Origin of the sequence: Yersinia sp. Marseille-Q3913, from assembly GCF_963892745.1 — a bacterium.
Taxonomy (GTDB): domain Bacteria; phylum Pseudomonadota; class Gammaproteobacteria; order Enterobacterales; family Enterobacteriaceae; genus Yersinia; species Yersinia bercovieri.
The window spans coordinates 56,541-142,564 of sequence record NZ_CAWQAF010000095.1 but is presented as its reverse complement, the minus strand read 5'-3'; the positions used below and the strand labels follow the sequence as shown (position 1 = coordinate 142,564).

Genomic DNA, 86,024 nt, shown 5'->3' with positions numbered 1-86,024 from the left:
CTTCCGACCGCTCGGTTCGTAGCCGAGTACTCTATCCAGCTGAGCTATGGGTGCATAGTAAATGGCGGTGAGGGAGGGATTCGAACCCTCGATACAGCTTTTGACCGTATACTCCCTTAGCAGGGGAGCGCCTTCAGCCTCTCGGCCACCTCACCATACGCTTCTTTCGAATTGTGCCTAACTTGCTTTTGAAGAAGCTCATCGGCACTGCGTGGCGCACATATTACTTTCCCGCACTTATAAGTCAAACAATTTTTCCCAACTCGCGTTCATTTGCACAATTCACACGCAACATGACTAGTTTGACGTCGAAAAGAGTGTTTTATCAACAGGCAAGATAGTGCTTGTTGATACGTAACCGGCATGGGGACAAAAAAGAAATTATTCCGATAGCTCGTTAAATAGGCCGAAAACAGGAGTGAGAACTGAGGAGAAAACGCAAAAAGGGAATAAAGTGGCATAATAGGGGTAATGAACAGCAGTAGCAGTAGCGCCTCGTGTGACACGAGACGCTGCTTCAAAATCAGTAAGTCGTCGGTTGAGACTTTTCTGCTTGGATGCGCTGGTAGATTTCTTCACGGTGAACAGAAACCTCTTTCGGAGCATTTACACCAATTCGAACCTGGTTGCCTTTAACTCCTAATACCGTAACCGTAACCTCATCGCCAATCATGAGTGTTTCACCAACTCGACGAGTCAGAATAAGCATTCTTTGCTCCTTGAAAAATTAAAAGAGTCGGGTCTCTCTGTTTCCCCGCCATTATCCATCATACACCGTGAAAACGTAAGCCATCACATTCACATAAAATGTAAGTAGCTTGGTCGAGTCTTTAACTAATACCTAAAACAAGTTTAGCTGAAGCAAACAACTTTGCGTTTAACTTTGTTATCGAACTATGACAGGAAAATTGAAAAACGCCATATCCAACACAGAGATATGACGTATTGATTTAATAGATCATTACTTGTTTATAGCCGAGATGCTACCCATGTCTCTACGCTTGCTAATGCCGATGGCAATGCCTGCACATCAGTACCGCCTGCTTGAGCCATATCAGGGCGTCCACCACCTTTACCGCCAACCTGTTGGGCAATATCAGCGATTAGCTCACCCGCTTTTACTTTACCCGTAAGATCTTTAGTTACGCCAACAATCAGGCTGACCTTATCATCTGCTGTCGTTGCCAGCACAATAATGGCCGAACCCAGTTGATTCTTAAGATCATCAACCATGGTACGCAACATTTTTGGCTCAACATTATCCAACTGGCTAACTAAAAGTTTCACGCCATTGACCAGTTTTGCACTGGATGACAAGGAGGCACTCTCCTGAGCTGCCTGCTGATCTTTTAGCTGCTGGAGTTCACGTTCAAGCATTTTGCTGCGATCGAGCACCACACGGACTTTATCTGCCAGATTATGGGTATCAGCCTTCACCAGGTGAGCAACATCCTGAAGCAAGTCACTTTGCTGATGCAACAGTGCAATCGCGCCCTCGCCTGTCACTGCTTCAATACGGCGAATACCCGCTGCAGTGCCTGACTCTGACAATATGCGGAACAAACCAATATCACCAGTACGGCTAGCGTGGATACCACCACACAGTTCGGTTGAGAAATCACCCATGCTCAAAACGCGCACTTGGTCGTCATATTTCTCGCCAAACAGAGCCATGGCACCTTTTTCTTTCGCTGCATCCAGTTCCATCACTTCAGTCTGAATTGGCAAGTTACGACGAATCTGCTCGTTAACTAAATCTTCTACTAAGCGAATTTGCTCTGGCTTCATTGCTTCAAAATGCGAAAAATCGAAACGCAGATATTTGTCATTCACCAGGGAGCCTTTCTGCGCCACATGCTCGCCCAACGTTTTACGCAATGCAGCATGCAGTAAATGAGTTGCAGAGTGGTTCAGACGAATACGGTCACGTCGTATGGCATCAACCTGAGCATCAATACTGTGGTTAACCCGTAACGTGCCATGAGTTAATTTCCCCAGATGCCCGATAGCCTGACCATATTTCTGAGTATCAGCGACAACAAAAGTTGCTGTCGCATTTTTCAGCTCACCTGTATCGCCAACCTGCCCGCCAGATTCACCGTAGAATGGCGTTTGATTCAGTACGACAACTGCTTCTTCACCTTCATGTATTTCATCAACGGCCTCGCCATTATGGAATAGCGCGGTAACTGTTGCTTGCTGATGAATATGGTCATAACCGGAGAACTGGCTCGCGCTATCAACACGGATTAAGCTGTTATAGTCTGCGCCAAAACCACTGGATTCACGGGCGCGGCGGCGCTGAGCTTCCATTGCTTGCTCAAAGCCAGCTTCATCTACTTTAAGATTGCGCTCACGGCAAACATCCGCAGTTAAATCAACCGGGAAGCCGTAGGTATCATACAAGCGGAAGGCGGTTTCCCCGTCGAGAGTGTCACCAGTCAGTTTGTTGAGCTCCTCATCCAGCAGTGCTAAACCGCGCTCTAATGTCCGTGCAAACTGCTCTTCTTCGGTTTTCAGAACTTGCTCAACCATGGCCTGTTGCTGTTTCAATTCATCAGCGGCGGAGCCCATTACGGCGATCAGCGGAGCAACCAATTTATAGAAGAAGGTATCTTTAGCTCCCAACATATTGCCATGACGAATTGCACGACGAATGATACGGCGTAAAACATAGCCACGGTTTTCATTTGATGGGATCACACCATCAGAGATCAGGAAGGCACAAGAACGGATATGGTCCGCGATAACACGCAGTGACTTACTTGAAAGATCCGTAGCACCCGTGACATCAGCCACCGCAGTAATCAAATCACGGAACAGGTCAATCTCGTAGTTAGAGTTAACGTGCTGCAGTACCGCTGCAATACGCTCAAGCCCCATACCAGTATCAACTGACGGCTTAGGCAGTGGCAACATTGTGCCATCAGACTGTCGGTTAAACTGCATGAAGACGATATTCCAGATCTCAATATAGCGGTCGCCGTCTTCTTCTGCCGAGCCTGGAGGGCCACCCCAGATATGATCACCATGATCAAAGAAAATCTCTGTACACGGGCCACAAGGGCCGGTATCACCCATTTGCCAAAAGTTATCTGAGGCAAAGGCACCGCCTTTGTTATCACCAATACGGATGATACGTTCATGAGGGATACCAACGTCGTTAGCCCAGATCTCATAGGCTTCGTCGTCAGTCTCATAAACAGTTACCCAAAGCTTTTCTTTAGGTAAATTGAACCACTGTTCGCTGGTTAATAATTCCCATGCGAAGCTGATAGCGTCATGTTTGAAGTAATCACCAAAGCTGAAGTTACCCAACATTTCAAAGAAGGTATGATGACGTGCAGTGTAGCCTACGTTTTCAAGGTCATTATGCTTACCACCCGCTCGCACACAGCGCTGAGAGGTCGTCGCACGGGAATAAGCCCGCTTATCCAAACCTAAGAATACGTCCTTAAACTGGTTCATCCCGGCATTGGTAAACAGCAGCGTAGGATCGTTATTAGGGACCAAAGAGCTGCTTGATACAACCTGATGTCCCTTGCTATGGAAGAAATCGAGAAACGCTTGGCGAATCTCAGCGGTGCTCTTACTCATAATTGTCCCGAAAACAAGCTAAAAGAATAGCCCGTGAGCATATCGCATACCTATAACTGGTAACACACTGGGTAAGCTCACGAGCAAAAAGTGGGAATAAGATAAATTTTCTTCGAGGGGAAGTAAAATCCCGCGTGCATTCATTCGGAAAAATCATTGTAAATCGACTGAATTTCTTCTTGGAAGAAGCCACGATAGAGGAGATAACGCTGAATTTTGGCCTTTTCCTTCCATTCAACAGGAAAAACTTCACTAAATTTACGCTGTGCAACCTCTTTTGCGAGGATACACCAGTCGATTTCACTGATTTCGAATGCCGCTTGAATTCTCTCTTTATCGACACCTTTTTGCATCAATTCTGAGCGGATACGTTGTGCGCCATATCCTTTGCGACTGCGGCTATTTATATAGCTGGTAGCAAACCGGGAATCGTCCAGCCAATCATGTTGGTAACAATACGCAATCACCTGATCGATAACTTTTGGATCGATATCGTCAGTGGTTTTGTCACCCTCACTATTAGTGCGCTTTCCCCAATTTCCTTTGGCCGAAAATGGCTGCGCCGCAAGTTTCCGGCGCAGTTCAGATTCGCTATGATCACGCTGGGAGAGCAGTCTCATGGCGCGACTTAGCAGGTCATTCATATACCCTTCTTACTTGAAGTGGCAGCTGTGTTAGCGGCTCTTTCTCCCCCGAATCACTGACTGATGTCAGCTCATCGGGGATTCATTCGTTTGCTGCCTTGCTGTCACTCCAATTACTTTGGGTAATACCCTTATTACTTGAAGTGGTAGCTGTGTTAGCGGCTCTTTCTCCCCCGAATCACTGACTGATGTCAGCTCATCGGGATTCATTCGTTTGCTGCCTTGCTGTCACTCCAATTACTTTGGGTAATACCCTTCTTACTTGAAGTGGCAGCTGTGTTAGCGGCTCTCACGGCCTCGCATTACTGACTGATGTCAGCTCAGCTCAACGGGATTCATTCTCGCGTGTGCCGCATCTCCAATAACGTTGGATATGGGTATAAATAATGGAAGGCTGCATACGAACCGCTATCTATTAAAATGGCCCACTCTCAGGGCCATTTGCTAACTAATTAACGTGCTAACACTATTGACGGTTAAATCTACGAATTAAAATTCTTCGCTGGTTTCATCAGTTTCGTCGGCAACGGTTGCGGTTGCTACTGGTTGCTCACCATTACCGCCATTGAGCAGCATTTCACGCAGTTTTTTATCCAACTCAGCAGCAACGGCTGGGTTTTCTTTTAAGTAGTTGCTGGCATTCGCTTTACCCTGACCAATCTTGTCACCGTTATAGCTATACCATGCGCCAGCTTTCTCGATCAGTTTGTGTTTAACACCCAAATCAACCAGTTCGCCGTTAATGTTAATGCCCTCGCCGTACAGAATCTGGAACTCAGCTTGCTTAAATGGCGCGGCAATTTTGTTTTTAACGACTTTAACGCGAGTCTCGCTACCAACAACCACGTCACCATCTTTTACTGCACCAATACGACGGATATCCAAACGTACAGACGCGTAAAATTTAAGCGCATTACCACCGGTGGTGGTTTCAGGGTTACCGAACATCACGCCGATTTTCATACGGATCTGGTTAATGAAGATCAGTAAGGTATTAGCGTTTTTCAGGTTACCAGCCAGTTTACGCATAGCCTGGCTCATCATTCGCGCCGCGAGGCCCATATGAGAGTCACCAATTTCGCCTTCAATTTCAGCTTTTGGTGTCAATGCTGCCACGGAGTCAACAATGATTACGTCAACAGCACCGGAGCGGGTTAACGCATCACAGATTTCCAGAGCCTGCTCGCCCGTATCTGGCTGAGAACACAGCAAGTTATCAATATCTACACCTAATTTCTTGGCATAAATTGGGTCAAGCGCATGCTCTGCATCAATAAATGCACAGGTCTTGCCTTCACGCTGTGCGGCAGCAATAACCTGTAACGTTAGTGTTGTTTTACCTGATGATTCAGGACCATAAATCTCAACAATACGCCCCATTGGCAGGCCACCAGCCCCCAATGCGATATCAAGAGAAAGTGAACCGGTAGAGATGGTTTCAACATCCATTGAGCGGTCTTCGCCAAGACGCATGATAGAGCCTTTGCCGAACTGTTTTTCAATTTGGCCCAGTGCTGCTGCTAACGCCTTTTGTTTATTCTCATCAATAGCCATTTTTACTCCCTCTCTGGTATGCCGGGGTTACCCCTACCATCACCACTGAATGTTGTTTTGTACAGGAAATTACCGCTAATTATACTGTACAATCATACAGTATCAAGCCTATTTTTACAGAAAATCATCGAATAGTGTTTGTAGTGCGAAAACAGCCGCTTGCAGCCTCACGGTGTCACGATCGCCGGAGAAAAGCTGCTTGTGCGCCACGACTCGCCCTTCGCGCGCCGCAAAAGCGAACCACACAGTTCCAACCGGCTTATCCGCGCTACCACCATCAGGCCCTGCAATACCGCTGATAGCGATCGCAAAGTCGGCGTTGGCCGCCCCCAGAGCCCCAAGCGCCATATCTCGCACCACGGCCTCACTTACCGCACCATAATTTGCCAATGTGGTTTCATCGACGCCCAGTAAATCATGTTTTGCCGCATTGCTGTATGTCACGAAACCACGGTCAAAGTACGCGGAACTGCCTGCGATATCTGTCAGTGCTTTGGCAACCCAGCCACCAGTACAGGATTCAGCACAAGTCACCCAGGCACCATGCGCTTTCAATTTACTACCGACCGCAATACTGAGCTGACGTAATTGTTTCTCGCTCATTGTTGCCCCCACAGTCATTCAATTTTCTCCGCCGATAGTAGCACTTCTTTGGCTCGAATCGACAACAGCTGTCAGTTATGCGAAACAGTTCGCAAGGTGAAATGAAAAAAAGCACTTTCCCGTACAAAGCTTTACCTCAGAGACTCAGCTGTTAGTATCGAAACAAAGAGATCCAGTTGGCGACATCTGTGGTGCCGGCCATTTTTCCGGGATGATGAACAAAGGACGTGACAGTGAAAAAAATTCTTAACGCCTTCTTCCCGCTTTATAGCGCAACCGTTTTGATGTTACTTGGCTCTGGTTTACTGACCACCTATATCTCGCTGCGTTTGACCGCCATCCATGTATCAGGGGCATTAATCGGGGCAATCATTGCTGCCAACTATATTGGTTTGGTTATCGGCGGTAAGGTCGGCCACTTCCTGATTGCCCGCGTAGGGCATATTCGTGCTTATGTGGCTTGTGCCGGTATTATCACTGCCGCCGTGTTAAGTCATGGGCTAACTGAATATATCCCCGCATGGGTAGTTTTACGTTTGATTATCGGCCTCTGCATGATGTGCCAGTTCATGGTTCTGGAAAGCTGGCTGAATGATCAGGCTGAGTCTAATCAGCGCGGCACGGTATTTGGCTTTTATATGGCTGCGACCTATGCCGGTATGGCGTTAGGCCAAGTAGTGCTAATGTTCCAACCTGAGCTAGGTTTGAGCACTCTCATGATTATCGCGCTATTTTTTGCCCTCTGCCTGGTCCCTGTTGCACTAACCACACGCAGTAACGCCCAGCAGATGTCTCCGGCCCCTATGGAGCTAAAATTCTTTATCCACTCGATCCCCAAGATACTGGCATCAACCTTGGTCATTGGTATGATTGTCGGTTCGTTTTATGGGCTAGCGCCGGTCTATGCCAGTCTGCAATCGCTATCAACGCAAGAGACCGGGCTGTTTATGGCATTATCTATTTTTGCCGGTTTAGTGGCACAGTTGCCACTCAGTTGGTTGTCAGATCGCTATAACCGCACGCTATTGATCAGAATTAACGCCTTATTACTGGCATTAACGGCCCTGCCACTGGCACTGGTGCCCCATATTTCATTCCATTTCTTACTGGTTTTAGGCTTTATCGTCAGTATGTTGCAGTTCACCCTTTATCCACTCGTGGTTGCGTTGGCGAATGACCTGATTGCCCCCGAGCGACGAGTGTCACTGGCTGCCTGTTTACTGATGTCATTTGGTGTTGGTGCCAGTATCGGGCCACTTGCCGTGGGTGCGCTGATTGCGCCACTGGGTGGTAATATTCTGTATGCGTTTTTCTCGCTCTGTGGTTTGGGTTTGATAGCACTCAGCAGAACCGTTAAGCAGGATCAAGACGAATTTGTTAATGATGCACCGCTGCCACATATGGCGATACCCGATAGCCTGGTGAGTTCGCCGCTATCTCCTGCGTTAAACCCCAGCTTTGATGAACAGATGATTCACGACATCATGCCACCGCCTGATCAACCCGAAGTCGCCACTGCGCATAAAGAGCAGGAACCCGAGCCATAATGCGGATAACGGCCATCGCCATTATCCGGTATTGGTCGATGTAGAGCCTTAATGGTCATAGATACAAAAATAATAGTTATAAATGTAAAAACGTGAGAATTCGGTACTGCTTGTTATTTATTCGGCTTTGAATAAAAATACCAACTCAGGTATTTAGCGGGATGGAACCATGTCGAGACAAGATGAGCAACGGTTGTTGGTGAAAATAGCCACGCTGTATTACACCGAGGGTATGAAGCAATCTGAGATTGCTGACAGCCTGCATTTGTCTCAGTCATTTGTGTCCCGTGCGATAACCCGTTGCGTCAAGGAGGGGGTGGTTAAAATCAGCGTTATCCAGCCCGCCAATATGTTTATTGGCATCGAATCACGGATTCAAAAACACTATGGTATCGACCAGGCCATCGTGGTTGACGTTGCAGATGACGCCAGCCCAGCCCAGTTAAAGCAGGCTATCGGCTCTGCTGCTGCTCACTATATGCAAACCAGTATTCGCCCAAATGATATGGTCGGTATCTCCTCATGGAGTAGCACTATCCGTGCGATGGTGGATAATCTCCATCCGCTGAACATCAAAACCAGCGGTGTTATTCAGCTGTTGGGTGGTGTCGGCCCCAACGGTAACGTGCAAGCCACATTGTTAACTCAAGCTTTGGCGAATATTTTGAATTGCCCGGCCTACTTGTTGCCAGCACAAAGTATTGAGCGATCCACTGAAGATCGCGCCCGTTTGATATCCAGCGGTGAAGTCGCTGATGTGGTGAATAAATTTGCTGAAGTTGATTTGGCATTAGTGGGAGTTGGTGATTTGGAGCCATCGCAATTATTGAAAAACTCCGGCAACTATTACCATGAAGAGATGCTGAAGTTGCTGGCAGAACGTGGTGCTGTAGGCGATCTGTGTCTGCACTATTTTGATGCCGCTGGAAACGCCGTACTCAGTGATGAAGAAGATCCGGTAATTGGCATGTCACTGCCACAATTACGTGCTTGCCCACGGGTAGTGGCACTGGCGGGTGGCGTCGGAAAAAGTGCCGCTATTCGCGGTGCACTGACCGGTAACTATATTGATGTCTTGATTACCGACCGTTTAACCGCCGAGAGACTGCTGTAATTACCTCAATAGCCGCACCCTCTCGGGTGCGGAATGACTCAAACTTCGAATGTTGGTGGGTTGAGATACCTCTACTTCGCATGCCAGTAGCAATCAACACCCAGATATTTACTGAATGCTTCTTGCAGCACTTGAGCTGTGGCTGAATGGTTCATCGCCACATGGTGTTCAAAACCGTTGTTACAGATATGCGTGAGTAAACTTTCCAGTTGCGGAACCTCCACCACCGCGCGGCAGCCAACGGTATCCAACTCATCACTGACGGAGCGGCCTTCTCCCACGTACGCCCGCACTTGCCCGGTAAAATCATCGGAAGAGAGACGAAAATAGGTTAATGGCCCAGACTTCATGCGGCCATGGACGGCACCACATGTATTCTCACAGCCAACGGTTGTCCCGATAATATCCGCAGTACCCATTGTTGAGCTTTCCAGACTTTCGCTAGCAAAGTTACCGCAATGGAACAGTACGCATTTATCGCGTTCAGCGCCAAAGTTGTTATTCCAGTCGGCGATAGATGCGGGTGCCAGCGAACAACTGGCCAGCGCGTACATCGATAGCGCCCCCATCACATCCACTTCACAGGCGCTTGGCATCAGTTGCCCCGACATCACACTCATAATGGAGCAGACGTTGATCCCCAGATTCTGTTGCAGCGAGGTCCAGCACTGCATGGCGGTGGTATCAATATCATTGGCGATGATCCATTCACTGATAACCACAAATAGCTTCGCCATTTTATGCAGCTTATCTTGCGGGATAGCGCTGGTGTCGCCATTGGCTTTTAATAACGCCAGTTTTTCGCCCACGCGGATATCGTTATCACTGAGGTTAGCGACGCGGAAGAACACCTCAGATAAATCGAGGGTTTCAACCGTAACCCCCAAATTCTCTAATAATTTTTCACTGTAGCGCACAGTATTAAAGTTAGTCGGGCGAGCACCAATAGCCCCCACACGCACCCGTTTCATGGCGTGAACCACGCGGCACAATTGCACAAATTGCTCTACGTCATGGCTAAATATTTCGCTGTTGAGGCTACACACATGCTGTTTGGTCAAAGTGAACGGAATGCCATATTGACGCAGATTATTACACAGCGAGATTTTACCGCAGAAGCTGTCACGGCGGGTCGCCAGCCCCATTTTGTCCAGCGCATCTTCCTCGGCCTGCACCAGTACCGGCACTTTCAGGCCCGACAGGCGGATAGCATCGGAAACACTTTTTTCATCGCCAAAATTGGGCAGAATAACGACTACACCGTGGATCTCTTCGCTGTGTTTACGGAACAACTCGGCACACACTTTGGCATCACGCCAGTTCTCTACCCCACCCAGGGGCGTTTGCTCTTCATTGAGCATAATGATGTTGATGCCCAATCTATCGAACAGCGCCTGTGCATCACGGCGCGCGTCGGCGACCAGATAGCTTGGGAAGAAACCCCGGTTGCCGATAATCACCGCGAAAGTTAACTTACGAGGTATTGCTGACATATGCTTACTCCTAGTGTGGGTTATTTCGGCTGAAAACGCGCACGCGCGATGGCCGTTTGCCAGAGGCGATAGTTATCTTGCATCTCCGCACTTTGAGCGCGCGGTTCGATGTATTCCACTTCACGGGGTAGCGCCGCGAGTTGCTGGCTATCCTGCCACCAGCCAAGGGTTTTCCCGCCTAAATAAGCCGCCCCCAACGCCGACACTTCTGCGGTGTGATTGCGGATCAAAGTGCGCTGCAACAAGTCCGCTTGAAATTGCATCAGCCAGTGATTGCTGGTCGCGCCACCATCCACCCGTAGTCGTTCAAGGCGATGATCACCCGCCCGCTCCATGGCAAAAAAGACATCCGCGATTTGGTAAGCGATCGATTCCAATCCTGCGCGAGCCAGTACTGCCGGTGTCGTCGCATCGGTCAGACCGCAAAACAGCCCCCGCGCCTGACTGTCCCAGTAAGGTGCGCCTAATCCGGAGAGTGCGGGAACGAAATAGACCCCCTGGTTACCCGGTTGGCTCTGCGCCATTTCGGTCAGGCGAGTGAAATCGGTGATGCCCAACATGCGCGAAACCCACGCCACACCTGAGCCGGTATGGGTGATATTGCCTTCGAGGGCGTAACGTAATTCGCCGTCATGCCAGGCAATAGTGGTGCTCAAGCCATTGCTCTGTGTCACGGCCTGTTTCACAGTAGTCATTAGAGAGGAGCCGGTGCCGTAGGTGGCTTTGATTTCACCGGCGCGGTCACCGCCCTGCCCATAGAGCGCGGCATGTGAATCACCAATTTGCGCCACAATCGGCACCCCCGGCGGCAGGCCGATAATGCCGGTATGGCTGGTATGCCCGTGGATAGCCGCTGAGGGTAAGACCGCCGGTAGACAGAGACTAGGGATACCAAATAGCGCCAGCAGGTCAGGATCCCACTGCCCCGAATGGATATTAAACAGCTGAGTGCGCGCCGCATTGGAGAAATCGGTAGAGAAGCTTTGGCCGCCAGTGAGTTGCCAGCTTAACCAACAATCAATAGTGCCGACACACAACTCGCCGTGAGCCGCCCGTTCAACGCCTTGTGGAATGTCCGCTAACAGGCCGTGGACTTTGGCGGCGGGGAACAGGGGATCAATCTGCAATCCGGTACGTTCTGCAATCATGGCCGCTTCCGGCAACTGGCTCAGGGTCTGGCAGAAAGCCTCAGACCGCCGACACTGCCAACTAACCACTTGCGTCAGTGGGTTGCCGGTTGCTCGTTCCCAAATCAGCACCGATTCGCGCTGGTTGCTGATAGCAACACCCGCAACGCGCGCGCCAGCCAATTGCCTCAGGCAGCCTTCAATCGCCAGAGAAACCGCCTGCCAGATTGCTAGCGGATCTTGTTCCGCCCAGCCGGGCTTTGGGTGATCCAGCTGTAATGGCTGCGAGGACTTAGCCACAATCTGTCCTGCCATATCCACCGCAATAGCTTTAGCATTGGTGGTGCCTTCATCAATAGCCAAAATAATCGGCGTCGACACCGCCGGCCTGCTTGGCGTTAGCATAGTTACTCTCCTCGGCAAAACCGCAGAGCACGAGCCACAATGCCTGCCGTATCAAAGCCATGATAGGCACGCATCTCTGCTCTATCGGCAGCAATCGCATAACCGCCATCGGGAATACCGAGTCTGACCAGCGGAATAGCACAACCCGCTTCAGCCAGCACTTCAGCCACCAGACTGCCCACACCGCCATTAATATTGTGTTCTTCGATGGTAATTACCCGCTGGCTGTTTTTGAGGATGGCTAACAGTTGCTGAGTATCACACGGACGAATCGAAGAAACATTGACCACCGCAGCAGAAACCTTGTTATCTGCCAGCACTGCTGCCGCGCTCATAGCCTCATGCACTGTAGAACCCATCGCTACCAGAGCAATATCCTGCCCTTGCTGTAAAACATCAATCTGGCCGGGGACAAATTGGTAGTGTTCATCATGCAGCTGCGGCAAAGATTTACCATCGAGACGGATATAGACCGGCCCAATATGCGCCAGGGCATAATCGATTATCTGGCGGCACTCTTGTGGGTCTGAGGGCGCATAGATCTCGATATTGCCAAAGCCGCGCAAAATGGAGATATCGTCGATACAGTGGTGGGTACTGGCCAGCGGCCCATAGCTGGCACCTGAATTGAGGCCAAACAGTTTTACGTTGCTGTTGTTGTAGCAAACATCGATTTTGAGCTGCTCGTTGGAGCGCGAAATCAGGAATGGCGCGGCATTACAAGTCACCGCCACTTTGCCGCCCATGGATAGACCCACCGCCGTGCCGACCATCGCCTGCTCGGCAATACCGACATTCACCACCCGATCAGGAAATCGGTTCATAAACGGCCCGATTTTGGCCGTCGAGGTGGAGTCAGCCACTACCGGCACCAAATCCACGCCGTTATCCACCGCTTTAATAAACTGCTCAACCATCACTGAAGCCAAATGTTCTGCGTTACTCATCATTTAATTCCTCCAGTGCCAGATCAATTTCAGCACCTTTTGGCACCCGGTGGTGCCACTCCACACGCCCTTGAATAAAGGATATTCCGGCCCCTTTTTCGGTGTTAGCAATCACCACATTGGGTTTGCCGTTTTGTTGCAGTCCTTCCAGTGTTTCCACCACCGATTGCATATCATTACCACGACACTCAGTGACTTGCAGACCAAATGCCTGCCACTTATCCGCCAGAGGATCAGTGTTCATGATTGATTTAGTGGTTCCTGCCAGCTGGAGTTTATTTTTATCGTTAATGATTATCAGGTTATCTAATTGATAGTGAGCAGCCACTAGCGCGGCCTCCCAGTTGCTCCCCTCCGCCAGTTCACCATCACCAGTCAGGACAAAGACCCGACGTTTGCTGTTAGCGCGTTTTGCCGCCAGCGCAATCCCCACCGCGACCGGTAGGCCATGGCCCAAGGCACCGGTATTTAGCTCAATACCCGGCGTTTTGTGTTTTACCGGATGGCCCGGTAGATGGGAGTTTGCATGTTGATAGGTCGCCAACCAGGCTTCGGGAAAATAGCCGGCCTCGGCCAGGCAGCAGTAATAACCGCCCACCGCGTGACCTTTAGATTGCACATAGATATCGCGCTCAGGATCAGTGGTGCGATCTGGTGCACAATTAAGGAGGCGAAAATAGAGTGCGGTCAGAATCTCTACCTGCGAAAGATCAGCACCGGTATGCCCCCCTGCGGGGCTGTTCGCATTAAGCAGGACTATCCGGCGGCGGATAGCGCGCGCCTTTTTCACCAGCTCATCGACTGACAATGAATACGGATTCATGACGTTACCTCTCTTTAATTTTTATCCGTCAATGAATTTTTACTCATTGCCGAATATTTATTCCTGATGATGCTAAAAAATAGCTTTCATCAAGCCTGTCCGGAAAACGCCCTCCGGCATGACATCTTCAGTGTTCTGTGGCCCAACAGGTCGTGATATCGCCCATCGACCGGTGATAGGTGCTTCTATCTATTCACGCTATATCTATTCATCTTCTAGCTATTCGATTTCTGACTATTCGCTTTTTAGCTGCTCGCCTTTCCCCACTTGCGGCACCACGCTAGATTTTTGCGAGACTATCGCCGCTTTGTGCTGCATCCGGTTTTGCATTTGGTCGATAATAACCGCCACAATAATCACGATGCCTTTGATGACCATTTGCCAGAATTCACTGACCCCCATCATCACCAGCCCGTCAGCCAAAATACCGATAACAAATGCGCCAATTAATGTCCCAAGAATGGTGCCCCGGCCCCCGGCCAGAGAGGTTCCGCCCAATACCACAGCGGCGATGGCATTCATCTCAAAGCCACTGCCATTCGCTGGATGGCTCGCCACCAGTTGAGCAGAGACGATGATCCCGGCAATGGCGGCACAGAAACCAGAGATGGTGTAGACCCAGACTTTGACCTGCCGAACTTTGACACCGGAGAGCTCTGCGGCCCGTTCGTTATCACCAATGGCATAAACATGGCGGCCAAAAGGCAGGCGACGTGCCACATAAGCAATCACTAACGCCAGAATAAACATAATCCAGATGGCAATCGGCAACCCCAGTAGCGTGCCGGAACCCAGTAGGTCAAAGCCGGTATTCCCCAGTTGCGGGTTCCCTTGTAAACCAGGGAAGGTTTCGCCGCCGGAAATCAACATCGCCGCACCGCGTACCACATACATGGTGCCGAGGGTGCAGATAAATGGCGCGACGTTATAGCGGGTGATGATCCAGCCATTGACCGCACCTATCAGTGCACCAATAACCAATACCACCGGAACAACGACCCAAACACTGGGGAAGATGGCAATACCAAACATCGGTAAAACAATACCTTGGGTGATCATCCAGCCAGCAATCATGCCGCACAGGCCCAAAGTTGCACCGATGGAGAGGTCGATACCGGCGGTGATAATGACAAAGGTGATGCCCAAGGCGAGGAAGGCATTGATTGCAATGTGCTTCACCATAATGATCAAGCTACCGGTCGCCAAAAATCCCGGAACCATCACGGAGAAGAAACCCAGAATCAGGAACAGGGCAATAAAGGTGCGCATCTTGAGCAGAAGCAGCAGCATATTTTCCCGTGACCAGGACGCTCCACCGGGCTGGTGACTCGCCAACGCAGTGCCAGTTGTTGCTTTCATCATTCAAACCCTTGTGCGCTTGCCGTAACCAATGCCGATTCATTGGCCGACTGACGAGAGACGTTCGCGGTCAGTTTGCCGTTCGACATCACCAGAATGCGGTCAGATACCGCCATGATCTCTTTCAGATCTGAGGTGGAAAACAGAATGCCGATCCCCTGCTCAGAGAGTTTCACCATCATTTCAAACACATCTGCTTTTGCGCCGACATCAATACCCCGTGTCGGCTCATCCAGCAGCAAAATGTTCGGGCTGGTAAGTAACGAGCGACCAATCACCACTTTTTGCTGATTGCCACCACTGAGTGCCTGGATCTCCACCTGCGGCGAAGAGACTTTGATCGACAGGTCGCCAATCACCGTCGCCACCACCTGCGATTCACTCTCCTGCCAGATAGCAAAACGATGTTTTAGCCGACGCCATAAGCTGGAGATAGTCAGGTTATTCGCCACCGATGACACCGGGAAAATACCGGTTTTTTTACGATCTTCCGGCACTAAACTCATGCCCAGGCGGATGCGTTCTGCGGTAGAGGTTTTGCCACTGATCGCCGTGCCATTGAGCCGGATGGTGCCGAGGTAGTTCTGTTGCGTGCCCAGCAGACACTCAAACAGTTCGGTGCGCCCCGCCCCCATCAAACCGTAAATGCCGACAATTTCCCCCGCCCGCACTTGCAGTGAGACTTGGTTCACCACGGTGTTGCCGGATTCATTGATTAAAGTGACGTTATCCACTTCCATCATTGGCGCGCCGAAAGTCCGGTCCGGATGGAGGAAGCTGGATACCGGGTCACTGCCCAGCATTTCGCGCACAATCCACGGCACATCAATATCTTTGACCGCCGCTTCGGCCTGAAAACGACCGTCACGTAAGATGGTGATGTAGTCGCCAATCGCCATCAACTCCTCCAACCGATGGGAGATGTAGACGATAGAGACTCCCTGCCGCGTCAGCTCGCGGATCACCCGGAACAGAATATCGACTTCGGTTTTACTCAGCGCCGAGGTCGGCTCATCCAGAATCAAGATATCCGCCTGCTCAGCCAGCGCCTTGGCAATCTCAATCAATTGCTGCTGGCCCACTTTCAGGTTGGATACCATCTCTTTCGGCGAGATAGCCTGATCCAGACGCACCATCAATTGTTCGGCGATCAACTCCTGTGCAGCCTGATTAATCGGTTTCAAACCTTGCTGGATCTCACGCCCCAGAAAGATGTTCTCCGCGACGTTGAGGTTCTCCGATAAATTCAACTCCTGATGCACCATGCCAATACCCAGCGCTGCTGCCTCGCGAGTATTGGCAATCGTCACCGACTGCCCGTTCAGATAGATCTGCCCAGACGTCTGTTGCTGTACGCCGGCCAGGATCTTCATCAGCGTCGATTTACCCGCACCATTCTCACCGATGATCACATTCACTTTGCCGCGATAAACGTTATAACTGACGGCATCTAGCGCCAATGTGCCGGGAAAACGCATCGAAATGTCCTCAGCACGCATGACGGTGTCAGGTCTGTGGTCCATTAGTGGCTCTCCTTATTTAAGCTGAGCGGCACCGCATTACTGAAACCGGTAGCGGTGAGTGTCACCGCCATCAAGACTTCGACTGGCTGGCCGACCCAACTGGTATCGGGTTTTGTCACATCCTGTAAAGCACGTTTACTGAGCGCCTTAGAGAGCTGGGCGTATTGCACTTGATTTTTAAAATCTTCGAAGCGGATAAAGGTTGATGCATCACGAATGGCATTGCCTTTGACGATTGGCCCCAATTGCAGCACTTGCTCATCGCCATCGACCGCCAATTTAATCGCCCCTTCCCGCCCTTCTGTTTCTACCGCCACCACTTTGCCGCTGAAGCGGACAAAATAACTGCGGCTATTTTTCCCTGTTGCTGGCTGACTTTGCTGCTGTTTCACTTGCTGCCAACTGAGCGCATTGCTGTTGGCGAACGGCATCACTTTGCTCACCCAAATGGTGGAGGCGACTTTGTCCGATGGTTGGTTATAGTCACTGACTACCGCATTGGGATCGACGGGCAGAATAGGTTTGCCGTTTTCATCCAAATCCACCACGGTGCAAGCCACCAGCAGCGCGCTGATCACCAACAAACCGCCTGCTTTCGATAGAGCACTGAACCACATACTGCCTCCTGTCAGGAGGGGCTGTTACGCCCCTCATTGCCTTTTAATCGCGCGTTTTAGCAAATCTGCTCAAAGGGCTACTCTTTCAGCGCAAAGACATTCAGGTTTTTGGCATTGTTTTCATCAATCAATACGCAGTCCATCAGCTGCTTTTCTTCCTGCCCGGTAGAACCGGTTTTCAGGTATTTATCCGCCTGCACCACCGCCATCTGGGCTTGTGCCCAACCTGGTTGAAGTACAGTGGCTTTGATATTGCCTTTGTTGATGATGGAGTCGCGAACATAGTCGCTGCCGTCAAATCCAACCACCACGACATCATTGCGGCCTGCGGCTTTTAATGCGGCTTCAGCGCCTAATGCCATGGTGTCGTTACCGGAAATAACCCCAGTGATATCTGGGTTAGCCTGCAAAATGGACTCCATACGGTTGAAAGCTTCAGTCTGGCTCCAGTTTGCAGTCTGTTGGGCGACCATCTTCATGTCGCTATGTTCGTCGATCACGTCGTGATAGCCCTGTGAACGAACATGGGCGTTGGTATCAGATTCACGGCCTAGCAACTCAACATATTTACCTTTGCCGCCCATCAAGGTGACAAATTTCTCTGCGCCCAGCTGTGCGCCTTGGTAGTTATTGGAGACGATTTGCGAGACGGCAATGCCGGTTTCATTGATTTCACGATCAATCAGGAAGGTCGGGATCCCAGCGGCTTTGGCTTTTTTCAATGGCCCGATAGTGGCATCAGAGCCGGCGTTATCCAGAATGATCGCCTTGGCTTTACGGGCGATGGCGGTCTCCAGCAGTTGGTTCTGTTTGTTCACATCGTCATCATGAGAGGCCACCAGTACGGTGTATCCCAACTCCGTCGCTTTGGCTTTAGCACCTTCTGCCTCGGCTTTAAAAAAGGGGTTGTCGTGGGAGGGGGTGATGATGGCGATCAAGCCGTTACTGGCGGCACCAGCAACACCCGCCATGGAGATCAATGCTGCGGTAAGACAGGATTTCAGTAGGGTATTTTTCATTATTTTTCTCCGCATTGAATATATATTCACTATTAAATTTATATTCAATCTAATAATACAAACCCCTATCGGCTTGTCCAATATGAGAGCAAGGAAAGTAGAAGCCGGTCACAAATTGGTCGATATGCATGAGAAATGGAACGCCGGAGTAGCGCGACAAAAGAGGATATAGGGGGGCGAGCGGTAGATAGAGCTAAGCTTGGGGAAAACACGCTGTTATGACCACAGTGACAGACCATAAGATCTTCAGTGCGTGAGCGGCCGGAGTGCCCCTGATCGGGGTCACCCCTTGGCTCACGCAACCTTATTACTGTTTTTTTGTCGTGCTAGCGATATAACTCAACCACAGCCGATGTTACCTGTAATTCATCTTGCCAATGGATCAGTGTGAGGGCATGGATACTGATGGCATTTTGTGGGACTCGAACCCCTTTAACGCCGAATTCAAAACCATGCTGCTTAAGCGCGCCACACAATCCATTTTGTTGATTGATAAGAGTAAAATGTGCCGGACTGGGGAAGTGAAAATCGGCTCGCTGGAAGATGTGGAACAAGTTATCTCGAATGTGGATGCCGAGTAACTCACCGCAACTTGTGCTGCATTGAGGGCTTATTGCAGCGATATATCATGGCGGTCGGCCAGTTTCCCACTGTGATGCTGTCAGTGCCATCGATAAGTGCGGAAAATGAGATCCACCCTTTATAAAGAGGGTGGAGCCATCGCATCACCATCACCATCTATAGTAGGATCATGACCAAAGTCATAGTTAAAAATATATCGGCTTGGTTCTGCTAACGATTGTTTCTGTTATCGAACGCTTTCGCTAACTGATGTTGAATGTGAGAAAAATATGTCAAACAAACCGTTCCACTATCAGGATCCCTTCCCGCTAACGGAAGATGATACTGAGTATTACCTTGTCAGTAATAATCACGTCTCGGTTACACAGTTTGAAGGTCACGACATGCTGAAAGTCGAGCCAGAAGCCCTGACCCTCCTCGCCCAACATGCTTTCCACGACGCCTCCTTCTTACTTCGCCCCGCTCACCAAAAACAGGTCGCCGCAATTTTGGATGACCCAGAAGCCAGCGAAAACGATAAATACGTAGCCCTACAATTCCTGCGCAACTCCGAAATCTCCGCCAAAGGGATTTTACCGACCTGTCAGGATACCGGCACCGCGATTATCGTGGGGAAAAAAGGCCAGCGCGTCTGGACTGGCGGCAATGATGCCGAAGCGCTATCTCGTGGCGTGTACAACACCTTTATCGAAGATAACCTGCGCTACTCGCAAAACGCAGCGCTGGATATGTATAAGGAAGTGAACACTGGCACCAACCTGCCAGCGCAGATCGACCTCTACAGCACCGAAGGGGAGGATTATAAGTTCCTGTTCGTCACCAAAGGCGGCGGTTCGGCGAACAAAACCTATCTGTATCAGGAGACCAAGGCACTGCTCTCACCGGGCAAGTTGAAAGAGTTTCTGGTTGAGAAAATGCGCACCTTGGGTACAGCAGCTTGCCCACCATACCATATCGCCTTTGTTATCGGCGGCACCTCCGCTGAAAGCACCCTCAAAACCGTCAAGCTGGCCTCAACCAAATATTATGATGGCCTGCCGACACAAGGGAATGAGCACGGGCAAGCTTTCCGTGATATCGCGCTGGAGCAAGAGCTGCTGGAAGCCGCCCAAGACTTGGGTCTGGGTGCGCAATTTGGCGGCAAATACTTTGCCCACGACGTGCGCGTAGTGCGCCTTCCTCGCCACGGTGCATCCTGCCCAGTCGGGATGGGGGTCTCTTGCTCTGCCGACCGTAATATCAAAGGCAAGATTAACCGCAAGGGCATCTGGCTGGAAAAACTGGAGCAAAATCCGGGGAAATATATCCCAGAACATCTGCGCCAGAGCAACGAAGGTAAAGTAGTTAAAATCGACCTTAACCGCCCGATGCCAGAAATATTAAAAGAGCTGTCGCAGTATCCGGTCTCAACCCGCCTGTCACTGAGCGGCACTATTATTGTTGGTCGTGACATTGCCCATGCCAAATTAAAAGAGCGGCTGGATAATGGCGAAGACTTGCCGCAATACATTAAAGATCATCCGATCTACTACGCCGGCCCGGCGAAAACACCGGAAGGTTATGCTTCGGGATCACTTGGGCCAACCACAGCGGGCCGTATGGACTCCTATGTGGACCTGCTGCAATCCCACGGTGGTAGCATGATCATGCTAGCAAAAGGTAACCGCAGCCAACAGGTTACCGACGCCTGCCATAAACATGGCGGCTTCTATCTGGGCAGTATCGGCGGCCCGGCAGCGGTATTGGCGCAAAACAGTATTAAGAGTCTGGAATGTGTGGAATATCCTGAACTGGGTATGGAAGCCATCTGGAAGATTGAAGTAGAAGAGTTCCCCGCCTTTATTTTGGTTGATGATAAAGGTAATGACTTCTTCCAGCAGATTCAGGCATCAAAATGTAATCGCTGCGGTTAAGATAACCATTCAGCCCCAGTGGTTTCACTGGGGTTAATTATTTCCCCCAGGGCAGTTCCTTATCCAACCAATATGATGCGTCGTAAAGATCTGGTCGCCATGCGCCAGCCTCAGATAAATATCGCTAGTGGTTGACTCTGCAATGCCATTATTTGCACAGATGTGCAAACCCCATCATGTCACGCAAAATAAAAATGTGATCACAATCGAAAATTTGTCCGGAATAATATCAGCCAACACAAAAAACACTTTTCTATTTATTTAATATAAATCAATCCATTAAGTGATTAGGCACATCTGTGCAATATCTACGATTTATTAAAGTCTTTGTCTTGGATTAATATGGCGAGATCTCTGCATGATTCGCTATTTCATGCTTTTGACTTAAAAAAAGGAAAGTGATTATATCAACTCATAGATAACCTAATGACATTTGCACAAATGTGCAAGAGGCTGAAATGGAAAAGAGCGATGATCTACGCCTGATGGTGAAAATTGCACAAATGTATTATGAGCAAGATTTCACGCAAGCTGAGATAGCGCGGGCGCTGGGGATTTACCGCACCAGTATCAGCCGGATGCTAAAGAGAGTGCGCGAACAAGGCATCGTGACTATTTCAATCAACTACAACTATAACGAGAATTTGTTGCTGGAACAGCAGTTGAAATCGCGCTTTAAATTACGTGAGGCGATTGTGGTCTCCTCAGAAGAGGATCAATCGCCAGAACATCAACTTATATTAATGGCAAAACATTGCGGTGCACTGCTGAACCGAATTATTGAAAATGGCGATATTCTGGGGTTCTCTTGGGGCAGTGCCATTGCCACACTGGTTGAGCAGATGGATACCTCGCCAGTCTCACGCCAATTAACCTGCATCCCGATGGTCGGTGGCCCTTCGGGTAAATTAGAGAGCCGTTTTCATGTGAATACGCTGGTTTACAGTGCGGCCATGAAGTTAAAAGGCGAATCTCTGCTGATCGATTTCCCGGCAATTCTGGAGAAAAGTGTTATCCGCGACGGCATTGTGCAGTCGCAGCATTATCAGGCTATTGCTGATTATTGGCAGCGGCTGGATATCGCAATATTCGGCATTGGTTCACCGAATATTTCCGGTAACTCGACCTGGCGGGCTTTTTACGGCAGTGATGTTATTGACCATTTTAATGATCGACAGGTCGCGGGGGATATCTGTTCGCGCTTTTATGACTTACAGGGTAATCCGGTTGAAACTTATATTTCGGATAAAACCATTACCATTGAATTAGACAAAATTAAGAAAGCGCGCTACTCCATTGGCATTGCTCACTCTCATGAAAAGATCAGTGGGATTATTGGAGCAATTAAAGGGAAGTATATTAACAGCCTGGTGACGACGAAAGAGACCGCCGAGGAGATACTCAAGCTAACGGCATAAATAACAGTTCGGTAAATATCTATTGGGGAGGTTTATTTCCATGAATTAAGCAACCTCAAAAATTATATAAAAACTCTGCAACTCGCGGCTTAGAGCGTGTGGCTGAGTATTAATAAAATTTCCGAATATGAATAAAATTCCGGATGCAAATAAAATCCTGAATGTAAATAAAATAAAAGTAGGTAAGGGATTCTGATGAACCATTTTCTTAATTCTAAATATGTGATGCGGGGAGAGTAGGATGGTGAATGTCATTTTTTGCGCTCATGGTGATTTGGCCGTTTCAATGCTGAACTCCGTCAATATGGTCTATGGCGAAACACAGCATATTACCCCGTTGTTATTTAATCGTGGTGAGAATGCCGAAGACTTAGTCAAGAAAATGCAGGCTGTCATGGCAAATAATGAAAATGCCCCTTGGCTGATTGCCGTCGATTTACAAGGTGGCAGCCCTTATAACGCCGCCGCGCGTTTGGCATTTGGTGAAAGCCATATTCAAGTTATCAGTGGGTTATCACTGCCACTGGCGCTGGAGATTGCCGATAACCAGCACACAATGGCGGCAGAAGAGCTGACAGATTATTTACTGGAGATCGGTGCGCAATGCGTACAGTCATTCCGCCACCAGCAGAATATTGCAGAAGAAGAGGCTGACTTTATATGAAAATCAATTTGGCAAGAATTGACGACCGGCTGATTCATGGTCAGGTCACCACAGTATGGGCAAAAGAGGCCAAAGCCGGGCGCATTATTATCTGTAGTGATGAAGTCTATAACGATGAAATTAGGAAAACATTATTAAAACAGGCAGCACCGCCGGGCATCAAAGTAAATGTGGTTAATATCGAAAAGGCCATTGCAGTTTATCACAACCCCAATTATCTCAATGATACCGTTTTTTATCTATTCACTAATCCTACCGATGTTTTGCGGTTAGTGGATCAAGGTGTAAAAATTGATGTCATTAATATTGGTGGTATGGCCTTTAAGCAGGGGAAAAGGCAATTAACCAAAGCCGTCTCAGTTGATCAGGATGATATTAATGCCTTTTATGCATTAGGTGAACGTGGCGTTCACTTAGATTTGCGGGTAGTCGCCTCCGATCCACAGGTGGATGTGATTAAAAAATTACGCGAACTGGAGTCCAAATAACACGAATAAACATAAGAGAAAAATAATCATTTATGCCTTATTAAACATTTAAATCCTATTACTTAACCTGGGCAATGAAACTATTTAATGATACCCCACGGCTATCTCAACCATGGGGAAATAGAAGCATATTGCCGAAAGGGGTCCACCATGGAAATAAGCTTAGTACAGATAATCTTAATCTTTATTTTCGCCTGTGTTGCTGGCATCGGCAGTGTGCTGGATGAATTCCAAACTCATCGGCCATTAATCGCCTGTACCATTACCGGCCTGATCCTCGGTGATATGACCACCGGCGTGATCCTCGGCGGTACCTTGGAATTAATCGCCCTTGGCTGGATGAACGTGGGCGCCGCACAATCCCCCGACTCCGCGCTAGCCAGCATTATTTCAACCATTCTGGTGATCGTCGGCCATCAAAACATTGCCACCGGGATAGCCATCGCCCTGCCAGTGGCGGCGGCGGGTCAGGTGCTCACCGTATTTGCCCGCACCATCACCGTGGTTTTCCAACATGCGGCGGACCGGGCGGCAGAGAAAGCCAATTTTGCGATGATTGACTTGATGCATGTCTCGGCCCTGCTCGTCCAGGCGCTGCGGGTCGCGATACCAGTGCTGATCGTCTCGATTTTTGTCAGCGCCGAGACCGTCAGCCATATGTTAAGTGCCATTCCCACCGTGGTGACCCATGGGTTACAAATCGCCGGTGGATTTATCGTGGTGGTCGGTTACGCCATGGTGCTCAATATGATGGGTGTAAAATACCTGATGCCCTTCTTTTTCCTCGGTTTTATTGTCGGCGGCTACCTCGGTTTCAGCCTGCTCGCGTTCGGTGGTATCGGCCTGATTATTGCTTTGCTGTACATCCAGTTAAATCCGCTTTATCAGAAACCGGCGGCTCCCGTAGCCCAAGCCAATCACGCCAAACTTGATGAATTAGAAGACTAGGAGACGCCGAAATGAGCACACCAAGCAAAAAACTAACCCGCTCTGATCTGTTTAAAATGTTCTTGCGCAGCAACTTGCAGCAGGCCTCTTTTAACTATGAGCGCATCCATGGTCTGGGCTTCTGCTACGACATGGTGCCCGCCATTAAGCGCTTGTATCCGCTGAAAGAAGATCAGATTGCCGCCTTAAAACGTCATTTAGTGTTTTTCAACACCACACCTGCCGTCTGCGGCCCGGTGATCGGCGTAACTGCCGCGATGGAAGAGGCACGCGCCAATGGTGCCGACATTGATGAGGGCGCGATCAATAGTCTGAAAGTGGGGCTGATGGGGCCACTGGCCGGTGTCGGCGACCCGCTGATTTGGGGAACTTTACGCCCAATCACTGCAGCTTTGGGGGCTTCGCTGGCACTGAATGGCAATGTCTTGGGGCCGATTCTGTTCTTCCTGTCGTTCAACTCGGTCCGTCTAGCCCTGAAGTGGTTTGGATTGCAATATGGCTTCGTCAAAGGGGTCAATATCGTAAAAGATCTTGGCGGCAACCTGCTGCAAAAACTGACCGAAGGCGCATCCATTCTGGGCCTGTTTATCATGGGGGTATTGGTCACCAAATGGACCAGTATCAATGTGCCACTGGTGATTTCGAAAACACCGGGACATGACGGCACCACCGTCACCATGACCGTGCAGAACATTCTGGATCAGCTCTGCCCCGGCCTGCTGGCGCTGGCGTTAACCCTGTTAATGATGCGTTTACTCAAGCGCAAAATTAACCCTATCTGGCTTATTTTCTCCCTGTTTGGCCTCGGAATTGTAGGCTCATGGCTTGGCATTCTTTCCTAATTAATGCCGGGGAGTTTTTTTATTCGCACTGCTGTTTTTATAATTAATTATCATTGAGGTGGTTCCACATGAAAACGAAAGCGTTACGTTTATATGGCAAAAATGACCTGCGTCTGGAGAGCTTCACCTTACCGGAAATAGGTGAAGATGAAATTCTGGCCACTGTCGTGACCGACAGTATTTGTCTCTCTTCGTGGAAAGAGGCCAATTTAGGCGCTGACCATAAAAAGGTGCCGGATAATGTGGCGGAAAACCCGATTATTATCGGCCATGAGTTTTGCGGCAATATTTTACAAGTGGGCAAGAAGTGGCAGCATAAATTCAAACCCGGCAGCCGCTATGTTATTCAGGCTAATTTGCAACTACCCGACCGCCCTGACTGCCCCGGTTACTCTTTCCCTTATATCGGCGGTGAAGCTACCCATGTGGTGATCCCCAATGAGGTGATGGAGCAAGATTGCTTGCTGCCCTATGAAGGTGAGAGCTATTTCGAAGGTTCGTTAGTCGAGCCACTCTCCTGTGTTATCGGCGCATTTAATGCCAATTACCATCTGGTTCCCGGCACTTATCAACATAAAATGGGTATCAAGCCCGGCGGCAATGTGCTGATCCTTGGCGGCACCGGCCCAATGGGATTATTGGCCATTGATTATGCTCTGCATGGCCCGGTGAATCCGAAATTATTGGTTATTACTGACCGCCACCAGCAAAAATTGGATTATGCCGCCCGCCTCTATCCGAGCGAGCCACAGACTCAGGTGCACTATCTCAATACCCAACAAACCGACGATCAATTCGAACGTCTAATGGCCCTGACCCAGGGCGAAGGTTATGACGATATTTTTGTTTTCGTGCCTTCAGCCGAATTAGTCACACTGGCATCTAGCTTGCTCGCTCCCGATGGCTGCTTTAATTTCTTTGCTGGCCCGCAGGATAAGAATTTTATGGCATCGGTTAATTTCTACGATATTCATTATTCGTTTACCCATTATGTCGGCACCTCTGGCGGTAATACCGACGATATGCGTGAAGCGGTGAAATTAATTGAAGCGAAGAGAGTCAATGCAGGGAAAGTGGTTTCCCATATTTTGGGGCTAAATGATGCAGCGGAAACCACACTGAATTTACCGAAAATTATCGGTGGCAAAAAATTGGTTTATACCGCTAAAAATATACCGCTAACCTCATTGAGTGAATTAATGAGCCAACCGCAAACATTGCCGCTATTGCAGGAGTTACAGGCTATTTTGCGCAAAACAGATGGGTTGTGGTCGAAAGAAGCGGAAGATTTTGTGTTGGCTTACGCCGAAGAGATTTAATGATTTTCGTCACGCCCTAAAATGAAACGAAGGGGAAACCTGCTGTCACGGCACTTCCCCTTTGTTAATTAAGCCCTGTTTTTATCAAATCCTGCTTTCATCTTCCGACAGATGTTTCGCCGTTGACTCATCCGTGGTCGCATCATTCTCGACTGCACTCAGCAAAACATCCAACAGACCAGGGAAACGGGCATCAATATCCTCACGTCGCAGCGATAATAAGCTCTCCCGCCCGCAAGGCCGCTGCCAGATAACGCCACTTTCACGCAACACACGCCAATGGTGCGTCAGGGTTGATTTAGATAGCCCCTGCACCAAGGTGCCACAAGCATATTCGCCCCCTGCTGCCAGCCGACGAACCACCGCTAACCGCAGCGGATTACCTAAAGCCGTCAGCACATTTTCCAAACGGATCTGCTCACGCTTAGGGTGATTTGCAATCATAGTGTTCCTATTGATAAACGACAGCCTTGGGTAAATACCCCCCATATGGCCTAATTCGGCCACATCGACTGGCCCTTGGCGGGCGGCAATATAGCCTATACTTCATCTCGACCCTACTCATAATTCTAGTGTCATGCTGAAAACCTCTCCAACCCTGACTCACCGCCATTATTGCACATTTTCAGAACAAACAATTAAATTGTACGTGTATATTAGTACAATGCGACTATACTGATCGCGATCATGTGATCATCAAGGGTCATGTGGCACATAACCAAACAACTTCCCGGCAGAGCATCAAACCGCTCGCCCCGAAATTGCCATTATCTACTAAGGACTTCATATGGCACGTAAAACTCCTATCGAGCGCTATCGCAACATCGGTATCTCAGCCCACATCGACGCCGGTAAAACCACCACCACTGAGCGTATTTTGTTCTACACCGGCGTTAGTCATAAGCTGGGTGAAGTGCATGATGGCGGCGCGACTACCGACTGGATGGCTCAGGAGCAGGAACGTGGCATTACCATTACATCGGCTGCCGTGACCTGCTTCTGGAAAGGGATGGACCATACCTTGCCGGAGCACCGCATTAATATTATCGACACCCCTGGGCATGTGGATTTCACCATTGAGGTGGAACGTTCCATGCGGGTACTCGACGGTGCAGTCATGGTGTATGACGCGGTCGGTGGCGTACAACCGCAATCAGAAACCGTCTGGCGTCAGGCCAATAAATACCGTGTGCCGCGTCTGGCGTTCGTCAACAAGATGGATCGTCCCGGTGCTGATTTCTTCCGCGTGCGGCAGATGATGATTGATCGCCTGAAAGCTAATCCGGTGCCGATCGTTATCCCGATCGGCAGTGAAGATCACTTCACTGGCGTGGTGGATCTGCGACTGATGCGCGCCATTATCTGGGATGAAGCTTCGCAGGGCATGACCTTCAGCTATGAGCCAATTCCAGAAAACTTGCTGGCGACTGCCAATGAGTGGCGCGAGAAGATGGTTGCTGAAGCGGCTGAAGCCTCTGAGGTGCTGATGACAGAGTATCTGGAGACCGGTGACCTGACCGTGGATGAGATAACCCTGGGTCTGCGTATCCGTACCATTGCCGGTGAAATCCAGCCGATGATGTGTGGCAGCGCCTTTAAAAACAAAGGGGTGCAGCGCATGTTGGATGCCGTGGTTGAACTGATGCCATCACCAGTGGATATTCCGCCGGTCAGTGGCACCGATGAAGATGGCAACGAAGTGAGCCGTCAGGCCGATGATAATGAAAAATTCTCGGCGCTGGCGTTCAAACTGATGACCGACCCCTATGTCGGCCAGCTGACTTTCGTGCGCGTCTACTCTGGTGTGCTGCGCAAAGGCGACAGCGTTTACAACCCAATTCGCGGCAAGAAAGAGCGTATTGGTCGTATCGTCCAGATGCATGCCAATACCCGGATCGAGGTGGACGAAATACGGGCTGGTGATATCGCCGCCTGCGTCGGTTTGAAAGATGTCACCACGGGTGAAACCCTGTGTGACCCGGATGCGGTGATTACACTGGTGCGCATGGAGTTTCCTGAGCCGGTGATTTCGCAGGCGATTGAGCCGAAGACCAAAGCGGATCAGGAGAAAATGGGCATCGCACTGCAACGACTGGCCTCGGAAGATCCGTCGTTCCGCATTCGTACTGACGAAGAGTCCGGCCAGACCATTATCTCCGGTATGGGTGAGTTGCATCTGGAGATCATTGTCGACCGCATGAAACGTGAGTTTGGTGTGGAAGCCAATATCGGTAAGCCGCAGGTGACCTACCGCGAGACAGTGCGCAAAACCGTGACCGATGTGGAGGGTAAATTTGTTCGCCAGTCCGGTGGTAAAGGGCAATATGGTCATGTGGTCTTTACCCTTGAGCCACAGCCGGCGGGCAGCGGCTTTGCCTTTGTCGATGCCACCAAAGGCGGCGTGGTTCCCCGTGAGTTTATCGGCGCAGTAGAAAAAGGGGTACTCGAAGCCACCAATACCGGGGTTTTAGCCGGTTATCCGGTGGTAGATGTGAAAGTGACCCTGACATTTGGCTCCTATCACGAGGTCGATTCATCTGAGCTGGCGTTCAAAATGGCGGCGATCTTTGGTTTCAAAGAGGCGGTCAAACGGGCATCACCGGTAATTCTGGAGCCGATTATGAGCGTCGAGGTGGAAACACCGGAAGAGTACGCCGGTAACGTGATGGGCGATCTCTCTTCACGCCGTGGGATGGTACAGGGCATGGAAGAGATGATTGGCGGCGGGAAGATTATCCGCGCAGAGGTGCCGCTATCCGAAATGTTCGGTTACTCCACCGTATTGCGCTCGATGTCACAAGGCCGTGCAACCTACACCATGGAGTTCAAGCACTACGCCGAAGCACCACGCAATGTTGCCGATGCCATTATTGCAGCACGAGGTAATAGAGGCTAATTGACGGTAAAGGTTAAATTGAGTTGAATTAAAGTAAAAACATGCCGCCGGCTAATTTTCACCGGCGGTATGTTGACGTCATGATCCACTATCCTGTCATAGTCTATTGACTCGAATAGTGCATTGCGAACGTCTATGTATGCAGAAAATCAAATATTCGCCATTGAGAGGTACTTCGCCATCTCTTGCGCAGGTACCATGCCTCCGCCGGTGGCCCACACCAGATGGGTCGCATTGTGCATTTTTTCTGGACTTAAGTGATTTTTTCTCAAATAGTCGGCACTGATACTCACCCGTGCCGGTCCTGGCATACCAGCCAATGCAGAAGGCTCCAGTTGCAGGCTCTCTTCGCGATTTAACAAGCCCAACAAGTCATACATTTCGCCATCACTTAAGGTATAAAAACCATCCAGTAAGCGTTCCATCGCGCGACCAACAAACCCGGATGCCCGCCCTACTGCCAAACCATCTGCGGCAGTAATATTATCTATGCCGATATCCTGCACAGAAATATCATCATGCAATCCGGTATAGACTCCCAGTAACATACATGGTGAATGAGTAGGTTCGGCAAAAATACAATGAACATGGTCACCAAATGCCAATTTCAAACCGAAAGCCACGCCACCGGGGCCACCACCTACACCACAGGGAAGATAAACAAACAGCGGGTGGTTTTCATCCACCAAGATCTGTTGCTCGGCAAACTGTTTTTTTAGCCGGTTGCCCGCGACCGAGTAACCCAGAAAGAGTGTTGGGGAATTCTCATCATCAATAAAAAAGCAATTAACATCAGATTCTGCCTGTTTACGCCCTTGCGCCACCGCCACGCCGTAGTCCTGCGCGTACTCCACCACATTGACTCCGTGCTCACGCAATTTACGTTTTTTCCATTCACGGGCATCCGCTGACATATGTACGCTGACACTGAATCCCAATTTGGCACTCATGATGCCAATCGACATTCCCAGATTACCGGTAGAACCCACTGCAATGCGGTATTGGCTGAAGAACTGCCGAAAGTCATCTGAAAACAGCTTGCTGTAATCATCGGTTTCAGCCAATAAACCAGCCTGTAGCGCCAGTTTTTCGGCGTGGGTTAACACTTCATAAATACCGCCACGGGCTTTAATTGAACCGGAAATCGGCAAGTGGCTATCTTGCTTTAAGAGCAGACGCCCAGATATCTCGCCCCCATAACGCTGTTGCAAGGCCTGCTGCATCGCCGGGATCGCCACAATGTCTGACTCAATAATCCCATGGGTCTTTTGTGTTTCAGGAAATGCCAAACACAGATATGGCGCAAAGCGTTGCAAGCGAGCCTCAGCATCAGCAACATCTTGTTTCGATAGCCCAACATAAGGCATCCCCTCTTCAACGGTAGTCGCCTGCGGGTTAAACCACGTCACTGCCTCTAAATTGATAAGCTTTTTAACCAAGGGGAAATCTGTGATTAATTTATCAATTTCAGTGTTTTTCATAAAATGTCTCTTTTCGATCATATGATGTAGGAAAGTAGGAAAGTAGTGCCTAGTGCAATCAGCGATGCGATAAAAGTCGCGGTGGTATAATATTTAAATGTCTCACTCAGAGTCGCACCGCAATACTGTTTTACTAACCAGAATAGCGAATCAGTCACAATGGTGAAACCAATTGCACCGGAGCCAATAGCAAGTGTGATAATTTCTGGGCTGACATTGGGGTACATTGGTAATATCGGAGAGACAATGGCGGTTGCCCCCATCATCGCAACTGTCGCCGAGCCGACTGCCGCATGCAGAATCAGCGCCACTAGCCATGCCAGTAATATTGGGTGCATATCCAGATTTGATAAAATTACCGCCAGCGTATCTGCCAGCCCACTGGCCTTTAATATTCCGTTAAACGCCCCACCCGCGCCGATGATCAACAGGATATTGGCAATAGAGGAAAAACTGTCTTCCGTTTTAGTCAGTAAGGTACTCATCCCCATGTTCTGCCTGATGCCTAATGTGTAATAGGCGACAAGCGCGGCAATAAACATGGCCGTTATTGGGTTACCCATAAACGTTAATATTAAATAGAGTGTGGTGCCCTTTTCCATATTTAGCTCTGCGGCGGTTTTCGCCAGCATCAGAATAATGGGCAGTAATACAGTAAATAAGGTCGAACTCAATGAAGGCAGTTCATCCTCATGGCGAACTTTAATTTCGGCAAACTCTTTCGGTACGGTTTTAAATGGCAGGCGATTACCGACCATGCGCAGGAAGAGTGGCCCGCCGATTAATGATGCTGCTAACCCGACGACTAACCCGTAGATAATCACAGTACCAATATCAGCCCCTAAGGTATTGGTGACATACATGGCTGCCGGATGTGGCGGCACCACACAATGAACTGCCATCAAGGCAGTACAAAGCGGAATAGCCAGCTTGAAGAGTGAAGTGTTGGTTTTTTTTGCAATAGAAAAAGCCAGTGGAATCAATAACACCACGCCCACTTCAACAAACAGTGTAATGCCGCATATTAACCCGACCAGCACCATGGTGACATCTGGTGATAACCAGCGGCAGCGCTGTAAAGTGATACCGATGCGCTCTGCTGCACCGGAGATTTCCATCATTTTACCTAAAATGGTGCCCAGCCCGATCACTGCGGCTAAAAAGCCCAGCGTTCCGCCAATCCCACCCTCAATGGAATTTACCATCTCCACTGGGTTCATGCCCATTAATAACCCGACATAAAAACTGGCTAATAATAGCGCCAGAAAAGGATGTATTTTCAGTTTTACGATGGTGAAAATAATAATGATGATACTCGTTAATAAAGTCCCCACTACCCATATCTGTGAGTCCATAGCCAACCTCATCTCATAATAAATTCTGCTCACATTGAATAAGAATTGGTTGGCACTGACAAATGATAAAAAACGCCTTTAAGATGAACCAGATTGAATCAAAAGCACCACATTGGTCAAACTTTAGTTATTAACTGTAATTAGCATCACACTAAGTAATCCTAAATCGCTTATTTACGGGTAAGCGCGTATGCTATTTAGCCAAAAAAGATTATCTGAGAAAACGTTATGTACCCGGAAAAAAGCTATATCACCCGCAACAAATTACTGAATGGCTATCAGCTATCTAAACTCTACACTTTCGAAATCGCGGCTCGACATAGCTCTTTTGCACTGGCAGCCGATGAGTTATCTATCAGCCCCAGCGCCGTTAGCCACAGGATTAATAGTCTGGAAGAGGAGTTGGGGTTCAAGCTATTCCAACGCTTTCACCGCAAAGTGGAGTTAACCAGTGAGGGGGAGCGGGTTTTTTGGGTACTTAAATCGTCACTGGAGTACCTGAATCAGGAAATCCTGGAAATAAAAAATCAGGAGCTGTCAGGCACACTGACTGTCTATTCTCGCCCCTCCATCGCCCAATGCTGGCTGGTACCTAAACTGGCTGATTTTGCCCATCGCTATCCTGCCATCAGCCTCAATATTTTGACTGGCAATGAGAATGTTAACTTTCAAGGGGGCGGTATTGATTTGGCTATTTATTTTGACGATAAAACGCCGGATAAACTGTCATATCAACACTTGATGGATGAATCGATGGTGCCGGTATGTAGCCCAGAATATGCCGAAAAACACCAACTTTATGGCAATCTGATCAACCTGCGCCAATGTACTTTGCTCCATGATCGGCAAGCCTGGAGCTATGACTCTGATATCAGTGAATGGAATGCCTGGAGTCAACAATCAGGCTTTGATATTGATCCCATGCAACGCAGCATGGGCTTTGACCGCTCCGACTTAGCGATTATTGCTGCCATGAACCATGTCGGTGTCGCCATGGGGCGCAAGAAGCTGGTGACCAAACGGTTGGAAAACCAAGAACTGATTATGCCGTTTCCCGGCATGGAAGTGAGCTGCGCACAGCGCTATTACGTCGCTACGCTATCAAACCGGCAATGGCCAAAAATTAATGTTTTTATTCAGTGGCTAAAGAAGATGACTGATGAGTCCTGATCCGCTGGTGCTTCCAATCAGAAGCGCCAGGGGTATTTGGTTGAGGGTTAACTGCACCGTCCAGTGGTAAATAGCCCCACCAGACATTTTAGCACCGTGGTTTTACCAAAACCGGGTTCGTCCACCAAACCAAAAATCTCGCCATTTTTTACTGCCAGATTGATATCAAATAGCACCTGATTCGGCTGGCTACCCTCGCCAAAGATCGGGTTAAGATTTAGGTTATTCCGCACTCAGGGTATGGGCCTTGATATAGTCAAAATTGATATCCTCACCCAGGCCAGGGCGTGTTGGCAGTGAGACATAACCTTCACTGTCCATTGGGTCGATGATGCTGTTGAGGTAAGCGGCTGGCTCGTCATAATCGAGGAACGGATGCAGTAACCCGCGCTCATACCAGCGGCAGTTACGGATAGCCCCGACCACCGCCAAATTAGGCGCGCCGTTACCGTGGATTTCGCAATCCATGCCGAAAGATTCCGCCAAATGCGCCACTTTCAAGCAAGGGGTAATGCCGCCCACGCCCTGAACACCGGCACGTAAAATATCGCAGGCGCCAGCCTTCACCCAATCAGCACGGCTAAAGTATTTACCCGCCAGACTTTCAGGCCCAATAATGTCAATCTGTAGGTTCTCCCTTAACCAGCAATAAGAGGCCATGCTCTGCTCCTCCATCGGCTCTTCAAACCAACTGAAATTCAGCTTTTGTAACTCACGGCCAATATAGAGCGCGTCGCTGCGGCTGTACCAGTGGTAGCCATCGAGCATCAGTGCGATATCCGGCCCCACGGCTTCGCGCACTGCGGCACAGGCACGGACGTCCATTTGTGGACTCGGCGCAAAGGAGACCGGCGGCATCCAAGTATGCAGCTTAATCCCCTTGTACCCTCTGGCGACCAGTTGCTCGGCAAAGCGCGCATACTCATCAGGCGTGGACAAGCCATCTGCCAACTCGTCACCACACATGGTGCTGCCGTAGGCCAACACTTTATCGCGATACCCGCCGAGTAACTTATAAACGGGCTGGCCCAGCTTGCGCCCCAGCAGATCCCAGATAGCTTGCTCAGCAATCGCCAGCGCCCGATCGGTTAATTGATTGGCGCTGCCCCGCTGCCAGTGCACTAAATCATTCCACAGCCGCTCGCGGTCAAAGGGGTTCTGCCCAATCAACACTTTTTTAAAGAAGCTATTGATGATGTGCGGGCGAATGACTTCTGGCGGAGCAAAGGCGTAGCCACAATCGCCTTCATCAGTGGTCAAGGTCAGCATCGCCATTTTGGCCTGCGACTCCTCACCGGGATGCGAATGCCCTGCGGTATCAGAAACTCGCCGGGTGGGATAAGAAAAAACAGTTACATCTACTGAGATTATTTTCACCTGATTACCTGCCTTTAAAGTTCATCTCGTTTTCAATCGAAACGGTGGCCGCTTCGCGAGTGTTTCCTGACTAAATGGCCGTCATCCCTCGGCGCGGGAAACACTAATCCCTTATTTTTAATAATGATTTGATTATTGCAAATAGTAGAACGTTAGATCTTTTTAAATGGAATCACATTTCACTTAATCAGTATTGAAGATAACTATCAAATAGTCATTAGGAAATTCGCTGCAAAAGCAGCAATAAAGGCGAGGTTTTTTAGGCAAATGCCCAGTTTATTGTGAGCAGTATCACGATGAAATCGAGGGAGGGTGTCATACATCACAAAACAGGGCATAACCCTAAGGTTCAGCCTTGTTTTTTAAATTAGTGGCGGGCCAATCCATGGCTAACCATTTCCACTGAATAGTTAGCCAAGATATATTAACGCCAAACTTAAGCCGTTAACCCGCCATCCAGCACCAGTGTCTGGCCAGTCATGTAGCGGCTATCATCGCCAATCATAAAGGCGCTGGCGCGGGCGACTTCCTGCACCTCACCCAAGCGCCGTAACGGTATCTGTTTGCGCAGCCCTTTTAAGGCATCGGCAGGCATCGCGCGCGTCATGTCGCTGTCGATGATCCCCGGCAGCAGGCAGTTAACCCGAATACCAAAGCGCCCCATCTCCAGCGCCAGCGAGCGGCCAAGGCCAATCATCGCCGCTTTACTGGCACCATAGGCGCTCTGCCCGATATTGCCTTTGATGGCGGTGACTGAAGAGATCAGCAACACCGCACCCTCGCCCTGCATCATCATCTGCGGCAATAGATGCTTATTCCAGTAGAAGACCGAGTTCAAATTGGTGTCCAGCACATTGCGCCAGTTATCACCATTTTGCTGAATGTGTAAGCTATCACCGGTAATGCCAGCGTTATGGATTACCGCACCGGGCGGGCCATATTTCGCCAACAACTCCGGAGCCAACTGGTCAACATCCGCCTCATGACTACCATCACAGCAATAACTGGTCACCGAGCCGGCTAGTCCTGCGCAGCTTGCTATCACCTCGCGGCTCTGTTGCTCACCGCTACGCCAGGTAAAAACCACATCCCACTCTTTAGCCAGCTCTTCGACCAATGCGCGGCCAATGCCACGGCTGCCGCCGGTAATCAATACCCACTTCCTGCTCATCATATTATCTCTTCTGCTCAGCTAATTTCTGGCAAAGCTCGCCTAAAGTCATATCTGGGTTTTCCATAAACATCTCGGCATTCAGCGTGGCACCGAATTCGCGCTTTGCCAAAACCATCAGTTCGACGTAATCCAGGCTGTCGAGTTTCAGCTGATGCAGCGACATCTCAGGTGATAGCGCTGACATTTCCAGATCTTTGGCGTCACACAACATTTCGCAAACGGTGTCATAAACGTGTTGATACTTTTCCATGGTCAAATCCTTATTGAGTTCGCGGCTAACGGCCACGTTTTTAATGTTACGGCGGTGGTGATTAAAGGTCCGGCGTCTGACCGGGCCTGAATAGCGGCGCGCAATACCCAGCCATCTTCGGCGTTACCGACAATTAACGTGGGTTCGATGATGTATTGCAGCGCGCTACGGACAAATAGATGCGGGTTGCTGCGCAGTAAATCCGCACTGAAATGCACGTCATGATGTGTCTGGATGACCGGCACATGCTTGAAAATATCAATCAAGGTCTCCGCCTGAATCCCCGGCAACACCGCTTTAGCGGTCGCCAGAGTTTCAGGGGCGGCCACTAACAGCTTAAACAGCAGCGCGTCGAAAAATCCCCAACACTCAGCCGGTTCTGCTGCATTGCCAGGAAATTGCTGGCTGAACTGATGCACTTTTTCCGCCGATAGCGAACTCCATTGATCACTTTTCATCTGTTCCAGCGCGGGTCCGCTGCGCAATTTGCTATTGAAGCAGCTTTCGCCAGTGTCAATATCCAGCAAATTGCCACTAACCTGTCCCACCGCCTCACTGAGTTGCAGTTGATAGGCGGTGTGGCACTGCACTGGCTGGCGCAAGCGCACGTTAAAGCGCAGGAAATCCGCCTGAGGCATGGCAAGTAATAGCGCCGCGCTGAGCTGATATTTAATATCCAGCATCGCGCGCATACCGTGAACAGTCAGTTGCTGTAAGCCAAGGTGCTGCGCATGTTGCAGATCAAAATGGATCGGGTTGTAATCACCGGAAAACTTAGCCCAGCGCTCGGCATCACTGAGGGTGTAGTTAAAGATCATGCTCAATCCAGCCCGATAACCAATGCCGCGTTCGCCCCACCAAAGCCGAAGCTAAGGTTTAGCGTATTGCGCAAGGCTTTTGGCCGATGCCCTTCACTGATGTAGTCCAGATCGCACTGCGGATCGGCGTTTTTCAGGTTACAGGTCGCGGGCATAATCTGATACTTCAGCGCTTGCAGGCAGATGATCGATTCAAAGCTGCCCGCTGCAGCAATCAAATGGCCGGAGTAGGATTTTGTGCTGGAAAGTGGCGTGGTATAAGCCGCATCACCAAATGCCTGCTTGATAGATTGAGTTTCATTCAGATCGTTAAGCTGAGTCGAGGTGCCGTGCAGGTTAACGTAATCAATCTCTTCAGCGCTCAAACCCGCCTGCTGCAAGGCGTGACGAATGGTTTTCACCCGTGCCACCCGATCTTCTGCTGGTGCCGTAAAGTCAAAGGCATCGGAGTAGTTACCGTAGCCTTTGATCTCGCCGAGGATAGTCGCGCCGCGGGCAATCGCCCCTTCGCGCTCTTCAAGGCACAAGACTGCCGCCCCCTCAGAGAGTACAAAACCGTTGCGATCCAGGCTAAACGGGCAGCTAGCTTTGGTCACATCCTCTTGCTCGCGCGCCAGTGCACCCAAGATATCTATATTCCACACCGCCGCATCACTGCGCAGTGATTCACCCGCCCCTGCCAGCATCATTGATGCGCGGCCACTGCGGATAATTTCAAATGCATCACCAATGGCAATAGTTCCGGTGGCGCAAGCGGCGATCGGTGAGTTCTGATAACCCCGTAACCCCCAGTACAAGCTACAGGCGGCAGTACCGGCATTCGGCATCGACAGGAAGCAGCCGAAAGGTGTGCCCAGCCCGGTTTCCAGGTAGCCTTCGTAGTTATCATGGGTCTCATCTTGCCCGGCCCAGCCGCTGCCGATGATGGTGCCGCAATCCAGCAAATCATAATAAGCTTCCGGCGACTGTTCGCCGAACGCCATGCCCATGGCTTCACGTGCGGCCGCCAGTGCTAGTCGGGCATAGCGCGGTAGGCGGCGGCGAATGGCCGCAGGAACCGATTTCAGATTGGGTTCAGCGTCAAGCAAGCCAAAAAAGCGCGACTTGATGCCTTGCTCAGATTTATCGTAATAGCGGTAGCCCAATTGGTAATCCATAATGGCGTCCCAACTCTGCTGTGCGGTCATGCCCATCGGGGTCACGCTGCCGTAACCGGTCACGACAACGCGGCGCTGTTTATCTCTCTTCGTCATGATTTGATTCCTTTACTGTCCTTACTGTTATCAACTCCGCTGCTAACCACGCCGCCGCCGAGGGCTAACCACAATTTCATGGTGGCATTCAGGTAGTTATATTGCAGTTCGAGCAAACTGGTTTCACTGGTCAGCAGGGCGTCCTGCGCGTCCAGTAAGGTCTGAAATGAGATGGCACCCGCCTGATATTGGCTGTTGGTCAGGCTCAACCGACGTTGGCTGAGTTGCAGGTTCTGCCACTGATTCTGTTTCTGTTTCTGATAGCTCAGCCGCTGTGTCATCGCGTCATCCACATCTTTAAGCGCGCTATAAACTTTGCGGCGGAAATCGACAGCAGCCAATTGCACCTCCAGTTTTGACTGATCGATGGTGAGCTGCACGGTATTCCACTGTAAGAATGGCAACGCGCCGCTGGCACTAAGGGTGCGGCTCGGGTTGCTAAACCATTGTGAAAACACCGCACTACCGGCATCCAACGTGGCACCTAGCGAGAGTGTCGGGTAGAAGTTCAGTTTGGCCACATCCGATCCGGCCAATGCGGCACGCAAGCGCCACTCGGCGGCCTGTACATCTGGCCGCAGGGCAATCACCTGTAGTGGCAAACTTTCCGCTATTGGCACCTGCTGCTGTAGATCCAATGAGTGACGTTCTGCCTGACGATAATCAGGCGCACGGTTAAACAGCAGCGCCATGGCATTACGTGCGGCTTCCCGCTGCTGTTCGAGATTTTGGTACTGGTTTTGGCGATCCAACAACGTCTGTTGCGCCTGCAACAGCTCTATCTCACTGGCATCACCTGCCGCCAGCCGCGATTGCACCATGTTTAGGGTATCCTGCGAGATAGCCAGTGCCGCCTGTTGATAGCTCAACTGCTGATTGAATTTGGCAATCTGCCAGTAGAGATCCGCAGTGGTGCCAATCAGCAACAGCGCCGTTTCCTGGCGATCCTGTTCGGTGGCATTCACCAGCCACGCCGATTGCTCGCGGGCGCGGGCCAGTTTGCCCCACAGATCCAGCTCGTAGCTCAACCCCAGCGAGGTGCTATAGCTCTCTCGTGGCTGAGTATTTTCATTCAGCGAACGGGTATTACTGCCCGCACCGCTCAGCGTGACATTGGGGGTCATATTGGTATTGGTCAGCCCCGCAGTTAGCCGCGCTTGCTGCAATTTCAGCCCTGCTGCGGCCAGATCGTTGTTGCTGAGCAACATGCGGTTGATGCTTTCCGATAGTTGTGGATCGTCGAAATTCTCCCACCAGTGCACACTGTGCTTCAGGTAGCCGCCGCCACTCTCCTTAACCCGCCACTCGTCGGGCACCGACAACATCGGCCGCTGATAATCACTTTTCAGCAGGGAGCCGCAACCGGTGAGCAGCAGTGCAATAAGCCCGGCATTAATCAATCTATTCATTCTCTAGCCAACGCCTCGGTCGGGTGCAAACGAGCGGCATTACGTGCAGGGAAAAAGCCGAATCCCAGCCCGATAAGCGCAGAAAAACTGCACGCCAGCGCCAACGGCTGCCAAGTGAAAACCATGGTGAATGTCTGCGTCACCCACGAGAAAACCACCCCAGCCAGCGCCGAGCCGGCGATGCCAATCAAACCGCCAAGGGTGCAGATCACCACCGCTTCAATCAGGAACTGGAGCATGATGTCGCTTTGGCGCGCGCCGACTGACAGGCGGATCCCTATTTCGTGGGTGCGCTCGGTTACCGACACCAGCATGATGTTCATCACACCAACCCCCCCGACCAGCAGTGAAATGGCAGCAATTGCCGTGATCAGCAGTGTCATTGAATCAGAGGTTTTCTGGATGGCTTTGCTCATTTCATCATTGCTCAGAATAAAAAAGTCACGCTGACGGTGGGCCTGATCCAGCAGCACCTCAACTTCGCGCTGGGCCGCATTCAACTCGAAACCATCACGCACCCGCAGGGTGATCGACTCCAATGGCATCTCACCAGAGATGCGCTCCGTCAGCGAGGTATAGGGCATCCACGCGCTCAGCAATCCACCAAACTGCATACCTGAACGTTTGGCGACCCCCATCACCCGTAACGGAATACCGTCGAGTTGCACAATCTCGCCAATCGGGTTTTCCCCACCAGCAAACAGCGTGTCACTCAGTTCAGGTTGCAGGACCACGACTGGCTCACGGGCGCTGACATGGCTTGGGTCAAATCCCTCGCCGTTAATAAAGTTCAGCCCTTCCACCTGAAAATAGCCGCTGCTGACCCCAGAAAGATTGACCATCACTTTTTTATCGCCACGCACCGCAGTCACCATTTTGCTGACCACCGGCGACAAGCTATCGACATATGGTTGCTGGCTGAGCAATGCCACATCCGCTGGCGTGAGGGAGCGTTCCAGGTCAGGACGCGGTTTATCCCAGCCCAATCCGGGGCGAATATCCAGCGTACTGGTGCCAAGTTGACTGATTTCGCTAAGGATTTCTTGTCGTGCCCCCTCCCCTACAGCCATGGAGGAGACCACCGACGAAATGCCGATAATGATGCCCAGCATCGATAAAAAGGCACGAATGCGGTGGCCAAGCAGTGAGCGCCAGGCCATTTTGATGGCCTCTCTGACACTCAACCACCAGTGTGGGCGGCCAGTGGCTACGGTCGCGGGTAACGCCGCATGAGCCACCGCGCTCTCCGCTACATCGTTATGGCCGTCGGCGATGATCTCACCGTCGCTTATCTCGATAATGCGCTGAGCCTGATTGGCGATATTGCGGTCGTGGGTCACGATAATAATGGTGTGACCGGACTGATGCAGGCCGTGGAGTATTCCCATCAGCTCCTGCCCGCTGGCACTGTCCAGCGCACCGGTCGGTTCATCCGCTAGAATAATTCCCGCGCCATTCATCAGGGCGCGAGCAATACTGACCCGCTGCTGTTGCCCCCCTGAGAGCTGTGCCGGTTTGTGCAACAGGTGCTGACCCAAACCCAGGCGGCGCAGCAAGTAGGCGGCACGTTCCTGGCGCTCGGCGGCAGTCATGGCGGTATAGAGTGCCGGAATGACCACATTTTCGCTGGCCGTTAAGTAGGGCATCAGGTGGTAGCGCTGAAAAATAAAACCGATGTACTGGCTTCTTAATTGCGCCAGTTGTTCGCTGCTGGCTTCGCGCGTCGGGATGTTATGAATCGACATCTCGCCCTGCGTCGGCTTATCCAGACAGCCGATGATATTCATCAGCGTCGATTTACCTGAACCAGAAACACCAATGATCGCCACCATTTCGCCGCTGTGAATCGACAGAGAAATGTTCTTCAGCACCGCGACAGAGTGCGCGCCAGAAGTAAAATGGCGATAAATGCCCTTGAGCTGGATCAGCGGACCCGCGCCAGCATGAGCACTGTTATGGCTCATGGGTCGCTCCCGATGGCGCACCCATCAGCACCACCTGATCACCCTGATCTAACCCCTCTTTCACTTCAGCATATTGACCATTGCGCAGGCCAAGGGCTACCCAGCGAGTCTCAATCTGTTTGCCATTGACCACCTGCACCCGATAGCGCTGATTCGGCTGCTGTTCACCCAGCGCGGAGAGTGGCACGCGCAGCACACTCTTCGCCTGCGCGGTGATAATAAACACTTGTGCCGTCATCGAGGTGCGCAACAGCCGCTCGCGGTTGGCGATGTTGAATATGCCAGTGTAATAGATGGCGGAAGGCTGCTGGTTGGGCTGCTGTCCGGCGCTATCTTCGCGTAAACTCTCCGCTGATGCTTCCTGAATGGCATCCATTTGGCTTTCGTAACGGCGCTCAGGATCAGCTACCACATAGAACCATAACGGCTGCCCGACACTGACTTTAAGAATATCGGTTTCGGAAATGCGGGTATGTACCGTCATGGTATCGACATTCGCCAGTACCAGAATGGTGGGTGCGCTTTGTGAGGAGACAATGGTTTGCCCCTCTTTGGTGACGATGCCCAGCACTTCACCATCAATGGGCGCCATGATGCGCGTAAAGGCCAGATTGGCTTTGGCTGTCTCCATTGCCATTTGGCTCTGCACAATCAAAGCTTCATTCACGCGTAACTGCGCCACTTGGCTATCGTATTGCGCCTGCGCTTTTTCCAGGGTGCTTTGCATACCTGAGCCCTCTTTTATCAAGGTCTGCTGGCGGCGAAGCTCCAGTAAATATTGGCGTAACAGTGCCTGCGCGGCCTGTTTCTGCGCCTGCGCACTCTCTAATTCAGCCCCGGTTTTACGTAATTCGTTCTGCTGTAACGTGGGGTCGATTTCAGCCAGCAGTTGGCCTCGGGTTACACGGTCGCCCTGCTTGACATAAAGCTTGGTCAACTGCCCGTTGACTTGCGCACCGACATTGACTTGCAATGAGGGTTTTAAGCTGCCGGTTGCCATGACATTTCTTTCAATATCACCGCGACCAATGGTTTCAGTTAAGGGTGGTGCGGCCTGCTGGCTATCCGATAACCACAGCGCAACCCCGCAGCCCATCACCAACAGCAGGGATATCAGTAGGATCAGTGCTAAGCGCCCTGTTTTACTGGTCATATTGATGCGCATCAGTTAACCGCCGCTGGCGTGAGGTGGTTTGAGGTCACCGATTGAGAAAAACGCACCAGTTGGCCGTCGTGCAAGCGGAAAACCCGATCAAACATCGGCAGCACACTGTCACTGTGGGTTACGGTTATCAGTGTTTTCTGGTATTCGCGGCAATGAGCCAATAGGGTCTGCATCACCTGATGGGCCGTTTCTTCATCCAGATTGGCGGTGGGTTCATCTAGCACCAAAACCGGACAATCGCTGTACATCGCGCGGGCCAGTAATAACCGCTGGCGTTGCCCTAAAGAGAGCGCGGCGTGACTTTCACGCACCAGTGCGCTGAGGCCGCCCGGTAATCTATCGATGACCGAAGTTAATTGCAGCCCTTGCAGTGAGCACTCAATGCGCTGGCGTTTATCCGCATCCAACTGGCCATCAAACAGGGTGATATTTTGTAATACCGAGGCGTTGAACAGGATATCCTCCTGACTTTGCAGGAAGAACAGCGCGTGGGCCTGCTGAAAATCAACCGGTTCGCCATCGACCAACACCTGCCCTTGCTGTGGCGGCATCAATCCTGCCATCACTTTCAGCAAGGTACTCTTCCCGGCACCGGACTCACCGATGATCGCCACACTCTCTCCACGGGTCAGTGACAGTGACAAATCGCGCAATACTGGCTGGCTGGCGTCGTAGGCAAAACGGATATGCTGGTAATCCAACTGGCGGGTAAACGACGGGATCGCCGGAGGGATCGACGAGCTGTTTTCAGGCGGCGTTGATTGCCCCGCAGGGAACAGATCACGGGCACGGATATCAATCACATGTAATTGGTTTTTCTGCAAAATCGCATAGAAAATCTTGGTGATGTATGAGGTGAAAATTTCGCGTACAAAACTGTAGGCAAAAAACTCGCCCAAGCTGAGTGTGCCCTGCTTCAACATCGGCAGAGCCAGCAACATAAAGAACACCATTTCAAGGCTGCCGATCAGCTGATAGAGGCTATTTTTGACCTGATCGTAGATTTTTTTCTTCTGTAATGCGCTGAACAGTGACAGCGCCAGACCGGCAAACACCCCTTGCCGTTGGCTGGCTAAACCGGCAGATTTAATGGTGGAGAAGCCCTGAATGGTTTCTAAAATGAAATCACTTTGCTCAGCGCCTTTAACCTGCAACTGCTGGGTGTAATAGCGGTCACGGTAGATGGCCCAAATACTGATAAGCCCCATCAACATTACGCCAACCGCAGAGACCATCGCCAGCAATGGGCTCATATAGCACATCACGGCTAAAGCAATGGTGCCGATAATCCAGTCGGTGCGCAGGCCATTATCCAACTCAATTTTTTGGGTGGCGGCCATTTGCCAGTTCGAGAAGCGGCTGAAAATATCGCCCGGCGCCCGCTTATCAAAAAAGTTGAGTGAATGGCTGAGCAGACGGGCGAAGCCCGCGACGCTATTGAGCACCACGAATTGCTTGATGTAGCGCTCGGTGATGTACCGCACACAGAAAGCGAGTGAGGTGGAGACCACAAAGGCCAGCAGAAAATAGAAGTAGGGAAAATCTTTATCGCCGACAGAAGAGAACACATCATTGATAGCGCTGCTGACCATGGTCGGCATGATAAATAGCGTCAGGGAGATCAAAAACGCCAGCGTCATCAGCCAGTAGATACCACGAACACTCGCGGTCTCTTTCAGGCTCATGCAGTCGAGCGCACTAAGCCGCTTGCTGTGTTCCATCTTCTTCACCGCTTCAGGCGAGGCTGGAGTTTCGGGATCCAGCACCAGCGCATAGCCGCTGATCTCTGCTTTTAGGGCATCCATCGGCAGTAGCTGCTGCCCGATCGCCGGATTCATAACGCAGACATAGTTACCTTTACGGTAAGCGAGCAGCACATAGTGGCTCGCACCGTAGTGCAAGATGGCCGGCAGCGGAATAGCTGACAGCTCTTGATGCTCAAACACCACCGGATAAGCCGGGATCGCCAGCTCAGACAAAATAGTGCACAGCGTGGCCAGTGATGTGCCATGCTGTGAGGCAGGATAGCGCTCCCGCAAGCTTTCCAACGGTGCATTGATGCCCTGCGTCTGTGCCAGCATTGAGATACAGGCCAAGCCGCATTCATTGGTTTCGCTTTGAAATACTTGCGTCGGGATTATCTTTTCCATTTTCTACTATTCTTGATGAGTGACATTATTCATTAATAAAAAATAACGAATGCGAGTGCCATAACAGCCAATCCTGCGGATGCTGCTTCATTGACGTTTCGATCAATTCGGGTAATTTCTTTTTAACATCCCGCGCGCTAAGCGCAGGGTAAATATGGATTTTTATCCCTTTGTCGTAATACAGGTAATAAAAAACCACTTGCGCCGACAGTGCTCTGGCAATGCGAATAATGCCACTGTGCAAATTGGCGGGTCGGTTAAACAGCTGGCAGGGCATTTTGGCGGTTTCTGCCATCTGATTATTGACGGTGTAATCAGGCGTAATATCCGGAAAAACCATGATATTTCGCTTATGCTCTGCCGCTTCCATAATGGCGTCCATCAGGTTACCGGCAATCGCACGGCTATCAGCATGAATGGAGCAATAAGAGATATTCACCCCACCCATTTGCCGCGCCTGCTCTTCATAAGCCTCAGCGCTAGCCGAGACCACAACTGTCGCCTGACCCGGATAAGCCCCAGCGCCCACCATGCCGGCGAGCACATCCGAAACCATGTGCAGTGGTGCCAAAACAACCGGCGAACCGGCTGCGTGCAGTGCACTGACCTGACTGTCCAACTGCTGGGTACAGGCAGCCAACTGCGCTAAAATCCGCCGATTCTGCCCATAGGTTGCCGCCAACTCCAACACCTGACGCCGCTGTGCAGTGCGAATAAAATTTTGCGCCGACGGGCTTTTCTGGTCGGCCAATAAGCATTGGCTATTGGCCGCCGCCACATGGGCCAGATTCTTCTGTCGCCGTGACACCAAACCGAAAGCCCGGCGCAGAGCGCCGAGCATCAGTAGAAAGCGATAATCACCGTGCCGTAATAGCCAGATAGCCAGTTGGGCCTGCCTGCGGGTGAATGCTTGCCCGCTAAAAGCCAGCTTATCCAGCTGGTTTCTCCAGGCAAAATAACCCCATACGGCTAGCAGTCTCATTATTTCTCCAGCGCCTTATCGTGCTCGAGTAGTGACAAGAGGTGATCCGAGAACGCCGGGAATTCACGATCCTGTAACGCAATCCATTTCTTGCCGACAATAAAGGTCGGGGTGGCGTCAATTTTGTAGTGCGCCGTCACTGCCGTCATATAAGCGATTAGCGCTTTGGCTTGTGCAGACTGGCTAGCTTGCTGATATTTGGCGACATCGATGCCATTAGCTTTTAACCAGTTCTCGAGTTGGCTGTTATCGCTGAAATCGATGTTATCTTCGAGTACCGCTTTGTAAGCACTTTGCCGATGCTGCGACTCAATGCCCATCACAGATAATGTGGCGAACATCGGTGCGAAACGCCCCAGCCCCGAGGTTTTATCACTGCTGATATGTAGGCGAATAAAGCGGCTGCCCTCTGGCATACGCTTTTCTAATTGTGCGACATTCTCTTCATTGATGGCGCAGTAATGGCAGCCATAGGAGAAGATTTCAATAATCGTTTTATCGTCTTTGATTGGGCTGTTTGCAACTTCACTTTCGCTGACAGAAAACAGCGTTTCCTGGGTATCTTGATTAAGCACGAAATAGTGGAAATAGGCTGTTGTTATCAATGAAGAAATAAGGATAACCAACAGTGTGTAACCGATAAAAAATCCCTTATTTCTAAATATACTGTTTTTTGTCGACATATCGTTTTTAATAGACATAAAGGTGTATTCACATTCAAGGTTCAGATAAAGACATAAACAAGTGTTAAATCATATTTATGTCGGCTTAAATTCGTGTTTCTTAGCATTCAGTTAATGCGAAAATTCTTGAATCCGAAAATAGATTCCGCATTAATAAAAACAAAGCAGGCAAGCACAGTCATTCGCCCTGCACTTGCCAGAGGCATCGTTAAATATCAATAGAGATTAACGAAGACTTAAAGCCACATCTTATTTGCAGTTAGCAACATTAGAAGGTGCAACTGTACGGCTAACAACTTTACCGTGTTTGTCAGTACAAGTCGTGATTGCCTGACAAGTTAAAGTGGTGCTACCAGTCAGCCACTCAAAAGTATCTTTACAAGTAGTACCAGTACCGCCAACGATTGTATTGGCATCAGCCAGGTTAATTTTTTTCATGAGTTTTTCCTTAAAGAAAAAATAAAAAATTACAGCCTATTATTTAATAGCCCATTGAAGTATGCGTTTTTAGTTATAGATTTAAATCTTAATAACCAACCACCAAAACACAGTGAATTTATACTATATAAACGCAATGAATTACAACTCAAAAATAACATTTATTCATCTTAAAATAACACACAAATAAATGCCGAGAGGATTCGCTGCTATATTTAAATAACAGTTAAACACCTCAATTTATGAATATTAAAATAGCGCATTTGAAACACTATTTTATCTTCATAATAATCATGCACTCAGATTAAGAGTGCATATAATTCTATATTTAGAGGTATGACATAATCACCACTCCACTTCCGCTAAACGTGCCCGCGTCAGGTAATGCTGGCGCATGAAGTGTTGATTCAATCAGGAAAGGGGTGTTTCCCACCGCAGCGGTTACCGTGACACCGCTGGACAGGTCTTGCCCCGACACTTTCAATGTCGAGGTCAAATTCCCATTTTGTCCAAGGTTGATACTTTTGCCACCCACCAGTGTCAATATCACTGATGTTCTGGCGGTGCAGTTGATAATCAATGGCTCAGTTTTTATTGCACCATCAACAGATTGCTGATTAAGCGAACCATGGTTGATATAGACATCACCGGTGACTTCACAGGTCTCAGGTGTCGGTGGAACCGCACCGCAGTAGGAGCCGGGAATGACCCTACCGGTGGTATTTCCATCATTGGACCCTTGCCAATACATCACACCAAAACAGCTACCAACAGCACGTAATGGATCAGGTGTCACGGTGCCCCAACTTCCTGACACTCCATTTTTAGCCACAAAAGCTGCTCTCATCATCTCCGCAGTCGCCCCCTGCGAAACAATAACCCGGGTCAGGGCATTGGATGGGTTACCACATATTTCAGCATTCGCCGCCGTCGAGTAGTGACATATCGCCACAGAACAAGATGCAGCTGTGCAAAGCACCCCCTGCATCTCCTCAGTTGGCCAGGCGAATGTCCCCTGATATTGCGTTCCCACTCTTGTTTGGGTCGAAACCCAGGCACTGGCCTGGCTATAGAGCGGCAATAAGAACAGCACGCAAGCTATTAGCCAGCAATATCCAGTATTCGATCGCATATTAGGCTGTTCCATTTATTTAAGTTCCATTGTCCTATCAGCATTCGTGCTGTTGATAATAAATTTCAGCGGCAACAACTTGGCGTTGGAATAACATCAGGCGGGAGAACTCACCGCTCAATAGTATTGCAAGCTAAATGTAGCAACTGCATTAAACTCACCGCGCTTAATCGTGCGCTGGGTAATGGCATCTGGCTCACCCTGAACATAAGCTTTCAGAGTAATAATATTGCTATCCGCGTTCAGCGAAATATCTTCACTAGCCTGGTCTAGAGGTAAGGGTCTACCCGCCAATGTTTCGATACCAATGCCTATTCCCATATCAGCATCAGTAACCGACAATAACCCCGGTAATTTAAGATTATTGTTGCCGGTAAACATAATTTTGGCGGTATTACCCAGGCTGATATCGCAATCGACCAGATGAATTTGAAATTGCTTACCTAAAGTACGTTGATTCGAATACAGATATTTATCGACCACCGTGCCAAAATTCAACGCAATAGCTTCGTCACCAGGGCGTATTGTGCAAGGCTCCGCGACTAATGCACCGTGAAAACGCATATTATCAGCGGCCCATGTTGGCATCGCCCAAACAATATTCAGCATCAAAATGCTGAATATAATTCGCTCAGGGCGCATCAACAGATTAAAATTAGCCATCATGTGATCCTATTGATAATCCACTAATAATGTGGCGGTGGCTGCAAAGGCCCCTTCAGTTAATGTCGCACCCGGTGCCTGGACCGGTACTGCCTGAAGCACCGGCGGGTTATTATTGTCATACGGAACACGTGTATTCAGTGTAAAAGCGGTGCCATTTTTCAGTATTCGAATACCCAGATCCGGGGTATCGGTTTGGATAGCTGCGGCATCAAAGGTGGTCACAGAGCCACTAATGATCGTCAGACCCAATTCCGAACTGCCAGTTGGCGTCGTATCACAGGTGACGGTGTAGGGCACACTCTGGGTATAATTGGTGCCATTAATTTTGTTCACCCCAAGATTCTCCCCAAAAGCAACATCGATGGTGCTACCACCACTAATGATGCAAGGTGGGGGATTAATCAGTGTGCCCGAAAATTGCATATTCTCGGCAAACGCCAACTGACCACTTAGTACCAGAACCACCGCAACAGAAACGCGCGATATCAATACGCTGTTTTTCATTATTGATACTCCACAACCATGGTGGCTGCTGCGGTAAAAAGACCAGTCGCCAATGCAGCACTTGTTTGTTTTATCGGTACAGCCTGCAACACAGGGATTGTCGGATAGGTAAAATTGAATGTGCTATTGAGCGGTAATGCTTGCCCACTGCGCATCAATTTGATCCCTAAACCCGTGTTGCTAGTTCTTAAATAGCTGGCGTCGGGCGTAGCACCATCACCTTTGATGCTCATTTTCATGGCATTGGATGCTGCCGCAGTACAGTTCAGGCTATAGCTTATCGGCTTCATGTAATTAGCGCCGTCAATGCGCGAAGTCAGTAGGTCATCACCAAAATCGACGGTGATCATGCTGTTGCTGTTAATCACACAAGGCGGCGCAGCAAAAATATTGACCGTGACATTGACTGCCGCAACTTTATTCAGCGCCCATGCAGAGCTGCTTAACAATGTCGTCGCGCCGATGAAGGTCATCATGACCATCGGGAGCAGCCGACTAGCTATGTAGCGACCAACCGGGCCGCGACAAACAGAGCGGCGATAAACAACACTCATCCCATATTCCTTTTTCATCGTTCAGTCTGACATCCGCGCTGTCGTCTCATCTGCTCAGCTAAAGCCGTACCGAGATAAACAGTTATTTAACGCTTTCGACCACTGAGCAGGTGCTGCCAGTACAACCAAAGATCATTTTTGGTCGGCCACCAAAATCATTGACGTAAGTCAGTACCGGTTTGCTGCCCAATGCACCCGCGCTGACATCTAACATGCCCTGTGATTTTGGTGCGATCATCAGCGGCTTGAAGCCCGCAGCTGTTTTGCCATTTTTGCTCTCACTGGCATCGACCAGCGTGATGTAATACGGCGTCGGATTATTCACCTGGTAGCGATCGCCCTGGCGAGTCAACTGCACTTTTTCTTGCCACGGTGTCGCCATGTCGGCCTTTTGTGGCACGATGCTGGCTGGGCGGTAAAAAAGCTTAATGCGAGTTTGCAGCGCAATCTGCAAGGTATTGGCTTTTTCCGAGCGCGGTGGAATTTCACGCAAGTTAAAGTAGTAGAGCGTTTCACGGTCTTGTGCCAACTGGCTCACCGCTGGCAAGGTCTGTATTTTTAGCTGGCTGAGCGCACCTGGCTCCACACGCTGAACCGGTGGAACTACCGTCAGCGGGGAGTTAATCTTGTTCCCCTGCTCATCTTCAATCCATCCCTGCGCCAGATAAGGCAATTGCTTATTCTGGTTGCTGATGTTCAGGCTGATCGACTTATCGCCGCCATTGAGGATCACCCGGGTTCTGTCCAGTGCAATCGCTGCTGTCGCCTGCTGGGCCATCAATGCCGTTACTAAAAGGGCGGCGATGCGCAGTTTATTATTCAATTTCATTACCTTTTCCTTCGAATTAATCATGTCAGAACCTAGTGGCGCCGATCGTTTTCTATTCTCTAAACGAGCTGTTATCCGCAGGTCCATTGCTCAACCTTTCTACTGTGATACCGGGGGTTTATCCCCTTCCGTTATCGGCTGACAAGGCAACAGTAGATTCGTCAGTACTGCTGGAGTCAGTATCTTCGGAAGTGTCACGCTACATTGCGCCTTCCCATTCCAGTGCACTGACATGGTTTCACCGGCTTTGATCCCACTGAGATAAGTAGAACCATCGTCATTAACAATGCCGGTCTCTTGCTGATTTCCATTTAATACCGTGGCACCGAATGGCGGTGCTGAACCATCAGCCATGCGCAGCATGGCCATCGCTTTCTCACCAGCAATCACATTAAAGCGGCGATAACCGATAGCACCTTCAGTCAGTGTCACTTGTGCTACCGTGCCTCGGGCTTCCACGTTATCCGACAAGTTATCGATATCGATACTCGCTCGGTTGCGGTGATAACTATTCACATCGCTAACAATGGCTTTACCAAAGCGGTTGGTACGTACAGTTGAGCCATAGCCCTGAACCGGAACATCTTCCACACCTTGAGTATCAAGTAGCAGTCGCGTGCCACCCATGACATTCGCCCGATGTAGTGCCGCACCTTCACCCGTGACGGTAGCCCCCCCCTGAATACCTAAACCGACGGAGGAGTACTGCCCTTCCTGATAGCTGGCGTTGGCATTAATATCTGCGCTATTGCCAATATGGTTATAGTTACCACTCACCAACGCGCCGCTACGTGCTACGCCCGTATTAATCTGGTAGTTGTTGTGAGCATCAGGACGATTGGCGTATCCGACTCGATGCGTGTTTTCACCACTACTGACTGACGCGCTATAACTCAAGGTGGCGTTGTTACCGAATGGCATGGATAAGGACAAGTACATCCCGTCATCATTGCTGTCGTTATACCGGTTACGGAAAGCAGACAGTGACAGACTGACGTTCTTGAATTTACCCACGTCAAAATAGCGAGCTAATGAGAGGTTATAGCGGTCATTCGCCGAACGATCCCAATAGGTCTGATGGCTATAGTTCAGATAAGCACTCAACCCCAGATCACGGAACTGCTGGTTGAAGCTGATGGTATACATCTCTTTATTGCCGCCGACTCTGTCGCCGCGATATCGCGCATCGAGATACTCGGTCATGCTCATAAAGTTACGTTCAGAGAAGCGGTAGCCGGCGAACGTCACCTGGCTGCCCGTTTCCTGGAAGTTTTTCGAATAGTTGACTCGGTAAGAGCCACCACTCAAGGTGCCTTGATCCGGCAAGTTGGCCCAGGATTGAGTCATATCAACCGACACGGCACCAAACTCCATCAGATCACGCCCCACCCCCATGGATGCTGCTTGATATTCGTTTTCACCGCTGATCCCACCACCAAACAGTGACCAACCGTTATTGACCCCCCAAGAGAACTCCCCGGTGGCAAATGCCGGCCCTTCAGCCCGATGCCCAATATTCGAGGGCTTACCGGCGGCAACCCGATAGCGCACCATTCCAGGGCGAGTCAGGTAAGGAATACTGGCGGTATTGACCTGGAATTGCTGGACTTGGCCATCAAGCTCCTCCACCCGCACATCTAAAGCCCCAGAAACAAAACTATTCAGGTTCTGAATACGGAATGGGCCGGCGGCGACCAGTGTTTCACTCAATACACGCCCTTGTTGGCTCACAATGACCCGCGCATTGGTGCGGGCAACACCCATAATTTCAGGTGCATAACCGCGTAAATTCGGCGGTAACATGTTGTCATCAGTGACCAGACTGGCACCACTGAAGCGGAAGCTGTCAAAAATCCCTGAGTTGAGAAAATCTTCACCCAACGTCAACTTGGCACCCAAACTCGGTATCGCACGGTAGGCGTAATAACGGCTCCAATCCCACTGACGTTCAGTCGGCGAACCAGAAACCTGCTCAATACGCGTCTGCCAATCCGCACGGAACCGCCAGGCGCCAACGTTGGCCCCAGTGGTGCCGTTACCGCTCAAGCTATTGTTGTTGGTATTGTTGGTCTGCTGGCGGTTCAATTGCCCCAACAGGTTATAGTCGAAAAGCACCCCAGGAATACCCTCTTCCCAACGAGAGGGCGGATCCCAATCGGGTTCGCTGTATTCCAACCAAGCTTGCGGCACACTCAGGTAGAGTGATGAGGTCGCCAAGTCACCTTGCACAGTCAAACCGGGCAAGCTGCTGATATCCAAACACTCGCCATTGCGCCACCAGGTCAGCTTATGAAGGTTTTCTTCTTTCAGCGCCAGCAACTCAACCAACTTGGGTGATAAACACGCCTCACTAATTTTTGGATCTTTCTCAGAGGCGTAGAACACCACAGGTTGTTCGTTGAGTTCCTGCTTATTCATATGAACCAATAAGTTATAACTCCCAGGCATGATATAACCACGTTGGGAGAATTGGCTCAGATCGATATTGGCGCGATCTTTGGTATCCAACACATCGGTATTAAACTGGATATCATCGCTGGCTGACACGCCATAGGCATTGCCACTTAACGCAACTGCAATCAAAATGCGTAATAAACCACTACGGGCAATACCGTGGGTGATGAAACGAGCGGATACCATGGGATATGTCACCTTACTCATTGAAATCAGTAATAATCCAATTTGAAACGAACACTGGAGTAATAGTTTCCAGCGCGCAGCATCTTGCCATTGCCCACTAACCGCAGGGCATAATTGAGTCTCATATCATCACTAGGAATAATGTTAATTTCCGGTGACGGCACACCTGGAGTAGAAGCATTGCCTTTATCATCAATGATTTGCATTGCAACTCCCTCGGCTTCACCGTAAACCGCGAAATTACTGCCATCCGCCGCACCATCAAATGAGACCGTAAAATGCTGCCGATTGGACTTATCGGGATCCGCATGAACTAACGTGCAATCCAGTAAGCGAATTGCAAACGGGTGCTCATTCCCCACGCCATTCTCAACCAACTGACCGATCGGCATAATCGCCATATCGATGGTCTGCTCCAAACTTCCTGGGTCTATCGCGCAAGATGTGTCAGTAATACTTCCTTCCATACTCACGTAGCCCAAATCTGTCTTCATGGGATCAGCCATTGCAGAAACACTAAGCAATGACGCCATTAGTAAGGAGGGAGGCACTAGCAAAAAAAATGACCTGGACATAAATCACCTAGCTCATCCAACACGTATCTTTCTCAAGATAAAAAGACATGCGGATAAATCCGCATGTCCAATTAAAAAAGGGGTGCTTATTGGTAAGCCAACATGAAGTTAGCTACGCTTGAGAAGCTACCTGGTTTGATGGCGTCAGAAGCAGTGCTGCCCTGCAGGTAAGCAGAGAAAGCCAAAGTGTTGTTGCCGGTGATCAGAGTCTGTTCAGCAGTTGCATCGCCCAGAGTCACAACAGAACCAGTACCATCAACGATGGCAATACCAGCGCCTTCAGCCAGACCAACGATACCCAGCAGGCCAGGGACTGCAGCTGATTCTGCACCGCTAAAAGTAGTGGTTACTGTTTTCAGAGTAGTGGTATCGCAGTTTTCCAGTTTGATGTCGAAATCATGGGAAGAAGAACGACCACCATTCTGCAGAGCTACGTTAGAGATCTGACCCATTTCAACAGTCTGAGAATCAGAACCTGCTGCGATTGAGCATGGCGCATCAATGATAGAGCCATTGAAAGTCACAGTACCTTGACCTTGATCTGCTGCGTTAGCTACAGAAGCAAAACCTAATACCAAAGCTGCTGCCAAGATCGTTTTATTCAGTTTCATTACGTAATTCCTTTATACACAATTTAAGTTTTGCAAGTTCACCTACCTTAATAGACTCAAGGTAAATACTGCATCGAAGTAGTTGAAACATAAGAACTCATGCATCTTATTTTCGTTAAAATACGAAGAAATAAGTCGCGTACAACAGAGAGCTATAGATTCAACATGCAGACATTGAAAGACGCCTGCATTTTAAAAAAACCTTTAAATAACGTTTAAGACCTTTTTGTTCGAAGCAGATAATACAAATATAGATGCTTAGTTCATAGGTAATTAATTCAAAAAATCAAAATTCAGAGTGTTTGCCTTAATTAATTACAGTTACCAATTAATATCGATAAGATTGATCGATAAACATCACACCTTCGACACTTACCACTACCAAAAATGACATGTCGACACATTAGATCGCTAAAAGTCACTTTTTCGAAATTAACGATTGCTTATTCCATAAGTCAAATTATAATCGACATTAAATCCTAAAGACCTTAATTCAAAAAGCAGAAAAAACTTAGCATCGATAAATCCAAGCCTTAATAGCAGCTTAAAAACCAAAGCAATATTTTGATTTAAAGTCATAAAGATTACGACAACATATTGAAATATATGAATAAAAAATTACAAACTCAAAATTTTATTTTACTAAAAAATAAAGGTTCATTGTTTTATTATGCATTTGAGAATGGTATTTATTTGGAGCTAAAAGCCGTATTAATTATTAATTTTCGCACCCTGCTTTATGATCGTTAAATGAAAATTATAAAAACAATACAAAATAAATAAGACGAGACCTTAATGCCTGTAAGAACCATCCTTTAAATTTGTAGGAAAATACTTACTCGCGCGTGGGAAATATAAATAAAGAGTAGAGAATGTAAGAAATAAAAAACAAGACATTCTTAATAAAGATATTGCATTAGGAGAAATCAATGAAACCTAAGAATCAACGTAAAGAAGAAGTCATGGGAATATTGGAAGAAACATGTCATGTATTGAAAGAACAGTTTAGTGAATCTGTACCACCAGTGGAGAGTTGGCCAAAAACCCGAGAGTTGGCTGATAAAGCACAATTAGATATTTATACCGCAAGATTGGTATTAATGAAGTTGGTTGCTGAGAACAGAGCCAAGATGTCTGAAACTAAAGTGTTGAATTCATTACGCTGGTTTATTGCTCAGCCAGCAGAAAAATAGAGACGGCAGCCCTAAGGGGGTGCCAGTGACTGAATGCGCTGATAAAACGTGAACCAATCATGGTGTCATGTTTTATTCGATATAAAAGTAACTTGTTGATAGATAATGAAACTCTGTTTACCTACACCAATAAAAAACGCCCTCCCAGCGAAAGGGAGTCATCTAATTGTTATCGCAATCATCGCCATAACATTTATTGCCATGATGCACTATGAGATCAATAGAGGCGGTGCCGGGCTTCATCTCCCCACCAACATTGTCATCTGGGCCATGATGGCGCTACTGACAATTGCACTCTATTGGCCACGTCATGAAGCGGGCCATACCCTGAACTCTCCGGGTTGTCTGTGGCTACTATCCGGTGCACTCATGATGAGTATTCCTGGATTATTTCCCGCCTCCTTGCAGCACATAGGTGCTTGGTTACCCCGTATTTTAGGTTTGTGGGGCGGGATAATAGTGCTGTTTGGGCTTTTTCGGCTGAAGCTGAGCACTGGTTCGCGACAAGTGTGGTTGATGCTCATCCTGTTGTCCGCTTGGGGGCAGGCCATGCTGGCCCTACTGCAACTATTTGTTTTTACATCCGATAACTGGATGGAGTTCGATATTGCACAGCGCCCTTATGGCATCTTTCAGCAAACTAACGTGCTGGCCAGTTATCTGGCAACGGGTTATGCCATCGCCGCCTATCTGTTTATGGTCTCAGGCAGCCGAGCCGTACGCGGTATCAGCACACTGACACTACTGATTATCCCCGGCTTATTGATGCTGCTGCAATCGCGGATCGGCTGGGTCGGTGGAGTCTCAACCTTACTCTTGCTTTCGCTCTATTATTGGCGTCAGCGGCAAATCGCCTGGTTGTGGTTATCGAGTCTGCTAAGCATACTGGCCGCCCTTTACCTGCTAAGCCAATTGAGTGATAGCTTGCTGCTCGCCAAAGAAGCCAGTAACCGCGATCGCGGGTTAATCCTCAAATATACCTGGCACATGATACAGCAGCACCCCTGGCTAGGTTGGGGCTACGGTAGCTTTGAGTCTGCTTTTGCGCAAACACTGTCACAAGCCGGGCAAGTCCCGAATAACTTTATTTTCCCTTCTCACCCCCATAATGAAGTGCTGTATGGCTGGGCTGAGGGTGGCATCGTGGCACTGGTAGGAATGTTGTTACTCGCTATCGGCTATGTAAAACCCCTGTTGATGCAGCCCAAAGCGGTGTTCCCGCTGTGGGTGCTCACTTTGCCGATCGCGTTGCATCTGATGACCGAGCTGCCTCTTTATCAATCCGCCGCCCACTGGCTGGTGCTTATTCTGCTTGGCCGATTGATGATCCCGGAAAACATGTTGGTGGCAGCAACCACACCTCCCCAGCTATGGCAACGCGGGCTGCACTATGTCGTCATTTTATCGGCAATATCTACTCTGCTATTTATGATGACGGGCTTCAAAACTGGCCGAGTGCTGACACTGGCCGAAAGAGATGGGTTAGTTGATATGCGGCCATTAAGTTCTCTGACGAATCCCTACATTCAATGGGAAAGGTATGAGTACAACCGCCATATCAATCTGTTACTGCAATTTAACCAGCGCCAAGATCCTATGTTACTGGCGCAGTTTAGTGCATGGGCAGAGCAGTACATTCAGCTACACAATGATCCGAATATTTATCTAAGCCTCATCATGATTAACCAGTATCAGAACAATGCTGCTCAAGCCAATCGCCTGTATCAGACGGCGAAAGCTCTATTCCCTGGCAACCCCGCCTTCAAGTAACATTTTGAAACTATTACGTTAGGATTTTATAGCCTTTGAACTTAGGGGCTGAACTGCATAATTGGGAAGGAGCTCGAATTTTTACCTATGTCAGTTTTCAGGCCACTGGGCTAGTATGTCGACTGGAAAAAGGACTTAACTAGAAAATATAAACGCATGAATAATCCTGATAAGCTTGATAGCCACACACCAATGATGCAGCAGTACCTTCGACTCAAAGCCCAGCATCCGGACATACTGCTGTTCTACCGGATGGGGGATTTTTATGAGCTGTTTTACAGTGATGCGAAGCGCGCCTCACAGCTGCTGGATATCTCACTGACCAAACGCGGTGCTTCTGCTGGTGAGCCGATTCCCATGGCTGGTGTCCCCTATCATTCAATTGAGCCCTATCTGGCGAAACTGGTCCAGTTAGGTGAATCAGCGGCTATCTGTGAGCAAATCGGTGACCCGGCAACCAGTAAAGGGCCGGTTGAGCGCAAAGTCGTGCGAATAGTGACGCCCGGAACAGTCAGTGATGAGGCTTTACTGCAAGAGCGACAGGATAATCTGCTGGCCGCTATTTGGCAGGATGCACGTGGATTTGGCTATGCGACCCTGGATATCAGTTCTGGTCGCTTCCGGGTTGCAGAACCGGACGATATTGAAACCATGGCCGCCGAGCTGCAACGCACCAATCCTGCCGAACTGTTGTATCCAGAGAACTTCGAGCAGATGTCGCTGATTGAGCATCGCCATGGCTTACGCCGCCGCCCATTGTGGGAGTTTGAGCTGGAAACCGCCAAACAGCAGCTTAATCTGCAATTCGGCACGCGCGACTTAATCGGTTTTGGTGTTGAGCAAGCCCATCAGGCATTACGTGCCGCGGGCTGCCTGCTGCAATATGTCAAAGATACCCAGCGCACCTCCTTGCCCCATATCCGTGGTTTAACCATGGAGCGCCAGCAAGATGGTATCGTGATGGATGCCGCCACCCGCCGTAATCTCGAACTGACCCTTAATTTATCCGGCGGTACAGAGAATACGCTGGCGGCAATTCTTGATTGCAGTGTGACCGCCATGGGTAGCCGAATGCTGAAACGCTGGCTCCATATGCCCGTGCGCGATATCAAGGTGTTAACGGATCGCCAGCAAGCCATTGGCGGCCTGCAAGATATTACGGCCGAGCTGCAAACACCGCTGCGTCAAGTCGGTGATTTAGAACGTATTTTAGCACGACTGGCACTACGCACCGCCCGTCCGAGAGATCTGGCTCGTATGCGTCATGCTTTTCAGCAATTGCCGGAGATCCATCGCTTACTGCAACCGGTAGATGTTCCTCATGTGCAAAACCTGCTATCGCAAGTCGGCCAGTTTGATGAGTTACTCGACTTGCTGGAGCGGGCCATTGTTGAAACGCCGCCGGTATTAGTGCGCGATGGTGGCGTTATTGCACCGGGCTACAATGCCGAGCTGGATGAGTGGCGAGCACTGGCCGATGGCGCGACCGACTATCTGGATCGGCTGGAAATTCGCGAACGTGAGAAGTTGGGTCTGGATACGCTAAAAGTGGGCTTCAATGGCGTCCATGGCTACTACATTCAGGTGAGTCGTGGTCAGAGCCATCTGGTTCCAATTCATTATGTCCGCAGACAAACACTGAAGAATGCCGAGCGCTACATTATTCCTGAGCTGAAAGAGTATGAAGACAAAGTTCTGACCTCTAAAGGCAAAGCGCTGGCGATTGAAAAAGGGTTATACGAAGAGATTTTTGATCTGCTATTGCCACATCTGTCCGAATTGCAAACCAGCGCCAATGCACTGGCTGAGCTGGATGTGCTGTCGAATCTGGCGGAAAGAGCAGAAACACTCAACTACAGTTGCCCGACCCTGAGTGATAAACCGGGGATCAAAATTACCGGTGGTCGCCATCCGGTGGTTGAGCAAGTGTTGAGCGAACCCTTTATCTCTAACCCGCTGACGCTATCACCTCAACGACGTATGCTGATCATTACTGGCCCAAATATGGGGGGTAAAAGCACCTATATGCGCCAAACAGCACTGATTGTGCTGCTAGCCCACCTGGGGAGTTATGTGCCTGCGGATCAGGCTACGATTGGTCCGATTGATCGCATCTTCACCCGTGTTGGCGCGGCGGACGATCTGGCATCTGGCCGCTCTACCTTCATGGTGGAAATGACAGAAACCGCCAATATACTGCATAACGCCACCGAGCAAAGTTTGGTGTTGATGGATGAAATTGGGCGCGGTACATCAACTTATGATGGCTTATCACTGGCCTGGGCCTGCGCTGAAAATCTGGCTAGCCGCATTAAAGCAATGACGCTGTTTGCCACCCATTACTTTGAGCTAACTACCCTGCCGGAAAAAATGGAGGGCGTGGTAAACGTACACCTTGATGCGTTGGAGCATGGGGAAACTATCGCCTTTATGCACAGCGTACAAGATGGCGCAGCCAGTAAAAGTTATGGTTTGGCGGTTGCAGCACTGGCTGGTGTGCCGCGAGAGGTGATCAAGCGGGCGCGGCAGAAGCTGAAAGAGCTGGAGTCTCTCTCCAATAATGCCGCGGCGAGCAAAATTGATGGCTCGCAACTAACGCTGCTCAATGAAGAGACGCCACCCGCCGTTGAGGCATTGGAAGCTCTAGACCCCGATTCACTGTCACCTCGTCAGGCACTGGAGTGGATTTACCGCCTGAAAAGCATGGTATAACGCCCATAAAAAAACGGTGAACATCAGTTCACCGTTTTTGTGTTTTATCGGAATAACTCTCTATACCCTAAATACAATCTGAAATATGCCGGGTATATCTATTCGCGGAACAACGCCTCAATACTTAAACCTTGAGTTTGCAGAATTTCCCGCAGACGGCGCAAGCCTTCAACCTGAATCTGGCGGACACGTTCGCGTGTCAAACCAATCTCACGGCCAACATCTTCTAACGTTGCTGCTTCATATCCTAACAGACCAAAACGACGGGCCAATACTTCGCGCTGTTTTGCATTCAATTCAAACAGCCATTTGACGATACTTTGTTTCATATCATCATCTTGCGTTGTATCTTCCGGACCGTTTTCATTCTCGTCAGAGAGAATATCCAACAAGGCTTTCTCTGAGTCGCCGCCTAAAGGTGTATCAACAGAAGTGATACGTTCATTGAGGCGTAACATACGGCTCACGTCATCGACCGGCTTGTCGAGTTGCTCAGCAATCTCTTCAGCGCTCGGTTCATGATCCAATTTATGAGAAAGTTCTCGGGCAGTACGCAAATAAACGTTTAATTCTTTAACGATATGGATAGGCAAACGTATGGTTCGGGTTTGGTTCATAATTGCCCGCTCAATCGTTTGACGGATCCACCATGTGGCATAAGTGGAGAAACGAAAACCGCGTTCAGGATCAAACTTTTCCACCGCACGGATCAGGCCGAGGTTACCCTCCTCAATCAGATCCAGCAGCGCTAAGCCGCGATTGCTGTAACGACGAGCGATTTTCACCACCAACCGCAAGTTACTTTCAATCATACGCCGACGTGAAGGCACATCTCCGCGCAATGCACGCCGGGCAAAATAAACCTCCTCTTCTGCGGTCAGCAGTGGCGAATAACCAATCTCACCAAGGTAGAGCTGTGTCGCATCCAGCACGCGCTGGGTAACGCCTTGCGCCAACAGCTCATCTTCCGCTAACTCGCTTTCAGTAGGTTCATCCTCTACTAATGCTTTTTCATCGAAAATTTCAGTTTCCGTACTGTTTTCATCAAAATCAGCATCTTCATGCAACTCGTTAACTTTCAGCGTATTTTGGCTCATATGCTGCTCCTACCCGTGAATCCGGCGAGCAGAATACAGCGTATTCTGCCCAATCTATCGCTGCGGAAGGTAACGCAGCGGGTTTACGGATTTCCCCTTGTAACGAATTTCAAAGTGCAATCTTACTGAACTGGTTCCGGTGCTACCCATGGTGGCTATTTTTTGACCCGCCTTCACTTCTTCTTGTTCCCGGACCAGCATTGTATCGTTGTGAGCATAGGCGCTCAGGTAATCATCATTGTGTTTGATGATGATTAGATTACCGTAACCACGCAGTGCGTTCCCAGCATACACAACCCGCCCATTTGCTGTAGCGAAGATCGGCTGCCCACGAGAACCGGCGATATCAATCCCTTTATTGCCCCCTTCGGAAGCAGAGAAGCTATCGATCGTTTTGCCCTCAGTTGGCCATTTCCAGCTACTGACTGGACCACCATTGCTGGTTGGATCACTGATGGGACTGCTTGGCGCAGTAACAGGTGCGGTAGTCGCGGCAACTGCACCTGACGCTGGTAACATTTTACCAACATTCTGTTTACCCGAGTTTCCAGAATACGCGCTAGTTGGTTGAGAATCAACCGTTGTAGTTGTGTTCTGAATATTTGACGGCGGTTTTGCTATTCCGCCTGATGTGGCATCAGTCGCAGCTAACATTCCACCACCAGAGCCATTCCCCAACTGAATGGATTGCCCCACATTTAGGCTATATGGCTCAGCAATATTATTTTTTGCGGCCAGATCACGGAAGTCATTTCCCGTTATCCAGGCGATATAAAACAGCGTGTCGCCACGCTTAACGGTATAGGTATCACCGCTGTAACTTCCTTTGGGGATAGTGCCGTAACTGCGGTTATAAACGATACGCTCACCCGAACTGTTGGTGTCCGAGCCACTTAGCATGGTACCTGAACGATCACCACCGACACTGCTGATTGGCGCAGAGGTTGTATTATCATTGCTACAACCTGCCAACCATAAACTCATAACCGTACATGCCGCAATTCGGCGTAATGTAATCATTGGGCTTCCCGTGCTCATGCTTCCCCCATGACAGCAATAATAAGCGATGTATCAAATACAGAAGCGCGCATGCTATCAATACCACGCCTGCCATACCATAAAATTTATGTTACTGATTTTTTTGCCGATCTTTCACGTAAACCAACACGTCTCGGATGAGATAAAAGATTTAGGGCTGAATTAAAAAGATTGAGTTCAGGCCAATTCCCCTTTGACCAAGGGGACAAAGCGGACAGCTTCCACCGTTTCAATCTGAAATTCATTGTGACGGCGCTGCACACATTTTAATGTTTGGGCCAGCTCTCCGACCGGCAGAACCAATATCCCGCCGTCATCTAACTGCTCAAGCAATGCCTGCGGGATCTCTGGTGGAGCCGCTGTCACAATGATCGCATCAAATGGCCCGCGTGATGCCCAGCCTAGCCAGCCATCACCATGGCGGGTAGAGACATTATGCAGATCCAGCTGTTTCAGGCGGCGTTTTGCCTGCCACTGTAACCCTTTGATTCGTTCGACTGAGCAAACATGTTCGACTAAATGCGCCAGAATTGCGGTCTGATAACCTGAACCGGTGCCAATCTCCAATACCCGCGAGGTGGGCGTCAATTGCAACAATTCGGTCATTCGCGCCACCATATAAGGCTGGGAAATAGTTTGACCCGAACCTATTGGTAGAGCTGTATTCTCATACGCTTTATGCGCCAAAGCTTCATCAACAAAACGCTCGCGCGGCACCGCTTCAATCGCCTGTAACAAGCGCTCGTCCTGGATACCTTGCTGACGTAACTGCATCAACAATGTTTGCATGCGTTTATTTACCATTCCCCGTCAACCTCATGAATGCTGGCTAACCAGTTTTCAACTACGTCTTGCGCCCCATAGGCGGTTAAATCAACCTGAAGTGGCGTGATAGAGACATAACCTTGCTCAATTGCCGCAAAATCTGTGTCCGGTGCCACATCAAATTTCTCACCCGGAGGGCCAATCCAGTAGAGATCTTGCCCTCGCGGGTCTTGCTGACAAAATACCTGCTCCGCTGGATGGCGGCTACCACAACGTGTTACCCGGATGCCTTTAATCTCAGATAAGGGTAAATCAGGTACATTAATATTCAGTATTTTGCCGATACGCAATGGAATATGTTGTAACGCGCGCAATATGCGGCAAGTGATCGCCGCCGCCGTCTCATAATGCTGATGCCCATTAAGTGAGATAGCCAGGGCAGGAAGCCCCAAATGCCGCCCCTCCATCGCTGCCGCGACCGTCCCGGAATAGATAACATCATCACCCAGATTTGCGCCAGCATTGATGCCGGAAACCACAATATCGGGCCGAGGGCGCATTAATGCATTCACCCCCAGATAGACACAGTCGGTCGGCGTACCTTGCTGAACCGCAATATCACCATTGGATAATGTGGCGATGCGCAGTGCGCTATCCAGCGTCAATGCATTGGAAGAGCCACTGCGATTACGATCGGGAGCCACGATTTGTACCTGCGCGAATGCCCGCAATGCGCTGGCGAGCGTTTGGATGCCCGGCGCAGAGATACCATCGTCGTTACTCAGCAATATCCGCAGCATCAGCATTATCCTGATTCATGATTTCGCGCACCACACTGGTGGCAAAGCTGCCGGCGGGTAACCAGAAACGGAGTTCGAGGGTCACATCATCCCACCAGCTCCACGCCATGTTCTGCGGTTGCAGCAGGATTGCCCGACGTGCGCCCTCGACACCTTCGCGCTTTACCAGCGCCAGTAATTCGCTCTGCTCCGCCAAACAGGCCAGTTCGAAAGCCAGTGCCTCGCCCTGAGTGCCCAGCTCACCCTCCCCTGGCAACGGGGCGGTGATATTCAATTCGCCTGCATCGACGCGCTGCTGTAGCGCGGTCAATTCATCAATGGCGGCAACAAACCAACTGCCGCGACCGGAAAGCTGCAATGCATCGCCCTCCAGCACTGTCGTGGCCTGCTGTTGTGCCAAACGGATGCTGCTAATCTGATTGAACATTGCGCTACGACTGGCTGACAGATAAAAGCTACGCTTACTGCGCTCTTTGACCCGGATTTGATTGTTCGCCCACAAACGCGCCTGCACCAGATTATTGCCACCACGGCCAAACCGCTGGCTGCCAAAATAGTTCGGCACGCCATGCTCCGCAATTTGCTGCAACCGCTGCTCGACATCCTGATTATCGGTAATGTGGCGCAATACCAGGGTAAAAGCGTTGCCCTTCAGTGAACCAATGCGCAGTTTTCTTTTTTGGCGCACCGACTCCAGTACTTCGCACCCTTCCAGTTCAAAGGTGGAGAGATCCGGGGCCTCTTTACCCGGCAGGTGCAGACAGAACCACTGTTCGGTAACGGCGTGGCGATCTTTCAAGCCGGCGTAGCTCACCAGACGGGGATGTATCTTGGCAAAACGCGACAGATAGTCAGCGACAAATTGAGTATTACAACCGTTTTTGCGAATACGTACCAACAGGTGCTCGCCTTCGCCATCTGGCTCAAAGCCCAAATCCTCGATCACCATAAAATCTTCCGGATTAGCTTTTAGAGTGCCACTCGCTTTGGGTTTGCCGTGTAGCCAGGTGAGATTTTCCATGTCCATATTTTATGCCTTAACCAGCAGAGCTACCGCTTCACAAGCAATACCTTCGCCACGCCCCGTGAAACCAAGCTGTTCCGTGGTGGTGGCTTTGACGTTGATATCATCCATATGACATTGTAGGTCTTCCGCCAAATGAACGCGCATCTGCGGGATATGGGGGGCCATTTTAGGCGCTTGGGCAATAATGGTAATGTCCAGATTCCCCAACTTATACCCTTTAGCCAGAATACGGCGGTAAGCTTCGCGCAGTAAACCACGGCTGTCAGCCCCTTTAAATGCCGGTTCAGTGTCGGGAAATAACTTGCCGATATCACCTAAAGCAGCGGCGCCTAACAAGGCATCGGTGGCCGCGTGCAGTGCCACATCACCATCGGAGTGTGCCACCAGCCCCTTTTCGTAGGGGATGCGTACACCGCCAATAATCAGTGGGCCACTGCCATTCTCACCAAATTTATGAACATCGAAACCGTGACCGATCCGCATTAGTGCTTCTCCATATGATGTAACCGGGTTAAGTAAAACTCTGCCAGCGCCAGATCCTCTGGACGCGTCACTTTGATATTGTCCGAGCGGCCAGAAACTAATATCGGATGATAGCCGCAGTGCTCTAATGCAGAAGCTTCATCGGTGACCACCGCCCCCTCTCGCAGGGCGCGGGATAGACACAATTTTAATAACTCAAGCGGAAAAAGTTGAGGTGTCAGGGCATGCCACAGTGCCTGGCGATCAACAGTGTGGGCAATGGCTTGGATCCCTGCCTCACTGCGTTTCATGGTGTCACGCACCGGTGCTGCCAGAATACCGCCCACTTTGCTGTGCCCAATAATCGACAGCAATTGATCAAGATCGTCACGGTGCAAGCAAGGACGCGCCGCATCATGGACCAATACCCACTCCGCCTGCCCCGCACATTGTAAGCCAGCCATCACTGAGTCGGCCCGCTGTTCACCCCCGTGAACAATACAAATGCGGGGGTCCTGCGCGATAGGTAATCTGGAAAATTGCGTGTCCTGCGGATGTATGACGACGATAATCTGCTGAATTTGCGGGTGATCAAGCAAAGAAAAAATTGCGTGTTCAATGATTGTCTTACCGCCCGCAGTTAAATACTGTTTAGGGCAATCAGCCTGCATACGGCTGCCAATACCCGCAGCCGGTAATATAGCAATGACTTTAGGAAGGGAAACTGCAAAATTACTCATTATTATTGTTGCGCGTTATTTTGCGTCGAAGGGGTACTCGCATTGCGTCTGGATTGGTCAGGAACCAGACGATAGAAACTTTCGCCGGGTTTAATCATACCCAGTTCGTTACGTGCGCGCTCTTCGATCGCCTCTTGACCACCGTTTAAATCATCAATTTCAGCAAATAGCTGGTCGTTCCGGGCTTTAAGTTTGCCGTTGTTGGTCTCTTGAAGAGCCACGTCATCCTTAACCCGAACAAAATCATGAACACCATTCTTGCCCAACCACAGTGAATACTGGAGCCAGCCAAGTAAAATCAGCAAAAGAAGTGTAAGTTTTCCCATTCCCGCCCCCCGAAAACTGCCTAATCATCCCACAACTTTTCGTCGGACTCCACTCTGTGACGGAAATAGGCCACAGCACCCAGATTAAGGACGATTTTCAGCCCAATAAAAACACTACTTTTCGCGAATTTCACTTAATAAATGTGATTGACCTCATTTTCGTCGAACCGACGCATAACAAATGAGCAATATACGTACTTTTGTTTATATTTATACGCGGTAAATCAAGAGTAATAAAAAGAAAAATAAGCCACCAAATGGATTAATGCGCTGATTAATCCCTTTTCTCTACAATAAATGGTTTTTTTCTAAGTTAGAACGAAAATACACAAAGAAATAAGGACGTTTTCCGTTCACTATATTAAACAAATGTTCTACTATTTTACTCAATCCGACAGGATAATTCTGAATTTTAGGTGTTCGGTAAACACTGTCAAAGAGGCCAAATCTTCTTTTGCCGGGGGGCAAAACCCATGGAAAAACAAACAATTCCGCCAGATAATGAATTGTTAACTGAAATTGCAGTGTCTTATTACCAAGATGAAATGACGCAGGAAGAGATTGCACATAAGTTTGGTATTTCAAGGATCAAGGTCGGGCGGCTGCTTAAGCGGGCAAAAGCCGAGGGCATTGTTGAGATTACAGTACGTTATCATCCGGTGTTTAGCACCCGCCTCGAACAGCAGTTGATTGAGCATTTTGGCCTGAAACGGGCATTGATCGCGCTGGATTATCAAGATGAAGATGAGCAGCGGCGTCAGGTTGCCTCGTTGGTTTCCGGCTATCTGGCAACAAATTTAAAAGACAACACGGTATTAGCGGTTGGACAGGGGCGTAATATCGCCGCCATCGCGGATCATGTCAGCATCGTGCCGGAAAGGCAGTGTAAGTTCATCTGCGGCATTGGCGGAACACATCGCCCCGGTGATGCGATTAATGCTGACCATATCAGCCGTCGTCTAGCTAAGAAATTTGGTGGTTCCAGCGAAACCCTTTACGCCCCCGCTTATGTGGAAAATCGTGCGTTAAAAGAAGCTTTTATGCAAAACGGCACCATTAAAGAGACACTCGATCGCGCCAGAAAAGCGGATATCGCCCTGGTCGGTATTGGTGATATGAATGAAAACAGCTATATGGTGAAACTGGGCTGGTTCACGCCACAGGAGATTGTCGATGCCAGTATGCATCAAGGTGTGACCGGTGAGATTGCCGGATACGATTTTTTTGACGCCCAGGGCCTGCCGGCCAATACCGTTATGAACGATCGGGTTATCGGCATCAGTACTCAAGAGTTGCGCCAGATACCTTGCGTGATAGCTATCGCCTCTGAAAGCACCAAAGCATTGGCTATTCTGGGTGCTTTGCGCACCGGTGCGATTGATATTATTGCCACCAGCGCATCAAATGCGCGGACAATTTTGAAGATGATCCAGCAACAACCTTAAGCTGGCTTCTACTGCTGGCGACGATACGGCGGTCAGCGTCCCGGCTAACCGCCGCCTATCGGTTGACTAGACCAAACGCTGCTCTACCGAATCAGCCAATTGACTCAATATTAAGCAACATGATGTTGCCCCCGCATCTAAAACTCCGCGAGAACGCTCGCCCAGACGGCTGGCCCGGCCAATTCTGGCGACTAAATCAATGGTGGAGTCGCGCCCTGCATGGGCCGCATTTTTCATCAGGTGGAGTGACTCAACGAAGGACTTATTCTGCTGTTGCGCCAGTTCAAATGCTTCGACTGTGGGGATCAGCGTATCCATAATGCATTTATCACCCACACCTGCATCGCTAATATCCTGTAAGCAGGAAAGCCCTCCTCTCAACATGGTGCTAAATGCCGTGGCATCAATGTTATCGCAGTCGCGAATACTATCCGCCATGCCCATAAAAATGCTGCCATAAAGCGGCCCCATCGAACCGCCAATTCCCTCCATCAGGGAGTCAGACAGCACATCCAGCGCCTCGGACACCGTCAGATCTTTGCCTTTGATACTGTCGGCACAAATATTGAATCCTTTCGCCATATTGATGCCGTGGTCACCATCGCCAATTGCGCCGTCGATCTGACTCAGATAGTCGCGATTGGCGATAATTGTCTCCACCAACTCTTCAACAATCGGCGTGCCCTCTTTGTTACAAAATACGCTCATCATCCCTTACTCCACCTGCGTTAAACCTAATGAATGAGTCGGCACGTCAATTAGCGCCTTTAATTCATCATCCAATTTCATCAATGTCAGCGTGATACCCATCATGTCCAGCGAGGTAAAATAGTTACCAATATAGGGGCGATAGATATTGATCCCTTTATTTTTCAATAAGCTGACAACTTCAGCATAATAAATATACAGTTCAAGGGTCGGCGTGGCCCCTAAACCGGAGATCAAAACCGCCACATCATCGCCATCGACAAAAGGCACATCACCCACCACGATATCCACCATAGTTTTAGCAATCTGAGCCGCGGATTGTAATGGCTCCACCCGAATCCCCGGTTCGCCATGATGACCAATACCCACTTCCATCATGCCATCTTGAATATGGAAGTTAGGTTTACCTACCGCCGGAATGGTGCAAGAGGTTAAACCCACCCCCACCGAGCGGCAGTTATCAATGGCTTTTTGCGCCACATCAATGACGGCATCTAACTCATAGTGTTGAGCCGCAGCCGCAGCGCCCACCTTCCACATGAAAATTTCACCGGCCACCCCACGACGTTTCTCTTTTTCTGTCGCAGGCGCGGAGGCCACATCATCATTGGCGACGACAGTTCTGACTTTAATGCCCAGCGTTTGCGCTTTTTTGACCGCCATTTTGACGTTCATATTGTCACCGGCATAGTTGCCATACAGGCAAGCAACACCTGCCCCACCGTCAGCCGCCTTAATCGCGGCTAAAAATGCGCCAGCCGCCGGTGAGGAGAAAATCTCCCCGATAGCGACTGCATCCAGCATATTTTTACCGATGTAACCTAAAAATGCCGGCTCATGGCCAGAGCCGCCTCCAGTCACCACACCGACCTTTCCTTTATAGGGGGCCTCAGGGTGTTTCAACACTTTCTCATGATCCGTTTTAGCGAAAAAATGTGGGTAAGCCACCAGATACCCCTTGATGGCATCCTCAACAACGTGGTCGGGATCGTTAATAATTCGGTTCATGACAATCTCCTTGCAACAGAAAATAGATAGCGGACTACTGGATGGTATAGCCGCCATCAATCACCAAATTTGCCCCGGTGATCATGTTAGCAGCGTCACTGGACAGGAATAGCGCGCAGGCTGCGACCTCGACCGGATAGGCGAAACGACGAGCGGGAATTTTCAGTTTCATCTCTTCCGCCACCTCTCCTGACCATGCCTTTTTGCCCAATTCGGTTAATACCACGGTGGGTGAGATAGCATTAACTTGTATGCCGAGCGGCCCCCACTCTAGCGCCAGCACTTTCGTCATGCCGATCACCCCGGCTTTACTGGTGCAATAGGCCAAATGATTGGGTAGCGCCACGATCCCCGCTTGCGATGCCAAATTAACGATCTTGCCATGGCCCTGGGCAATAAAATGCTGCCCCACTTCCTGGCTCATGAGGAAAACCCCTTTCAGATTGACATTAATTGTCCGGTCCCAATCTTGCTCCGTGGTCTTTTCCGCCGGGTCCAGCGCCACAATTCCGGCACAGTTGACTAAAATATCCAGTCGGTTAAAGGTATTGATCGCCTTGGCTACCGCTATTTTGACCGATTCGCTATCACTGACATCACAAAACAGTCCGCTCGCGCTATCGGCATTTAGCTGCTTTGCCACCTCAGTGACGCCATCGTTACTATCAATCAAGATAACTTTCGCCCCCTTAGCTAAAAAAAGCTCGGCAATGGCATAACCAATTCCTGCTGCGCCGCCGGTAATGGCGGCAACTTTACCTTGCAGAGAAAAATCAACATTGAATCTGTTGTATTCAACTTTCATGTTTAACTCCCCATCAATGGCTCTGGTTATCACGGCCACTATGCGTATAAACTATTGATTTACAATGTTTTATTCACTCTGTAGATCTGCTCGTGCTCCTCCAGTAGCTCGTCAGGGCTATCTGCTGGCAAGGTGACAAACTTCATCAAAATGGCGGCAACAAGGTATAGCCCGGAGAAGAGCCAAATAATGCCTTCGATACCTAAAGGAGCAATAAAAAGGGTGACTATCAGTGGCCCGACGAAGGCGCAAAGCCCGGCCCCTAGGTTCAGCACTGACATGGCCGCACCTTTATCATTGGGCGCAAGACTTGGCATAATGGCTGACAGGGGAACAAATCCGGCGAAACATGCGCCCAGCGCACCGGCGGCCAGCATGGTGTAGCTGTAGCCTTCAACGCCAAGATTTGTTGGGATGTAATAGAGCAGCAGGATCGAGATGGCGCTGCCCACACAGCCAAACCACATCACAGTATTCGTCCAGCCCCACCGGTCACTGATCACACCGGACAATAAGTTGAAGACAATATTGACCGTCCACATAAAGGCATAGATAGATAACCACTGGTCACGGGTAAAACCAATCTCATCTTGCAGATAGGTCGGCAGGAAAACGATCATGCCGAAAGCAAACGACAGGTTGATGGTGCGAACAAGGCCACCCAGCCCGATTTTGTAGTTCTCAAAGGCGATCGACACCCCTTTGAACAGATAAGTGAAGGTTTTAGGTGGCGCATCCGTTGGCGCAGTGATTTTGCTCTCTTTGCTCAACATCAAGCCAATCACCGCCCCGATCAACACAAACACAATTCCACTCCACAGCGTGTGGATCTCCCCTAATATCGGCAGCGCAATACTGGCGTAGAACACCCCCAGGACACTGAGTCCGCCGGTAAACACAAACCAGAAGATACCCACCGCCGACCCTAATTTGGCTCTGGGGGCTTCATAGGCAATCCAAACTAAAAAGCCGTATGAGAACAAGGGGTAGCCGAGTCCACGTAGCGCATAGGTCGGGATCATAATTGACAAGTTATTGCTGGGTAAGCCGAGTGATAAGAACAGCACAGAACCTATCAGGAAAATCACGACACCGGCCGCCATCACCTTTTTAGCGGTAAACATTTCAGCTAACACACCGGAGAGCCATGCGGCAATCGCCACGGCAAAGCCGTACACACTGAACATCAGGCCGGACTCTTCAACCGTCAAACCGCGACGAATAATGAAATCAGATAGCCAACTTTGCTCCAGTCCCTCCCCGGCCATAAATATCAGTACACCGATATAACCTAATAATATTTTCTTAGGCAGCCCTATCTTTTTAATCAACATGTTTAACATGGTGCATCACCTGTGATTTGGAAATAATGCGCTGATTACTGGATATTGGGATTGAGGACGACTTTAAGAGAGCCGATACCTTTGGTGACCATGTCAAAGCCTTCGGCAAATCTCTCCAGCGGTAGGATATGTGTCACCACACCATCGGTTGGCAGGTCACCATTACAGATGCCTTCGATGACCAGCGGGTAGCAATATGGCCCCAGATGTGATCCCAACACATCCAGCTCTTTGCGGTCACTGATGATGCTCCAGTCAACCGTCACTGGCTCTTTGAAGACCGAGAACTCCACAAAAGTACCCAACTTGCGTAGTAGCGTTAGCCCTTGCTCTACCGCCTTTTGCGCGCCTGTGGCCTCAATGTAAATATCGCAGCCATAGCCGTCGGTCATCTCTTTAATAATAGAAATCACGTCATCTTTACTGGGGTTAAGCACTAAATCAGCACCAAACTTCTTCGCCAGTGCCAAGCGGTCATCGGACAGATCCAAAACAATCAGCTTGCCGGGGCCTGACTTTTTGATAGCCCCCACCATGCCTAGCCCTAATGTCCCTGCGCCAGCCAACACCACAACATCGCCGAGTTTGATATTGGCGCGCTGCACGGCGTGGAAAGAGCACGCGTAGGGCTCGATCAGAATGGCTTTTTCCAGCGGAAGATCGTCAGGAACGCGGTAATTAATCGCCTCTTTGGTGAATTTCATATATTCAGCCATCGCGCCATTAACGTTGTGTTGGAAACCGTAGAGATCGTGTTTTTCACACATCCAATACTGCCCACGATTGCAGAACCGACACTCCCAGCAAGGAACGATCTGTTCCGAGGTCACCCGATCGCCTAACTCGAACCCCTCCACTTCAGCCCCAAGACCCACAACGTGGCCGATAAACTCATGGCCGGGGATCATCGGTGCCTTGATATAGGCGGGTTGCTTCTTATCGCCCCAAAAACTGGGCGCGCCGCCAAAAGCTTTTGTATCACCAGCACAGATACCGCAGGCTTCAACCTTAACTAAAATCTCTTTCGCATCAATTGTCGGCACTGAAACTATCTCAAGCCGATAATCCCCTGGCCCATAGGCAACAACTGCACGCATATTTTTAGGAATATTTTCCAGCATCTGAGCATCTTTAGAACATTCGTTATACATAATTGACTCCTTCGACAACTCTTCTTGTCATCTATTTAAATTCGCCATAAACACGACATGAACATAAGATCTTTAAATGTACTATTGAACAGTACGATTAAGCACCAGATTTACGCTATTAAAAAATACTCAGGCTGTGAGGGAGATCATAAATAAAAGCAAAATAGCAATAACCCCTGTTTTAGTGGGCGATTGGCGGGCTAAGAGAGAAGCGATAAGAGATCTAAGCAATATCAAGATTTGCTTAAAATGATCATAAGTTTATTGACTGATTATTTGATAGGAGTGAATATGATGGGCATATGAACGCATTGGTAACTTTTGCTTAATGGCGTTATATTGTGTTACTAAGGCTGAAATACCCAGTAATAAGCTCGCTAATAATGTGTGGCAGCACCAAAAGTGCTTAATCGGATTACCGTTCAATTTGTTAAGGGGTGAAATATGTTATCTATTGCCATCGGCTGTGATGATGCGGCTATTGATATGAAAAATCAGATCCTTGCCTTTCTGCAAAACAAAAACATAACTGTTGTCGATTACAGTTGCGACCAACAACGCGAACCCACCATCTACCCCGATATCGCCGTTCAGGTTGCTCAGGCCATTAAGGATGGCAAGCATGAACGAGGAATTTTGATCTGTGGAACCGGCATTGGTATGAGCATCACGGCCAATAAAGTGCTGGGTATTCGTGCCGCACAGTGCCATGACCCCTTCTCAGCCCAGCGGGCCAGAAAAAGCAATAATGCACAGATCATCTGTCTGGGGGCGCGGGTGATTGGTGTTGAGTTAGCCAAAACCTTGGTCGAGACCTGGCTTGATTGTGATTTCGATGGCGGTAGCTCAACTGAAAAAGTGGAACGCATCAGCTATTACGAGCAGCGACAAAATCTCTGAGATAATGCCTCTGTCATTCATCAAGCTGGCGGCGGCTGAGAAGGAGTAGATAACAAGAGTGGAGAGTCAATTGCGGGCTGTTAGCGTATTACGCCTCAGTAGCCCGCGGATCCGCGCTCACCAGCCCGTGAGAAATGAGAACAGCATCCAGAATAAGCACAGTACTGCAATCCCGGCCCCCCCGATGGTTACCAGCAGATTACCGCGTGATAACACACTGAGTACAATGCCAATTAACACTGAAACGGGCATCAGCGCCAGGAAGAACGGCCAGGTGTACAGCAGAAAGAAGACGGTATTGGGGCCGTAGACAAAGAAGGGGATCGCAAACGCCAGCCAATAAAAAACAAAGCCAGTGACGCCACCGAGAAAGGAGTATGAAGGTTCATCCCGTTCCCGCTGTTCGTCGATCATCATTTGGGTGACATTCTGCATAGAAATCCTGTAGGTACAATTTACCAGCACGTTCTGAGGACGTTTTGCCGGTTTAGTCATTATATCCAAACCATTGACGTTACAGGTCGGCAGCAAGCAAGGCACCCGAGACGCTTACTTAAGTCAGTGACTCAGGTGAGTGTACATAGCTAACAACCCAGCAGCGGCAGGGGCGAAGTATATACGTTTAGGATTTGATAATAGCGCGACCACGCAGCACGTCTAACAATTGTTCAATCAAATTTGTTACTAATTGTTCACCCTGCAAATGAATATCTGTGTGCTCAGGTGATTCGTAAATGGAGTCAATACCAGTGAAGTTTTTCAGCTCGCCAGCACGGGCTTTTTTGTATAAACCTTTAGGATCGCGAGCCTCACAAATCGCCAGCGGCGTATCAACAAACACCTCAATAAGCTGGCCTGACGCCAACATATCTCGCACCATTTGCCGCTCGGCACGATGAGGCGAGATAAAGGCCGTCAGCACCACCAAACCAGCGTCCACCATCAGTTTAGCCACTTCGCCGACCCGACGGATATTCTCGCGCCGATCATCATCAGAGAAGCTCAAGTCACGGCACAAGCCATGGCGCACATTGTCGCCATCCAGCAAGTAAGTGCTCACACCACGGGCGAACAGCGCCTGCTCCAGCGCACCGGCCACCGTGGATTTTCCTGAGCCGGACAACCCGGTAAACCAGAGCACTACACCCTGATGCCCATGCTGCTGCTCACGATCCTGTCGAGTCACCGCATGAGGGTGCCAGACGATATTCTCATCGGCTGGCGTCACTTGATCGCCCAACACGCTATTTCCCCCCCAACAGATCACGCGCACCCCAATGTGGGAAGTGGCGGCGAACCAGCGCATTCAGCTCCAGCTCAAAGGCACTGAAAGCAGTGCTTTCCTGATAAACCGACGCCAGTGTCTCACGAATTAAGCCCGCGCCGACCGTGACATTACTCAGCCGATCAATAAAGATCATGCCGCCGGTATCGCGATTGCGTTGATAGCTGTCCAGCAGCAGCGGCTCATCGAACGCCAGTTCAACTAAGCCGATGCCATTGAGCGGCAAGCTCTCCACCACCCGCTGAGTTAGCGAGTTGATCTCGACCTGATATTGGATATTTTCAACCCGTGCACGGCTCTTTTTACCCGCCACTTTGATGTCATAACTTTGCCCAACCACCAGCGGTTGCTCATCCATCCAGACAATATCCACCAGTGCATTCTGCGCAGCTTTTAGGGTTTCACCGGCATCCACCAGCAAATCTCCACGGCTGATATCGACTTCATCAGTCAGCACCAGTGTGATAGCTTCACCGGGGACGGCCTGGGCCAAATCGCCATCAAAAGTGACGATCCGTGCCACCGTCGACTCCACGCCGGAGGGCAGCACTTTCACTTTTTGCCCAACCCGCACAATGCCCGCCGACAAGGTGCCGGCATAGCCACGGAAATCCAGATTAGGTCGATTAACGTACTGCACCGGGAAGCGCAATGGTTGTTGGCGGCTGGAGTTCACCACATCAACGCTTTCCAGCACTTCAAGTAGCGTCGGGCCGGAATACCACTTCATTCTCTCGCCAGGTGAGGCCACATTGTCGCCATCTAGCGCCGAGAGCGGGACAAACTTAATATCCAAGTCTGTCGGTAACTGCTCGGCAAAACTCAGGTAATCCTCTTTAAATTGCTCGAAGACACTCTCCTGATAATCCACCAGATCCATCTTATTCACCGCCACTACCAGATGGCGAATACCCAATAAGGTGGCAATAAAGCTGTGGCGACGAGTTTGATCCAGCACCCCTTTGCGGGCATCAATCAACAAAATCGCCAGATCACAAGTCGAGGCCCCGGTGGCCATATTGCGGGTGTACTGCTCATGCCCCGGTGTGTCGGCAATGATAAATTTGCGCTGTTCAGTCGAGAAGTAACGATAAGCCACGTCAATGGTGATGCCCTGCTCGCGCTCGGCCTGTAAACCATCCACCAGTAATGCCAGATCCAGCTTTTCGCCCTGCGTGCCAATGCGCTTGCTGTCAGTATGTAGCGTAGTTAGCTGATCTTCGTAGATTTGGCGGGTATCGTGCAGCAAACGTCCAATCAGGGTGCTTTTGCCGTCGTCGACACTGCCGCAGGTCAAAAAGCGCAGCATGGTTTTATGCTGCTGTGCATGTAGGTAAGCTTCGACCCCGCCCTCGTTGGCGATTTGCTCAGCGATAGAGCTACTTTGTAAAATCATAGACCTGTTTTCTGGCGCTGATTTTTCTGACGCCGATTGTTGGGCGGCAACAGGTTGATGTTGTAATTTGGTGTTCATCGGGCGCTCCTCAGAAATATCCCTGACGCTTTTTAAGCTCCATGGAGCCGGATTGATCGCGGTCGATCATTCGACCCTGGCGTTCACTGGTGGTCGAGATAAGCATCTCTTCGATGATAGCGGGCAAGGTTTCTGCCTCGGACTCCACCGCACCGGTAAGTGGCCAGCAACCCAAGGTACGAAAACGCACCATCTTCTGAGTAATGACCTCACCCGGCTGTAAATCGATGCGATCGTCATCCACCATCAGCAACATACCGTCTCGTTCCACCACTGGTCGTGGCTTCGCCAGATAGAGCGGCACAATGTCGATTTTTTCCAGGAAGATATATTGCCAGATATCCAGCTCAGTCCAGTTGGAGAGCGGGAAGACGCGGATACTCTCGCCTTTGTTAATCTGGCCGTTGTAGTTGTGCCACAACTCAGGGCGCTGATTTTTTGGGTCCCAGCGGTGGAAACGGTCACGGAAAGAGTAAATTCGCTCTTTAGCACGTGATTTCTCTTCGTCACGCCGCGCGCCACCGAAAGCCGCATCAAAACCGTATTTGTTCAGTGCTTGCTTGAGGCCCTCGGTTTTCATGATATCGGTATGTTTAGCACTGCCATGGACAAACGGGTTTATGCCCATCGCCACCCCTTCCGGATTGCGATGAACCAGCAATTCGCAGCCAAACGCTTGGGCTGTGCGGTCGCGGAATTGGTACATTTCACGGAATTTCCAGCCAGTATCCACATGCAATAACGGGAAGGGCAAGTTACCGGGGAAGAATGCCTTGCGCGCCAGATGCAGCATCACAGAGGAGTCTTTGCCGATGGAGTAGAGCATCACCGGGTTACCGAATTCGGCGGCCACTTCACGGATGATATGGATGCTCTCCGCCTCCAATTGCCGCAAATGAGTGAGTCGTTTTTCGTCCATAACAGATCCTTTATGCCAAATTCACGACTGACGGGCTGATGGCCTGTTCAGTCTGTCGTTGTTGCCCAAACCAGGCGATTTGGTGATGCAAATCCACCACTTCACCGATAACCAGCAGTGCCGGAGTGGGAGCTTGATGCGCTAATGACTCTAGCTGTGCCAATGTGCCGGTGCGAACTTGTTGGTCCGCGCGGGTGCCCCGACTGATGACCGCCACTGGCGTAGTGCTAGCGCGGCCATGAGTGATTAACTGCTGGCTTATCTCAGCCGCTTTCACTGTGCCCATGTAAATCGCCAGGGTCTGGCGGCCACGGGCCAGTGCTTGCCAATCCAACTCATCGCCATCACTACGGCAATGGCCGGTAATAAAGGTCACACTCTGCGCATGGTCACGGTGAGTCAGGGGGATACCGGCGTAGGCTGTCGCCCCAGCCGCCGCCGTCACCCCCGGCACCACCTGAAACGCAATACCCGCACGCGCCACCACTTGTAACTCTTCGCCACCACGACCAAAGATAAAGGGATCTCCCCCTTTCAGCCGCACCACCCGCTTTCCTTGCTGCGCGAGTGTGACCAGCAATTGATTGGTCTCCTCCTGCGCCATCGAATGCGCGCCCGCCCGTTTGCCAACACAAATGCGTTCAGCATCACGGCGAACCAAATCTAAAACTTCTGGGCTGACTAAATGGTCATACAGCACCACATCAGCCTGCTGAATAACTTGCAGACCGCGTAAGGTCAGCAAACCGGGATCACCGGGGCCAGCGCCCACCAAGGCCACCTCACCGAGACTACTGCCCTGCCCCTCAAGCGACTGTTGCAACGCCTCCTCTGCTTGCGCAAACTGACCACGGCTGATCAAGCTGGCAAAACGGCCGCTAAAGGCGTTTTCCCAAAAGCGGCGTCTTGCACCCATCGAGTTAATTTGCTGCTTAACGCGGCTGCGCCAGCGCCCGGCAACTGCCGCCATGTCACCCAAACTGGCCGGTAACAATGCCTCCAGTTTCTCACGCAATATCCGCGCCAACACAGGGGCCTGACCGGCAGAGGAGATAGCCACCACCAAGGGGGAGCGGTCAACAATCGATGGGAAGATAAACGAGCAGAGAGGTTGATCATCCACCACGTTAGCCAAAATATGCCGTTGATCAGCAGCGGCGAAAACAGCGGCATTCAGTGCGGCATCGTTAGTGGCTGCAATCACCAGGAACACCTCATCCAACTGTTCGGGCAAGAAAACCTTTGCCAGCCAGTGAATGCGCTCATCCTGATGCTGTTGTTCGAGTTCAGATGATAGCGTCTGAGCCACTACCCGCACTTGAGCGCCTGCGCGGTGTAGCAATTCAATTTTTCGCGCAGCAACTTCACCGCCGCCAACAACCAGTACTGGGCGCTGTTTTAAGTCGGCAAAAAGAGGTAGATAGTCCACAACAGCCTTCGATTACATGATAAAGCGTAGGGTGACTATAGGTGGGGGGCCTGACCTTATGAAATGACGAAAAGTAATTACAAGTTCCATAATGATATATAGCCATAATAATATAGCTCACAGCTATGTTAGCCCATTTTCACCAGGGCTATTTTCGGGCCTATCTTTCTGCAATTTAAGAATCATACAAATTGTTAATTTGTGCGGACAGTTTCATACTAAGCACCGCTCAACGCCGCGTTATCCATGCCAACAGGCATGGCCCAGACTATAACAAGGATATTTCGGTATGTTTTCCCGCCGTCGCTTAAAGTGGGCACTATTCACCCTCTGTTTCAGTACCGCGCTGCCATTGCAGGCCGCCACAACTCAAGCCGCTGGCAGCATTGCTGAGCAGCAAACTCGCCATATTAGCACCTACTTCCCCGGACGAATGGCGGGTAGTCCAGCTGAGTTACTGGCGGCCGAGTACATCAATCATCGCTTTCAGCAGATGGGCTATCAAAGCAATATGCGCGGTTTTAATACCCGCTATCTCTATACCAGCAAAAATGGTAAGCAGAGCTGGCGGACACTGAGTGCGACTTCAGTGATTGCGGCGCGCAGCGCAACAGCCGCGAACAGTGATACGGCCAGTAAAGCGGATGAGCAGAAACAGATTATTATCATGGCGCACTTTGACACCTACACGCCGCAAAGTGATACCGATTTAGATAAAAACCTTGGCGGCCTGACACTACAAGGTGTCGATGATAATGCCGCTGGGATAGGTGTTATGTTGGAACTGGCCGAGCGCCTGAAAACCGCTCCGCTGCGCTATGATTTGCGTTTTGTCGCCCTCAGCGCGGAGGAAATTGGAGCGCAAGGCACCGAGAACTATCTGCAACGGATGAGTAAAACAGAGAGGGCCAACACCTTGTTGGTGATCAATCTGGATAACCTAATTACTGGCGACCGCCTCTATTTTAATGCCAGCAACCAGCCCTCGGCCATTGCCGCCAAAGAGCAGGCACTGAAGCTGGCACGCCGTTATGGCATTACCGCCGCAACTATTAAAAATCAGGTCAGCGCTCCGTGTCGGGTAGACAAAAATCTGTTCGCGACTGCCGGATTGCCGCTGTTATCCGTCGAAGCCAGTAACTACAGCTTGGGCAACAAAGATGGCTGCCAGCAACGCGCCATCAGCAGCCACTTCCCACAAGGCACCACTCGTCACCAAAGCCAGTTGGATAACTTAAATTATCTGGATAAATTTTTGCCGGGCCGAATCACTAAGCGCACCCATGACACGGTAAAAATATTGCTCCCGCTGATAGAAGAGTTAGCTGGCGCGAAGCAGTAATTTTAGCGCTACGCGCGCTGGCGATAAGGATCGCCGCCAGTTTTTGGCGGAGTTGGCTCGCGAGCGAATTTCTAGCTAATCACGGCACAGGCTCCGCGCGACAAAAAGTAAGGGCGCACTCTGCGCCCCCTGTATCACTATCAATCACATCAGCCCTCATGCAGGCCGCATTCACGTTTCAGGCCGAAGAAGCGGGTCTCTTCCTCACTCATACCGGGTTCCCATTTACGGGTTGTATGGGTATCTCCGACGGATAGATAGCCCTGCTCCCACAGCGGATGGTAGCTCAAGCCGTTTTGCGTCAAATAGTGATAAATCTGCCGATTATCCCAGTCGATGATCGGCAGCAGCTTAAATACGCCGCGCTGGATAGCCAAAACAGGTAACTGCGCACGACTGCCCGATTGCTCGCGACGTAAACCAGCAAACCAGGTTTGCGCGCCCAAGGTCTCTAGCGCCCGATTCATCGGCTCCACTTTGTTCAGATCGTTGTAGCGCTCAATGCCCTCAACACCCTGCTCCCATAACTTGCCGTACCGTGCTTCCTGCCATGCGGGGCTTTGCGGGGCGTGGAATACCTGCAAGTTAAGTTGTAATTGCTCGGTCAATGCATCAATAAACTGATAGGTTTCTGGGAACAGATAGCCAGTATCCGTCAGAATGACCGGAATATCGGGGCGCTGACGGGTCACCAAATGCAAGCAGACTGCTGCCTGGATCCCAAAGCTGGAAGAGAGCACAAACTCACCGGGCAGATTTTCCAGCGCCCAGCTCACGCGCTCTTGGGCGGTGAAATGCTCAAGTTCGCCGTTAATCATGGCTAATGCCGCCGCTTGTTCCGCTTTGGGAAGCGCATTAAGCTCGCTCAAATTCATTTGGCTCACACCGCCTCCAACACTTCATAAAAGTCACGGGCTGAATCAATCACTGGCGCAATAACACCAGCGCGGATAACAAAGTCACCGAAGCCTTCATCTGTATGGCGCTCTTTGGCCCAACGCCCGACCAGTTGATCAGTAATCGCCAAAATCTCATCTTCAGTAATGTTTTCGCGGTACATCCGTGGGATGCGCGTGCCCTCACGGTTGCCGCCCAGATGCAGGTTATAACGGCCAACCGCTTTCCCCACCAGCCCCATTTCAGCCAACAAAGCGCGGCCACAGCCGTTCGGGCAGCCCGTTACGCGCATCACAATATGTTCATCGGGCAGACCGTGCTGCTGCAAGATGCCCTCAATGCGGGTGACAAATTCCGGCAAGAAGCGCTCGGCTTCCGCCATTGCCAGTGGGCAGGTTGGGAATGAAACGCACGCCATGGAGTTTTCACGCTGCGAGCTAACAGTGTCGTCCATCAAGCCATATTCGCGCGCCAAAGCTTCAATCCGCGATTTATCTTTCTCCGGCACACCCGCCACAATCAAGTTCTGATTAGCCGTCAGGCGGAAATCGCCCTGATGGATTTTAGCAATCTCGGCAACACCGGTTTTCAAGCTGCGGCCGGGGTAATCCAACAGACGCCCATTCTCAATAAATAGGGTCAGATGCCACTTTTTATCAATACCTTTTACCCAACCGATACGATCACCACGGCCAGTAAACTGGTAGGGTTTGATGGCCGCAAAGCTCACACCTGCGCGTTTTTCAACTTCAGCTTTGAATGTCTCAACGCCAACGCGCTCAAGGGTATATTTGGTTTTGGCATTTTTACGATCAGTACGGTTGCCCCAATCACGTTGAGTCGTGACCACAGCTTCAGCGATCGCCAGTGTGTGTTGCAGTGGGATATAACCAAATTCACTGGCCTTACGTGGATAAGTGTTCTTATCACCATGAGCAATGGATAACCCACCACCTACCAACACGTTAAAGCCCACTAATTTGCCTTTTTCCGCCACTGCAACAAAGTTGAGGTCGTTAGCATGGAGATCGACATCATTTTGCGGCGGAATAACGACTGTGGTTTTAAATTTACGCGGTAAATAGGTCGCACCGAGGATCGGCTCTTCATCCGTGGTGGCGACTTTTTCCGCATCCAGCCAAATTTCGGCATAAGCGCGGGTTCGTGGCAGCAGATGTTCCGAGATCTTTTTCGCCCATTCGTAGGCTTCTTGATGCAGCACGGACTCAACCGGATTTGACGTACAGAGCACGTTACGGTTGACATCATTTGCCGTCGCCAGCGCATCTAGCCCCAATTGATTTAGCAACTGGTGAGCAGGTTTTACATTGCCCTTCAGAATGCCATGGAACTGAAAGGTCTGGCGGTTGGTGATACGGATGCTGCCGTATAAGGTGTTATCCGCCGCGAATTTATCAATCCCCAGCCATTGTTGCGGGGTAATAATCCCTCCCGGTAAGCGGCAACGCAGCATCATGGCGTGGCGAGGTTCCAGCTTCTGCTCAGCACGTTCTGCGCGGATATCGCGGTCATCTTGTTGATACATACCGTGGAAGCGGATCAGCAGGAAGTTATCGCCGTTGAAACCACCGGTCAGCCCCTCATTCAGATCTTTGGCGATGGTTCCGCGCAGGAAATTGCTTTCCGACTTCATACGTTCGCCATCGGAGAGTTTTCCGGTCACGACCAGTGGCCCTGGGTGTTTTTCATTCATCAGTACACATCCCGCTGATAACGGCGCGCCAGGCGCAGCTCACTTAAATATTCATCAGCCTGCTCGGTATCCATTGCACCGTGCTCAGCCACCACGTCCAGTAACACTTGCTCAACGTCTTTTGCCATGCGGTTTGCATCGCCACAGACGTAAATGTGGGCACCTTGTTGGATCCAGCTCCACAGTTCTGCACCCTGTTCGCGCAGTTTGTCTTGTACGTATATTTTATCGGCCTGATCGCGGGACCAGGCCAGATCAATGCGAGTTAGCAAGCCCTGTTTGACGTAGCGCTGCCATTCAACCTGATAGAGGAAGTCTTCGGTGAAGTGCGGGTTGCCGAAGAGCAGCCAGTTCTTACCACTGGCACCAATGGCCTCACGCTGTTGCATAAAGGCGCGGAATGGGGCGATACCGGTGCCCGGCCCAATCATTATCACTGGCGTTTCTGGGTTAGCAGGCAAACGGAAGTTATCGTTATGTTCGATGAAGATGCGAATGTCGTCATCCACTGCCAGCCGGTCGGCCAGATAACCTGAAGCGCCCCCCGTGCGTGGTCGGCCATCAATGTCATAACGCACCACGCCCACAGTGATATGAACTTCAGTTTCGGTTTCTGCCTGCGAAGAGGCGATAGAGTAGAGGCGCGGTGTTAGCGGTCGCAGTAGCGCTACCAGTTGATCGGCATTCAAGTCCGATGGAGCCTGACGCACCATATCAACGATTGGGGTATTTTTTGCATATTGTTGCAGCGCCGGTTTATCTGCCAGCAAAGCAATCAGTGTTTCATCACGCGAGAGCGCCGCGTATTTATCGACGATAACCGTGGTGTTTTGTGTCAATTCAAGATGGCTACGCAGCGCTTGTACCAGCGGCATGTTCTGCCCATCAATGACAACTGGCTCATCACCTTTGAGCCACAATAGCGCCAGCAACTCTTCGACCAGAGCCGGGTCATTATCAAACCAGATCCCCAGCGCATCACCCGGCTGGTAACGCAGCCCTGAGTCGCCTAAATCAATTTCAATGTGACGCACATCTTTTTCTGAGTGGCGGCCAGTCACTTTTTGCAGAACTGATAACTGCGCCGTCAGTGGCGCGGTTTTGCTATAGGGGCTGCTGGTAATTTCATCAACTGCACCACTTTGCATTGCCGCGACTGCCGCCGTCGATTGGGCTGGAACTCTGGCCTGCAATGCCGCAACCACCTGCTGACGCCACTGCTGTGCTGACTCCTGATACTCCACATCAGCATCGACGCGATCCAATAGCCGCTCGGCCCCCAGCTCGGCCAGTTTGTTATCGAAATCTTTGCCCGCCTGACAGAAATGCTCGTACGACGTGTCCCCTAAACCGAATACCGCAAACGCGGTTTCTGGCAATTTTGGGGCTTTTTTAGAGAAGAGGAATTTGTGCAATGCGACCGCTTCTTCCGCAGGTTCACCTTCACCCTGAGTCGAGGCAACCACCACCAACAGGCGCTCCTGCGCAATTTGTTTAAACTTGTAATCGCCCGCATTGACCAGATTGACACTAAGCTTAGCGGCCAAAAGGTCATCGCGTAGCTGTTCAGCTAAACGCCTTGCATTGCCGGTCTGAGAGGCTGAAATCAGGGTTACTGTCACCGCCGGTGGTGCTATCGCCGCAGGGGCAGCAACCACGCCAGGCTGCTGATCCACCCGGCCCCAGAAGTAGCCGGATAACCATGCCATTTGGGTTGGAGATAGCTCACCAACTGCCGCTTGTATGCGGGTCAACTGATCCGGCGATAGCGGAAGTAAAGAGGTAGGAGGTGCCTGAGTCGTCATTGCAGTACGAATTCCTTTATGCTTTAACCAGTGTCAGTCGATTATTTGGGGCAAAAAATCTTTATGTTTGTAAGGTTAACCATCTCGATAATAACAATTAAAGAAGCGATGGAAATAATAAATAACTAAAACGACTAAGCAGTTTTTCAGGTAATCAATACGAGTTAAAGTGTTCAACTTATTGGGGAAATTCCCAGCAGCGGATATCAACCCCTGGGTTTGTCATCTCTGCATATAAATCAGTAGGCTACGTCATGATTACCACCGCGCGCTGGAGTAAATTGACGGCGCAATGACGGGCTTTCATAGCCAGCATCAGTGCTTTCCGGTACTATGCGGCGGTTTTTTGAGTCAATTAAGGTCAGAATGATGAGCACCACCCTATTTAAAGATTTTCAGTTTGAAGCCGCTCACCGGCTGCCCCATGTTCCAGCAGGGCACAAATGTGGTCGTTTGCACGGTCATTCATTTATGGTTCGTATCGAGGTGACGGGTGAAGTTGATGCTCACTCCGGTTGGGTGATGGATTTTGCTGATCTAAAAGCGGCATTTAACCCTATTTGGGAACGTTTGGATCACCACTATCTGAACGATATTCCCGGCCTGGAAAATCCGACCAGTGAAGTGCTGGCGTGCTGGATTTGGCAACAGCTTAAACCGCAATTACCTGAGTTAAGTGCCGTGATGGTGAAAGAGACCTGTTCTGCGGGCTGTGTTTATCGCGGGTAAAAATTCGTCAGGGCGCTATCACGCCCTGCATCTTAAGCTATGTTTAGATATTTATGCGTCTGCATGGAGAGCCGCCAGTTTCTGGCGATACAGGTTTCAATGCAGAGTTTGGTTGCATCATCTTTCTGACTGATGGGCTGCAACGCAATTATCCGCTTTTTATCATCATGCAGTGTAGCCAGCAACACCTCCAGCGCTTCGATATCCCGTAAGCGCCCCACCGGATGCTTAATTTCATCGGCGCGCTGCAATGCTTGCGGCAATACTTTCAGGCCACCACGCATCTTCACTTTCGGCGAAACAGTGACCCAAGTGGCTGCTGAGCACTGCACCTCGTGCGTGCCACTGGTTTCAATCTGGCAGCTGTAACCCGCTTGCTCCAATACAGAAGTTAGCGGTAGCAGATCGTAGATGGCCGGCTCCCCCCCGGTTATCACCACATGGCGAGCGGTATATCCTTGCTGAGAAAAGATAGCCAATAGCTGCTGTTCGCTGGCAGAACCCCAGGCATCACTTTC

Annotated in this window: 76 protein-coding genes, 1 tRNA gene and 2 pseudogenes (1 of these 79 only partly in view); 19 read left to right on the top strand and 60 right to left on the bottom strand. The window is 50.1% G+C overall.

Annotated features, from left to right (window positions below; all coding sequences use genetic code 11):
• Window positions 1–62 precede the first annotated feature (62 nt).
• From AACW11_RS20675 to pncC, 6 genes are all read right to left on the bottom strand, one after another.
• Window positions 63–155: transfer RNA gene (locus AACW11_RS20675), tRNA-Ser, on the bottom strand.
• Between the two features lie 368 nt (window positions 156–523).
• Window positions 524–709, bottom strand: a complete 186-nt coding sequence (csrA, locus tag AACW11_RS20670) for a carbon storage regulator CsrA (RefSeq protein WP_002209449.1) — start codon at window positions 707–709, stop codon at window positions 524–526.
• A gap of 260 nt (window positions 710–969) precedes the next feature.
• Window positions 970–3,597: an alanine--tRNA ligase gene (alaS, locus tag AACW11_RS20665; protein ID WP_212585393.1), complete on the bottom strand. Its 2,628-nt coding sequence runs from the start codon at window positions 3,595–3,597 to the stop codon at window positions 970–972.
• 140 nt (window positions 3,598–3,737) lie between these two features.
• Window positions 3,738–4,241: a recombination regulator RecX gene (gene recX, locus AACW11_RS20660; RefSeq protein ID WP_212585392.1), complete on the bottom strand. Its 504-nt coding sequence runs from the start codon at window positions 4,239–4,241 to the stop codon at window positions 3,738–3,740.
• A 489-nt stretch (window positions 4,242–4,730) separates the two neighbouring features.
• Window positions 4,731–5,795 carry a recombinase RecA gene (gene recA / locus AACW11_RS20655; protein WP_212585391.1) on the bottom strand — a complete coding sequence of 355 codons (1,065 nt, stop codon included), beginning with the start codon at window positions 5,793–5,795 and terminating at the stop codon, window positions 4,731–4,733.
• A gap of 114 nt (window positions 5,796–5,909) precedes the next feature.
• On the bottom strand, window positions 5,910–6,398 hold the full coding sequence (gene pncC, locus AACW11_RS20650; RefSeq protein WP_212585390.1) for a nicotinamide-nucleotide amidase: 489 nt from the start codon (window positions 6,396–6,398) through the stop codon (window positions 5,910–5,912).
• A 233-nt stretch (window positions 6,399–6,631) separates the two neighbouring features.
• On the opposite strand from pncC, the gene AACW11_RS20645 reads away from it, so the two are divergent.
• Window positions 6,632–7,945 (top strand): MFS transporter, encoded by a 1,314-nt coding sequence (locus AACW11_RS20645; RefSeq protein WP_212585389.1) that lies wholly within the window; start codon window positions 6,632–6,634, stop codon window positions 7,943–7,945.
• A 169-nt stretch (window positions 7,946–8,114) separates the two neighbouring features.
• Window positions 8,115–9,059: a sugar-binding transcriptional regulator gene (locus AACW11_RS20640; RefSeq protein ID WP_212585388.1), complete on the top strand. Its 945-nt coding sequence runs from the start codon at window positions 8,115–8,117 to the stop codon at window positions 9,057–9,059.
• 71 nt (window positions 9,060–9,130) lie between these two features.
• Here the strand turns inward: AACW11_RS20640 and AACW11_RS20635 are convergent, their stop codons facing one another.
• The 8 genes from AACW11_RS20635 to AACW11_RS20600 all read right to left on the bottom strand — a co-directional run bounded on the left by AACW11_RS20635 (window position 9,131) and on the right by AACW11_RS20600 (window position 18,372).
• The gene (locus tag AACW11_RS20635) at window positions 9,131–10,552 is read right to left on the bottom strand and encodes an L-fucose/L-arabinose isomerase family protein (protein ID WP_212585387.1); all 1,422 of its coding nucleotides are present in this window, start codon (window positions 10,550–10,552) and stop codon (window positions 9,131–9,133) included.
• A gap of 20 nt (window positions 10,553–10,572) precedes the next feature.
• Window positions 10,573–12,060: an FGGY family carbohydrate kinase gene (locus AACW11_RS20630; RefSeq protein ID WP_212585418.1), complete on the bottom strand. Its 1,488-nt coding sequence runs from the start codon at window positions 12,058–12,060 to the stop codon at window positions 10,573–10,575.
• Between the two features lie 26 nt (window positions 12,061–12,086).
• Window positions 12,087–13,031: a transketolase family protein gene (locus tag AACW11_RS20625; RefSeq protein ID WP_212585417.1), complete on the bottom strand. Its 945-nt coding sequence runs from the start codon at window positions 13,029–13,031 to the stop codon at window positions 12,087–12,089.
• Window positions 13,024–13,854 carry a transketolase gene (locus tag AACW11_RS20620; protein WP_005274004.1) on the bottom strand — a complete coding sequence of 277 codons (831 nt, stop codon included), beginning with the start codon at window positions 13,852–13,854 and terminating at the stop codon, window positions 13,024–13,026. The genes AACW11_RS20625 and AACW11_RS20620 overlap by 8 nt, the downstream gene beginning before the upstream one ends.
• 234 nt (window positions 13,855–14,088) lie before the next feature.
• Entirely contained in the window at window positions 14,089–15,213 is a 1,125-nt protein-coding gene (locus AACW11_RS20615; RefSeq protein WP_445285837.1) for an ABC transporter permease, read from the bottom strand.
• Entirely contained in the window at window positions 15,213–16,736 is a 1,524-nt protein-coding gene (locus AACW11_RS20610) for a sugar ABC transporter ATP-binding protein (protein ID WP_212585385.1), read from the bottom strand. Before AACW11_RS20610 ends, AACW11_RS20615 begins: the two co-directional genes overlap by 1 nt.
• On the bottom strand, window positions 16,736–17,353 hold the full coding sequence (locus AACW11_RS20605) for a DUF2291 family protein (protein WP_212585384.1): 618 nt from the start codon (window positions 17,351–17,353) through the stop codon (window positions 16,736–16,738). The genes AACW11_RS20610 and AACW11_RS20605 overlap by 1 nt, the downstream gene beginning before the upstream one ends.
• Window positions 17,354–17,430: 77 nt before the next feature.
• The gene (locus AACW11_RS20600) at window positions 17,431–18,372 is read right to left on the bottom strand and encodes a D-ribose ABC transporter substrate-binding protein (RefSeq protein ID WP_212585383.1); all 942 of its coding nucleotides are present in this window, start codon (window positions 18,370–18,372) and stop codon (window positions 17,431–17,433) included.
• 386 nt (window positions 18,373–18,758) lie between these two features.
• On the opposite strand from AACW11_RS20600, the pseudogene AACW11_RS20595 reads away from it, so the two are divergent.
• The 8 genes and pseudogenes from AACW11_RS20595 to AACW11_RS20560 all read left to right on the top strand — a co-directional run.
• Window positions 18,759–18,953: pseudogene (locus AACW11_RS20595) on the top strand (L-fucose operon activator); the annotation flags it as partial.
• Window positions 18,954–19,223: 270 nt separating this feature from the next.
• Window positions 19,224–20,867, top strand: a complete 1,644-nt coding sequence (fumA, locus tag AACW11_RS20590; RefSeq protein ID WP_212585382.1) for a class I fumarate hydratase FumA — start codon at window positions 19,224–19,226, stop codon at window positions 20,865–20,867.
• A 458-nt stretch (window positions 20,868–21,325) separates the two neighbouring features.
• Window positions 21,326–22,285: a sugar-binding transcriptional regulator gene (locus tag AACW11_RS20585; protein ID WP_212585381.1), complete on the top strand. Its 960-nt coding sequence runs from the start codon at window positions 21,326–21,328 to the stop codon at window positions 22,283–22,285.
• A gap of 241 nt (window positions 22,286–22,526) precedes the next feature.
• The gene (locus AACW11_RS20580; protein WP_212585380.1) at window positions 22,527–22,949 is read left to right on the top strand and encodes a mannose/fructose/sorbose PTS transporter subunit IIA; all 423 of its coding nucleotides are present in this window, start codon (window positions 22,527–22,529) and stop codon (window positions 22,947–22,949) included.
• The gene (locus AACW11_RS20575) at window positions 22,946–23,437 is read left to right on the top strand and encodes a mannose/fructose/sorbose PTS transporter subunit IIB (RefSeq protein ID WP_212585379.1); all 492 of its coding nucleotides are present in this window, start codon (window positions 22,946–22,948) and stop codon (window positions 23,435–23,437) included. Before AACW11_RS20580 ends, AACW11_RS20575 begins: the two co-directional genes overlap by 4 nt.
• 150 nt (window positions 23,438–23,587) lie before the next feature.
• On the top strand, window positions 23,588–24,385 hold the full coding sequence (locus AACW11_RS20570; RefSeq protein ID WP_212585378.1) for a PTS mannose/fructose/sorbose transporter subunit IIC: 798 nt from the start codon (window positions 23,588–23,590) through the stop codon (window positions 24,383–24,385).
• Between the two features lie 11 nt (window positions 24,386–24,396).
• Window positions 24,397–25,227: a PTS system mannose/fructose/sorbose family transporter subunit IID gene (locus AACW11_RS20565; protein WP_212585377.1), complete on the top strand. Its 831-nt coding sequence runs from the start codon at window positions 24,397–24,399 to the stop codon at window positions 25,225–25,227.
• A 68-nt stretch (window positions 25,228–25,295) separates the two neighbouring features.
• Window positions 25,296–26,546 (top strand): zinc-binding dehydrogenase, encoded by a 1,251-nt coding sequence (locus tag AACW11_RS20560; RefSeq protein ID WP_212585376.1) that lies wholly within the window; start codon window positions 25,296–25,298, stop codon window positions 26,544–26,546.
• Window positions 26,547–26,630: 84 nt separating this feature from the next.
• Here the strand turns inward: AACW11_RS20560 and AACW11_RS20555 are convergent, their stop codons facing one another.
• Window positions 26,631–26,990 carry an ArsR/SmtB family transcription factor gene (locus AACW11_RS20555; protein ID WP_212585375.1) on the bottom strand — a complete coding sequence of 120 codons (360 nt, stop codon included), beginning with the start codon at window positions 26,988–26,990 and terminating at the stop codon, window positions 26,631–26,633.
• Window positions 26,991–27,333: 343 nt separating this feature from the next.
• On the opposite strand from AACW11_RS20555, the gene fusA reads away from it, so the two are divergent.
• Complete coding sequence (gene fusA / locus AACW11_RS20550; RefSeq protein WP_212585374.1) at window positions 27,334–29,442, top strand: elongation factor G; 2,109 nt, start codon at window positions 27,334–27,336, stop codon at window positions 29,440–29,442.
• Window positions 29,443–29,591: 149 nt separating this feature from the next.
• Here fusA and AACW11_RS20545 read toward each other — a convergent pair whose 3' ends face one another.
• Complete coding sequence (locus AACW11_RS20545) at window positions 29,592–30,923, bottom strand: D-serine ammonia-lyase (RefSeq protein ID WP_212585373.1); 1,332 nt, start codon at window positions 30,921–30,923, stop codon at window positions 29,592–29,594.
• 17 nt (window positions 30,924–30,940) lie between these two features.
• The gene (gene dsdX, locus AACW11_RS20540; RefSeq protein ID WP_212585372.1) at window positions 30,941–32,278 is read right to left on the bottom strand and encodes a D-serine transporter DsdX; all 1,338 of its coding nucleotides are present in this window, start codon (window positions 32,276–32,278) and stop codon (window positions 30,941–30,943) included.
• A 228-nt stretch (window positions 32,279–32,506) separates the two neighbouring features.
• On the opposite strand from dsdX, the gene dsdC reads away from it, so the two are divergent.
• Window positions 32,507–33,448 (top strand): DNA-binding transcriptional regulator DsdC, encoded by a 942-nt coding sequence (gene dsdC / locus AACW11_RS20535; protein WP_212585371.1) that lies wholly within the window; start codon window positions 32,507–32,509, stop codon window positions 33,446–33,448.
• Window positions 33,449–33,472: 24 nt separating this feature from the next.
• Here the strand turns inward: dsdC and AACW11_RS20530 are convergent.
• The 21 genes and pseudogenes from AACW11_RS20530 to AACW11_RS20430 form a co-directional block, all read right to left on the bottom strand.
• Window positions 33,473–33,681 (bottom strand): annotated as a pseudogene (locus tag AACW11_RS20530) (ATP-binding cassette domain-containing protein); the annotation flags it as partial.
• Window positions 33,671–34,825 (bottom strand): mandelate racemase family protein, encoded by a 1,155-nt coding sequence (locus AACW11_RS20525; RefSeq protein ID WP_212585370.1) that lies wholly within the window; start codon window positions 34,823–34,825, stop codon window positions 33,671–33,673. The gene AACW11_RS20525 and the pseudogene AACW11_RS20530, both read right to left, overlap by 11 nt.
• 436 nt (window positions 34,826–35,261) lie before the next feature.
• The gene (locus AACW11_RS20520; RefSeq protein ID WP_212585416.1) at window positions 35,262–35,996 is read right to left on the bottom strand and encodes an SDR family NAD(P)-dependent oxidoreductase; all 735 of its coding nucleotides are present in this window, start codon (window positions 35,994–35,996) and stop codon (window positions 35,262–35,264) included.
• Window positions 35,997–36,000: 4 nt separating this feature from the next.
• Window positions 36,001–36,249: an acyl carrier protein gene (locus AACW11_RS20515; protein WP_005274096.1), complete on the bottom strand. Its 249-nt coding sequence runs from the start codon at window positions 36,247–36,249 to the stop codon at window positions 36,001–36,003.
• A 2-nt stretch (window positions 36,250–36,251) separates the two neighbouring features.
• Window positions 36,252–37,067, bottom strand: coding sequence for a MaoC/PaaZ C-terminal domain-containing protein (locus AACW11_RS20510; RefSeq protein ID WP_445285836.1), 816 nt, complete (start codon window positions 37,065–37,067; stop codon window positions 36,252–36,254).
• A 2-nt stretch (window positions 37,068–37,069) separates the two neighbouring features.
• Window positions 37,070–38,320 carry a beta-ketoacyl-[acyl-carrier-protein] synthase family protein gene (locus tag AACW11_RS20505; RefSeq protein ID WP_212585368.1) on the bottom strand — a complete coding sequence of 417 codons (1,251 nt, stop codon included), beginning with the start codon at window positions 38,318–38,320 and terminating at the stop codon, window positions 37,070–37,072.
• Window positions 38,317–39,729, bottom strand: coding sequence for an efflux transporter outer membrane subunit (locus tag AACW11_RS20500; protein WP_212585367.1), 1,413 nt, complete (start codon window positions 39,727–39,729; stop codon window positions 38,317–38,319). Before AACW11_RS20500 ends, AACW11_RS20505 begins: the two co-directional genes overlap by 4 nt.
• A complete protein-coding gene (locus AACW11_RS20495; RefSeq protein WP_212585366.1) occupies window positions 39,726–41,693 on the bottom strand; it encodes an ABC transporter permease in 1,968 nt (655 codons plus the stop codon). The genes AACW11_RS20500 and AACW11_RS20495 overlap by 4 nt, the downstream gene beginning before the upstream one ends.
• Window positions 41,683–42,858: an efflux RND transporter periplasmic adaptor subunit gene (locus AACW11_RS20490; protein ID WP_212585365.1), complete on the bottom strand. Its 1,176-nt coding sequence runs from the start codon at window positions 42,856–42,858 to the stop codon at window positions 41,683–41,685. Before AACW11_RS20490 ends, AACW11_RS20495 begins: the two co-directional genes overlap by 11 nt.
• A complete protein-coding gene (locus tag AACW11_RS20485) occupies window positions 42,858–45,008 on the bottom strand; it encodes a peptidase domain-containing ABC transporter (protein ID WP_212585364.1) in 2,151 nt (716 codons plus the stop codon). The genes AACW11_RS20490 and AACW11_RS20485 overlap by 1 nt, the downstream gene beginning before the upstream one ends.
• Window positions 45,009–45,033: 25 nt before the next feature.
• Window positions 45,034–45,990 (bottom strand): ABC transporter, encoded by a 957-nt coding sequence (locus AACW11_RS20480; RefSeq protein ID WP_212585363.1) that lies wholly within the window; start codon window positions 45,988–45,990, stop codon window positions 45,034–45,036.
• The gene (locus tag AACW11_RS20475; RefSeq protein ID WP_212585415.1) at window positions 45,990–46,616 is read right to left on the bottom strand and encodes a DsbA family protein; all 627 of its coding nucleotides are present in this window, start codon (window positions 46,614–46,616) and stop codon (window positions 45,990–45,992) included. The genes AACW11_RS20480 and AACW11_RS20475 overlap by 1 nt, the downstream gene beginning before the upstream one ends.
• Window positions 46,617–46,922: 306 nt before the next feature.
• On the bottom strand, window positions 46,923–47,111 hold the full coding sequence (locus AACW11_RS20470; protein WP_212585362.1) for a DUF4762 family protein: 189 nt from the start codon (window positions 47,109–47,111) through the stop codon (window positions 46,923–46,925).
• Window positions 47,112–47,439: 328 nt separating this feature from the next.
• Window positions 47,440–48,243: an MrpH family fimbial adhesin gene (locus AACW11_RS20465; RefSeq protein WP_249192811.1), complete on the bottom strand. Its 804-nt coding sequence runs from the start codon at window positions 48,241–48,243 to the stop codon at window positions 47,440–47,442.
• 117 nt (window positions 48,244–48,360) lie between these two features.
• The gene (locus AACW11_RS20460; RefSeq protein WP_032897810.1) at window positions 48,361–48,906 is read right to left on the bottom strand and encodes a fimbrial protein; all 546 of its coding nucleotides are present in this window, start codon (window positions 48,904–48,906) and stop codon (window positions 48,361–48,363) included.
• Between the two features lie 9 nt (window positions 48,907–48,915).
• A complete protein-coding gene (locus AACW11_RS20455) occupies window positions 48,916–49,413 on the bottom strand; it encodes a fimbrial protein (protein WP_212585360.1) in 498 nt (165 codons plus the stop codon).
• Window positions 49,413–49,967 carry a fimbrial protein gene (locus AACW11_RS20450; RefSeq protein ID WP_212585359.1) on the bottom strand — a complete coding sequence of 185 codons (555 nt, stop codon included), beginning with the start codon at window positions 49,965–49,967 and terminating at the stop codon, window positions 49,413–49,415. The genes AACW11_RS20455 and AACW11_RS20450 overlap by 1 nt, the downstream gene beginning before the upstream one ends.
• Before the next feature lie 82 nt (window positions 49,968–50,049).
• Window positions 50,050–50,796 carry a fimbria/pilus periplasmic chaperone gene (locus tag AACW11_RS20445; protein WP_212585358.1) on the bottom strand — a complete coding sequence of 249 codons (747 nt, stop codon included), beginning with the start codon at window positions 50,794–50,796 and terminating at the stop codon, window positions 50,050–50,052.
• A 99-nt stretch (window positions 50,797–50,895) separates the two neighbouring features.
• Window positions 50,896–53,436: an outer membrane usher protein gene (locus AACW11_RS20440; RefSeq protein WP_212585357.1), complete on the bottom strand. Its 2,541-nt coding sequence runs from the start codon at window positions 53,434–53,436 to the stop codon at window positions 50,896–50,898.
• 26 nt (window positions 53,437–53,462) lie between these two features.
• Window positions 53,463–53,969, bottom strand: coding sequence for a fimbrial protein (locus AACW11_RS20435; protein WP_212585414.1), 507 nt, complete (start codon window positions 53,967–53,969; stop codon window positions 53,463–53,465).
• Window positions 53,970–54,097: 128 nt separating this feature from the next.
• Window positions 54,098–54,622: a fimbrial protein gene (locus AACW11_RS20430; RefSeq protein WP_005274134.1), complete on the bottom strand. Its 525-nt coding sequence runs from the start codon at window positions 54,620–54,622 to the stop codon at window positions 54,098–54,100.
• A 929-nt stretch (window positions 54,623–55,551) separates the two neighbouring features.
• Between AACW11_RS20430 and AACW11_RS20425 the strand changes: the two genes are divergently transcribed.
• The 3 genes from AACW11_RS20425 to mutS all read left to right on the top strand — a co-directional run bounded on the left by AACW11_RS20425 (window position 55,552) and on the right by mutS (window position 60,297).
• A complete protein-coding gene (locus tag AACW11_RS20425) occupies window positions 55,552–55,815 on the top strand; it encodes a faeA-like family protein (RefSeq protein ID WP_212585356.1) in 264 nt (87 codons plus the stop codon).
• A 105-nt stretch (window positions 55,816–55,920) separates the two neighbouring features.
• Window positions 55,921–57,585, top strand: coding sequence for a PglL family O-oligosaccharyltransferase (locus AACW11_RS20420; protein WP_212585355.1), 1,665 nt, complete (start codon window positions 55,921–55,923; stop codon window positions 57,583–57,585).
• Window positions 57,586–57,741: 156 nt separating this feature from the next.
• Complete coding sequence (mutS, locus tag AACW11_RS20415; protein ID WP_212585354.1) at window positions 57,742–60,297, top strand: DNA mismatch repair protein MutS; 2,556 nt, start codon at window positions 57,742–57,744, stop codon at window positions 60,295–60,297.
• 98 nt (window positions 60,298–60,395) lie between these two features.
• Here mutS and rpoS read toward each other — a convergent pair whose 3' ends face one another.
• The 8 genes from rpoS to ftsB form a co-directional block, all read right to left on the bottom strand.
• Entirely contained in the window at window positions 60,396–61,394 is a 999-nt protein-coding gene (gene rpoS, locus AACW11_RS20410; protein WP_019210991.1) for an RNA polymerase sigma factor RpoS, read from the bottom strand.
• A 54-nt stretch (window positions 61,395–61,448) separates the two neighbouring features.
• A complete protein-coding gene (gene nlpD / locus AACW11_RS20405; protein ID WP_212585413.1) occupies window positions 61,449–62,414 on the bottom strand; it encodes a murein hydrolase activator NlpD in 966 nt (321 codons plus the stop codon).
• A 195-nt stretch (window positions 62,415–62,609) separates the two neighbouring features.
• Window positions 62,610–63,236, bottom strand: coding sequence for a protein-L-isoaspartate(D-aspartate) O-methyltransferase (locus tag AACW11_RS20400; protein ID WP_212585353.1), 627 nt, complete (start codon window positions 63,234–63,236; stop codon window positions 62,610–62,612).
• Entirely contained in the window at window positions 63,230–63,997 is a 768-nt protein-coding gene (gene surE / locus AACW11_RS20395) for a 5'/3'-nucleotidase SurE (RefSeq protein ID WP_212585352.1), read from the bottom strand. The genes AACW11_RS20400 and surE overlap by 7 nt, the downstream gene beginning before the upstream one ends.
• Window positions 63,975–65,024, bottom strand: a complete 1,050-nt coding sequence (gene truD / locus AACW11_RS20390; RefSeq protein WP_212585351.1) for a tRNA pseudouridine(13) synthase TruD — start codon at window positions 65,022–65,024, stop codon at window positions 63,975–63,977. The genes surE and truD overlap by 23 nt, the downstream gene beginning before the upstream one ends.
• 3 nt (window positions 65,025–65,027) lie before the next feature.
• A complete protein-coding gene (gene ispF, locus AACW11_RS20385; RefSeq protein WP_212585350.1) occupies window positions 65,028–65,507 on the bottom strand; it encodes a 2-C-methyl-D-erythritol 2,4-cyclodiphosphate synthase in 480 nt (159 codons plus the stop codon).
• Window positions 65,507–66,226, bottom strand: a complete 720-nt coding sequence (gene ispD, locus AACW11_RS20380; RefSeq protein WP_212585349.1) for a 2-C-methyl-D-erythritol 4-phosphate cytidylyltransferase — start codon at window positions 66,224–66,226, stop codon at window positions 65,507–65,509. The genes ispF and ispD overlap by 1 nt, the downstream gene beginning before the upstream one ends.
• Window positions 66,227–66,228: 2 nt before the next feature.
• A complete protein-coding gene (ftsB, locus tag AACW11_RS20375) occupies window positions 66,229–66,552 on the bottom strand; it encodes a cell division protein FtsB (protein WP_212585348.1) in 324 nt (107 codons plus the stop codon).
• A gap of 473 nt (window positions 66,553–67,025) precedes the next feature.
• Between ftsB and AACW11_RS20370 the strand changes: the two genes are divergently transcribed.
• Window positions 67,026–67,997: a sugar-binding transcriptional regulator gene (locus tag AACW11_RS20370; protein WP_005278968.1), complete on the top strand. Its 972-nt coding sequence runs from the start codon at window positions 67,026–67,028 to the stop codon at window positions 67,995–67,997.
• 66 nt (window positions 67,998–68,063) lie between these two features.
• Here the strand turns inward: AACW11_RS20370 and dhaL are convergent, their stop codons facing one another.
• From dhaL to AACW11_RS20345, 5 genes are read right to left on the bottom strand one after another with little or no spacing between them, the layout of a single operon-like run.
• Entirely contained in the window at window positions 68,064–68,708 is a 645-nt protein-coding gene (gene dhaL, locus AACW11_RS20365; protein WP_212585347.1) for a dihydroxyacetone kinase subunit DhaL, read from the bottom strand.
• 3 nt (window positions 68,709–68,711) lie between these two features.
• Window positions 68,712–69,713 carry a dihydroxyacetone kinase subunit DhaK gene (locus AACW11_RS20360; protein ID WP_212585346.1) on the bottom strand — a complete coding sequence of 334 codons (1,002 nt, stop codon included), beginning with the start codon at window positions 69,711–69,713 and terminating at the stop codon, window positions 68,712–68,714.
• Window positions 69,714–69,747: 34 nt separating this feature from the next.
• Window positions 69,748–70,518, bottom strand: a complete 771-nt coding sequence (locus tag AACW11_RS20355; protein ID WP_212585345.1) for an SDR family oxidoreductase — start codon at window positions 70,516–70,518, stop codon at window positions 69,748–69,750.
• A 59-nt stretch (window positions 70,519–70,577) separates the two neighbouring features.
• The gene (locus AACW11_RS20350) at window positions 70,578–71,861 is read right to left on the bottom strand and encodes an MFS transporter (RefSeq protein WP_212585344.1); all 1,284 of its coding nucleotides are present in this window, start codon (window positions 71,859–71,861) and stop codon (window positions 70,578–70,580) included.
• Between the two features lie 35 nt (window positions 71,862–71,896).
• Window positions 71,897–73,012 carry an MDR/zinc-dependent alcohol dehydrogenase-like family protein gene (locus AACW11_RS20345; RefSeq protein WP_212585343.1) on the bottom strand — a complete coding sequence of 372 codons (1,116 nt, stop codon included), beginning with the start codon at window positions 73,010–73,012 and terminating at the stop codon, window positions 71,897–71,899.
• Between the two features lie 444 nt (window positions 73,013–73,456).
• Here AACW11_RS20345 and rpiB point away from each other — a divergent pair, with 444 nt between their 5' ends.
• Entirely contained in the window at window positions 73,457–73,912 is a 456-nt protein-coding gene (gene rpiB, locus AACW11_RS20340; protein ID WP_212585342.1) for a ribose 5-phosphate isomerase B, read from the top strand.
• 117 nt (window positions 73,913–74,029) lie between these two features.
• Here rpiB and AACW11_RS20335 read toward each other — a convergent pair whose 3' ends face one another.
• The 5 genes from AACW11_RS20335 to cysG all read right to left on the bottom strand — a co-directional run bounded on the left by AACW11_RS20335 (window position 74,030) and on the right by cysG (window position 79,019).
• Window positions 74,030–74,347, bottom strand: coding sequence for a DUF3561 family protein (locus tag AACW11_RS20335; protein ID WP_005278984.1), 318 nt, complete (start codon window positions 74,345–74,347; stop codon window positions 74,030–74,032).
• 187 nt (window positions 74,348–74,534) lie between these two features.
• Window positions 74,535–75,218, bottom strand: coding sequence for an adenylyl-sulfate kinase (gene cysC / locus AACW11_RS20330; protein ID WP_212585341.1), 684 nt, complete (start codon window positions 75,216–75,218; stop codon window positions 74,535–74,537).
• A complete protein-coding gene (cysN, locus tag AACW11_RS20325) occupies window positions 75,157–76,593 on the bottom strand; it encodes a sulfate adenylyltransferase subunit CysN (RefSeq protein WP_212585412.1) in 1,437 nt (478 codons plus the stop codon). Before cysN ends, cysC begins: the two co-directional genes overlap by 62 nt.
• 88 nt (window positions 76,594–76,681) lie before the next feature.
• Window positions 76,682–77,590 carry a sulfate adenylyltransferase subunit CysD gene (gene cysD, locus AACW11_RS20320; RefSeq protein WP_212585340.1) on the bottom strand — a complete coding sequence of 303 codons (909 nt, stop codon included), beginning with the start codon at window positions 77,588–77,590 and terminating at the stop codon, window positions 76,682–76,684.
• A gap of 10 nt (window positions 77,591–77,600) precedes the next feature.
• Window positions 77,601–79,019 carry a siroheme synthase CysG gene (cysG, locus tag AACW11_RS20315; RefSeq protein WP_212585339.1) on the bottom strand — a complete coding sequence of 473 codons (1,419 nt, stop codon included), beginning with the start codon at window positions 79,017–79,019 and terminating at the stop codon, window positions 77,601–77,603.
• A gap of 289 nt (window positions 79,020–79,308) precedes the next feature.
• On the opposite strand from cysG, the gene AACW11_RS20310 reads away from it, so the two are divergent.
• Entirely contained in the window at window positions 79,309–80,361 is a 1,053-nt protein-coding gene (locus tag AACW11_RS20310; protein ID WP_212585338.1) for an aminopeptidase, read from the top strand.
• A 149-nt stretch (window positions 80,362–80,510) separates the two neighbouring features.
• Here the strand turns inward: AACW11_RS20310 and AACW11_RS20305 are convergent, their stop codons facing one another.
• From AACW11_RS20305 to cysJ, 3 genes are read right to left on the bottom strand one after another with little or no spacing between them, the layout of a single operon-like run.
• Complete coding sequence (locus AACW11_RS20305; protein WP_212585337.1) at window positions 80,511–81,245, bottom strand: phosphoadenylyl-sulfate reductase; 735 nt, start codon at window positions 81,243–81,245, stop codon at window positions 80,511–80,513.
• The gene (cysI, locus tag AACW11_RS20300) at window positions 81,242–82,972 is read right to left on the bottom strand and encodes an assimilatory sulfite reductase (NADPH) hemoprotein subunit (RefSeq protein ID WP_212585336.1); all 1,731 of its coding nucleotides are present in this window, start codon (window positions 82,970–82,972) and stop codon (window positions 81,242–81,244) included. Before cysI ends, AACW11_RS20305 begins: the two co-directional genes overlap by 4 nt.
• Window positions 82,972–84,777 (bottom strand): NADPH-dependent assimilatory sulfite reductase flavoprotein subunit, encoded by a 1,806-nt coding sequence (cysJ, locus tag AACW11_RS20295; RefSeq protein WP_212585335.1) that lies wholly within the window; start codon window positions 84,775–84,777, stop codon window positions 82,972–82,974. Before cysJ ends, cysI begins: the two co-directional genes overlap by 1 nt.
• 369 nt (window positions 84,778–85,146) lie before the next feature.
• Here cysJ and queD point away from each other — a divergent pair, with 369 nt between their 5' ends.
• Entirely contained in the window at window positions 85,147–85,506 is a 360-nt protein-coding gene (queD, locus tag AACW11_RS20290; protein ID WP_212585411.1) for a 6-carboxytetrahydropterin synthase QueD, read from the top strand.
• 32 nt (window positions 85,507–85,538) lie between these two features.
• On the opposite strand, the gene queE is transcribed toward queD, so the two are convergent.
• Window positions 85,539–86,024: the 3' portion of a 7-carboxy-7-deazaguanine synthase QueE gene (gene queE / locus AACW11_RS20285; protein ID WP_212585334.1), read on the bottom strand. It continues 186 nt past the right edge of the window; 486 of the gene's 672 nt are visible here — the last part of the coding sequence; the start codon falls outside the window, past its right edge — the gene reads right to left on this strand; its stop codon occupies window positions 85,539–85,541.

What these genes read in the sequence shown, in the direction of transcription:
- AACW11_RS20450 (WP_212585359.1), bottom strand. Translation starts at nt 49,967, where the DNA reads ATGAGTGTTGTTTATCGCCGCTCTGTTTGTCGCGGCCCGGTTGGTCGC.
- AACW11_RS20580 (WP_212585380.1), top strand. Translation starts at nt 22,527, where the DNA reads ATGGTGAATGTCATTTTTTGCGCTCATGGTGATTTGGCCGTTTCAATG.
- AACW11_RS20560 (WP_212585376.1), top strand. Translation starts at nt 25,296, where the DNA reads ATGAAAACGAAAGCGTTACGTTTATATGGCAAAAATGACCTGCGTCTG.
- dsdC (WP_212585371.1), top strand. Translation starts at nt 32,507, where the DNA reads ATGTACCCGGAAAAAAGCTATATCACCCGCAACAAATTACTGAATGGC.
- AACW11_RS20455 (WP_212585360.1), bottom strand. Translation starts at nt 49,413, where the DNA reads ATGAAAAACAGCGTATTGATATCGCGCGTTTCTGTTGCGGTGGTTCTG.
- alaS (WP_212585393.1), bottom strand. Translation starts at nt 3,597, where the DNA reads ATGAGTAAGAGCACCGCTGAGATTCGCCAAGCGTTTCTCGATTTCTTC.
- fumA (WP_212585382.1), top strand. Translation starts at nt 19,224, where the DNA reads ATGTCAAACAAACCGTTCCACTATCAGGATCCCTTCCCGCTAACGGAA.
- rpoS (WP_019210991.1), bottom strand. Translation starts at nt 61,394, where the DNA reads ATGAGCCAAAATACGCTGAAAGTTAACGAGTTGCATGAAGATGCTGAT.
- csrA (WP_002209449.1), bottom strand. Translation starts at nt 709, where the DNA reads ATGCTTATTCTGACTCGTCGAGTTGGTGAAACACTCATGATTGGCGAT.
- cysJ (WP_212585335.1), bottom strand. Translation starts at nt 84,777, where the DNA reads ATGACGACTCAGGCACCTCCTACCTCTTTACTTCCGCTATCGCCGGAT.
- surE (WP_212585352.1), bottom strand. Translation starts at nt 63,997, where the DNA reads ATGCTGCGGATATTGCTGAGTAACGACGATGGTATCTCTGCGCCGGGC.
- AACW11_RS20585 (WP_212585381.1), top strand. Translation starts at nt 21,326, where the DNA reads ATGGAAAAGAGCGATGATCTACGCCTGATGGTGAAAATTGCACAAATG.
- rpiB (WP_212585342.1), top strand. Translation starts at nt 73,457, where the DNA reads ATGTTATCTATTGCCATCGGCTGTGATGATGCGGCTATTGATATGAAA.
- fusA (WP_212585374.1), top strand. Translation starts at nt 27,334, where the DNA reads ATGGCACGTAAAACTCCTATCGAGCGCTATCGCAACATCGGTATCTCA.
- AACW11_RS20610 (WP_212585385.1), bottom strand. Translation starts at nt 16,736, where the DNA reads ATGGACCACAGACCTGACACCGTCATGCGTGCTGAGGACATTTCGATG.
- AACW11_RS20565 (WP_212585377.1), top strand. Translation starts at nt 24,397, where the DNA reads ATGAGCACACCAAGCAAAAAACTAACCCGCTCTGATCTGTTTAAAATG.
- cysN (WP_212585412.1), bottom strand. Translation starts at nt 76,593, where the DNA reads ATGATTTTACAAAGTAGCTCTATCGCTGAGCAAATCGCCAACGAGGGC.
- dhaL (WP_212585347.1), bottom strand. Translation starts at nt 68,708, where the DNA reads ATGATGAGCGTATTTTGTAACAAAGAGGGCACGCCGATTGTTGAAGAG.
- AACW11_RS20625 (WP_212585417.1), bottom strand. Translation starts at nt 13,031, where the DNA reads ATGAGTAACGCAGAACATTTGGCTTCAGTGATGGTTGAGCAGTTTATT.
- ispD (WP_212585349.1), bottom strand. Translation starts at nt 66,226, where the DNA reads ATGAGTAATTTTGCAGTTTCCCTTCCTAAAGTCATTGCTATATTACCG.
- AACW11_RS20425 (WP_212585356.1), top strand. Translation starts at nt 55,552, where the DNA reads ATGAAACCTAAGAATCAACGTAAAGAAGAAGTCATGGGAATATTGGAA.
- AACW11_RS20575 (WP_212585379.1), top strand. Translation starts at nt 22,946, where the DNA reads ATGAAAATCAATTTGGCAAGAATTGACGACCGGCTGATTCATGGTCAG.
- recX (WP_212585392.1), bottom strand. Translation starts at nt 4,241, where the DNA reads ATGAATGACCTGCTAAGTCGCGCCATGAGACTGCTCTCCCAGCGTGAT.
- nlpD (WP_212585413.1), bottom strand. Translation starts at nt 62,414, where the DNA reads ATGATTACATTACGCCGAATTGCGGCATGTACGGTTATGAGTTTATGG.
- AACW11_RS20370 (WP_005278968.1), top strand. Translation starts at nt 67,026, where the DNA reads ATGGAAAAACAAACAATTCCGCCAGATAATGAATTGTTAACTGAAATT.
- AACW11_RS20465 (WP_249192811.1), bottom strand. Translation starts at nt 48,243, where the DNA reads ATGCGATCGAATACTGGATATTGCTGGCTAATAGCTTGCGTGCTGTTC.
- AACW11_RS20520 (WP_212585416.1), bottom strand. Translation starts at nt 35,996, where the DNA reads ATGAGCAGGAAGTGGGTATTGATTACCGGCGGCAGCCGTGGCATTGGC.
- AACW11_RS20510 (WP_445285836.1), bottom strand. Translation starts at nt 37,067, where the DNA reads ATGATCTTTAACTACACCCTCAGTGATGCCGAGCGCTGGGCTAAGTTT.
- AACW11_RS20355 (WP_212585345.1), bottom strand. Translation starts at nt 70,518, where the DNA reads ATGAAAGTTGAATACAACAGATTCAATGTTGATTTTTCTCTGCAAGGT.
- AACW11_RS20545 (WP_212585373.1), bottom strand. Translation starts at nt 30,923, where the DNA reads ATGAAAAACACTGAAATTGATAAATTAATCACAGATTTCCCCTTGGTT.
- cysI (WP_212585336.1), bottom strand. Translation starts at nt 82,972, where the DNA reads ATGAATGAAAAACACCCAGGGCCACTGGTCGTGACCGGAAAACTCTCC.
- AACW11_RS20335 (WP_005278984.1), bottom strand. Translation starts at nt 74,347, where the DNA reads ATGCAGAATGTCACCCAAATGATGATCGACGAACAGCGGGAACGGGAT.
- AACW11_RS20640 (WP_212585388.1), top strand. Translation starts at nt 8,115, where the DNA reads ATGTCGAGACAAGATGAGCAACGGTTGTTGGTGAAAATAGCCACGCTG.
- ispF (WP_212585350.1), bottom strand. Translation starts at nt 65,507, where the DNA reads ATGCGGATCGGTCACGGTTTCGATGTTCATAAATTTGGTGAGAATGGC.
- cysD (WP_212585340.1), bottom strand. Translation starts at nt 77,590, where the DNA reads ATGGACGAAAAACGACTCACTCATTTGCGGCAATTGGAGGCGGAGAGC.
- AACW11_RS20400 (WP_212585353.1), bottom strand. Translation starts at nt 63,236, where the DNA reads ATGGTAAATAAACGCATGCAAACATTGTTGATGCAGTTACGTCAGCAA.
- AACW11_RS20485 (WP_212585364.1), bottom strand. Translation starts at nt 45,008, where the DNA reads ATGGAAAAGATAATCCCGACGCAAGTATTTCAAAGCGAAACCAATGAA.
- dsdX (WP_212585372.1), bottom strand. Translation starts at nt 32,278, where the DNA reads ATGGACTCACAGATATGGGTAGTGGGGACTTTATTAACGAGTATCATC.
- recA (WP_212585391.1), bottom strand. Translation starts at nt 5,795, where the DNA reads ATGGCTATTGATGAGAATAAACAAAAGGCGTTAGCAGCAGCACTGGGC.
- AACW11_RS20440 (WP_212585357.1), bottom strand. Translation starts at nt 53,436, where the DNA reads ATGGTATCCGCTCGTTTCATCACCCACGGTATTGCCCGTAGTGGTTTA.
- AACW11_RS20495 (WP_212585366.1), bottom strand. Translation starts at nt 41,693, where the DNA reads ATGAGCCATAACAGTGCTCATGCTGGCGCGGGTCCGCTGATCCAGCTC.
- AACW11_RS20570 (WP_212585378.1), top strand. Translation starts at nt 23,588, where the DNA reads ATGGAAATAAGCTTAGTACAGATAATCTTAATCTTTATTTTCGCCTGT.
- AACW11_RS20470 (WP_212585362.1), bottom strand. Translation starts at nt 47,111, where the DNA reads ATGAAAAAAATTAACCTGGCTGATGCCAATACAATCGTTGGCGGTACT.
- AACW11_RS20505 (WP_212585368.1), bottom strand. Translation starts at nt 38,320, where the DNA reads ATGACGAAGAGAGATAAACAGCGCCGCGTTGTCGTGACCGGTTACGGC.
- AACW11_RS20445 (WP_212585358.1), bottom strand. Translation starts at nt 50,796, where the DNA reads ATGAAATTGAATAATAAACTGCGCATCGCCGCCCTTTTAGTAACGGCA.
- AACW11_RS20555 (WP_212585375.1), bottom strand. Translation starts at nt 26,990, where the DNA reads ATGATTGCAAATCACCCTAAGCGTGAGCAGATCCGTTTGGAAAATGTG.
- AACW11_RS20515 (WP_005274096.1), bottom strand. Translation starts at nt 36,249, where the DNA reads ATGGAAAAGTATCAACACGTTTATGACACCGTTTGCGAAATGTTGTGT.
- queD (WP_212585411.1), top strand. Translation starts at nt 85,147, where the DNA reads ATGAGCACCACCCTATTTAAAGATTTTCAGTTTGAAGCCGCTCACCGG.
- AACW11_RS20360 (WP_212585346.1), bottom strand. Translation starts at nt 69,713, where the DNA reads ATGAACCGAATTATTAACGATCCCGACCACGTTGTTGAGGATGCCATC.
- AACW11_RS20500 (WP_212585367.1), bottom strand. Translation starts at nt 39,729, where the DNA reads ATGAATAGATTGATTAATGCCGGGCTTATTGCACTGCTGCTCACCGGT.
- AACW11_RS20345 (WP_212585343.1), bottom strand. Translation starts at nt 73,012, where the DNA reads ATGTATAACGAATGTTCTAAAGATGCTCAGATGCTGGAAAATATTCCT.
- AACW11_RS20420 (WP_212585355.1), top strand. Translation starts at nt 55,921, where the DNA reads ATGAAACTCTGTTTACCTACACCAATAAAAAACGCCCTCCCAGCGAAA.
- AACW11_RS20490 (WP_212585365.1), bottom strand. Translation starts at nt 42,858, where the DNA reads ATGCGCATCAATATGACCAGTAAAACAGGGCGCTTAGCACTGATCCTA.
- AACW11_RS20350 (WP_212585344.1), bottom strand. Translation starts at nt 71,861, where the DNA reads ATGTTAAACATGTTGATTAAAAAGATAGGGCTGCCTAAGAAAATATTA.
- AACW11_RS20620 (WP_005274004.1), bottom strand. Translation starts at nt 13,854, where the DNA reads ATGAATCCGTATTCATTGTCAGTCGATGAGCTGGTGAAAAAGGCGCGC.
- ftsB (WP_212585348.1), bottom strand. Translation starts at nt 66,552, where the DNA reads ATGGGAAAACTTACACTTCTTTTGCTGATTTTACTTGGCTGGCTCCAG.
- mutS (WP_212585354.1), top strand. Translation starts at nt 57,742, where the DNA reads ATGAATAATCCTGATAAGCTTGATAGCCACACACCAATGATGCAGCAG.
- AACW11_RS20480 (WP_212585363.1), bottom strand. Translation starts at nt 45,990, where the DNA reads ATGAGACTGCTAGCCGTATGGGGTTATTTTGCCTGGAGAAACCAGCTG.
- AACW11_RS20600 (WP_212585383.1), bottom strand. Translation starts at nt 18,372, where the DNA reads ATGAAAAATACCCTACTGAAATCCTGTCTTACCGCAGCATTGATCTCC.
- truD (WP_212585351.1), bottom strand. Translation starts at nt 65,024, where the DNA reads ATGGACATGGAAAATCTCACCTGGCTACACGGCAAACCCAAAGCGAGT.
- AACW11_RS20615 (WP_445285837.1), bottom strand. Translation starts at nt 15,213, where the DNA reads ATGAAAGCAACAACTGGCACTGCGTTGGCGAGTCACCAGCCCGGTGGA.
- AACW11_RS20310 (WP_212585338.1), top strand. Translation starts at nt 79,309, where the DNA reads ATGTTTTCCCGCCGTCGCTTAAAGTGGGCACTATTCACCCTCTGTTTC.
- AACW11_RS20635 (WP_212585387.1), bottom strand. Translation starts at nt 10,552, where the DNA reads ATGTCAGCAATACCTCGTAAGTTAACTTTCGCGGTGATTATCGGCAAC.
- pncC (WP_212585390.1), bottom strand. Translation starts at nt 6,398, where the DNA reads ATGAGCGAGAAACAATTACGTCAGCTCAGTATTGCGGTCGGTAGTAAA.
- AACW11_RS20460 (WP_032897810.1), bottom strand. Translation starts at nt 48,906, where the DNA reads ATGGCTAATTTTAATCTGTTGATGCGCCCTGAGCGAATTATATTCAGC.
- AACW11_RS20435 (WP_212585414.1), bottom strand. Translation starts at nt 53,969, where the DNA reads ATGGCGTCATTGCTTAGTGTTTCTGCAATGGCTGATCCCATGAAGACA.
- AACW11_RS20605 (WP_212585384.1), bottom strand. Translation starts at nt 17,353, where the DNA reads ATGTGGTTCAGTGCTCTATCGAAAGCAGGCGGTTTGTTGGTGATCAGC.
- cysC (WP_212585341.1), bottom strand. Translation starts at nt 75,218, where the DNA reads ATGCGCTGGTTCGCCGCCACTTCCCACATTGGGGTGCGCGTGATCTGT.
- AACW11_RS20430 (WP_005274134.1), bottom strand. Translation starts at nt 54,622, where the DNA reads ATGAAACTGAATAAAACGATCTTGGCAGCAGCTTTGGTATTAGGTTTT.